Source organism: Enterobacter sp. J49 (assembly GCF_002148625.1).
In the GTDB taxonomy this organism is placed as follows: Bacteria; Pseudomonadota; Gammaproteobacteria; order Enterobacterales; family Enterobacteriaceae; genus Enterobacter; species Enterobacter ludwigii.
In genome coordinates, this window is the sequence record NZ_MWPY01000022.1 from 1 (window position 1) to 81,540 (window position 81,540).

74 protein-coding genes, 6 tRNA genes and 2 rRNA genes are annotated in these 81,540 nt (G+C 55.2%); 20 read left to right on the forward strand and 62 right to left on the reverse strand.

The window, feature by feature from the left end; translation table 11 throughout:
- Window positions 1-334: 334 nt before the first annotated feature.
- Genes hemG through pepQ form a run of 4 tightly spaced genes read right to left on the reverse strand, consistent with a single transcriptional unit; the run spans window position 335 to window position 4,329 of the window.
- The gene (gene hemG / locus BJP35_RS04450; protein WP_020882866.1) at window positions 335-880 is read right to left on the reverse strand and encodes a menaquinone-dependent protoporphyrinogen IX dehydrogenase; all 546 of its coding nucleotides are present in this window, start codon (window positions 878-880) and stop codon (window positions 335-337) included.
- Between the two features lie 10 nt (window positions 881-890).
- Window positions 891-2,342 (reverse strand): Trk system potassium transporter TrkH, encoded by a 1,452-nt coding sequence (trkH, locus tag BJP35_RS04455; protein WP_025202793.1) that lies wholly within the window; start codon window positions 2,340-2,342, stop codon window positions 891-893.
- A gap of 41 nt (window positions 2,343-2,383) precedes the next feature.
- Window positions 2,384-2,998, reverse strand: a complete 615-nt coding sequence (locus BJP35_RS04460) for an IMPACT family protein (RefSeq protein ID WP_020882868.1) — start codon at window positions 2,996-2,998, stop codon at window positions 2,384-2,386.
- Window positions 2,998-4,329 (reverse strand): Xaa-Pro dipeptidase, encoded by a 1,332-nt coding sequence (gene pepQ, locus BJP35_RS04465; RefSeq protein ID WP_047742248.1) that lies wholly within the window; start codon window positions 4,327-4,329, stop codon window positions 2,998-3,000. Before pepQ ends, BJP35_RS04460 begins: the two co-directional genes overlap by 1 nt.
- Before the next feature lie 190 nt (window positions 4,330-4,519).
- On the opposite strand from pepQ, the gene fadB reads away from it, so the two are divergent.
- Window positions 4,520-6,709, forward strand: coding sequence for a fatty acid oxidation complex subunit alpha FadB (gene fadB / locus BJP35_RS04475; RefSeq protein WP_040019225.1), 2,190 nt, complete (start codon window positions 4,520-4,522; stop codon window positions 6,707-6,709).
- Between the two features lie 9 nt (window positions 6,710-6,718).
- Window positions 6,719-7,882 carry an acetyl-CoA C-acyltransferase FadA gene (fadA, locus tag BJP35_RS04480; protein ID WP_014172105.1) on the forward strand — a complete coding sequence of 388 codons (1,164 nt, stop codon included), beginning with the start codon at window positions 6,719-6,721 and terminating at the stop codon, window positions 7,880-7,882.
- 182 nt (window positions 7,883-8,064) lie between these two features.
- On the opposite strand, the gene fre is transcribed toward fadA, so the two are convergent.
- Together fre and ubiD are read right to left on the reverse strand one after the other, a co-directional pair.
- The gene (gene fre / locus BJP35_RS04485; RefSeq protein WP_014172106.1) at window positions 8,065-8,766 is read right to left on the reverse strand and encodes an NAD(P)H-flavin reductase; all 702 of its coding nucleotides are present in this window, start codon (window positions 8,764-8,766) and stop codon (window positions 8,065-8,067) included.
- 30 nt (window positions 8,767-8,796) lie between these two features.
- Entirely contained in the window at window positions 8,797-10,302 is a 1,506-nt protein-coding gene (ubiD, locus tag BJP35_RS04490) for a 4-hydroxy-3-polyprenylbenzoate decarboxylase (RefSeq protein ID WP_014172107.1), read from the reverse strand.
- A gap of 170 nt (window positions 10,303-10,472) precedes the next feature.
- Here ubiD and rfaH point away from each other — a divergent pair, with 170 nt between their 5' ends.
- A complete protein-coding gene (rfaH, locus tag BJP35_RS04495; protein ID WP_020882871.1) occupies window positions 10,473-10,964 on the forward strand; it encodes a transcription/translation regulatory transformer protein RfaH in 492 nt (163 codons plus the stop codon).
- Here the strand turns inward: rfaH and tatD are convergent.
- From tatD to udp, 9 genes are all read right to left on the reverse strand, one after another.
- Window positions 10,961-11,743: a 3'-5' ssDNA/RNA exonuclease TatD gene (tatD, locus tag BJP35_RS04500; protein ID WP_047742250.1), complete on the reverse strand. Its 783-nt coding sequence runs from the start codon at window positions 11,741-11,743 to the stop codon at window positions 10,961-10,963. The genes rfaH and tatD overlap by 4 nt on opposite strands.
- Before the next feature lie 41 nt (window positions 11,744-11,784).
- Window positions 11,785-12,555, reverse strand: coding sequence for a Sec-independent protein translocase subunit TatC (gene tatC, locus BJP35_RS04505; protein WP_014172110.1), 771 nt, complete (start codon window positions 12,553-12,555; stop codon window positions 11,785-11,787).
- 2 nt (window positions 12,556-12,557) lie between these two features.
- A complete protein-coding gene (gene tatB, locus BJP35_RS04510) occupies window positions 12,558-13,100 on the reverse strand; it encodes a Sec-independent protein translocase protein TatB (RefSeq protein WP_032679208.1) in 543 nt (180 codons plus the stop codon).
- Between the two features lie 3 nt (window positions 13,101-13,103).
- Window positions 13,104-13,358, reverse strand: a complete 255-nt coding sequence (gene tatA / locus BJP35_RS04515; protein WP_020882874.1) for a Sec-independent protein translocase subunit TatA — start codon at window positions 13,356-13,358, stop codon at window positions 13,104-13,106.
- A gap of 76 nt (window positions 13,359-13,434) precedes the next feature.
- Window positions 13,435-15,075: a ubiquinone biosynthesis regulatory protein kinase UbiB gene (gene ubiB / locus BJP35_RS04520; RefSeq protein ID WP_014172113.1), complete on the reverse strand. Its 1,641-nt coding sequence runs from the start codon at window positions 15,073-15,075 to the stop codon at window positions 13,435-13,437.
- Window positions 15,072-15,677 carry a ubiquinone biosynthesis protein UbiJ gene (gene ubiJ, locus BJP35_RS04525; protein WP_086462927.1) on the reverse strand — a complete coding sequence of 202 codons (606 nt, stop codon included), beginning with the start codon at window positions 15,675-15,677 and terminating at the stop codon, window positions 15,072-15,074. Before ubiJ ends, ubiB begins: the two co-directional genes overlap by 4 nt.
- 13 nt (window positions 15,678-15,690) lie before the next feature.
- The gene (gene ubiE / locus BJP35_RS04530; protein ID WP_014172115.1) at window positions 15,691-16,446 is read right to left on the reverse strand and encodes a bifunctional demethylmenaquinone methyltransferase/2-methoxy-6-polyprenyl-1,4-benzoquinol methylase UbiE; all 756 of its coding nucleotides are present in this window, start codon (window positions 16,444-16,446) and stop codon (window positions 15,691-15,693) included.
- A gap of 66 nt (window positions 16,447-16,512) precedes the next feature.
- Entirely contained in the window at window positions 16,513-17,970 is a 1,458-nt protein-coding gene (gene rmuC / locus BJP35_RS04535; protein ID WP_014172116.1) for a DNA recombination protein RmuC, read from the reverse strand.
- A gap of 137 nt (window positions 17,971-18,107) precedes the next feature.
- Window positions 18,108-18,869 carry a uridine phosphorylase gene (gene udp / locus BJP35_RS04540; protein ID WP_003860792.1) on the reverse strand — a complete coding sequence of 254 codons (762 nt, stop codon included), beginning with the start codon at window positions 18,867-18,869 and terminating at the stop codon, window positions 18,108-18,110.
- Between the two features lie 255 nt (window positions 18,870-19,124).
- Between udp and BJP35_RS04545 the strand changes: the two genes are divergently transcribed.
- A complete protein-coding gene (locus tag BJP35_RS04545) occupies window positions 19,125-19,931 on the forward strand; it encodes a dienelactone hydrolase family protein (protein ID WP_014172118.1) in 807 nt (268 codons plus the stop codon).
- Window positions 19,932-19,976: 45 nt separating this feature from the next.
- Here the strand turns inward: BJP35_RS04545 and metE are convergent, their stop codons facing one another.
- Entirely contained in the window at window positions 19,977-22,238 is a 2,262-nt protein-coding gene (gene metE / locus BJP35_RS04550) for a 5-methyltetrahydropteroyltriglutamate--homocysteine S-methyltransferase (RefSeq protein ID WP_086462928.1), read from the reverse strand.
- A gap of 116 nt (window positions 22,239-22,354) precedes the next feature.
- Between metE and metR the strand changes: the two genes are divergently transcribed.
- Entirely contained in the window at window positions 22,355-23,308 is a 954-nt protein-coding gene (metR, locus tag BJP35_RS04555) for an HTH-type transcriptional regulator MetR (protein ID WP_014172120.1), read from the forward strand.
- Here the strand turns inward: metR and BJP35_RS04560 are convergent.
- The 3 genes from BJP35_RS04560 to pldB all read right to left on the reverse strand — a co-directional run bounded on the left by BJP35_RS04560 (window position 23,196) and on the right by pldB (window position 26,003).
- Window positions 23,196-24,095 carry a carboxylate/amino acid/amine transporter gene (locus BJP35_RS04560; protein ID WP_020882877.1) on the reverse strand — a complete coding sequence of 300 codons (900 nt, stop codon included), beginning with the start codon at window positions 24,093-24,095 and terminating at the stop codon, window positions 23,196-23,198. The two genes, metR and BJP35_RS04560, sit on opposite strands and share 113 nt — an antisense overlap.
- A gap of 82 nt (window positions 24,096-24,177) precedes the next feature.
- A complete protein-coding gene (gene yigL, locus BJP35_RS04565) occupies window positions 24,178-24,978 on the reverse strand; it encodes a sugar/pyridoxal phosphate phosphatase YigL (protein WP_020882878.1) in 801 nt (266 codons plus the stop codon).
- A 32-nt stretch (window positions 24,979-25,010) separates the two neighbouring features.
- The gene (pldB, locus tag BJP35_RS04570; RefSeq protein WP_020882879.1) at window positions 25,011-26,003 is read right to left on the reverse strand and encodes a lysophospholipase L2; all 993 of its coding nucleotides are present in this window, start codon (window positions 26,001-26,003) and stop codon (window positions 25,011-25,013) included.
- A 109-nt stretch (window positions 26,004-26,112) separates the two neighbouring features.
- Here pldB and rhtB point away from each other — a divergent pair, with 109 nt between their 5' ends.
- Entirely contained in the window at window positions 26,113-26,733 is a 621-nt protein-coding gene (rhtB, locus tag BJP35_RS04575; protein WP_014172125.1) for a homoserine/homoserine lactone efflux protein, read from the forward strand.
- Here the strand turns inward: rhtB and rhtC are convergent.
- The 3 genes from rhtC to pldA all read right to left on the reverse strand — a co-directional run bounded on the left by rhtC (window position 26,730) and on the right by pldA (window position 30,201).
- On the reverse strand, window positions 26,730-27,350 hold the full coding sequence (rhtC, locus tag BJP35_RS04580; RefSeq protein WP_014172126.1) for a threonine export protein RhtC: 621 nt from the start codon (window positions 27,348-27,350) through the stop codon (window positions 26,730-26,732). The two genes, rhtB and rhtC, sit on opposite strands and share 4 nt — an antisense overlap.
- Window positions 27,351-27,411: 61 nt before the next feature.
- Window positions 27,412-29,241 carry an ATP-dependent DNA helicase RecQ gene (gene recQ / locus BJP35_RS04585; protein WP_025202782.1) on the reverse strand — a complete coding sequence of 610 codons (1,830 nt, stop codon included), beginning with the start codon at window positions 29,239-29,241 and terminating at the stop codon, window positions 27,412-27,414.
- Window positions 29,242-29,331: 90 nt separating this feature from the next.
- Window positions 29,332-30,201, reverse strand: coding sequence for a phospholipase A (pldA, locus tag BJP35_RS04590; protein ID WP_020882880.1), 870 nt, complete (start codon window positions 30,199-30,201; stop codon window positions 29,332-29,334).
- 161 nt (window positions 30,202-30,362) lie between these two features.
- On the opposite strand from pldA, the gene yigI reads away from it, so the two are divergent.
- Complete coding sequence (yigI, locus tag BJP35_RS04595) at window positions 30,363-30,830, forward strand: acyl-CoA thioesterase YigI (RefSeq protein ID WP_014172129.1); 468 nt, start codon at window positions 30,363-30,365, stop codon at window positions 30,828-30,830.
- A gap of 51 nt (window positions 30,831-30,881) precedes the next feature.
- Window positions 30,882-31,778: an EamA family transporter RarD gene (rarD, locus tag BJP35_RS04600; RefSeq protein WP_014172130.1), complete on the forward strand. Its 897-nt coding sequence runs from the start codon at window positions 30,882-30,884 to the stop codon at window positions 31,776-31,778.
- 42 nt (window positions 31,779-31,820) lie between these two features.
- Here rarD and corA read toward each other — a convergent pair whose 3' ends face one another.
- From corA to BJP35_RS04640, 8 genes are all read right to left on the reverse strand, one after another.
- Window positions 31,821-32,771 carry a magnesium/cobalt transporter CorA gene (corA, locus tag BJP35_RS04605; protein ID WP_020882881.1) on the reverse strand — a complete coding sequence of 317 codons (951 nt, stop codon included), beginning with the start codon at window positions 32,769-32,771 and terminating at the stop codon, window positions 31,821-31,823.
- Window positions 32,772-32,922: 151 nt separating this feature from the next.
- Complete coding sequence (ysgD, locus tag BJP35_RS24520) at window positions 32,923-32,979, reverse strand: YsgD/CorL family protein (protein ID WP_212743980.1); 57 nt, start codon at window positions 32,977-32,979, stop codon at window positions 32,923-32,925.
- 149 nt (window positions 32,980-33,128) lie between these two features.
- A complete protein-coding gene (gene uvrD / locus BJP35_RS04615; protein WP_020882882.1) occupies window positions 33,129-35,291 on the reverse strand; it encodes a DNA helicase II in 2,163 nt (720 codons plus the stop codon).
- Window positions 35,292-35,371: 80 nt separating this feature from the next.
- Window positions 35,372-36,088 (reverse strand): 5-amino-6-(5-phospho-D-ribitylamino)uracil phosphatase YigB, encoded by a 717-nt coding sequence (gene yigB / locus BJP35_RS04620; RefSeq protein ID WP_047742263.1) that lies wholly within the window; start codon window positions 36,086-36,088, stop codon window positions 35,372-35,374.
- Complete coding sequence (gene xerC, locus BJP35_RS04625; RefSeq protein ID WP_014172134.1) at window positions 36,088-36,990, reverse strand: tyrosine recombinase XerC; 903 nt, start codon at window positions 36,988-36,990, stop codon at window positions 36,088-36,090. Before xerC ends, yigB begins: the two co-directional genes overlap by 1 nt.
- Window positions 36,987-37,694, reverse strand: coding sequence for a DUF484 domain-containing protein (locus BJP35_RS04630; protein WP_014172135.1), 708 nt, complete (start codon window positions 37,692-37,694; stop codon window positions 36,987-36,989). The genes xerC and BJP35_RS04630 overlap by 4 nt, the downstream gene beginning before the upstream one ends.
- Window positions 37,691-38,515, reverse strand: a complete 825-nt coding sequence (dapF, locus tag BJP35_RS04635) for a diaminopimelate epimerase (RefSeq protein WP_020882883.1) — start codon at window positions 38,513-38,515, stop codon at window positions 37,691-37,693. The genes BJP35_RS04630 and dapF overlap by 4 nt, the downstream gene beginning before the upstream one ends.
- A 35-nt stretch (window positions 38,516-38,550) precedes the next feature.
- Window positions 38,551-38,754 carry a lipoprotein gene (locus BJP35_RS04640; protein ID WP_025202779.1) on the reverse strand — a complete coding sequence of 68 codons (204 nt, stop codon included), beginning with the start codon at window positions 38,752-38,754 and terminating at the stop codon, window positions 38,551-38,553.
- A gap of 135 nt (window positions 38,755-38,889) precedes the next feature.
- Between BJP35_RS04640 and cyaY the strand changes: the two genes are divergently transcribed.
- Complete coding sequence (gene cyaY, locus BJP35_RS04645; protein WP_014172137.1) at window positions 38,890-39,210, forward strand: iron donor protein CyaY; 321 nt, start codon at window positions 38,890-38,892, stop codon at window positions 39,208-39,210.
- Between the two features lie 43 nt (window positions 39,211-39,253).
- Here the strand turns inward: cyaY and cyaA are convergent, their stop codons facing one another.
- Complete coding sequence (gene cyaA / locus BJP35_RS04650; RefSeq protein WP_014172138.1) at window positions 39,254-41,797, reverse strand: class I adenylate cyclase; 2,544 nt, start codon at window positions 41,795-41,797, stop codon at window positions 39,254-39,256.
- A gap of 346 nt (window positions 41,798-42,143) precedes the next feature.
- Between cyaA and hemC the strand changes: the two genes are divergently transcribed.
- The 5 genes from hemC to BJP35_RS04680 all read left to right on the forward strand — a co-directional run bounded on the left by hemC (window position 42,144) and on the right by BJP35_RS04680 (window position 47,621).
- Window positions 42,144-43,085 carry a hydroxymethylbilane synthase gene (gene hemC / locus BJP35_RS04660; RefSeq protein ID WP_032669623.1) on the forward strand — a complete coding sequence of 314 codons (942 nt, stop codon included), beginning with the start codon at window positions 42,144-42,146 and terminating at the stop codon, window positions 43,083-43,085.
- Window positions 43,082-43,822 (forward strand): uroporphyrinogen-III synthase, encoded by a 741-nt coding sequence (gene hemD, locus BJP35_RS04665; protein WP_014172140.1) that lies wholly within the window; start codon window positions 43,082-43,084, stop codon window positions 43,820-43,822. The genes hemC and hemD overlap by 4 nt, the downstream gene beginning before the upstream one ends.
- Window positions 43,823-43,843: 21 nt before the next feature.
- The gene (gene hemX / locus BJP35_RS04670) at window positions 43,844-45,037 is read left to right on the forward strand and encodes a uroporphyrinogen-III C-methyltransferase (RefSeq protein ID WP_086462930.1); all 1,194 of its coding nucleotides are present in this window, start codon (window positions 43,844-43,846) and stop codon (window positions 45,035-45,037) included.
- Between the two features lie 2 nt (window positions 45,038-45,039).
- Window positions 45,040-46,239: a protoheme IX biogenesis protein HemY gene (hemY, locus tag BJP35_RS04675; RefSeq protein ID WP_073397804.1), complete on the forward strand. Its 1,200-nt coding sequence runs from the start codon at window positions 45,040-45,042 to the stop codon at window positions 46,237-46,239.
- Between the two features lie 170 nt (window positions 46,240-46,409).
- Window positions 46,410-47,621, forward strand: coding sequence for an MFS transporter (locus BJP35_RS04680; protein ID WP_086462931.1), 1,212 nt, complete (start codon window positions 46,410-46,412; stop codon window positions 47,619-47,621).
- A 507-nt stretch (window positions 47,622-48,128) separates the two neighbouring features.
- Here the strand turns inward: BJP35_RS04680 and BJP35_RS04690 are convergent.
- From BJP35_RS04690 to trxA, 17 genes are all read right to left on the reverse strand, one after another.
- Window positions 48,129-48,205: transfer RNA gene (locus tag BJP35_RS04690), tRNA-Pro, on the reverse strand.
- A gap of 44 nt (window positions 48,206-48,249) precedes the next feature.
- A tRNA-Leu gene (locus tag BJP35_RS04695) sits at window positions 48,250-48,336 on the reverse strand.
- Between the two features lie 21 nt (window positions 48,337-48,357).
- Window positions 48,358-48,433: transfer RNA gene (locus tag BJP35_RS04700), tRNA-His, on the reverse strand.
- A gap of 67 nt (window positions 48,434-48,500) precedes the next feature.
- A tRNA-Arg gene (locus tag BJP35_RS04705) sits at window positions 48,501-48,577 on the reverse strand.
- 102 nt (window positions 48,578-48,679) lie between these two features.
- Entirely contained in the window at window positions 48,680-50,065 is a 1,386-nt protein-coding gene (locus BJP35_RS04710; RefSeq protein WP_086462932.1) for an amino acid permease, read from the reverse strand.
- Window positions 50,066-50,262: 197 nt separating this feature from the next.
- Entirely contained in the window at window positions 50,263-51,003 is a 741-nt protein-coding gene (gene wecG, locus BJP35_RS04715) for a lipopolysaccharide N-acetylmannosaminouronosyltransferase (protein ID WP_014172146.1), read from the reverse strand.
- Window positions 51,004-51,015: 12 nt separating this feature from the next.
- Entirely contained in the window at window positions 51,016-52,368 is a 1,353-nt protein-coding gene (gene wzyE / locus BJP35_RS04720) for an ECA oligosaccharide polymerase (RefSeq protein ID WP_020882888.1), read from the reverse strand.
- Window positions 52,365-53,444 carry a TDP-N-acetylfucosamine:lipid II N-acetylfucosaminyltransferase gene (locus BJP35_RS04725; protein ID WP_047742267.1) on the reverse strand — a complete coding sequence of 360 codons (1,080 nt, stop codon included), beginning with the start codon at window positions 53,442-53,444 and terminating at the stop codon, window positions 52,365-52,367. The genes wzyE and BJP35_RS04725 overlap by 4 nt, the downstream gene beginning before the upstream one ends.
- Complete coding sequence (wzxE, locus tag BJP35_RS04730; RefSeq protein ID WP_014172149.1) at window positions 53,441-54,691, reverse strand: lipid III flippase WzxE; 1,251 nt, start codon at window positions 54,689-54,691, stop codon at window positions 53,441-53,443. Before wzxE ends, BJP35_RS04725 begins: the two co-directional genes overlap by 4 nt.
- A gap of 1 nt (window position 54,692) precedes the next feature.
- Window positions 54,693-55,823: a dTDP-4-amino-4,6-dideoxygalactose transaminase gene (gene rffA / locus BJP35_RS04735; protein ID WP_086462933.1), complete on the reverse strand. Its 1,131-nt coding sequence runs from the start codon at window positions 55,821-55,823 to the stop codon at window positions 54,693-54,695.
- A gap of 4 nt (window positions 55,824-55,827) precedes the next feature.
- A complete protein-coding gene (gene rffC / locus BJP35_RS04740; RefSeq protein ID WP_086462934.1) occupies window positions 55,828-56,505 on the reverse strand; it encodes a dTDP-4-amino-4,6-dideoxy-D-galactose acyltransferase in 678 nt (225 codons plus the stop codon).
- Entirely contained in the window at window positions 56,502-57,764 is a 1,263-nt protein-coding gene (wecC, locus tag BJP35_RS04745) for a UDP-N-acetyl-D-mannosamine dehydrogenase (RefSeq protein WP_025202775.1), read from the reverse strand. Before wecC ends, rffC begins: the two co-directional genes overlap by 4 nt.
- Entirely contained in the window at window positions 57,761-58,891 is a 1,131-nt protein-coding gene (gene wecB / locus BJP35_RS04750; RefSeq protein ID WP_032679224.1) for a non-hydrolyzing UDP-N-acetylglucosamine 2-epimerase, read from the reverse strand. Before wecB ends, wecC begins: the two co-directional genes overlap by 4 nt.
- A gap of 56 nt (window positions 58,892-58,947) precedes the next feature.
- Complete coding sequence (gene wzzE / locus BJP35_RS04755; RefSeq protein WP_020882894.1) at window positions 58,948-59,994, reverse strand: ECA polysaccharide chain length modulation protein; 1,047 nt, start codon at window positions 59,992-59,994, stop codon at window positions 58,948-58,950.
- A 13-nt stretch (window positions 59,995-60,007) separates the two neighbouring features.
- A complete protein-coding gene (wecA, locus tag BJP35_RS04760) occupies window positions 60,008-61,111 on the reverse strand; it encodes a UDP-N-acetylglucosamine--undecaprenyl-phosphate N-acetylglucosaminephosphotransferase (RefSeq protein ID WP_014172155.1) in 1,104 nt (367 codons plus the stop codon).
- 242 nt (window positions 61,112-61,353) lie between these two features.
- Window positions 61,354-62,613 (reverse strand): transcription termination factor Rho, encoded by a 1,260-nt coding sequence (gene rho, locus BJP35_RS04765; RefSeq protein ID WP_008501566.1) that lies wholly within the window; start codon window positions 62,611-62,613, stop codon window positions 61,354-61,356.
- 341 nt (window positions 62,614-62,954) lie between these two features.
- Complete coding sequence (trxA, locus tag BJP35_RS04770; RefSeq protein ID WP_004386384.1) at window positions 62,955-63,284, reverse strand: thioredoxin TrxA; 330 nt, start codon at window positions 63,282-63,284, stop codon at window positions 62,955-62,957.
- Between the two features lie 144 nt (window positions 63,285-63,428).
- Here trxA and rhlB point away from each other — a divergent pair, with 144 nt between their 5' ends.
- The gene (rhlB, locus tag BJP35_RS04775) at window positions 63,429-64,694 is read left to right on the forward strand and encodes an ATP-dependent RNA helicase RhlB (RefSeq protein WP_014172158.1); all 1,266 of its coding nucleotides are present in this window, start codon (window positions 63,429-63,431) and stop codon (window positions 64,692-64,694) included.
- 6 nt (window positions 64,695-64,700) lie between these two features.
- A complete protein-coding gene (gppA, locus tag BJP35_RS04780; protein WP_014172159.1) occupies window positions 64,701-66,185 on the forward strand; it encodes a guanosine-5'-triphosphate,3'-diphosphate diphosphatase in 1,485 nt (494 codons plus the stop codon).
- A 48-nt stretch (window positions 66,186-66,233) separates the two neighbouring features.
- Here gppA and rep read toward each other — a convergent pair whose 3' ends face one another.
- Entirely contained in the window at window positions 66,234-68,258 is a 2,025-nt protein-coding gene (gene rep / locus BJP35_RS04785) for a DNA helicase Rep (protein ID WP_014172160.1), read from the reverse strand.
- An 85-nt stretch (window positions 68,259-68,343) separates the two neighbouring features.
- Here rep and ppiC point away from each other — a divergent pair, with 85 nt between their 5' ends.
- Complete coding sequence (gene ppiC / locus BJP35_RS04790) at window positions 68,344-68,625, forward strand: peptidylprolyl isomerase PpiC (protein WP_008501570.1); 282 nt, start codon at window positions 68,344-68,346, stop codon at window positions 68,623-68,625.
- 68 nt (window positions 68,626-68,693) lie between these two features.
- On the opposite strand, the gene ilvC is transcribed toward ppiC, so the two are convergent.
- Window positions 68,694-70,169 carry a ketol-acid reductoisomerase gene (ilvC, locus tag BJP35_RS04795; RefSeq protein WP_014172161.1) on the reverse strand — a complete coding sequence of 492 codons (1,476 nt, stop codon included), beginning with the start codon at window positions 70,167-70,169 and terminating at the stop codon, window positions 68,694-68,696.
- Window positions 70,170-70,322: 153 nt separating this feature from the next.
- Here ilvC and ilvY point away from each other — a divergent pair, with 153 nt between their 5' ends.
- Complete coding sequence (ilvY, locus tag BJP35_RS04800; protein ID WP_020882896.1) at window positions 70,323-71,213, forward strand: HTH-type transcriptional activator IlvY; 891 nt, start codon at window positions 70,323-70,325, stop codon at window positions 71,211-71,213.
- Here the strand turns inward: ilvY and ilvA are convergent.
- The 7 genes from ilvA to ilvL all read right to left on the reverse strand — a co-directional run bounded on the left by ilvA (window position 71,210) and on the right by ilvL (window position 77,760).
- Complete coding sequence (gene ilvA, locus BJP35_RS04805; RefSeq protein ID WP_025202773.1) at window positions 71,210-72,754, reverse strand: threonine ammonia-lyase, biosynthetic; 1,545 nt, start codon at window positions 72,752-72,754, stop codon at window positions 71,210-71,212. The two genes, ilvY and ilvA, sit on opposite strands and share 4 nt — an antisense overlap.
- Before the next feature lie 2 nt (window positions 72,755-72,756).
- Window positions 72,757-74,607: a dihydroxy-acid dehydratase gene (gene ilvD / locus BJP35_RS04810; protein ID WP_014172164.1), complete on the reverse strand. Its 1,851-nt coding sequence runs from the start codon at window positions 74,605-74,607 to the stop codon at window positions 72,757-72,759.
- A 60-nt stretch (window positions 74,608-74,667) separates the two neighbouring features.
- A complete protein-coding gene (gene ilvE / locus BJP35_RS04815; protein WP_025202772.1) occupies window positions 74,668-75,597 on the reverse strand; it encodes a branched-chain-amino-acid transaminase in 930 nt (309 codons plus the stop codon).
- Window positions 75,598-75,615: 18 nt separating this feature from the next.
- On the reverse strand, window positions 75,616-75,879 hold the full coding sequence (gene ilvM / locus BJP35_RS04820; protein WP_014172166.1) for an acetolactate synthase 2 small subunit: 264 nt from the start codon (window positions 75,877-75,879) through the stop codon (window positions 75,616-75,618).
- Window positions 75,876-77,522 (reverse strand): acetolactate synthase 2 catalytic subunit, encoded by a 1,647-nt coding sequence (ilvG, locus tag BJP35_RS04825; protein WP_047742273.1) that lies wholly within the window; start codon window positions 77,520-77,522, stop codon window positions 75,876-75,878. The genes ilvM and ilvG overlap by 4 nt, the downstream gene beginning before the upstream one ends.
- A 2-nt stretch (window positions 77,523-77,524) precedes the next feature.
- The gene (ilvX, locus tag BJP35_RS24150; protein WP_102046757.1) at window positions 77,525-77,575 is read right to left on the reverse strand and encodes a peptide IlvX; all 51 of its coding nucleotides are present in this window, start codon (window positions 77,573-77,575) and stop codon (window positions 77,525-77,527) included.
- 86 nt (window positions 77,576-77,661) lie between these two features.
- A complete protein-coding gene (ilvL, locus tag BJP35_RS04830) occupies window positions 77,662-77,760 on the reverse strand; it encodes an ilv operon leader peptide (RefSeq protein ID WP_001311244.1) in 99 nt (32 codons plus the stop codon).
- A gap of 339 nt (window positions 77,761-78,099) precedes the next feature.
- Here ilvL and BJP35_RS04835 point away from each other — a divergent pair, with 339 nt between their 5' ends.
- A complete protein-coding gene (locus BJP35_RS04835; protein WP_047356043.1) occupies window positions 78,100-79,620 on the forward strand; it encodes a YifB family Mg chelatase-like AAA ATPase in 1,521 nt (506 codons plus the stop codon).
- Window positions 79,621-79,647: 27 nt separating this feature from the next.
- Here BJP35_RS04835 and BJP35_RS04840 read toward each other — a convergent pair whose 3' ends face one another.
- On the reverse strand, window positions 79,648-79,986 hold the full coding sequence (locus BJP35_RS04840) for a DUF413 domain-containing protein (protein WP_014172168.1): 339 nt from the start codon (window positions 79,984-79,986) through the stop codon (window positions 79,648-79,650).
- 118 nt (window positions 79,987-80,104) lie between these two features.
- Between BJP35_RS04840 and hdfR the strand changes: the two genes are divergently transcribed.
- Window positions 80,105-80,926 carry an HTH-type transcriptional regulator HdfR gene (gene hdfR, locus BJP35_RS04845; protein ID WP_014172169.1) on the forward strand — a complete coding sequence of 274 codons (822 nt, stop codon included), beginning with the start codon at window positions 80,105-80,107 and terminating at the stop codon, window positions 80,924-80,926.
- Between the two features lie 98 nt (window positions 80,927-81,024).
- On the opposite strand, the gene BJP35_RS04850 is transcribed toward hdfR, so the two are convergent.
- From BJP35_RS04850 to BJP35_RS04865, 4 genes are all read right to left on the reverse strand, one after another.
- Window positions 81,025-81,100: transfer RNA gene (locus tag BJP35_RS04850), tRNA-Trp, on the reverse strand.
- 53 nt (window positions 81,101-81,153) lie between these two features.
- Window positions 81,154-81,230 (reverse strand) — tRNA-Asp (locus BJP35_RS04855).
- A 55-nt stretch (window positions 81,231-81,285) separates the two neighbouring features.
- Window positions 81,286-81,401: ribosomal RNA gene (gene rrf, locus BJP35_RS04860) — 5S ribosomal RNA — on the reverse strand.
- A gap of 64 nt (window positions 81,402-81,465) precedes the next feature.
- Window positions 81,466-81,540 (reverse strand): 23S ribosomal RNA (locus BJP35_RS04865); the annotation flags it as partial.

Sequence of the window (81,540 nt, forward strand, 5' to 3'; positions counted from 1 at the left end):
TAAACTTCGTAATGAATTACGTATGTTCACTCAGAGACTTGGTATTCATTTTTCGTCCGAGGACGTTAAGAATCCATGTCACTTTGAGTGCCCACACAGATTGTCTGATAAATTGTTAAAGAGCAGTGCCGCTTCGTTTTCGCTGCGGCGCGGGGTGTGCATATTACGCTTTCCCGCTTCAGAGTCAAGCATTTATTTTCGCTTATCTCTGCTGACCCGGCGGCGTGTGTGCCGTTGTTCCGTGTCAGTGGAGGCGCATTATAGGGAGTTATTCTGAAGTGACAAGCACAAAATACAAAAAACTTTTCGTTCGCTCACTTTTCAAACTTCACGCCTATTTAAGCCGCGAATCGCCTGATAAATGTGCGATCTCCCGCGCAAAACTGGCGACCTGCGACCAGTCGGTATACACCACCTCTTTGCGCGTATCGGTTTCGCCGCCGGTCATCTTCATAATGAGGCGAATCATAAAGCGGTCATACCAGCGATAGCGCGGATAACGCAGCGCGCCGGCAAAGACGGCGCTGATGTCCGGCTGCCACGGAGAGCTCAACAGAAACTTGCGCGTATAGCTGTTGGTCTGCGGCGTACGTTTCTCAGGTTTACGCGCCACCAGATTGACCGAGTAAAAAGCCCCGGGCAGTTTATTGAGCACTGCCGTATGCTTTTTCACAAAACGATCCAGCGCCGGATGGAAATGCCCGTAACGAATAGACGCGCCAATAACCACACGGTCGTAATCCTGCCAGGCTATCTGCTCCGTGCGGTTCAGGTTCACCACATCAGAGTAAATCCCCAGCTCTTTTAATTCTGAAGCCAGATATGAGGCAATCTCACGCGTTTGCCCATCCCGCGTAGAGAAAAGAATAAGTGTTTTCACCGACGACTCCTTACTCGCGCCAGAATGTTGGGGTGAACAGCACCAGCAGCGTAAAGACCTCCAGACGACCAAACAGCATGTTGGCGATGAGGATCCATTTCGCGACCGGGTTCATACTGGCAAAGTTATCCGCCACTACTCCCAGGCCAGGCCCGAGGTTATTCAACGTTGCTACGACGGAAGCAAAGGCAGAGAAATCATCCACCCCCGTCGCGATAATCGCCAGCATACTGACGATGAAGACCAGCGCATAGGCCGAGAAGAACCCCCACACCGCTTCAAGAATACGTTCCGGCAGGGCACGGTTACCCAGTTTGATGCTGTAAACCGCGTTCGGGTGGACCAGACGTTTAAGTTCACGGTTCCCCTGCTTAAACAACAGCAGAATACGAATCACCTTCAGGCCACCGCCCGTCGACCCCGCACAACCCCCGATGAACGCAGAACACAGCAGCAGTACCGGCAGGAACAGCGGCCAGCGTGCAATACTGTCCGTTGTAAAACCGGCGGTGGTTGCCATCGACACCACCTGGAAGAACGCCTGATTTAACGTGGTCAACGCGGAGTTATAGACATCGTGGAACCACAACACCACGGTACAGATGATGACCAGCGTAAGCTGGACACCAATGAACATGCGAAACTCCGGGTCACGCCAGTACACCTTCAGGCTACGCCCGCTGAGTAAGGAGAAGTGCAGACCGTAGTTACAGCCGGAAATCAGCAGGAAGATGGCAATGATCGTGTTAATGGTGGGGCTGTCGAAGTAGCCCACGCTGGCATCGTGGGTCGAGAACCCGCCGATGGCGATCGTCGCAAAGCTGTGCCCGATAGCGTCGAATGCAGGCATCCCGGCAAACCATAACGCTAACGCACAGGCGACCGTCAGTAAGACATAGATAAGCCATAGGGTTTTCGCCGTCTCGGCTATGCGCGGGCGCATCTTGTTATCTTTCAGTGGGCCCGGCATTTCCGCACGGTAGAGCTGCATCCCCCCGACGCCGAGAATAGGCAGGATGGCCACTGCCAGGACGATGATCCCCATCCCCCCGAACCATTGCAGCATCTGGCGATAAAAGAGAATGGCATGCGGTAAGGAATCCAGCCCGACCAGCGTGGTCGCCCCGGTCGTCGTTAAACCCGAGAACGATTCAAAAAACGCATCCGTGACGGTCAGATTAGGCTGCTCAGAGAAGATAAAGGGTAGCGCACCCACGCTTCCCAGCACTGTCCAGAACAGAACAACAATCAGAAACCCTTCGCGAGATTTCAGCTCACCCTTTTGACGACGGTTTGGCCACCACAGCAGAGAGCCAATCGCCAGCGCGACAAAGAAGGTCTGGGTAAATGCCCGCCCCGCGCCGTCCCGGTAGATAAGCGCTACCAGTCCTGGGAGAATCATCGTCCCGGAAAAAAGTATGACCAGCAGTCCAACGATTCGGGTAATGGCACGAAAATGCATCTCTGCCGCTTCCTTTGGTATTCAAAAAAGTGAGGTGGGGATTATTCTTCAATCGGCAGCAATTGCAACGAACCGCGACTAAAATCCGCCAGCTTTGCTGAAAAAGCAGCCAGTTCCGCCTGAGGAAGCGCCACGCGCAGTTGCACCATTGCCTGATAGTCACTGTGCGCGATGACGCCGTTAAACTGCTTTAGCAATGCCTCAATGCCGGATAACTGGCCGTAATCGCACAATAAAGTATATTCGGTGAGCGGCGTTTTGCGGGTGGTAATCAGCATATTCAGTGCCTGCTGAACCCCACCGCCATACGCTTTAACCAGTCCACCCGTGCCTAATAAGATACCGCCGTAGTAGCGAACGACCACGGCGGTGATTTCACCCACGCCGCTGCCCATCAACTGGGAGAGCATGGGTTTACCGGCTGTGCCTGCCGGTTCACCGTCATCGGAAAACCCCAGCTGTTGTGAATCGTTCGGCGGCCCTGCCACCCACGCCACGCAATGGTGACGTGCGTCAGGGTGCTGCGCGCGAACGGACTCAACAAACGCTTTTGCCGCCTCAACGCCGTCGGTATGTGCCAGCAGCGTAATGAATCGGCTCTTCTTAATTTCCTCAACAAAGGTGACCGGTTCAGCCGGTATCAGCCAGCTATCCATCAGGCCAGCTTCAGGTCTCGCGTCATATTCTCAGTACCGTTTTCGTGGATCACCACGTTATCTTCGATACGAATACCGCCAAACGGTTTCAGCGCTTCAATTTTGTCCCAGTTGAAGTGCTTGCTGAACGGGCCTTCACGCCATGGCGCTAACAGCGATTCGATAAAGTAGATACCCGGCTCGATGGTCAGCACCATACGCGGCTCAAGAATACGCGTGCAGCGCAGGTAAGGATATTTAGACGGCGCGGCCAGGTGCGTACCGGTATCGTCCTGCATAAAACCGGCAACATCATGAACCTGCAGACCCAGCGGGTGACCAATACCGTGCGGCATGAACGGCCCGGTCAGATCGTTTTCCACCATCGCCTCTTCGCTCATGTCTTTCACGATCTGGTGCTTACGCAGCAGTTTAGCGATGCGCTGATGGAACTGGATGTGGTAATCCACATAGCTGGTTCCCGCTTTCATGGTGCCAATAAGCGCCAGTTGCTCATCGTTAACGTCTTTAATCAGCTGTGCAAAATCGGTATCCGCATTTGCCGCCCAGGTGCGGGTCAGGTCGGCCGCATAGCCGTTGTACTCTGCCCCGGCGTCCAACAGGAAGCTGCGCATCTCGGATGGCACCTGGTGATCGAGCCTGGTGTAGTGCAGAACGGACGCATGCTCATTCAGCGCGACGATGTTGCTGTAAGGGACATCAGTGTCACGGTGGCCGGTGGCGGTCAGATACGCCTGGTTAATATCGAACTCGCTCATGCCAGACTGGAACGCTTCATGGGCGGCACGGTGACCGTTTACCGCCGTTTTTTGCGCTTCACGCATGCAGTAAAGTTCGTAGTCGGTCTTATAAGCGCGATAGTAGTGCAGATAATCCAGAACCCCTTTCGGATTGAGTTTATCCGCCGGAATATCCAGACCGAGCGCACGCTCAGGAACCGGGCCAATATAAGCAATATTGCCGCGCCCGGCTGGCAGGAGGCTGCCAATGCCATCGGCTTTTGGTAAAGCGATAACGTCCACTTCTTCCGTCCAGAAGCTGGTCGGCAGCGGCTCAACGTTGTGCCAGTAATCGACAGGCAGATAGAACCACAGTTTCGGCTTGTTCACCCCGTCCACCAGCAACCAGCAATTTGGGACCTGCGTGACCGGCACCCAGGCTTTGAACTGCGGGTTGACCTTAAACGGATACGCATGGTCATCCAGGAAGGTGTTAATCAGCTCTCCGGAGTGGATTAACAGCGCATCCAGCTTAAAGCGCGCCAGTACATCACGGGTACGTTCCTGTAGGGTAACGATATGATTTTTATAAAGCGAAGCCAGTGAGTCCATCTTTCTTCCTTTCATTTTTCTGAGCTCAAGTCATCGCATCTTAGCACACCTGACTCCGACTGCGTGATTTCCACCGACCGTGATCAATGCAGCAATTTCTTAATGAGAAATTTGCATTTTATTAACATAAATCCCACACTCCGTCTCATCTGGTATGACCAGATCCACTTGCTGGATTCAGGAGACTGACATGCTCTACAAAGGCGACACCCTGTACCTCAACTGGCTGGAAGATGGCATTGCCGAACTGGTGTTCGATGCCCCCGGCTCAGTCAACAAGCTTGATACCGCGACGGTGGCCAGTCTTGGCCAGGCGCTGGATGTGCTTGAAAAACAATCTGAATTAAAAGGGCTGCTGCTGCGCTCAAACAAAGCGGCTTTTATTGTCGGTGCAGATATCACCGAATTCCTTTCACTGTTCCAGGTCCCGGAAGAACAGCTGAGCCAGTGGCTGCACTTTGCCAACAGCGTCTTTAATCGTCTGGAAGATCTGCCTGTTCCGACAGTCTCCGCCGTTAACGGCTACGCGCTGGGCGGCGGCTGCGAGTGCGTGCTGGCAACCGACTATCGTCTGGCCACGCCAGACCTGCGCATCGGCCTGCCGGAAACAAAGCTGGGCATCATGCCAGGCTTTGGCGGTTCCGTACGTATGCCACGCATGCTGGGTGCCGATAGCGCCCTGGAGATCATCGCCGCCGGTAAAGATGTCGGGGCGGAACAGGCGCAGAAAATAGGCCTGGTGGACGGTGTGGTTAAACCAGAAAAACTGATTGAAGGCTCCCTCGCCATTCTGCACCAGGCCATTAATGGTGACCTCGACTGGAAAGCCAAACGTCAGCCGAAGCTGGAACCGTTGAAACTCAGCAAAATTGAAGCCGCCATGAGCTTCACCATCGCCAAAGGGATGGTGATGCAGACGGCAGGCAAACACTACCCCGCGCCCATTACCGCCGTTAAAACGATTGAAGCCGCGGCCCGCTTTGGCCGTGATGAAGCGCTGAAACTGGAAAACCAAAGCTTTGTTCCGCTGGCGCACACTAATGAAGCTCGCGCACTGGTGGGCATCTTCCTGAACGATCAATTCGTGAAAGGTAAGGCGAAACAGCTGACCAAAAATGTTGAGACGCCAAAACATGCGGCGGTACTCGGTGCAGGCATTATGGGCGGCGGCATCGCTTATCAGTCGGCCTGGAAAGGCGTGCCTGTGGTGATGAAAGACATCAGCGAGAAATCCCTGACGCTGGGCATGACCGAAGCGGCCAAGCTGCTGAATAAACAGCTGGAACGCGGCAAAATTGACGGTCTGAAACTCTCAGGGGTGATCTCGACAATCCACCCGACCCTGGACTATAGCGGTTTCGACCGTGTGGATGTGGTCGTTGAAGCGGTCGTTGAGAACCCGAAAGTCAAAAAAGCGGTGCTGGCGGAAACCGAAGAGAAGGTTCGTCCTGATACCGTACTGGCCTCAAACACCTCCACCATCCCGATTAGCGAACTGGCAGGCGTTCTGAAGCGCCCGGAAAACTTCTGCGGTATGCACTTCTTTAACCCTGTGCACCGTATGCCGCTTGTCGAAGTGATCCGTGGGGAAAAAACCTCTGACGAAACGATCGCCAAAGTCGTGGCATGGGCCAGCAAAATGGGCAAAACCCCAATCGTGGTCAACGACTGTCCGGGCTTCTTCGTCAACCGCGTGCTGTTCCCGTACTTTGCCGGTTTCAGCCAGCTCCTGCGCGACGGTGCGGATTTCCGCAAAGTCGACAAAGTGATGGAAAAACAGTTCGGCTGGCCGATGGGTCCGGCGTATCTGCTGGATGTGGTCGGCATTGACACCGCACACCACGCCCAGGCGGTGATGGCGGCAGGCTTCCCGCAGCGCATGCAGAAAGATTATCGCGACGCGATTGACGCCCTGTTTGACGCCAGCCGCTTTGGTCAGAAAAACGGCCTGGGCTTCTGGCGTTATAAAGAAGACAGCAAAGGCAAACCGAAGAAAGAAGAAGACGCGGCGGTGGATGGCCTGCTGGCCGACGTCAGCCAGCCGAAACGTGACTTCACCGACGATGAAATCATCGCCCGAATGATGATTCCAATGATCAACGAAGTGGTGCGTTGCCTGGAAGAAGGCATTATCGCCAGCCCGGCAGAAGCGGATATGGCACTGGTGTACGGCCTCGGCTTCCCTCCGTTCCACGGCGGCGCGTTCCGCTGGCTGGATACGCTCGGCAGCGCCCGTTATCTCGATATGGCTCAGCAGTACCAGCACCTCGGCCCGCTGTATGACGTGCCGGAAGGTCTGCGTAACAAAGCGCGCCATAACGAACCCTATTACCCAGCAGTTGAGCCAGCCCGTCCGGTTGGCGAGCTGAAAACGGCTTAAGGAGTCACAATGGAAAAGGTTGTCATTGTTGATGCGATTCGCACCCCGATGGGCCGTTCAAAAGGCGGTGCATTCCGTAATGTGCGCGCGGAAGACCTCTCCGCACACCTGATGCGTAGCCTGCTGGCGCGTAACCCGGCACTGGATCCCGCTGCGCTCGACGATATTTACTGGGGCTGTGTACAGCAAACCCTCGAACAGGGCTTTAACATCGCCCGTAACGCTTCGCTGCTGGCGGAGATCCCGCATTCAGTTCCGGCGGTGACCGTTAACCGTCTGTGTGGTTCGTCAATGCAGGCGCTGCACGACGCGGCACGCATGATCATGACCGGTGATGCGCAGGCCTGTCTGGTCGGCGGCGTGGAGCACATGGGCCACGTGCCGATGAGCCACGGGGTTGATTTCCACCCGGGTATGAGCCGTAACGTGGCGAAAGCGGCGGGAATGATGGGCCTGACCGCTGAGATGCTTTCCCGCCTCCACGGCATCAGCCGCGAAATGCAGGATACCTTTGCCGCGCGCTCCCACGCACGCGCCTGGGCCGCAACGCAGTCCGGCGCATTTAAGCATGAGATCATCCCAACCGGTGGTCACGATGCTGACGGCGTTTTGAAGCAGTTCAGCTACGATGAAGTGATTCGCCCGGAAACCACTGTAGAAACCCTTTCTACGCTGCGCCCGGCGTTTGACCCGGTCACCGGTACGGTAACAGCAGGCACCTCATCGGCCCTATCTGACGGGGCCGCCGCGATGCTGGTGATGAGTGAAAGCCGAGCCCGCGAGTTAGGCCTGACGCCTCGTGCCCGGGTGCGTTCGATGGCGGTGGTGGGTTGCGATCCGTCCATTATGGGTTACGGTCCGGTGCCGGCCTCGAAGCTGGCGCTGAAAAAAGCAGGCTTAACCACCAGTGATATCGATCTGTTTGAGATGAACGAAGCCTTTGCCGCGCAGATCCTGCCGTGCATCAAAGATCTGGGCCTGATGGATCAGATAGACGACAAGATTAACCTCAATGGCGGCGCGATCGCCCTCGGTCACCCGCTGGGTTGTTCCGGGGCACGCATCAGCACCACGCTGATTAACCTGATGGAACGCAAAGACGCTCAGTTTGGTCTGGCGACGATGTGTATCGGGCTGGGTCAGGGTATCGCGACGGTATTTGAGCGAGTGTAAATCTTCGAGGGGTTCTTACAGCCAGTGTCGCCAGAACACGGCGGCACGCGAGCGGAGCCCGATGCGCTTACGGAAGTAAGTGATTCGGATGAGCACGCGCAGCCAACGCAGTTATGGCGCCAGTGGCGAAGAGATAAAGTTTAGTTGCCGTTCTTCCCGCCTGTCAGGGGCGGGTTTTTTATTTAAATGAACGCGAACGCATCGCCGAAGAGACGGTCTTCACGCGCGTCACGTTCGTTGCAGAACAGGTCACGGGCAATTTTCGCCATCTCAAAACGGCCAGCAATATAGATATCATGTCCCGCCAGCGTGCCGTGATCCTGCAGCACCGCCGTCAGCACCGTACCGCTGCGCCCACGCCAGCCCTCTTCAGGCTGCTCCACCACCGGCTCAATGCGCAGGTGTGGATGATTGACGCTTAATGCTTCCAGTTCAGACAGGTCGTAGAGATGTTTCTCTTCGCGGCCGCCCCAGTAGATGGTGATATCGCGATCCGGGTTACGCGCCAGGGCCGTCAGCAGGATAGAGCGCACGTAAGAGAAACCTGTTCCCCCCGCAATCAGGATCAGCGGACGGTCTTCATCTTCACGCAGCCAGGCATCACCGTGAGGAATATCCACCACGATTTCACGTTCTTTCAGAATGCGGTCCATGACGGCCATCGCATACAGGTTAAGCTCAGACGCACCAATATGAAGCTCAATAAATTCCTGCTCTGCTGGCGTAGAAGCCATAGAGAAGGGACGCTTATCACGCTCATCCATCACGACCATCAAGTACTGACCGGCGCGGAAAGAGAATGCCGCTTCAGGTACTAAACGGACGCGATATACGGTGTCGGTGATAGCATCTACCGAGGTCACTTTACAGCTTAAGGTTGTCATTCGCTCTCTCTGTCGTGAAGTCTATAGGGCTTAACGGCCTGTTTCAGGTTTACCGTTATTCATTATGGCCAGTTCATCCCAGATCGCGTCAATGCGCGCGGTCACGGCAGGATCTTTTTTGATCGGTCGACCCCATTCACGCTCGGTTTCGCCGGGCCATTTGTTTGTGGCATCCAGTCCCATTTTTGAGCCAAGGCCGGAGACCGGCGAGGCAAAATCCAGATAATCTATCGGCGTGTTTTCGACTAACACCGTATCGCGCGCCGGATCCATTCGCGTAGTAATGGCCCAGATAACGTCATTCCAGTCGCGGGCGTTAACATCATCATCGCAGACAATAACAAATTTGGTATACATAAACTGGCGCAGGAAAGACCATACGCCCATCATCACGCGTTTAGCGTGACCAGGATATTGCTTCTTCATCGTCACCACCGCCAGGCGATACGAACACCCTTCCGGCGGCAGGTAAAAATCAACAATTTCCGGGAACTGCTTTTGCAGGATCGGCACAAACACTTCGTTCAGTGCCACTCCCAGTACCGCCGGTTCATCCGGTGGACGTCCGGTATAGGTGGAGTGGTAAATCGCATCTTCACGCTGGGTGATGTGCGTGACGGTAAACACCGGGAAGTTATCAACTTCGTTGTAATAGCCGGTGTGGTCACCGTATGGCCCTTCCGGTGCCATTTCGCCCTGCTCAAGGTAACCTTCCAGAACGATCTCCGCGCTGGCAGGAACTTCAAGGTCATTAGAAATACACTTCACGACTTCGGTTTTGGTTCCGCGCAGCAGGCCTGCAAAGGCATATTCGGACAGCGTATCCGGCACTGGCGTTACCGCCCCCAGAATCGTGGCCGGATCGGCGCCTAACGCAACGGAAACCGGGAAACGCTCGCCCGGGTGTTCAGCACACCACTCCTGGAAATCCAGGGCGCCGCCACGATGTGACAACCAGCGCATGATGAGCTTATTCTTGCCAATCAGCTGCTGGCGGTAAATACCCAGATTTTGTCGCTCTTTGTGCGGGCCACGTGTGACGGTGAGCCCCCAGGTAATAAGCGGCGCAGCATCTTCAGGCCAGCATTGCATGACAGGAATTTTTGTCAGATCCACCGCATCGCCTTCCAGCACTTTCTGCTGACACGGTGCGCCGCGCAGACGTTTGGTTGGCATGTTTAGCACCTGCTTAAACTGCGGCAGTTTATCGAACAGATCGCGGAAACCTTTCGGTGGTTCTGGCTCTTTCAGAAACGCCAGCAGTTTACCCACTTCGCGCAGCGCCGTGACGTCCTCCTGTCCCATCCCCAACGCCACACGGCGCGGTGTACCAAACAGGTTGCACAGCACCGGCATCGAATACCCTTTTGGGTTTTCAAACAGTAAAGCGGGGCCACCGGCACGCAGGGTGCGGTCAGCAATTTCTGTCATTTCCAGATAAGGATCAACAGGAAGTGTAATGCGTTTGAGTTCGCCCTGCTTTTCCAGCAGCGTCAGGAAGTCGCGGAGATCGTGGTATTTCATGCAGTTAGTCATGGCCTCTCTGTAAGCGCTTCATTATACGGCGTAAGCCTGCTTGATGCTGTAATTTTGTTAAATTAGCGTGAACTTATGCATTCTGTTCCCTTTTCCCCCATTATAATCAACTTAGCGATCCCGCCAGGGTTTTGATATGCTTGCGCCCCGAACTAAGGGAAAGAGTGATTATGCAGGCCTGGTATTTACTGTATTGCAAACGCGGGCAACTTCAGCGCGCGCAGGAACATCTTGAACGTCAGTCTGTAAATTGCCTGACACCCGTGATCACGCTTGAAAAAATGCAGCGCGGGAAGCGCACGACCGTCAGTGAGCCATTATTCCCGAACTATCTGTTCGTTGAGTTCGACCCGGAAGTGATTCACACCACGACCATCAGCGCCACACGCGGTGTCAGCCACTTTGTGCGTTTTGGCGCTCACCCGGCAACGGTCCCGTCAACGGTGATTCATCAGCTTTCGGTGTACCAGCAACCTGAAGGCATCACCGATCCGGAAACCCCCTACGCAGGCGACAGCGTCGTCATCACTGAAGGGGCTTTCGAGGGCTTACAGGCGATTTTCGCCGAGCCTGACGGTGAAGCACGCTCCATGCTGCTGCTCAACCTGCTGAATAAACAGGTATTGCAGAGCGTGAAAAACACCGACTTCCGCAAAGTTTAAACGTCTATCCCGAACAGGCGACGCACGTTGTCATCCGTCTGTGCGCACAACCAGTGCGGGTCTTCTCCGCGCCAGCGCGCTACGCTCTCAAGAATATGCCCCAGATAGGCCGGTTCGTTACGTCGAGAAGCCGGTTTGGGTTGCATATCTCGCGGCAGCAGATAAGGTGCGTCGGTTTCAACAAGCAAGCGGTCCGCCGGGATCACCGGCAACAGCTCGCGAAGCTCAAGCCCGCGACGTTCATCGCAAACCCAGCCGGTAATGCCCAGATATAACCCGCGTTCCAGACAATCCAGCGCCTCCTGCCGTGAACCGGTAAAGCAGTGCAGTACCGCACCGGGCAGTTTATCGAGCCAGGGTTCCAGTAAGGCGAGGAAGCGCTCATGCGCGTCACGGCAGTGCATAAACACAGGCATTCCAAGCTCCGCCGCCAGGGCGAGCTGGGCGGTGAAGGCGTTTTCCTGTTCGGCTGGTGTGGAAAAGTTACGGTTGAAATCGAGACCACATTCGCCAATGGCCACGACTTCAGGGGTTTTCGCCAGCCTGTGTATGATTTCAGCGCTCTGCGGCGTCCACTGGCTGCTGTCATGAGGATGCACGCCAGCGGTTGACCAGCAGCGATCATAGCGCTGAGCAAGCTGCTGCGCCTGCTCGCTTTCTTGCAGGTTGGTTCCCGTCAGGAGCAGCCCTTTCACCCCGGCGGCAAAAGCACGCGCGACGACCTCATCGCAGTCTTTCGCAAACTGCGAGCTGGTCAGGTTGAGTCCGATATCAAACATGCGATTCCCCATAGCACAACCGCCCTGACGGGCGGCTGGTTTTACTCTTCAGTGGTCTTTTCCGACGTATCGTCTTCGTCATCCGACCGACGCCCTTTTCCCACGTAGAAACGCGAGAAGAATACGCCGACTTCAAACAGACAATACATCGGTATTGCCAGCAGCGTTTGTGAGAAGACGTCAGGTGGTGTGAGCAGCATGCCAACCACAAACGCGCCGACCAGGATATACGGGCGCTTCTTACGCAGGTCATCAGGGGTAGTCACCCCTACCCAGCAAAGCAGCACAATGGCTACCGGCACTTCGAATGCCACGCCGAACGCCATAAACAGCGCCATCACAAAGCTGAGGTAACTGGCGATATCCGTCGACACCTGAACCCCTTCCGGCGCGGTATGCGTCAGGAAGCCAAAGGCCAGCGGGAAGACAACAAAGTAGGCGAACGCCATGCCGATATAGAACAGCAGCGAGCTGGATACCAGCAGCGGGATAACCAGCTTGCGTTCATGCTTGTACAGCGCTGGCGCCACAAACGCCCAGACCTGATAAAGAATGACCGGCGCAGAGGCAATCAGCGATACCCAGAAGGTGAGCTTAATAGGGGTAAAGAACGGTGATGCAACGTCGGTTGCGATCATCGTTGCCCCCAGCGGCATCTGCTTGATCAGCGGTGCAGAGACAACCTGGTAGATATCGTTGGCGAAATAGACCAGGCATAAGAAAATGAGGAAAACCGCGATAATGCAGTTTAACAGGCGCTTACGCAGCTCTATGAGGTGCGTAATCAGCGGTTGGGTATCATCTACTGCCATGTTTACGCTTTATCACTCGACGAGGGGGATGATTCGGAAACAGGCGCGGCAGGCTTAACGTCAGCCGCTTTTACCACCGGTGCTTCCGGCTGCGTCTGTTTTTTCGGTTCAGATTCCTGCGGCGTTTGTTCAGGCGCGGTAGCCTGATGCTCCGCGCTGGCAGGCGTAACGCCCTCGCGCTGCGCTTCGCTGTCCTTCACCACCGGGTTGTGGATGGTGTTGGCTTCATCGCTCGCCTTTTCAGGATCGTTGACGCTGTAGGAGCGCTTCATGGATTCTGCCGCTTCACGCAGTTCATCCATTGAGGCTTTCAGTTCAGGCGTCAGGTTATCCATGCTCGCCTTTTCCACCTTTTTCAGGCTTTCCTGAAACTCCTGCAGCTTAAGTTCCTGCGCCAGCTCATTTTGTACGGTCGAAGCCAGCGATCTCAGCGCGCGTACCCAGCCCACAACGGTTTTCACCGCCACCGGCAGACGCTGGGGTCCTAACACTATCAGGCCAATCACAAAGACCAGCAGCAGCTCACTAAAACCAATGTCGAACACGAATTACACCTGCTCTTTATCGTGGCGTTTAGCGTCTTCTTTTTTCGCCTCTTCCTGCTTGTCGGAGATGGATTTAGCAGTAAAGTCAGCATCCTGGCTGGTTTTATCCTGCTTGCTCTCATCATCGCTCATCGCTTTCTTGAAGCCTTTGATAGACGCGCCCAGATCGGAGCCGATAGAACCGAGCTTTTTCGTGCCAAACAGCAGCACGACGATGACGGCAATGATCAACAATTGCCAGATACTGATACCACCCATACATGTACCTCAGGGATAGATGATTAATGAGTCAGGTCGCATTATACGTAGGCGACCCGTCGATAGCGACGCAAAATCAGCGCGTTTTTCTCCAGCCGGCGAGCCAGACCACAACACCGCCAGCCATCAGCCAGGCGGGCATCATCTGCCAGTCAGGGCGAGTAATCAGCAACAGCGTACCACTCAGCAGCAGCGTTGCTCCAATGCCAAAGAGATAGCGCGACTGCCCCTGTCGAACACGGCTGGACTGAAGCTCGCGGGCGATTTTATCCATGCTGTGCTGAAGGTTCTTGCTCTGACGCAAACTGTCGTAAATCAGTTCAGGAATATCAGGCATTTTTTCTATCCAGAACGGGCCTTTCTCTTTAATAGAGCGCACCAGCGCCGGAATGCCCACCTGATCCTTAATCCAGGATTCAAGGAAAGGTTTCGCAGTCTTCCATAAGTCTAACTGAGGATAGAGCTGTCGACCTACACCTTCAACGTAAAGTAATGTTTTCTGAAGTAAAACTAACTGTGGCTGCACTTCCATGTTGAAGCGGCGTGCCGTGTTAAACAGGTTCAGCAATACGTGTCCGAAGGAAATTTCTGCCAGCGGCTTTTCAAAAATCGGCTCGCAGACGGTACGGATAGCAAACTCAAACTCTTCGACGTTGGTGTCCGGCGGAACCCAGCCAGAATCAACGTGCAGCTCGGCCACCTTGCGGTAATCACGGTTAAAGAAGGCGATGAAGTTTTCAGCGAGATAGCGCTTATCTTCTTTGTTCAGCGAGCCCACAATACCGCAGTCAATACCAATATATTTCGGGTCTTCCGGGTGCTCATAACTGACGAAGATATTCCCCGGATGCATGTCCGCGTGGAAAAAGCTGTCGCGGAATACCTGGGTAAAGAAGACCTGTACACCACGCTCGGCCAGCAGCTTCATGTTGGTTCCCTGCTTTTCCAGGGCTGCCACATCCGAGACCGGAATACCGTAAATTCGCTCCATTACCATCATGTTCTGGCTGCAGTAGTCCGAATACACTTCCGGCACATAGAGCATCGGGCTGTTTTCAAAGTTCCGGCGCAGCTGGATGGCATTTGCCGATTCACGCAGCAGGTTTAATTCATCAATTAGCGTTTTTTCATACTCCCGCACAACTTCCATTGGGCGCAGACGGCGTCCGTCGGGGAGCAGGCGCGGAACCCAGCGTGCAAGCCGATAGATAAGCTTCATGTCCGCTCGGATTACCGGCAGGATGTCCGGGCGGATCACTTTGATAACCACCTCTTTGCCATTCTCTTTCAGACGTGCTGTATGCACCTGGGCGATAGAGGCTGAAGCAAGAGGTTCTATTTCGAAATCGTCAAACCAGGTCTCGACAGGAATATTGCCCATCGCCTCTTCGATCTGTTTTTTCGCTCTCACACCGTCAAACGGTGCAACGCGGTCCTGCAGCAGTGCCAGTTCATCGGCAATCTGCGGCGGGAAAAGATCGCGGCGAGTCGAGAGCATTTGCCCGAACTTAATCCATACCGGGCCCAGCTCCTGGAGCGCCAGGCGAAGACGTTCACCCAGCGGCTGATCTTTATGGCGATTAGGCATCCAGAACAACATCCGCCGCCAGATGCGAAGCAGCAGCGTGATACGCATTTTGGGGATAAGCTCGTCGAGCCCGTAACTCAAAAAGGTGTGGACGATAAAATAGAGGCGCCGAATTTCACCAGGCGTCATTTGCCCTCCAGTTTTTCCAGCCGTTTGGTTAAGGCATCCACCGCGCGTTCAACCGCTGCGGTCTCTTCCGCAAACCATGCAACTTCAAGCGCGCCAGGGGCCATACGCCACTCTTCAGTCAGCACTTCCGCCGCATAGCGTTGCTGCCGTTGCAGACTCTTGCGAAGGAAAGCCGTACCGCCATGAATGGCTTTACCGATCCCTTCGGCAGCAATGTCGCCAATGAAAGGCGCAAGCAGCTCTGCCGGATCAAACTCGGCCAGATCGCTGAGCGCAACGAAATTCTGTACGACCTGAATGTCGCCTTCCACTTCCAGCTCACCGCTGCGGATAAGCGTCGTAAGCTGCTGACGGTCACGTAATTTTGGCAGCACGCTCATGTGCGTAATCACGGAGCAGTCGGCTTCACCTTCCCACTCACCCAGAACGTCAAGCTGGCGTTCACTGAAAACCAGCACAAGCGACGTCGAGAACTCTTTCAGAACAACACGCAGCACCTTGCCGTTAAGCCGCTGACGTGAGGCTTTTAGCGCCGGTGCGCGGTAAAGAAAGGCATTCAGGACATTCTCGATGCCTGCGGTGACTAAGGGTTTAAAGGGCACGGGAAACCTCCACTCAGAACTTATAACCGCGATGCAGCGCGACGACACCTGCCGTCATGTTGAAATACTCAACGTTCTCGAATTCCGCATCCTGCATCATGGCCTTTAAGGTGTCCTGATCCGGGTGCATACGGATAGATTCCGCCAGGTACCGGTAGCTTTCCGCGTCGTTTGCCACCAGCTCACCAATGCGCGGCAGCACATGGAATGAGTATGCGTCGTAAGCTTTGCTTAACGGCTCAAGAATCGGTTTGGAGAATTCGAGCACCAGCAGGCGTCCACCCGGCTTTAGCACGCGGTACATGGAGCGCAGCGCTTTTTCTTTATCGGTGACGTTACGCAGGCCGAAGGAGATAGTGATGCAGTCAAAGGTATTATCCGGGAAAGGCAGCGCTTCGGCGTTCGCCTGCACATACTCGACATTACCTACCACGCCGATGTTACGCAGCTTCTCACGTCCCATTTTGAGCATTGAGTCGTTAATATCTGCCAGAACAACGCGACCGGTTTCGCCCACCAGACGGGAGAATTTTGCTGTCAAATCGCCTGTACCGCCGGCTAAATCCAGTACCGTTTGTCCACGACGCACACCGCTACAGTCGATGGTGAAGCGCTTCCACAAGCGATGAATGCCGAACGACATCAAGTCATTCATCACATCGTACTTCGCCGCCACGGAATGAAATACGTGGGCCACCATATCAGCTTTCTGCGCTTTGGCGACAGTCTGAAAGCCAAAGTGCGTCGTGTCTTGTGAATCGTCAACCATCTCAGAGCCTGCTTATCAGTAAAATGTTCGTGAAGTGTAACAGATTGGGCGCGTTTGCCCTACGTTTCAACCTTCGCGAAAGAAACGTGCCGGACGCTCGTCTGACGTTAAATCTGTCGCTAACGTATTGTCTTCACTGTTTGTCTTTTGTTCGCCAGCGCCTTCGCGCAGGCGAAACTCTTCATCCTGGGCGGTGGCCTGCTCAACTAATTCCGGATTAATCTCGCGCTTCACCTCCACACCCAGGGAACGAAACGCTTCGGCCTGCGCCAGTAAGTTGCCACGCCCGGAAGAGAGTTTTTTCATCGCCTGGCGATAGTTATCCTGGGCGCGGTCAAGGCTTTGCCCGACCGAGGACATATCATCCACAAAAAGGCGCATTTTGTCGTAAAGCTTGCTGGCGCGATCGGCAATCTGCTGCGCATTGCGGCTCTGATGTTCATAGCGCCACAGGTTGGCAATGGTGCGCAATGCCACCAGCAGCGTGGTGGGGCTCACCAGCATAATGTTATTTTTTAGGGCTTCGGTAATCAGTTCAGGCTGTCTGTCGAGCGCCAGCAAGAACGCGGGTTCAACCGGAATAAACATCAGGACGTAATCCAGCGAGCGCAGGCCGGGTAACTGCTGGTAGTCTTTTCTGCCCAGCAGACGAATGTGGTTACGCACGGAGGCGATGTGCTCCTGCAACGCCGATTCGCGGGTGTAGTCATCTTCCGCATTGAAATAGCGCTCATAAGCCACCAGCGTCATTTTGGCGTCTATCACCACATCTTTGCCCTGCGGCAGCCGCACAATCACATCAGGCTGCATACGCGAGCGGGCATCGTTCTCGATACTCACCTGCGTTTCGTATTCATACCCTTCCCGCAGGCCAGAGGCCTCCAGCACGCGGGTCAGCACCACTTCCCCCCAGTTGCCCTGGGTTTTGTTATCGCCCTTCAGCGCACGGGTCAGGTTGACCGCTTCCTGCGCCATTTGCGCATTCAGCTGCTGAAGATTGCGAATTTCATGCGCCAGCGTGTGCCGCTCGCGAGCCTCCTGGCCAAAGCTGTCCTGTACTTGACGACGAAAGCCGTCCAGCTGTTCACGCAGGGGCGTTAGCAGGCTATTCAGGCTTTGGCGGTTTTGTTCGTCTACGCGGCGGTTGCTGTGTTCAAAAATGCGGTTCGCGAGGTTCTCGAACTGCTCGCTGAGGCGTTGCTCGCTGTTCATCATCTGGCGGATTTTATCTTCCGCATGCAGCTGGGTGGATTCGAGGCGGGTAGTCACTTCGCGGAGATCGGCCTCCAGCGAGGTGTTGATATCGCGAAGATTGCGCAGCTCGTTGTTGAGCAGTTCGCATTCGTCACGCCAGTGTTCGCTCAGCGCAACCTGCTGTTTTGCTGCGCTTAAATCGGCGACTATCTCTTCGCGCTCGGCCAGCTGATCGGCCTTTTGTTGCGCGTGCTGGTAGCTGGAAATCAGCCAGCCTGCCCCCACGCCCACCAGCGCAATCACTGCATAAATCAGGATTGAGATATCCACAATGCCCCCTGCATCAACGTATTACCTGCACAAAATAGAATTGTGCTGTATAAACGTCCAGTTTGAAAGGGTTTTCCTGCGAGGCGCTACGCAAAAAAAAGGCCGAACGGGTCGGCCTTTTTTCGTATAAGAAGGGATTAGATCAGGCGACGCGCCGCTTCAACCACGATTTTCACAGCATGACTTTCGGTCTGCTTCATGGTTTCCGCGTTCGGGATCTCCTGCTGGGTACGGTTGACGATAACGCCCGCCACCATACCGGCACGCAGACCCTGGCTTGCGCACATGGTCAGCAAGGTTGCAGATTCCATTTCGTAGTTCATTACGCCCATAGACTGCCACTCTTCCATAGAACCTTTGAAACGGCTTACCACGCGGCCGGAGAAGGTGTCATAACGTTCCTGGCCTGGGTAGAAGGTATCAGATGAGGCGGTCACGCCTACGTGGGTGGTTGCGCCAACGGATTTCGCGGCTTCAACCAGTGCGGTGGTGCATTCGAAATCCGCCACCGCCGGGAATTCCATAGGGGCAAAGTGCAGACTCGCGCCGTCCAGACGCACGGAAGCGGTTGTCACCAGCACGTCGCCAACGTTGATATGCGGCTGAATGGCACCGGTAGTCCCGATACGCAGGAAAGTACGAATGCCCAACTGCGCCAGCTCTTCAACAGCAATTGAGGTGGACGGGCCACCGATACCGGTAGAACAGACGATCACCGCTTTGCCATCCAGCTCAGCGCGCCAGGTGGTGAATTCACGATGGGCAGCAAGCTTAACCGGCTTATCCATCAGCGCGGCGATCTTTTCCACACGCTCAGGATCGCCCGGGACGATAGCCAGCGTAGCCCCTTGTAAATCGTTTTTAGTGAGGCCGAGATGAAAAACATCAGACTTAGACATAGGTGACTCCTCTGTGGGTCGGTTAGTCAGAAGAAGTAAAAAGGTACTTTACAGAAGCAGTAAGCAGAATTACGTGACACATCTCACCATGAATGAAAATGATTGCAGTAAATTTCCATGAAATAGTGATTCACATCACATTAACAAGTTATATCGTCAGGTGCTGCACAAAAGATAGACCGTTTCAGGCACTGTGAATTGTTAACCTGGTGACTATATTTACCTTTGCGCTAACTCATTGGTACGGAGAATGCCATGACTGAAAAAACCGGTTTTGCACCTGCAGCGGCCCCTCATGCATCAACCATCGTCTCAACACCTGAAGAGGCCATTACGGCAGGTGAGACCTCCATCCCCTCGCAGGGGGAGAATATGCCTGCTTACCACGCGCGGCCAAAATCGGCCGACGGCCCGCTGCCCATCGTGATTGTGGTTCAGGAAATTTTCGGCGTTCACGAACATATTCGCGACCTTTGCCGCCGTCTGGCGCTGGAAGGTTATCTGGCCGTTGCGCCAGAGCTCTATTTCCGTCAGGGCGATCCGAACGACTACAGCGATATACCGACGCTGTTCAGCAACCTGGTCAGCAAAGTGCCGGATGCACAGGTACTGGCCGATCTGGACCACGTGGCCAGTTGGGCTGCGCGCAATGGCGGCGACGCACATCGTCTGATGGTGACGGGTTTCTGCTGGGGAGGACGTATCAGCTGGCTGTATGCCGCACATAATCCGCAGCTTAAAGCCGCCGTTGCCTGGTACGGCAAACTGGTGGGGGAGAAAACGCTGAACTCACCGAAGCATCCCGTTGATATCGCCACCGAGTTAAATGCCCCAGTCTTAGGGCTGTATGGCGGCCAGGACACCGGGATCCCGCTTGATACGGTAGAGACCATGCGCCATGCGCTCCGCGCAGCCAATGCAAAAGCTGAAATCATCGTTTACCCGGATGCCGGCCACGCCTTTAATGCCGACTATCGTCCGAGCTATCACGCGGAATCGGCTAAAGATGGCTGGCAGCGGATGCTGGCATGGTTCAGCCAGTACGGCGGGAAAAAAGCGTAAAACAAAAGCCCGGTCGCGGCTACGCCTTGCCGGGCTTCGGATTTATCAGGCCTGACGCAAATTCTGCGCCGCCCTGACCATGTTCGCGAGTGCCGCGCGGGTCTCCGGCCAGCCGCGGGTTTTCAGTCCGCAGTCCGGGTTGACCCACAGGCGCTCAGCCGGGATCCGCTGGGCGGCTTTTTTCAACAGGCTCTCAATCCACTCCACGCTCGGTACGTTCGGGGAGTGGATGTCGTAGACACCCGGCCCAATTTCGTTTGGATACTCGAACTCTTCAAAGGACTCCAGCAGTTCCATGTCTGAACGCGACGTTTCGATGGTGATTACGTCGGCATCCAGCGCGGCAATCGAATCCATAATGTCGTTAAATTCGCAGTAACACATGTGGGTATGGATCTGCGTGTCGTCTTTCGCGACCGCGGCGTTGAGGCGGAAAGCCTCCACACCCCACTTCAGATAAGCATCCCAGTCACTGCGACGCAGCGGCAAACCTTCGCGTAGCGCCGGTTCATCAATCTGGATGATGCCGATACCCGCCGCTTCCAGATCGGCCACTTCATCACGCAGCGCCAGCGCAATCTGTTTGGCAATGGTTTCACGGGTCACATCTTCACGCGGGAAGGACCAGCAGAGGATCGTCACCGGGCCGGTCAGCATCCCTTTCACCGGTTTGTCGGTCAGGGACTGGGCGAATTTTGCCCACTCTACGGTGATTGCTTGCGGGCGGCTGATGTCACCAATCACCACCGGTGGCTTCACACAGCGGGAGCCATAACTCTGCACCCAACCGTTCTGCGTAAAGACGAAACCGTCCAGATGTTCGCCGAAGTATTCCACCATGTCGTTACGCTCGGCTTCACCGTGTACCAGCACGTCCAGACCTAAACGTTCCTGCTCAACAATCGCCTGTCTGATGTGCTCAGCGATGCCGGTGCGGTAGTGATTCGCATCGAGGTTGCCTTTTTTGAAATCCAGACGCAGGCCGCGGATCTCCGTCGTCTGCGGGAAGGAGCCGATGGTGGTGGTTGGCCACGCTGGCAGGTTGAAGCGGGCACGCTGGGCTTCGGCACGCACCTCATAGGGGCTCTGACGCTGGCTGTCCTGCGCGGTAATGGCCGCCAGACGTTTTTCGACCGCCGGGTTGTGGACGCGTGCCGAATGACGACGCGCCTGAATGGGGGCGCTCCAGTCGGTAATGGCCGTGGTGTCACCGCTATTTAACGCATCACGCAGCAGCGCCAGCTCTTCACATTTTTGCAGCGCAAAGGCAAACCAGCTCTTCACCTCGGGATCAAGGCGGGTTTCCACACTCAGATCGATTGGGCTGTGCAGCAGAGAGCAGGAGGAGGCCACCCATAGCTCACGTTTGCCGACGATATCTTTAATCTGTGCATATTTCTCGCTCAGATCGGCGCGCCAGACGTTACGGCCATTCACCAGTCCGGCCGAAAGCAACCACTCTTCAGGCAGACGTTTGTGCAGTTCGGCCACGTCATCTTTGCCGTGGACCAGGTCAACATGAAGACCCTGAACCGGCAGCGCAGTAATAGTACTCAGGTTCGGCGTCACGCCTTCAAAATAGGTGGTCAGCAATAGCTTCACCTGACCAGTAAGGGCATCGTAAGCGGGTTTAAACGCTTTCAGCCACGCCTGCGGCAGCTCCAGCACCAGCGCAGGCTCATCGATTTGCACCCACTGAATTCCGCGTTTACCCAGTTCAATCAGCACCTGTTTGTAGACCGGCAGAATATCGTTCAGCAGGCTGAGACGGTCAAACTGCTCGCCTTTCACTTTACCCAGCCACAAATACGTTACCGGCCCCAGCAGTACCGGTTTCACCTGGTGGCCCAGCGCCAGCGCTTCATCGACTTCGTCGAGCAACTGGGTCCAGCTCAGTTTGAACTGCTGGCCTTTCACAAATTCCGGCACCATATAGTGATAGTTGGTGTTGAACCACTTGGTCATTTCCGCCGCTGCCGCAGGCTCTCCTGTTGGCGCACGGCCACGGCCAATGCGGAACAGGGTGTCGATATCTACCGATCCATCTTTGTTCTGATGACGAGCCGGCACGTTGCCAAGCAGCAGGCTGGTGGTCAGAACATGGTCGTACCAGGCGAAATCGCCCACGGGCAGCAGGTCAATGCCCGCCTGCTTTTGCTGTTCCCAGTGGCGCGCACGCAGTTCGCGGCCCACTGCCAGCAATTCTTCACGGCCAGAGGTACCTGCCCAGTAACTTTCCTGCGCTTTTTTCAGCTCGCGGCGAAGGCCAACGCGAGGGAAACCGAGAGTGTGATTGCGAATTGTCATGGTGTGTCCCCTGTGAATTTTTGGTATTTAGCCATCCAGATGTTTACACATCCATAATTGGCAGTTACTGTATATTCCTCAAGCGCAAAATGTTCATGGCGAAGTGAAGGACTTTCATGATCGAGATTAAACACCTGAAAACGCTACAAGCGTTGCGAAATTGCGGTTCTCTCGCGGCGGCGGCAGCCACGCTGCACCAGACCCAGTCCGCCCTTTCTCACCAGTTCAGCGATCTGGAACAACGCCTCGGCTTTCGTCTTTTTGTGCGTAAGAGCCAGCCGCTACGCTTTACGCCTCAGGGCGAGATCCTGCTGCAGCTGGCTAATCAGGTGCTGCCGCAAATAGCCAGCGCGCTGCAGTCCTGTAACGAGCCGCAGCAAACCAGGCTGCGTATCGCCATTGAGTGTCACAGCTGTATTCAATGGCTGACACCCGCGCTTGAGAACTTCCGCCAGAGATGGCCGCAGGTGGAGATGGATTTCAAATCCGGCGTGACGTTCGACCCGCAGCCGTCGCTCCAGCAAGGCGAACTGGATCTGGTGATGACCTCAGACATTCTGCCCCGCAGCGGCCTGCACTATTCACCAATGTTTGATTATGAGGTACGTCTGGTGCTGGCTCCGGATCATCCGCTGGCCAGTAAAACGCGTATCACCCCGGAAGATTTAGCCAGTGAAACGCTGCTGATTTACCCGGTACAGCGCAGTCGGCTGGATATCTGGCGTCACTTCCTGCAGCCGGCCGGCATTAGCCCGCAGCTCAAAAGCGTGGATAACACCCTGCTGTTAATTCAGATGGTTGCCGCCAGAATGGGCATCGCGGCGCTGCCACACTGGGTTGTGGAGAGTTTTGAACGCCAGGGTCTGGTTGTCACTAAAACCCTGGGTGAGGGACTATGGAGCCGGCTGTACGCCGCCGTGCGCGATGGCGAGCAGCGTCAGCCGATTACGGAAGCGTTTATTCGCTCTGCGCGGAACCACGCGTGCGATCATCTTCCGTTTGTGCGGAGCGCGGAGCGACCCAACGGCGATGGACCCACAGCGAAGCCAGAATCACTGCTCCCCCAATAAGGAAGCTCGGCCAGTGAGGCTGCTGCTGCCAGATGGCAAGGTTCACCAGCAGCCCTGCAGGCACATGCACGTTGTTCATGATCCCCAGCGTACCGGCGTCTACCTGCGTAGCGCCGTAGTTCCACATGAAGTACCCCAGCCCCGATGCCACCACGCCCAGCCAGACCAGAACGCCCCACTGCAGGGTTGTCGTCGGGAGCTTTTGCGGGTTGCCGAGCATAAACCATGCCGCCACCGCGACGATAGCTGCCCCCATATAGAACCAGGCGAACGCGTTATGCTGTGGCATCGGGCGGGTTTCCATCAGGCGCTTGTACCCGACCATACCGATGGCAAAGCTGAGGTTCGCCAGCTGCACGAACATCAGCCCGGTCCAGAAGTGGTCGCTCACTTTGTCGTAGCGAATAATCGCCGCCCCGATCACCGCCAGCGCCGCGCTCAACAGATATCCCCAGCGCAAACGACGTTTGCTGAGCAAATCGTAAATCAGCGTGATATAGAGCGGCGTAAGCACGGTGAAAAGCAGAAATTCAGAGACAGACAGGTAGACGTAAGCCCGGAAGCTGAACAGGTACATGATGCCGAGCTGCATCGCCCCCACCAGCATGTACAGCAAAATGGTCTTCAGCGATTGCCCGCGTGTACGCAGGAAGGGCAGGAATACCAGCGCCGCCAGCCCCACGCGCATCAGCACCGAGAAGTAGCTGTCGACGTGCCCGGCGAGGTACTCGCCAATCAGGCTAAAAGAGAAGGCCCACAGGATAGTGGTAATAATGAGTAGCGCCACAATGCTTGTCTCTCAGAAAGAAGGACAGGCATTGTAGCGAACTCTTTAGTTGACAACTGAGCAATAAACAATCAAATGAAGATTATTCAAGGAACAGTTTGCGCAGGTATTTTGGTACCGCGTTGTCAGCGTTAGACCCAATCACTTCCAGTTCCGGGTGCAGGTCTTTCAGACGCTGGTGTGCATTCTGCATAATGCAGCCTTTGCCCGCCATAGAGAGCATCTCGGCGTCGTTCATGCCATCACCGAAGGCGATACAGTCTTTCAGTTCGAAGCCCAGACGTTTCGCCACGGCTTCCAGCGCGTGCCCTTTGGAAACACCCCCGGCCATAACTTCCAGACAGGTCAGGGTCGAGAAACTCACGTTGACGCGGTCACCCCAACGCGCATTAATCGCCTGTTCCAGCGGCAGCAACGCTTCGTGGCTTTCGCAGGTAAAGAACACCTTGCTGATCCCTTCCGGCTCCAGCAGGCCTGGCTCGTACAGGGAATAGTTAAATACCGCTTCCTTGAAGAAACGCATTTCATCCGGGCGATGGCGATTCATGAACCAGTCGTCATCGCGATAAACGTTAGTGATAATGTCCGGGTTGTTATGCACTACGCCGAACAGATCGGCGGCAATGTCGCGATCCAGGTTATGCGTAAAGATCAGGTTGCCATCGGTATCGTGCACGCGCGCACCGTTGGAGGTGATCATGTACGATTTGATCTCAAGATTATCGCGGATCTGCCCCACGTCCACGTGGTGGCGGCCGGTGGCAAACACGAAGTTCACTCCGCGGGCGGTCAGAAGCTTTAAGGTCTCTTTCGCGTAAGGCGACAGGGTATGATCGGGCGAAAGCAGCGTGCCATCTAAATCAGATGCAACAACCTGGTACATAGGGATTTCAACCTCTGGTGGTAAAACAACAATCAATTATGCCTGTCGAAAAATTCAACAATGGCGTTGAGCGCGACTGAGCGCATAGCGTCCTTTTCAAAAAGGATCTCATGGTACGCGCCGTTGATGACCAGCGGTTTACCCCCTTCGCAAGGGTGACCGGCGGCAGCGCGGAGTTCACAAAAGCGGTCATGCATGCGGTTATCCACCACACGCTCTTCTTCAGCCTGAATCAGAAGTGTCGGCGTATCATCTTTACCAACACCAGCAAGCACCTGTTCACCGGCAAGGATCCCTTCCCGCACCCAGTGATATGTCGGGCCACCGACGCGCAGGCGCGGTTCATCGGCATAAAAACGCAGGTTACGGCGATAACGCTGCCGGCTATGGGTCAATACGTTGAGGGCAAACGGCAGCGCGCGCCAGCGCCCTGTCCCAATGGCATACCCTTCACGAATGCGCTGATGGCCCTCAGCCCAGTCGAGAATATGGCGCACCATCCAGTCCGGAAAACGCATGACGATGCCATACATCGGCGCGGTAAGCGCAATGGCATCACACTGGTGGTCATAGCGCTGTAAAAACAGCGTCGAAATCGCCCCACCCATGGAGTGCGCCAGAATATAGCGCTTACGCCACGGGCCCGGCTGAACCTCCTGCTGCCAGAAGGCGGCAAGATCGTCGACATAATCGCTGAAGTTATCCACATGACCGCGATGCGTGTCCGACAATAAGCGGCCAGAAAGCCCCTGCCCGCGATGGTCGATAATCAACACATCGAAGCCCAGATGGAACAGGTCATAGGCCAGTTCAGCGTATTTGATGTAGCTCTCGATACGTCCCGGACAGACCACGATCACCCGATCGTTTTTCTCATCATGGAAACGCACAAAGCGTACCGGAACATCGCCAACACCCGTAAACTCATCTTCCTCACGCTGACGCCAGAAATCGGTCAGCGGCCCCATAGAGAAAGCAGCAAATGCGTTTTCTCGTGTTTCCCAGTCCTTTTTCTGCTGAAACATCGGGTTTCCACCCCCGTAAGCCAAGGAATATCGTTTTTTCGTCACCGGTCACAAAATGACGTAACAATAGCGTATTGTGGCATAAAAACAGACAATTCGGGAGTTTCAAATGACCTTCGAGTGGTGGTTCGCTTATCTGCTGACATCCATCATCCTTAGCCTTTCCCCAGGTTCAGGCGCCATTAACACCATGACCACCTCCATCAACCACGGCTATCGCGGTGCCGCAGCATCTATTGCCGGTTTGCAGACCGGTCTGGGCATTCATATCGTGCTGGTGGGCATTGGTCTGGGTACGCTGTTCTCCCGCTCGGTACTGGCCTTTGACGTGCTGAAATGGGCCGGTGCCGCGTACCTGATTTGGCTTGGTATTCAGCAGTGGCGTGCGGCAGGCTCAATTGATCTTAATACGCTCGCCCAGACGCAAACACGCGGGCGCCTGTTTAAACGCGCGGTGTTTGTGAACCTGACCAACCCGAAAAGTATTGTTTTCCTCGCCGCGCTGTTCCCGCAGTTTATCGTCCCGCATCAGCCACAGGTCATGCAGTACGTGGTGCTGGGTGCGACCACCATTGTTGTCGATATCATCGTGATGATTGGTTACGCGACGCTGGCGCAGCGGATTGCGGTGTGGATTAAAGGGCCTAAGCAGATGAAGGCCCTGAACAAAATCTTTGGTTCGCTGTTTATGCTGGTAGGCGCGCTGCTTGCGTCAGCGCGTCATGCTTAGCGAGAAATGATGAGATGAATGCCAAAGCCGGCGAACAACGCGCCGGCGAAGCCGTCAATCCACTTCGCAATACGCTGGTAACCGCGGCGCATCGCCGGTAAGGCAAACAGGCTGGCAACCACGGTAAACCACGCAAAAGTTTCCACCACGATCAGCAGGAAGATGCCCCAACGCGCACCCGCACCCACGTTGTCACCCACAAACAGGGAGAACACGGAGCCGAAATAGATAATCGCTTTTGGGTTCGCCAGGTTGGTGAGCAGCCCTTTAATAAAACTCCGGCCGCCCGTTGCCAGCTCAACTTTCGGCTCTTCCGGCTTTTTCTCTTCTTTCTTCAACGCCCCGCGCAGCATCTGGTAGCCCATCCAGCAAAGGTAAAGCCCCCCGCCAACCATGATGATGTTGTGCAACCAGGCCATCTTCGCCAGAATCAGGTTCAGACCAAGCAGCGCCACGGCCGCCCAGACCATAACGCCCATGGTGATACCCAGTACCCCCATCATCGCTTCTTTGCGGGAGCGGCTGACGGCGGTTTGTGACACGAAGAAAAAGTCAGGGCCCGGGCTCATGAGCGCAACGATGTGCACTAACGCCACGGTAAGAAATAGCATTAACATAATTAACTCGCAGGGAAATAATTAAGTGAGTCACCATCCTGACATTTTTTAGGCTGGCTGACTACTCCTCATCGTCACCGTCGACATGAGCGCGGATAAGCGCCATAAACTCTTTGCCAAAGCGCTCCAGCTTGCGCGTACCAACACCGTTGACGCTGAGCATTTCGCTGGCGCTGAGTGGCGTCTGCTCTGCCATCTCGATAAGCGTCGCGTCGTTGAAGACCACGTAGGGCGGAATGTTCTCTTCATCAGCAATGGCTTTACGGAGCTTGCGCAGTTTGGCAAACAGCTTGCGGTCGTAATTGCCGCCGTACGATTTTTGCATCACCCGCGGCTTCAGGGCGACAACGCGCGGAACCGCGAGCTTCAGTTCGATATCCCCGCGCAGCACCGGACGTGCCGCTTCGGTAAGCTGAAGCGCGGAGTGTTGGGCAATGTTTTGCGTGGCAAAGCCCAGGTGAATCAGCTGACGGATGATGCTCACCCAGTGCTCGTGACTCTGGTCTTTGCCGATACCGTAGACGGGCAGCTTATCGTGTCCCATGTCGCGGATACGCTGGTTATTCGCCCCACGCAACACTTCCACCACGTAGCCCATGCCGAAGCGCTGGTTCACACGATAGATGGTCGAGAGCGCTTTGCGCGCATCCATCAGGCCATCGTATTGCTTTGGTGGGTCAAGACAGATATCGCAGTTGCCGCACGGCTCCTGACGCCCCTCACCAAAGTAGTTGAGCAACACCAGACGGCGGCAGGTTTGCGCTTCGGCAAACGCGCCCATCGCGTTGAGCTTGTGGCGTTCGATATCCTGCAGTTGGCCCTGCGGTTTCTCTTCCAGACAACGGCGCAGCCACGCCATGTCGGCCGGATCGTAAAACAGCATGGCTTCTGCAGGCAGTCCATCACGCCCGGCGCGGCCGGTTTCCTGGTAGTACGATTCGATATTGCGCGGAATGTCGAAGTGTACGACGAAGCGCACGTTCGGCTTGTTGATCCCCATTCCGAACGCCACCGTCGCCACCACAATCTGCAGGTCATCGCGCTGGAATTTCTCCTGCACATCGGCGCGAACCGCGTTTTCCAGCCCGGCATGGTAGGCGGCGGCGCTAAAACCACGGTTCTGCAGGCGCGCGGCCGTGTCTTCCACCTTCGCGCGGCTGTTGCAGTAGATGATGCCGGACTTCCCGCGCTGCTCCTGCACGTAGCGCAGAAGCTGATCCAGCGGCTTGAATTTTTCCATCAGCATGTAGCGGATGTTCGGGCGGTCGAAGCTGCTGACCTGAATCAGCGGATCGTTCAGCCCCAGCAGCCGGACGATATCCTGACGCGTGGTGTCATCTGCCGTCGCGGTGAGCGCCATAAACGGCAGTTCGGGAAAACGCTGACGGAGCTGGCCGAGCGCCGCATATTCCGGGCGGAAATCATGTCCCCACTGGGAGATACAGTGGGCTTCATCCACCGCCAGCAGGACCGGATTCCAGTGCGACAGATGATCGAGGAAGTTATCCAGCATCAGACGTTCCGGCGCGATATACAGCAGGCGAACCTGCCCGGTACGGCAACCAGCCATGACCTCTTGCTGCTGCTCGCGGGTCTGGCTGGAGTTAAGACAGGCCGCCGCCACGCCGTTGGCAAGGAGCTGATCGACCTGATCTTTCATCAGGGAAATAAGAGGCGATACCACGACCGTCAGGCCGTTGAGCACCAGCGCGGGCACCTGATAGCAGAGGGATTTCCCCCCGCCGGTAGGCATGACCACCAGACAATCGCGGCCTTCCAGCACGGTTTCAATGATGGTTTCCTGGCCAGGGCGGAACTGCTGGTAGCCAAAGGTTTCATGCAAAACCTGTTTAGCCAGCGATTCCTGATTCAATACTTCCGCCTGCGCCACGTTAACCCCATTTGCCAGAAATAAAACAGGCGCTATTTTCAGCGCCTGAGAGAGAAACTTCAACGTTTAACGAAAAAACATTCGAGCTGCCTAGAAAATATCGTTCAGCATCACGCCTACACCTACACGGGTCTGGTTGAAGTTGTAATCGATAAGCGACTCGCCGTAACCGCTGTAAACCTGAGTATAGAGGCGAACGTGCTTGCTCACCGGATAACTGAGCCCCAGTTCCGCACCACCGTAACCGGTGTTCCAGTTGTACTGGCCTTTGGCGCTCAGCACCGCGTCACCCAACTGATAGCCGATTTTGAGCTGATAATAACCCATATATTTGGTGATATCCGGGTTGTCGTCGGTATCGCCCACCACAAACCACGGCTTCACTTCCGCCATCCAGTTGCCGTTTTGCGCCATCAATCGCGTATAGGCACGGTTCCAGCTGCGCGAGGTAGGGTCGGAGCGTCCGTTTGAATCGTGGTTAAAGCCCACCTCAATGTCACGCAGCGTCCAGCCCGCGAATTCATAATCGGTCGCAAAACCGAGGAACAGCTGCGGCTCATAGTTGGTTTCACGGAACGGTGAAGATTCGCCACTGTTGGAAAGCTGCCACCAGGATTTCTGCGTGTAAGAGGCGCCGAGCACCGAATTCGGTCCCAGAATGCCGCGCCAGAACGGGAACGCGAGACTTAACTGGAACTTCACTTCGTCTTTACGCGCATTATCGGACCAGTTATAGGAGCTTATCGCCTCTTTGTTGAGATCGCTGGTCTGCGTGTATATCACGTAGTTGGTGTCATACGGATACAGCGTGAACGGATTATCATGTTCCTGAAGAAGGTTCGCGATAATGCTGCCCTGCACGGCAGGTTGATCGTGAACTTCTTTAATCGTCGCTTCCTGGGCATATGCTGTGAGGGGCAGCGCAACCGCCGCCAGTAACCAGGCCAGATACGTCCGCATCGGTGGTGTTCTCCTGCAAAGAGTTAATTAGTTGAATTGTTATGTGGCGGATATTCTACATACTTCTGCGACAACTGCTGCATCCTCGTTTCTGAAAGTGGAATTCCTTATTGCTGAAGCATAAAATCAACATTTTATTAACAATAAGGATGTAATGCCTCATGTCAGCCATGCTTACCGCCGAAGAAGCGTTAAAACTCGTGGGCGAGATTTTTGTTTACCATATGCCGTTTAACCGTGCACTGGGTCTGGAGCTCGAGCGCTACGAGAAAGCGTTTGCCCAGCTCAGCTTCAACAACCAGCCGATGATGGTAGGCAACTGGGCGCAGAGTATTTTGCACGGCGGGGTGATTGCCTCAGCGCTGGATGTGGCGGCGGGCCTGGTCTGTGTGGGCAGTACGCTGACGCGCCATGACACCATCAATGAAGACGAGTTGCGCCAGCGTTTGTCGCGTATGGGCACCATCGATTTACGCGTCGATTACCTGCGTCCCGGGCGCGGAAACCGTTTTACCGCCACCAGCAGCCTGCTGCGCGCGGGGAATAAGGTTGCCGTCGCCCGCGTTGAATTGCATAACGAAGAGCAGGTCTATATCGCCAGCGCAACTGCCACTTATATGGTGGGTTGAAACCCTAAAATCGGGTAAAATTAATTCACTTTTTTGTAACGGATTATCCCGATGGATGCTAAACAAACGCGGCAGGGCGTACTACTCGCCCTTGCCGCTTATTTTATTTGGGGTATCGCACCGGCGTACTTCAAGTTTATCGCTTACGTACCCGCTGACGAGATCCTCACACACCGTGTGATTTGGTCGTTTTTCTTTATGATCGCGCTGATGAGCGTCAGCCGTCAGTGGTCTGGCGTCAAAACGCTGCTGAAAACGCCGAAAAAGGTGTTCCTGCTGGCCCTCTCAGCCGTGCTGATAGGCGGCAACTGGCTGCTCTTTATCTGGGCAGTCAATAACCATCACATGCTCGAAGCGAGCCTGGGCTATTTTATTAATCCCCTGGTCAACATTGTTCTGGGCATGATTTTTCTGGGCGAGCGTTTCCGTCGTATGCAGTGGCTGGCGGTCATCCTCGCTTTTTGCGGCGTGCTGGTCCAACTGTGGACCTTCGGTTCGCTGCCCGTGATCGCTCTGGGCCTGGCGTTCAGCTTTGCGTTTTACGGGCTGGTCCGGAAGAAAATAGCCGTGGAAGCGCAGACCGGGATGCTGTTTGAAACCCTGTGGCTATTGCCGGTCGCGGCGATTTACCTGTTTGGTATTGCCGACAGCGCAACCAGCCATATGGGCAGTAACCCGTTGTCGTTGAATCTGATGCTGATGGCGGCCGGTGTGGTAACCACCATTCCTCTGCTGTGCTTCACCGGTGCCGCAACGCGCCTGCGTCTCTCCACGCTGGGCTTCTTTCAGTACATCGGTCCGACGCTAATGTTCCTGCTGGCAGTAGTGTTTTACGGCGAAGTACCGGGCGCAGATAAGATGGTGACGTTTGCCTTTATCTGGGTGGCGCTGGCGATTTTTGTTGCAGACGCCCTTTATACCCAGCGCAGAACGCGCAAAGGACTGTAAGCGGTGATGAGGCGGGCAGGCACAACGCCACCCGCCTGAAGTTTACAGCCAGTTACGGCGCTTGAAGTAGAGGTACGGCGCCAGCCCGGCGAGGATCATAAAGATAATCGCGCCAGGGTAGCCAAAGCTCCACTTAAGCTCCGGCATAAACTCAAAGTTCATCCCGTAGCTCGAGGCCACCAGCGTTGGTGGCAGGAAGACCACCGAGACCACCGAGAAGATCTTGATGATGCGGTTCTGCTCGATATTGATAAAGCCCATTGCCGCCTGCATCAGGAAGTTGACCTTCTGGAACAACGATTCATTGTGCGGCAGCAGGGATTCGATATCGCGCAGGATCTCACGCGCCTGCTCCAGCTGACCGCCCGGCAGACGCGCCTTACGCACCAGGAAGTTCAGCGCGCGCTGGGTATCCATCAGACACAAACGCACCTTCCAGCCGATATCTTCCAGCTCTGCCAGCGTCGAGAGCGCTTCGTCGTATTCATCGCCCTGATGACCTTCCATGATGACGCGGCTCAGCTTTTCCAGGTCGCTGTAGATGTTTTCAATTTCATCCGCCAGCTGTTCGATTTTGGTTTCAAACAGGTCCAGCAGCAGTTCGTAGGCATTACCGTCGACCATCGCCTGGCTACGGGCGCGCATGCGGTAGAGACGAAACGCAGGCAGCTCACGCTCGCGCAGGGTAAACAGGCGACCGTCACGAATGGTAAACGCCACGGTGGAGTTACCCGCGTGATCGTCGGCGTCTTCAAAGAAGAAGAAGGAGTGAATATGCAGACCGTCTTCATCTTCAAAAAAACGAGCAGATGCTTCGATGTCTTCCAGTTCCGGGCGGGTTGCCAGGCTTTGCCCCAGCTCAGATTGTACGCGAAGGCGCTCATCGTCGTCCGGCTCGACCAGATCCACCCATACGGCATCAATGAGGGGCTGTGACTCTTCGGCTTCAAGCCGAGTCAGTCGGTTATTTTCGAGTTGAAATGCGCTCAACATGACCGGGACTCCCAATGCAAAAAATATCGGACAGTTCGGTGGGCACACAGAAACAAATTGGGTTTCAGACCATTAAACAGCCTGACTCAGCGCGACGGGAATAATGCAGGTCGCTGACAACCACTAAGGCCATCAGCAAGAGGAGATAGCCTTAGGAGTTGTTCCTGGATGACAGGGAATTGAGCCAGTATCTACTGGGTGTGTCCAAGGCGAATGTCCTCTTAGCGTAATCGTGCGCGCATGTTACGCCAGCAGTAATAGTGGCGTCAACACGCAACGGAACGCTGAAGGGCATTAATTGACCTTCAACGTATAAGGCTAGCAGATTATTACAAAATAATGATATTTTTCTGAAAGTTACACAGTTTCCAGCCTGGCGTAGGCTGCCACCAGCCATTTGATACCTTGCCCCTGGAACGCCACCTGCAGGCGGCTGTGCTCGCCGCTACCTTCCAGATTGACGATGGTGCCTTCACCAAACTTAGCATGACGCACGCGCTGACCCAGCTTGTAGCCGGTGTCCGTTTCAGCAATCGGCGAGCCCATACGCTGATGGCTGACCGGGCGGCTGATACTGGCGCGCAGGCGCACCTCTTCCACGCACTCTTCCGGCAGTTCGCCGATAAAGCGCGACGGACGGTGATACACCTCTTTACCGTACAGGCGTCGGGTTTCGGCATAGGTCAGCGTCAGCTTTTGCATCGCGCGCGTCACGCCAACATAGGCCAGACGACGCTCCTCCTCCAGACGCCCACCTTCATCCAGCGACATCTGGCTCGGGAACATCCCCTCTTCCATCCCGACGATAAACACCTGCGGGAACTCCAGACCTTTGGCGGAGTGCAGGGTCATAAGTTGAACCGCATCCTGCCAGGTGTCTGCCTGCCCTTCGCCCGCTTCCAGCGCCGCGTGGGAGAGGAACGCCTGCAGCGGCATCAAATCTTCGTCTTCTTCGTTGTAGCTGAACTGGCGCGTTGCCGTCACCAGTTCCTCTAAGTTCTCAATACGGGTCTGGCCCTTTTCGCCTTTCTCCTGCTCATACATGGTGCGCAGGCCGGAGTCTTTAATCACCCGGTCGGTCTGTACGTGCAGAGGCATATCGGCCGTTTCCTGTGCCAGGGCATCAATCAGCTCCAGGAAGCGTTGTAAGGCGCTGGCTGCACGTCCGGCGAGCGCTTTCTCCTGCAACAGCTCGCGGCACGCCTGCCAGAGTGTCAGCTGGCGATCGCGGGAGGCCTGACGCACCACGTCCAGGGTACGGTCACCGATGCCGCGAGTTGGGGTGTTCACCACGCGCTCAAACGCCGCATCGTCATTACGGTTTGCGATCAGACGCAGATACGAGAGCGCGTCTTTGATCTCCTGACGTTCGAAGAAGCGCATGCCGCCGTAAATGCGGTACGGCATACTCACCTGCAGCAACGCCTCTTCCAGCACGCGCGACTGGGCGTTGCTGCGATAGAGAATGGCACACTGCTCCAGCGCGCCACCGTTGTCCTGCCAGGTTTTAATACGGTTCACCACAAAGCGCGCTTCATCAAGTTCGTTGAATGCGCAGTAGATAGAGATCGGTTCACCGTCAACGCCATCGGTCCACAGCTTTTTACCCAGACGCCCGTTGTTGTTCTCAATCAGGGCGTTGGCGGCGCTCAGAATGTTGCTGGTCGAACGGTAGTTCTGCTCCAGACGGATGGTCTGAGCACCGGGGAAATCATTGAGGAAGCGCTGAATGTTTTCCACCTGCGCCCCACGCCAGCCATAGATGGACTGATCGTCATCACCGACGATCATCACCTTGCCGGTATCACCGGCCAGCAGGCGGATCCATGCATACTGGATGTTGTTGGTATCCTGGAATTCGTCCACCAGAATATTGGTGAAGCGTTCACGATAGTGCTGCAGGATATGCGGTTTGTTGAGCCACAGCTCATGCGCACGCAGCAGCAGCTCAGCAAAGTCCACCAGACCTGCGCGATCGCACGCCTCCTGATAGGCTTTATAAACGTTCTGCCAGGTTTGCTCGACCGGGTTGCCGAAGCTCTGAATATGGTGCGGACGCAGCCCTTCGTCTTTCTGGCCGTTGATGTACCACATTGCCTGACGCGGCGGCCACTGCTTTTCGTCGAGATTCATCGCCTTGATAAGACGCTTCAGCAGACGCAGCTGATCTTCGCTGTCGAGGATCTGGAAATCCTGCGGCAGGTTAGCGTCCATGTGGTGCGCCCGCAGCAGGCGATGCGCCAGACCGTGGAAAGTACCCACCCACATGCCGCCCTGGCTGGTGCCCATCAGCTGTGCGATTCGGTGGCGCATCTCTGCCGCCGCCTTGTTGGTAAACGTCACCGCCATAATGGAATACGGTGAGCAGTTTTCCACGCTCTGCAGCCACGCAATGCGGTGTACCAGCACGCGTGTCTTACCACTGCCCGCCCCAGCCAGCACCAGCATGTTGGTGCGCGAAGCGGCAACCGCGTCACGCTGTTTGTCATTAAGGCTGTCGAGCAGGTAAGAAACGTCCATTGGCACCGTCACGTAATGTCAGGCAGGCGAATGTGATTCCTTCGCCAAAACCCTGTTAATTTATACAGAACAATTGATGATTATATCAGCGTCGTGAGGGATGCCAACCGTGAAATTTCCACGTGCGGCACAAGACGGCTGTCCGGCGTTGTCATCAGGTCAGCGTTTTCCGGCTTGATCCAGCAGGCCTGCATGCCGCAGCGGATCGCCCCGGCCACGTCCGTGGTCAGGTCATCACCCACATGCAACATTTCGCCGAGCGGCAGGTTCAGTTTTTCCGCCGCCAGGTGATACATATCGTTAAACGGTTTCGAGCGCCCGTGCGGGCCCGCGCGCAGCACAAACTCAAAATAATCGCCAAGACCAAACAGCTCAGGCTGGGCATTGCCATTGGTAATCGCCACCAGCGGCCACTTCTCTGCCAGCGCGGCCAGCGTATCGTGGGTCTCCTGTGGCACATCAATACGGCTGCGCCATTTGGCGAAGTTTTCCATGGACGCTTCAGCCCCTATCGCCGCATCACGCGCGCTCATGCCAACATTCAGCATCGCCTGTTCAACCGCACGTCGACGCCATTCGGTCACGTCATGGTAAATGTCCGGCTCGGTCTCCCGCAGGGTCTGACGCAGCTGCTGGAAGTCCTTGTTCTGCATCGTCTTCAGCGCCGGGTGATAGTTCTGCACAAACGTCAGCGACTCCTGCTCGGTACGCAGGATCACCTGGCGGTTATCATAAAGGGTGTCATCAAGGTCAAAGGTAAGGGCTGATATCTGACCCAGTGGGCGGTAAAAACGCATTATTTCCCCCGTTTGGCGCGTGGATGCGCCGCGTCATACACCGAGGCAAGGTGCTGGAAGTCTAAGTGGGTATAAATCTGGGTGGTGGACAAATTCGCGTGGCCGAGCAGTTCCTGCACGCCGCGCAGATCGCCGCTTGATTCAAGCATGTGGGTCGCAAAAGAGTGGCGCAGCTTGTGCGGGTGAACATGGCTGTTCAGCCCCTGCTTAATGCCCCACTCCGCAAAACGCTTCTGCACGTTACGCGCCGAGATCCGCTTGCCGAGTTTCGACAGGAACAGCGCATCTTCTTCCGCGCCAAACAGCCCGCGCAGGTCAAGCCAGTGCTCAATCCAGGCGACAGCGTTGCGACCAATCGGCAGGCGGCGCTCTTTGCTGCCCTTGCCCATCACCCACACTTCGCCGGTATCCAGATCGAGATGTTTTATATCGAGATTGACCAGTTCAGACAGACGCAGTCCGGCACCGTACATCACCTCCAGCATCGCGCGGTCACGCACCGCCAGCGGATCGTTAAGATCGATATCCAGCAGGCGATTGACATCATCGACGTCGATATTTTTAGGCAGATGACGCGGTGCTTTTGGCGTGGCAATGCCTTTCGCCGGGTTGGCTTTAAGGCTGCCCTGGCTCACCAGCCAGTCGAAGAAACTGCGCAGGGCAGAGAGCCTGAGCGCCAGACTCGCCGGACCTAACCCTTTCCTGCGGCTACGCACGACGACGCCACGAACCGTCGCAGCGTCACATTGTTGCCAGCTTTTCAGGCCGATTTCATCGGCAATCTGCATGATGGCATCAAGCTGACGCTGATAGTTCAGCAGCGTTATGGGGCTAAGCTGACGTTCAACCCCCAGGTAGCGCAGAAATCGCGCGACGTCAGTGGCAAGAAGTCCGTCCGTCATACGCGCTCAATCCAGCGCTCCAGCAGCTCAGGCAGCATCAGGGCGATCTCCTGCAACAGGTGCGTACCTTGCCCCTGCTCATAGTGATGCGCGTCGCGACTGGTAAATAACATCACGCCTAAGTCGCCATCGCGCCCCATCAATGACATGGCCACCGAGCCAATCGCTTTGGCTTCTGGCAATACCACCAGCAATTCTGGTCCGTTCAGCGGCCCCAGATAGTGATGTTGATGACCCAGGCGCTGAATACGTAGCGGCTCAAACGCCTGACGGCTCAGCGCCAGATGGGTGAAACCAGACGGTGCACCAATGCGCCAGCGGTCGGGGAAGAGACGAAGGGTTGCGCCTGCAAGCCCCAGTTCTCGCGCCCAGCGGTGGAAACGGCTGAGAAACTCGTCAAGGCTGTGGGCCGAGGCCAGACGCGCCTGCAGATGCAGCAGTCGATAGAACAGGCTTTCGTTATTGTTCGCCTGTTCCATGAGCAGCGTCATGTTCTCTTCAAGCTGATTGATGTGGTTGCGCGCGCGAGCCATGTGCCATTCGACCAGCGACACGGTCCCGCGCACCGGATGCGGCACGCGCATCTGTTCGACAAGACGTGCATTGCGAATAAAAAACGCGGGATTGTTCAGCAGATAATCAACAACAGCACTGTCGTCCAGTTCCGTCACCGTTTCCTGCAGTTCTTCCCCTGGTTGCTTCATAGATGGATAAACCCGTCATAGACATGTACCGCCGGGCCAGTCATAAACAGCGGATGACCCGGTCCTTTCCAGGCGATATCAAGACGACCGCCTGGTAACTCCACGCGAACCTCTTCTGCCAGTAACCCCTGAGCGATGCCGACGGCCACCGCCGCGCAAGCACCGCTTCCGCAGGCCTGGGTTTCGCCCGCGCCGCGTTCATACACCCGCAGACGGATGTGTTCACGCTTCACCACCTGCATAAAACCAATGTTCGCGCGTTCCGGGAAGCGTTCATGGCTTTCCAGCACCGGGCCGAGGGTTTCAACGGCGGCGGTCTCCACATCATCAACCTGAATCACGCAGTGTGGGTTTCCCATCGAGACGACGCCACACAATACTGTCTGCTCGGCCGCACGCATAATATAGGTCTTTTCCGCTTTGTTTGCGCGAAACGGCACGGCGGAAGGTTCAAAGTTCGGCTCGCCCATATTCACGCGAACCAGATCGTCATCGGTGACGCTGAGCACCATGCGACCATTCGCGGTACTGACGCGGATATCGCGCTTGTTCGTCAGCCCTTTCAGGCGGACAAAGCGGGCAAAACAGCGCGCACCGTTGCCGCACTGGGAGACTTCACTGCCGTCAGCGTTAAAAATACGGTAGTGGAAATCGAGGTCAGGATCGTACGGCGGCTCAACCACCAGCAGCTGATCGAACCCCACGCCCAGATGCCGATCCGCCAGACGGCGGATCAGTTCCGGGGAGAAAAAGACATTCTGCGTTACCGCGTCGACGACCATAAAATCGTTGCCAAGGCCATGCATCTTAGAGAACTGCATCATTCGCTCCATTGCGCGGGTACAGAACGTAATCGTCAGAGATTAACCTGAGTCGGACCACCATTATTGCCACGATCGTTCGTGTCTGGCGTGGAAGACTCAATACCGCTTTGCACAGGTTTCGTCGGCGGCGGCGCCGTTTTATCCGCTGGCGGGAAGTAAAGCGGTCCCTTCAGTCCACAGCCCGTCAGACTAAACAGCGTGATGAGAACGGCAAGCGTTCGGAAAACGTTTTTCATTATAAAGTTGCCCGTAAGTTCAAATCTGTTTCTATCATCGCAGGAGAAGACACAAAAGCAAGAGTTTGCCGCTTTCCTGCAACGGGAATTATTTAGCGTTATACTGCCGGCATCACGAAAAACAGGAACAAAACCATGAACGACAGTGAATTCCATCGCCTTGCAGACACCTTATGGATGACCATCGAAGAGCGGCTTGACGACTGGGACGGCGACAGCGATATCGATTGTGAGATCAACGGCGGCATTCTGACCCTGAGCTTCGAAAACGGCAGCAAAATTATTATTAACCGCCAGGAGCCGCTTCACCAGGTCTGGCTGGCCGCCAAACAGGGTGGCTACCATTTCGATCTGAAAGAGGGCGAATGGGTGTGTGACCGTAGCGGCGAAACGTTCTGGGATCTGCTGGAACAGGCGGCGACCGCGCAGGCAGGCGAAGACGTGCGTTTTCGTTGAGTCTGTTTTGCCCGGTGGTGCACTGCATACCGGGCAAAAACTGTCAGGAGAAATACTGCTGCAACAGCGGGGTAGTGTCCTGGCTGGCGGGAACCGCTGGCGTAACGGCCTGCGTACGGAACGGAATCACCTGCGAACGTCCGTCTACATTCACAATCTGGTAGAACTGCGGTAGGTTAAAGTTGATGAAGCTGGAGCCGTAGGTAAAGCGGTCATGTGAGGACGAATAGAAGCGGCTGACGTCGCGCACCAGTTCCTCTTTACTGCCTTCACAGTGGTGATAAACCTCAGCGCGGTTCGTCTCATCCAGGATGTAGATGTTGAAACCGGCGTCGTCACCCGACTCTTCAAAGAAGAACTGAATAATCCCTTCGCTCGCAAAGCCATCCACGACCTGTGGCAGTTTCACGTGGTTGGTTTCTACCTGCACTGACAGGCCATGCAGCTTGTTGTGCGAAATGGCGCCGTAGAACTCGATGGCGTTTTCCAGCTTCTGTACTGAAACATTCAGGCGCTCGAAGAACAGGCCCCAGGTCTGTCCGGAGACGCGCAGCGCTTTAAAGCGACCGGTTTCCTGACGGGTACTGGAGAGGCGCAGTTCGATGCACTCTGAAACCAGCTGCTGCACGCGGGTACGGATCAGACCGCGCAGATGCTGGCTATAGCAGAACACCTCAACGCTGTCCGGCGGTGCAGCGTCCTGATGCATCTTGCCGAGAATCGTTTTCAGCGCTTCGATCATCGCTTGCTCGCCGTTGAAGTGCAGAGTACGCACTTCGTTCCACGAGTTGCGGTACAGCAGGTCTACGCTGCCCACCAGGCAGTTTTGCTGCTCGCCAAAGCTAAAGACATCCAGCTTGCGGAAATCAAAATGGACCACCTGATTGCGGAAGGCCGCCGTCGGGTCATATTCCAGGTTGACGATGATCGCCAGATGGCGAATTTCACACGGGCTGTAGAGCGCTTTTGGCGTCGGCGCCGGCAGACGCAGCGGGAAGTGGTGGGAGACATCCGCCACCATCTCCTGCAGTTTGGCTAAATCGACAACCTCGTTGCCTTTGATAAACAGCCGGGTACGCGAGGTCAGCAGGCCGTTGAACCAGGCCCAGGCCACCAGCTTGTTCAGGTAGCGGTTATATTCCAGCGGCTGATGGCTGATGATCGAGTCCATGCTTGGCGCACGGTTGTACAGGTACCACCCGGTGCGGTTTGCGCGGCCCGGCGGCACATAGATAAAGGTCAGGTTCGGTTCTGACAGGTCCGGTGAAATCTGCGGGTTAACCAGCGTGACTTTACCCGGCAACGCTTCAAACGCCGCATACAGTTTACGCGTCAACACCCCGATATCCTGCGGGCTGGCGGAAACGCTGAGATTGTTACGACGCGCAAAGCGGATAAGGTTGCGGTAGCTTTGCATCATGGCATCGAGCAGTTCGTTGTGCGCTTCACGCACCTGATCGATTTTCCAGTTGGCGCGGTTATCAAGCATCGACAGACGTTCTTCGTCCCATCCCCACTCTTTAACCAACTGACTGACCACTTCACGACGCCAGCCCACGCATGCGCGTTCGCGGCTGAGTTTTTCACAGACTTTGAGGTAGAAACATCGACGCACCAGATCGAGACGCGTGGTGTCATCAATGGCTTTCAGGTATTCGGTGACGCGTTCAAGCATCATGCAGTAAGCATCAAGCCCGTAGGAGACAATTTCTCCGTCGTGCAGACGCTGTTTGATATCTTTCGCCAGCAAACGCGGCGTGGGGTATTCCCAGGAATAGGCTTCCAGCAGCAGGGTTTTCAGCACGGCCTTATACGGCGAATCAATGCTTTTATAGAGCTGCCAGAGGCTCGCGCCAAAGTACTCTTCGGCGGAAAGCGAACTGAGGCCACCCAGATCCAGCCATTCATTTGGTGTCAGCACTCCCTGGGAGTACAACGACATTACGTAATCGTCGTAATGCTCTTCTTCGTCGCACGGCACCATATTCCACAGAATACGCTTACCGGCCAGGCGAACGGCAGTACGGTAAAACTCGTCCAGCAGTAAGATGTGCTGGGTTGAGCCGCAGTCTTCACCACCCAGACTGCCACTTTCGTTATGACGGAAACGGTTTTCATCAATCAGGAAGAAACTGACTTCTACGCCAAGCGACGCGGCCCAGCTTTCCAGCAGGCTGCACTTTCGTTGCAGCAGCTGACGCTCGTCGTTATCGAGCCAGGACTGATGACAGACCCAGATGTCCAGGTCCGAAGAACAGCTTTGCCCAACCGAGGAGGTGCTGCCCATGGTGTAAACGCCTGTAATCGGCAGTTCACCTTTCGGTGATTCCTGCGGCGGCATGCCACGGTAGAGTTCAAGTTCGGTCAGGTAGTGTTGTTGGGTTTCATCAGGCGTGAAAAGACAGATGCCTCTGGGAACGTTACCGTCAAGGTAGCCAGGCATCAGCGGATGGTGATAGTGCAATAATGTCGGCAGAAGACTGTATACCTGCTGGAAAGCAGGGCCCATAGCAGCAAGCGCGCGATCGACACGCAGTTGGTTTATGGCATCCAGTCTCTGTTTCAGAGTCTCAATATAGAGGTACAAGACGTATCGCCTGATGTTTCCGGGTGTCGCACGCTATTCAAAACAGAAATAACAGCGGACCCGCAGTATTACAAAAAGAGAACCGTTACCTTTTTTCGCCCTTATCATTATGGTGGTACCGACGAAAAAATGGTCTAAAACGTGATCAATTTAACACCTTGCCGGTTGACCGTAAAGAAAGATGCGCTACATACAGTGTAGCACCGTTCTGTACGTGTAAATTCCTTAATACGGCTGTGGCTGACGAGAACCCCGCCCTGTCCCTCTCTTCTTCATCACCGTAAAACTGCCATCCCAGAGTCAACAATGTTAGGATGGTTAGCGATTGATAATGACGGTAACAAGCATGTTAGACAATGTTTTGAGAATTGCCACACGCCAAAGCCCTCTTGCGCTCTGGCAGGCACATTATGTTAAGCAGCGCCTTGAAGCCTGCCACAGTGGATTGTGCGTCGAGCTGGTGCCGATGGTCACGCGCGGTGACGTGATCCTTGATACGCCACTGGCTAAAGTGGGCGGCAAGGGCCTGTTTGTCAAAGAACTGGAACTGGCATTGCTTGAGAACCGCGCCGATATCGCCGTACATTCGATGAAAGATGTGCCCGTCGAGTTCCCGGAAGGGCTGGGGCTGGTGACCATTTGCGAGCGTGAAGATCCGCGCGATGCGTTTGTCTCCAATCACTATGATTCGCTCGATGCGTTGCCAGAAGGCAGCGTGGTTGGCACGTCCAGTTTACGTCGTCAGTGTCAGCTGGCAGAACGTCGTCCGGACCTGATCATTCGTTCGCTGCGCGGTAACGTTGGTACGCGTCTGAGCAAGCTGGATAACGGCGATTACGATGCCATTATTCTCGCGGTTGCGGGTCTGAAGCGCCTGGGGCTGACGTCGCGCATTCGCGTCGCGTTGCCACCTGAGCTGTCGCTGCCGGCCGTGGGTCAGGGTGCCGTCGGCATTGAATGCCGTCTGGATGATGAGCGTACCCGCGCGCTGCTTGCCCCGCTGAACCATGATGAGACCGCTATCCGCGTTAACGCCGAGCGCGCCATGAACACCCGCCTCGAAGGAGGGTGTCAGGTGCCGATTGGCAGCTATGCTGAATTAATTAACGGTGAACTGTGGCTGCGAGCGCTGGTTGGCGCACCGGACGGTTCACAGATGGTCCGCGGCGAACGTCGCGGTAAAGCGCAAGATGCCGAACAGCTTGGCGTGTCGCTGGCAGAAGAGCTGCTGGATAACGGCGCCCGCGAGATCCTGGCTGAGGTGTATAATGGAGAGCCCCCTGCATGAGTATTCTTGTCACCCGCCCTTCTCCCGCAGGAGAGCAGTTAGTGAGCCGTCTGCGCGCACTGGGGCAGGTGGCCTGGAGTTTTCCGCTCATTGAATTCTCCCCCGGTCGGGAGCTGTCCGCGCTTGCCGACCATATGAATACCCTCCAGCAGGGCGACTTGCTGTTTGCGCTGTCGCAACATGCGGTGGAATTTGCCCAGGCGCAGCTACAACAGCAGGGGCTTAACTGGCCAACCGCCCCTCACTATTTTGCGATTGGTCGTACAACGGCACTGGCGTTGCATACCGTAAGCGGAACAGACGTTCGTTACCCGTTAGATCGGGAAATCAGCGAAGTCTTGCTACAATTACCTGAATTACAAACTATTGCCGGAAAGCGTGCACTCATTTTACGCGGTAACGGCGGGCGCGAACTGTTGGGCGAAACGCTGCGGGAACGCGGGGCTGAGGTCACGTTCTGCGAATGCTATCAGCGTTGTGCAAAACATTACGATGGTGCGGAAGAGGCGATGCGCTGGCATATGCGCGGTATTACGACCCTGGTGGTGACCAGCGGCGAAATGCTGCAGCAGCTCTGGTCGCTGGTGCCCCTTTGGTATCGTGAAAACTGGTTACTCCACTGCCGGCTTCTGGTCGTCAGTGAGCGTCTGGCGAACCAGGCCCGGGAACTGGGCTGGCAAGATATTCGGATCGCTGATAACGCTGACAACGATGCGCTGCTGCGCGCATTACAATAACTCTCATAATGGGAAGCCATAATGACGGAACACGATAAATCCTCCGCCGTGGTTGAAGAGACCAGGGAGACTGTGGACATCACGCCGCAGTCAGAAACGACTGAGAAAACCGTTGAGAAGAAGAACGGCAGCAATAAAACCAGCCTCGCGCTGAGCGCGATAGCCATCGCCATTGCGCTGGCCGCCGGCGTTGGTCTCTATGGCCTGGTGAAACAGCAAGGTTCCAGCCAGACGGCGACCAACGACACGCTGGTCAATCAGCTTACCGCCCTGCAAAAAGCGCAGGAGACGCAGAAAACTGAACTGGAAACGGTGATTAAACAGCAGTCCGCGGCGCTCGCTGAGGCGAACAGCAAACAGGAAGAGCTGACCAAACAGCTGGACGACGTGCAGCAGAAAGTCGCCACGATTTCCGGTACCGATGCCAAAACCTGGCTGCTCTCGCAGGCCGATTTCCTGGTGAAGCTGGCCGGACGTAAGCTCTGGAGCGATCAGGACGTCACCACCGCCGCCGCGCTGCTGAAAAGCGCTGATGCGAGCCTGGCAGACATGAACGATCCGAGCCTCATTACCGCGCGTCGTGCCATTACCGAAGATATCGCCAGCCTCTCTGCCGTTTCGCAGGTGGACTACGATGGCATCATCCTGAAGGTCAATCAGCTTTCAAACCAGATTGATAACCTGCAGCTGGCGGATAACAATGACGATGACTCCCCGATGGATTCTGACGGCACCGAGCTTTCCAGCTCCCTGAGCGAATGGCGCGTGAACCTGCAAAAAAGCTGGCAGAACTTTATGGATAGCTTCATTACTATCCGCCGCCGTGACGAAACCGCCGTTCCGCTGTTAGCGCCGAATCAGGACATTTATCTGCGCGAAAACATTCGCTCCCGCCTGCTGGTGGCGGCTCAGGCCGTACCGCGTCATCAGGAAGAAACCTACAAACAGGCGCTTGATAACGTCTCGACATGGGTACGTGCTTACTACAATACCGATGATGCCACGACCACGGCTTTCCTCGATGACATTGATAAACTGAGCCAGCAGAACATCACCATGAACGTGCCGGACAAGCTGGAAAGCCAGCCGATTCTGGAGAAGCTGATGCAGACGCGCGTGCGCAACCTGCTGGCGCAGCCGGGCGTTCCGGCAGAACCTCACGCCCAGGCCCCTACCGCCGCACCAGCGCCTGAAAGCGCGCCACAAGGAGAGTAATGATGCTTAAAGTACTCTTACTCTTCATCCTGCTGATCGCCGGGATCGTGCTGGGGCCGATGCTTGCCGGTCATCAGGGTTACGTCCTGATCCAGACCGATAACTACAACATCGAAACCAGCGTAACGGGTCTGGTGATCATTCTGATCCTCGGGGTGGTGGTGCTCCTTGCGGTGGAGTGGATCCTGCGCCGAATTTTCCGTACCGGTGCGCATACGCGTGGCTGGTTCGTTGGCCGTAAACGCCGCCGCGCCCGTAAGCAGACTGAGCAGGCACTGCTTAAGCTGGCCGAGGGTGACTATCAGCAGGTTGAAAAGCTGATGTCGAAAAATGCTGACCATGCCGAACAGCCGGTGGTGAACTATCTGCTGGCCGCCGAGGCAGCGCAACAGCGGGGTGACGAAGCCCGCGCCAACCAGCACCTGGAACGCGCGTCAGAACTATCTCCGAAAGACCCGATTCCCGTTGAGATCACCCGCGTTCGCCTGCAGCTGGCCCGCAACGAAAACCACGCCGCGCGTCACGGTATCGACCGTCTGCTGGAAGTCTCGCCACGCCACCCGGAAGTGCTGCGTCTTGCCGAGCAGGCCTATATTCGCACCGGTGCCTGGGGTTCACTGCTGGATATCATTCCGTCGATGGCCAAAGCCGACGTCGGTGATGATGAGCATCGTGATGAACTTCAGCGTCTGGCATGGATTGGCCTGATGGATCAGGCACGTGCCGATCTCGGCAGCGATGGCCTGAAAACCTGGTGGAAGAATCAGAGCCGGAAAACGCGTCAGCAGGTTCCGTTGCAGGTTGCGATGGCAGAACATCTGATTGAATGTGACGATCATGACACGGCGCAGGAGATCCTCCTCGACGGACTGAAGCGACAGTATGACGATCGCCTGGTTATGGTGATCCCGCGTCTGAAAACCAATAACCCTGAGCAAATTGAAAAAATGCTGCGTCAGCAGATTAAAGCCGTCGGCGACCGTCCATTGCTGTGGAGTACGCTGGGCCAGTCGCTGATGAAGCACGGTGAATGGCAGGAAGCGAGTCTCGCCTTCCGTGCAGCGCTGAAACAGCGCCCGGACGCGTTTGACTACGCGTGGCTCGCCGATTCGCTGGACAAGCAGCACAAGCCGGAAGAGGCTGCTGCCATGCGCCGCGATGGGCTGTTATTAACGCTGCAAAATAATGGCAACCAGCAATAAATAACAAGGAGGCCAGACGGCCTCCTTTTTTTATTCCCCTTCGCCTGCTACATTCTTTACCACGTCATCTGAAAACGAACCCGCCAATGTAACGACGTCTTTTCATTAACTTTTTTCCATACACGCGACGAGTGCCGCGTGGACTGAATCGTTTTTGAAAGGAAATCGTCATGAACTCCCTTTTGTACGCGCTTATTGAAGCGCTGCGCTGCCACCGCTGGCTGCGCCTGCTGGCCTGTGCCTTTATCTTTACATCACTGGGAAATGGCGTCACCCAGGTGGTGGTCTTCGGCTTACTGTTAGCATGGTCCGCCCCGCCCGCACTGCTTACCCTCGCCTTTCTTTTCGCCACGCTACCTGGCTTTATCGGCAGCCTCATCAGTGAAAAGCTGTGCGCGCGCTATTCTCCGATATCCCTGTTGATACTCACCGAGGGGCTTGGCTTACTGGCCCTGCTCTTTCCCCTGCTCGGCGTGCACTATCACAGTATCCCTGCGTTACTGGCCGTGCAGTCCACCGAAGCACTGCTCAACGGGATGAGCTGGCCTGCGCTGACGCTGCTCTTTAAACGCGGACTCAGAGAAGCAGAACTGCCTGCCGCAACCTGCCTCGAGAATGTGATTTTTGCCGCTCAGGTTTTGTTAGGCACCGGGCTGGGAATGGTACTTTTCCAGAAGATCGCCATCCTCGCCTTGCTGGCCATTGATGCCATCAGCTTTCTCGGATCGCTGTTCATGCTCTGGCTGGCGGGTCGTGTATTTTTAGCGCCCACACTGGCAGTCCCCACTGAAGAGAAAGCGCCTGCGGCTTTACGCTGGCAGATGTTGACCATCCGGCAGAAACGCAGTTTGCTGATTTTGCCTGCGCTGGCCGCCGTCGGTTCACCGGCCATGGCACTTCTTCCGGCAATGGCACAGCAGATCCATCCTCAGGATGCGGCCAGCCTTGCTTTGCCACTGCTTTTTGCAAGGAGCATGGGACAACTTTGCGGTCCCCTCCTGCTAAAAAGAGACAGCCTGACGCGTTTTGCAGCACGCACGCCACGGATTTTACTGTGTCTTGGCATCTTCCTTGCCGCGTATGGGATGCTCCCGCTGTTGTCCGGGTGGATGGCATGCGCGCTGGGGATGATTTTTGTCGCACACCTGGCCTCAAATGTTCTCTTTGCGGCCGGCACGTTTGCCGTACTCAGCAGTTTTCAAACCACGCACATGGCTTCGGCCAGCAGTAAAGTCTGGCGCTGGCAAACGCTCAGTGCCTCGCTTTTCACCGGTATTGCCGCGATGGCGGCGGCAGGGTTTGGCTCCATACAAGCGCTTTACAGCGTTTCGTCAGCCGCTCTTATACTGGTCGCCCTGATCATGTACGTTTACCGGGAATAAGGCATAAAAAAACGCCTGCTATAAAAGCAGGCGTTAAAACAGGTCTGTAAGACAACATATTTGGTGCTTCACTCAACGTTATGCCCATGGTGTCTGATGAGGCCGAAGCGACATCTGTCAGTGGACGATAAGCACCGTAAATGGCTCTGCGTCATTCCTGAGTTTATGAGGCACTAAGGCGAACATAAGAGATGGAATGAGCATCTACACGTATATTATTGCACGTAACGTGCCAACTTGACACGCAGAACTTTTACATCGCGCAACATTTTAAGATAAAAGGAAATTATGTTGTTGAGCGGTATCTTAGACCCTACAACCTGCTGATAAACACGACGAAATGTCGTCTGGAGGAGACACGAAAGCCGCCAAATTATTATATCTTTTACTTTCAGTGTGTTATGTGTCGCTGAATCGCGACAAGGAAGCCGGCTGTTGTCGTGGAATCACTACAGAAGAGAGAAAGGCGTAGAAAACAAAAAACCCCGCCGAAGCGGGGTTCAAAATTGGTCGGCGAGAGAGGATTCGAACCTCCGACCCACTGGTCCCAAACCAGTTGCGCTACCAAGCTGCGCTACTCGCCGATGTACTGCTTTTTGAATTTTTAGTTCAATTCATTAAAAAGTCGTGGTGCGAGGGGGGGGACTTGAACCCCCACGTCCGTAAGAACACTAACACCTGAAGCTAGCGCGTCTACCAATTCCGCCACCTTCGCAATTCACAACTCTTTCAATAATGGGGTGGCTAATGGGATTCGAACCCACGACAACTGGAATCACAATCCAGGGCTCTACCAACTGAGCTATAGCCACCACTGTATTCTTTCACGCGGTACTGACTACTTCTCAGACCACCGCAGCTCTAGCGCCGGGACTAAAATGGCGCGCCCGACAGGATTCGAACCTGAGACCTCTGCCTCCGGAGGGCAGCGCTCTATCCAGCTGAGCTACGGGCGCTTAGCGCCGTTGCGGGGCTGGATATTACGTACCTCCGACCCCGCTGTCTAGTGCTTTTTTGAAAAAAATGCGCGTTTGGTTATGGTTTGCACATTTTGCCGCTTATTCCTCCACTTTCTGCGAGGTAGCGCGGCGGCCCAGGCCAAAAAGCTTATACGCCGCGGTCACCGCCGCCAGGAAGATCATCCCGACAAACAGCGACATGCGCGTATCTTCATTAAAGTACATTCCGATTAATACGCAAACCAGGAACGCCATCGTCAAATAGTTGGCGTACGGGAACAGAATAGAACGGAACGGATGGCTGGCGATGGCCTTTTTATGTGCCTGGCGGAAACGCAGCTGGCTAATCAGGATAACAAACCAGGGCACCATGCCTGGCAGCACGCTGGCGCTGTAGACATAAACGAACACGCGCTGCGGATTCGGGATGATGTAGTTCAGGCAGGAGCCGATCAGCAGGATCACAATCGACACCGCCACTCCCGCAACCGGTACGCCCGCACGCGAAACTTTCGCCATTGCCGCTGGCAGCTGATTGTTTCTGGACAGCGCGTAGAGCATACGTCCGCAGCTGTACATCCCGCTGTTGCAGCCTGACAACGCCGCCGTCAGAACCACAAAGTTAATGATGCCTGCTGCTGCCGTGATGCCAATCTTCGCGAAGGTCAAGACAAACGGGCTACCGGTCGTGCCAATTTCATTCCACGGGAAGATGGTTACGATAACGAAGATCGCCCCCACATAGAAAATCAGGATACGCCACAGCACCTTGCCTACGGCGCTGCGCAGCGTAACCTGCGGGTTTTTCGCTTCACCCGCGGTAATACCGATAAGCTCGACCCCCTGATAAGAGGCCACAACAATACACAGTGCCGTCAGGAAGCCCTTCCAGCCGCCCGCAAAGAAGCCGCCGTTTTCGGTCAGGTTACCAAAGCCAATGGCGTGCCCGCCGTTGCCAAAGCCGAAGAAGATAACGCCCAGCCCGACCACAATCATCACGATGATGGTAGTGACTTTGATCATCGCAAACCAGAATTCGATTTCTCCATAAAGACGAACCGCGGCAAGGTTTGCCAGTGCCACCAGCCCCACGGCAAACAGCGCCGGTATCCACTGGACCATGTCCGGGAACCAGAACTGTACATAGACCCCTATCGCCGTGATTTCAGAGATGCCAACCGCCATCCACATAAACCAGTATGACCATGCCGTCAGGTAGCCAAAGAACGGGCTCATATATCGGTGCGCGTAAACGGCGAAGGAGCCCGTGACGGGCTCCATGAAGAGCATTTCGCCCATCGAACGCATGATGAAGAAAACGAACAATCCCGCAATGATATAAGCCAGCAAGACCGAAGGTCCTGCCCATTTGAGCGTGCTTGCGGAGCCCATAAACAGGCCCACGCCGATAGTGCCGCCCAGCGCTATCAGTTCAATATGACGAGCCTCCAGCCCACGCTGTAGCTCCGGTTTTTTCTCTGCCATAGATCCTCGATTGTGTTTGCTGTTTCCCGACTTCAGGCCGGGTATTGTTTTTTAGGGGTACTAAAATACGGGGCGAATGGTTTCTTAAAATGCAGCAAATGGCAAACGATGCATAAAAAAAATGAATGCATTGCACAGATTCGCAGCAGTTTTGCAGGGGAGTTGCAGCGCGAACAGCATATCGCGCTACATTTTGATTACATTTTCCCGGTGTAGTGCCAGGTAAGGTAGCGAAGCAGACGGATCTGTCGTGTAATCCGCGTCGGCTGAGATAGCAGGCGATACAGCCACTCCAGCCCCAGGTTTTGCCAGACTTTGGGCGCGCGCTTAACGTGGCCGGTAAAAACGTCATACGTTCCGCCAACGCCCATATAAAGGGCATCCGGACACACCTGACGGCAGTCACGCATCAGGATCTCCTGGCGTGGGGAGCCCATCGCCACGGTGATGATTTTCGCTCCACTGTCGCGAACGCGTTTAAACAGCGCCTGCCGGGCCTCTGGTTTGAAGTAGCCATCCTGGCTGCCCACGATGTTAACATTCCATTGACTGCGCAACTTCGCTTCGGTCTGCGCCAGCACCTCCGGCTTACCGCCAATCAGGAATACCGGCGTGCCTTCCGCCCCTGCGCGTGCCATCAGTTGCTCCCAGAGATCGGCCCCTGCCACGCGAGATACATTAGCGCCAGGATACTTTTTGCGGATTGAACGCACCACGCTGATACCGTCGGCATATTTAAATTCAGCCGCTTCTATCAGGCTTCTCACTTCGGCGTTGTCTTCCACCGCCAGCATCTTTTCCGCATTGATGGCGACCAGCGTGCCGGATTTCATCTGACCACCAGCGAACAGAAAATCCAGCGCGTGTTGCATATCACGCCAGCCAATAAGCTGCAGACCGCGCAGCGTATAGCGCGGTGCAGAAGTTTTATCCGTCATGACTTTCCCTACTCACACTTGCGACAGCGTTGTGCTGCCCTGCGGCTCGCGCTTATGCACAAGCCCTGCACTGTCAAACAGCCAGTACAACAGTTTGGCCAGTAACAGGCAGATGCCAAAAACGACCATGAAGAAAACCACGCGCGACACGAATGAATCCAGCCCTTCTCGCGCCAGAACGATCATATTGAAAATGGCACCAAAGCAGAAACTGTGCAAAATAGCCGCCTTATAGCGGTTTGTTTCTTCGTTGCCGCGCACGTAGAGCCAGTCAAACCACTTGATGATCAGCCCCACCACCACCGCCCCCGGCAGGATAAACCAGCTTCCCCCCATCACCACCAGCGAGCCAATCAACGTAGGTGAGATCGCAAGGCCTGAGTGGTTGTTCAGCACTTCCCAGGTAAAATAGTTTGCCGTGTTGAGTACGACGCCGGGACGGTCTGGCCACAGCCAGGTTGGGATAAAGACATAAAAGTCGCGCACAATAGGCGCAAGGCCCTGGAAATCGATTTTGTCGTAGTTTTGCAGCAACAACGCCAGGTTTTCCCATGGCGAGAAGGTGTCGCGCGTGAGATAGAGGAATGTGTAAAACGCCTCGTCACCGGCTACGTTGAGCCCGTAGCGCTTCAGGGCAAGCCAGAACATGCCAACAATGCCAAACACCCCAGCAGCCACCAGCATCCATAAAGAGATCCACCCGCGGATGATGCCGATAAACAGGAAGATTGCGAAAGCGATGATGATGTTTGCACGCGTCCCTCCCACAATCATGTAGGTCAGGAAACCGAAGGCGACGGTACTCACCAGGAAAAACAGCCAGGCTTTGCTGTCCTGACGCAGGAAAAAGATCACCAGCATCGCCGGAATGAAGAAGTAGAAGAAGCGCTTAAGCGCCACGCCCGACACTTCGGCAGAAAAAATCTGGCTGTAGGACTGGAGCTTGAACAGCAGAAAACCATTGTGCATGAAGAAGATACCCACGCTTACCAGCGCGATCGTCATCAGCATCACCCACGTCAGGTGCGTCTCCACCCGGTTCATGGTGAAGAGCGCCCGGCGCGGCGCGGTGGATTGCGCTGAACGCAGGCGCGTTTTATAGGTGGCGTAATAGACGGCGTAGAAGCAGGTCGCTGCCAGGATCGCCTGGAGCAGGATCTCGGGCGGGGCAACGCTCACGTCAAACCGGAAGACCAGAATGCTGGTCAGCGGGAATCCGAAAAAGAAGGTCAGAAGAAACAGTAACGAGAAGAAGACGTTAAAGTTGAAACGCACCCGACGAAACTCGAACCAGGTGAGCGTGGCGATGAATAAAGTGCTCAGAAGCCAAACGATCAGTAAGCCGCTGAATTGCAACTGGCTCATGCTTTGTCTCCTGCAGCGATACGCAGCGCGCGGTGCCACGGCGTGAGGTAGTTCGGGCTAAAGAAGTCGATGGCACTTTTGTCCACCAGCGCCAGTTGTCTCTGCGCTTCGCGGACCACCTCTTCGTTAAGCACATCGGAAGTAAACAGCACCGGCAGATGCTGCTCCGCCATGTCCTGCCAGAATGGGTTTTCGCGATTGAGTACGCAGGGCACACCCGCCTGAATCAGCAGACACAGCGTGCCAATTCCTTGCTGACGCGCAAAGATGAAATAGCCCAGATCGCACCGACGCAGCAGCGCAAGATACTCATCAAATTCCCGCTTATCGTGGAGAATGTGCACATTCGCGGCGCTAAATAACGCGAGTGCCTGCTGGCGGACCTCATTGATATAGGCATCGTTATTGGCCGGATACCCCATCGGCACAATCACATTGACGGTGTCGCCAAACTGCTGATGTACCGCCCTGAGCGCGGCAAGATGTTCATTGCTGCGATCGCCTGAGTTACCCACCAGAATCGTCAGTTTACCCTCGCGCGGAGTATCATTCGCCATGTTGTTCAGCGCCGGGTTCATTCGGGTCGGGAAATAGAGTAGCTCACCGCGTACGTCAGGGTGGCGTTTAGCAAAATAATTGAGATCGCCACGGGTCGCGAAAACGCATCCCACACGCCCCTGCGCCATGCGCCGCAACGGGTAGAAAAGACGGAATTTCCAGCCGCTGGAGACTTCGTAGAGATCGGCTCCCCAGATATGCCAGCTGCACTGCGAAGGTTTGATCCCCCCGCTCAGGAGCGCCAGCCACAGGCCGGTATTAAACTGCCCATGGAAAAAGAAACGTTGCTCACGATCCGCTTTGGCTTTGGCAACAACCGCCTTCGCCAGCGCAGCCTTATCCGGCCAGAAAGAGAGAGTCAGCGCCGGACACGCCACGCTCAGGCCATTATCCTGACCGGCAACCATAAACTCACGAGCGTCGGGATCCCCCGATGCCAGTTCATCATTGAAGAACCGTAACACGGTCTGGTTATGGTGTGGGATATCCGATCCCAGTATGTGAATCAGTGCAGTCATGCGCGTTTACGCCAAAGTAAAAATACGCCGCAACAGGCAGCGAAATAAACGATATAGGTTGCCATATAGGCCTGAGCCGCCCCCAGCGCACCGTGTGCCGGGATCAACCAGTGTGAGAATGCGGTCAGTAATGCAAACTGGCTGATTTCCGCCAGGATATACAACCGTAGCGAGGCTTTCGCAATCACCAGATAACCAAAAACGTAAGCCCCCACTTTCAGTACATCGCCCACCAGTTGCCAGGCAAACAGATCGCGCATGGCGGTAAACTTCGCGGAGAAGAGCAGCCAGATGGCGACATCGCGCAATAGCCATACGGTTAAACTGGCTGCCGCAACGGCGGGAAGGACAAACCGCAGTGAGCGGGAAATTTCGCGCGTGATATCCTGCCTGGAGGTCAGGCGCGATAAGGTTGGCAGCAAATAGACGCTAAAGGAAGCCGTTATAAATTGGAGGTATGCATCGGAAATACTGCTCACCCCTTGCCAAATCCCAACTTCGTCCCAGCTGTAATGCGCCGCCAGCAGGTTTCGCATCATCACATAGGCGACGGGGAGCGTGACGGAGGTGATGAGCGCCATCAGGGTAAATTTTCCCAGCTGGCTTGCCAGCACCTTATCCCATTGAGGTTTCAGGTAACTCAACGGAATCGTGCCCCGACGCATTAGCATGAACGCCGCCGGAACGACCACTAATGCCGGTACCAGCGCCAGCCCCAGCAACGCGCCTTCATAGCCACCCAGCCGATAACAAAAATAGTAGGCAATCACGCCGATGACGCTGCCGAGGATTAACGCCAGTGCGTTCCCGGCCGCATCACGAAAGCCTTTCATCAGCGCCAGCAGCAGGTTAGCCCAGGCAATGCCCAGCTGAACCAGCGCGACCAGACGAACCAGCCCCTGATAATGGGTGTGACCAAATAACCCCTGGCTTATGGGTGCCGCTGCCAGCAGGAAAATAACCGCCATCAGGGTCGAAAAGCCGGTGACCATCGCCGAGGATGTACCGACAACACGGCGAAGCTGGGCCGCATCATCATGGTACTGCGCAACGTATTTCGTGACGCCGTTGAAAATCCCTGCGCCGGCCAGTACCCCAAGGACGGTCACAAGCTGACGGAAATTGCCTGCCAGCCCGACGCCTGAAGGGCCGAATGAGACGGCCAGCAGCTTGACGACCAGTAGCCCGGCGCCAATTTTGACAAGTGTGGACGCGGCGGTCCACACCGATGCTTTTGCCAGAGACATATCAGCCGAAATAACTCAGAAGGGTGTTAATCACCGTACGCTGGTTAACAGGCGCGAGGTTGTAGAACAGTGGCAAACGAAGCAAACGCTCACTTTCTTTCGTGGTGTAGCGATCTTCACCCGTGAAGACCCCAAATGCCTCTCCTGCAGGGCTGGAGTGCAGCGGGATATAGTGGAACACCGCCAGAATTTCGGCTTCTTTTAGCCAGGCAATCAACTTGCTGCGATCGTCGTTATCGCGCAGTTTGATGTAGAACATATGGGCATTATGGACGCAATCAGCCGGAAGTGTCGGCAGCTCAATTCGCCCGGCTTGTGCCAGCGGTTGCAGCGCGTCGTAATAAGTTTGCCACTGGGACAGGCGCTGAAGATTAATGCGGTCCGCTGCCTCCAGCTGCGCCCACAGGTATGCCGCCTGCAGATCGGCCATCAGATAGCTTGAGCCAATATCGCGCCAGGTATATTTGTCTACCTGCCCCCGGAAGAACTGGCTGCGGTTGGTGCCTTTTTCACGGATAACTTCCGCGCGCTCGATCAGCGCACGGTCGTTAATCAGCGTCGCACCACCTTCGCCACCGGCGGTATAGTTTTTGGTTTCGTGGAAGCTAAAGCAGCCGATATGGCCGATCGTTCCCAGCGCTCGCCCTTTATAGGTCGACATCACGCCCTGAGCGGCATCTTCAACCACGAACAGGTCATGTTTTTTGGCGATCGCCATGATGGTGTCCATCTCACACGCCACACCCGCGTAGTGAACCGGCACAATCGCGCGCGTTTTGTCCGTGATTGCCGCTTCAATCAGCGTCTCATCGATGTTCATGGTATCCGGGCGAATATCCACAAAGACGATTTTCGCACCACGCAGGACAAAGGCATTCGCTGTAGAGACGAAGGTGTAGCTCGGCATGATCACTTCATCGCCCGGCTGGATATCCAGCAGCAACGCCGCCATTTCCAGCGATGCGGTACAGGACGGGGTCAGCAGGACTTTAGCGCTGTGAAACCGCTGCTCCATCCACTGCTGGCAGCGACGGGTAAAACCACCGTCACCACAGAGTTTGCCGCTGCCCATAGCAGACTGCATATAGTCGAGTTCAGTGCCCACGACGGGTGGTGCGTTAAATGGAATCATCTTGTCACCTGTATAACCAGTAAGCGGTGGCGTCGATGTTGGCACCACTCGCGATATAACGTTTAAGCGCGGCGGTGTTGCCCATCTGGGTTGCCACCCGCAGAGTCAAAAGCTGTTGCTGCTGCGCCCAGTGAAGCGCCGCCTGCATGAGTTTTTCGCCCATGCCGCGCCCGGCTAATAAACCAATACGCCCCTCGTTCGCGTTGAGCTTACGAAGCGAGACAAATCCCTCAATCTGGCCGTCTGCAGTGCGAAACACCAGGCATACATGGTCAAAGGTGCCTTTTACCGCGTTCTCTACCCACTGGGCGTAGAAACGCCCACTGTCGTCCGGTGCATACCACGGTGCGCGAAAGCGGCTCCGGGCAAACGCCTGTGCCGCCATCTGACGCAGCGCGGGGATATCCTGCTCCGTTGCCACTTCCGCACCGGGCGAATCATGGCAGACGAGCGTAATGGACAGATCAACCTCGCCTTCAACCAGCTGAAAACCTTGTTGCTGGAGCGCATAGAGCAGGTCGGCACGGTCTGCGGGGATCCGGGCCTGTACCCGCGGCCAGGCGGTGAAGTCAGCGTCAGTCAGAACCGGCGCATCGTCGCGCAGGCGCACGATGGCTGATGGCAGACCAAAAAAGGCACTCTCCCACTCAAGGGACTCGAGAACCCCCTTCAGGTGGCTCAACGCCAGACACCTTTCGTATCAACCACATACTGTTGGCGTACGGCATCACCGGACGTCGCTTTAAATTCTTTATGATCCACCAGCAGCACCAGCACATCCGCCGTCGCCAGCGCCTCATCCAGCGCGGTCAACGTACAGTGGCCCGCCAGTTTTGCCGGCAGTTCATGAATATTGGGTTCAACCACCAGCGTTTCACCGGTGTGCCAGCCAGCGATCATCTCTGCAATCTCCATCGCCGGGCTTTCGCGTAAGTCGTCAATATTCGGTTTGAATGCCAGACCAAAGCAGGCAATTTTCAGCTCACTGGCGCGTTTGCCGCTCTCAGCCAGACAGTCCGCGACGGTGGCTTTTACCTGACTGAGCACCCAGTGTGGCTTGCTGTCATTCACTTCACGCGCGGTGCGGATCAGGCGGGCCTGCGCCGGGTTTTGCGCCACAATAAACCACGGGTCGACAGCGATACAGTGACCGCCCACGCCCGGGCCAGGCTGGAGGATATTTACGCGCGGATGGCGATTCGCCAGGCTAATCAACTCCCAGACGTTAATCCCCTGATCGGCGCAAATCAGCGACAGTTCATTCGCGAAGGCGATATTCACGTCCCGGAAACTATTTTCCGTGAGCTTGCACATTTCGGCGGTGCGGGAGTTGGTCACCACACATTCGCCTTCAAGGAAAATCTTGTAAAGCGCGCTGGCGCGTGCAGAACAGACTGGCGTCATGCCGCCGATCACGCGATCGTTTTTAATCAGCTCTACCATCACCTGACCTGGCAGCACGCGCTCAGGACAGTAAGCAATATTGATATCAGCTTGCTCGCCCGCCTGCTGCGGGAAGCGTAAGTCAGGTCGGGCTTGCGCCAGCCACTGCGCCATCTGTTCGGTAGCACCGACGGGCGAAGTGGACTCCAGGATCACCAGAGCCCCTTTTTTCAGGACCGGTGCAATCGATTTTGCCGCCGCTTCGACATAAGCCATGTCGGGCTCATGGTCACCTTTAAAGGGGGTTGGCACCGCAATAAGATATGCATCCGCCTCGACCGGCGTCGTGCTGGCACGCAGGAATCCGCCATCAACCGCCTCTTTCACCACGCGGTCGAGATCGGGCTCCACGATATGAATTTCGCCACGGTTAATGGTTTCCACCGCACGCGCGTTGATATCCACGCCCACAACCTGTTTTTGACGGGAGGCAAACGCTGCCGCGGTGGGCAAGCCAATGTAGCCAAGACCAATGACAGAGATGGTAGTAAAACTCATAGCGATACCCGATTGTGTTTAAGTGCATGCAAAATACGGCCACAAGCCTGCCCATCACCATACGGGTTATGGGCCCGGCTCATCGCCTGATACTCTTCGTCGTCGTGCAGCAGGCGCGTCACCTCTTCGACGATCAGCTGTGTATTGGTGCCGACCAGACGTACCGTGCCCGCTTTCACCGCTTCCGGGCGTTCGGTCGTTTCACGCATGACCAGCACAGGCTTGCCGAGAGACGGCGCCTCTTCCTGAATACCACCGGAATCGGTCAGGATCAGCCAGGCGTGGTTCATCAACCAGACAAACGGCAAGTAGTCCTGCGGTTCAATCAGCAGGACGTTTTCTATATGCCCAAGGATACGGTTGACCGGCTCGCTGACGTTAGGATTAAGGTGTACCGGGTAGACAATCTGCACATCCTGATTCTGCGCGGCGATTTCCGCCAGGGCATGACAGATTTGCTCAAAACCGCGTCCAAAGCTCTCGCGACGGTGGCCGGTGACCAGAATGGTTTTTTTGCCATTGTTCAGGAAGGGGTAGCGTGCGGCGAGTTCTTTCTGAAGATCGTTGTTTGACAGCACGCGGTCACGAACCCAAATCAGGGCATCAATCACCGTATTCCCGGTGACAAAGATTTTGTTGTCGGCAATATTTTCACGCAGCAGGTTCTGTCGTGAGTTTTCGGTGGGCGCAAAATGGTACATCGCCAGATGGCCGGTGAGTGTGCGGTTGGCCTCTTCGGGCCACGGCGAATAAAGGTTGCCGGTACGCAGACCCGCCTCAACATGGCCGACAGGAATTCGCTGGTAAAACGCAGCCAGGCTGGTTGCCACCGTGGTGGTGGTATCGCCATGCACCAGAACCACGTCAGGTTTGAAGGACTCCAGAATCGGCTTGAGCTCTTGCAGAATACGGCAGGTGATCTCCGTTAACCCCTGCCCCGGTTTCATAATATTGAGATCGTAATCCGGGACGATAGAAAAGAGAGTTAAGACCTGATCGAGCATCTCACGGTGTTGGGCAGTGACGCACACTTTCGCTTCAATATCAGGATCACTGGCCAGCGCATGAACCAGAGGTGCCATCTTAATGGCCTCCGGCCTGGTGCCAAATACGGTAAGTACTTTCACATCGATTCTCTTCGATTAAACGATGAAGGCCGCAGCCTTCATCGTAGACGGCGTTCTTAGTTAGTGCGACGACGCGTTAACGCCACGCCTGCGCCGGTCAGTGCACCCACAATCCCCCACATGATCATCAGGAATGCGCGGCGCGGACTATCGCGTTTTACAGGTTCTTCAGGCGTTCGCAAATAACGATAGGTCTGAAAACGCGGGTCCATTGTTGGACCGACATTCAGGGTGTTCAGCATCGCGCGGTTTTGATCGTAGTCGAGGTCAAAATCAGGGCCAACGGCCTGGAGGTTTTCCAGTCGAGCCTGCAGCATTGGGCGCCCGAGAAGGAACATTTCTGAATCAGGCAGTTCATCTGCCGGCACGTCCGTCTCAGTGCGGGAAATATTGTGCTGTTCGGCAATTTTTAGCGCCTGCTCAATATTGTGTACACGGCGGGCGAAGATGGCTTTAGCCACCTCTTCCTGACGTTTAACCTGCGCTTTCATCTGGATGGTACGGGCAGCCCAGGCACCTTTCAGCTCTTCATTAAGGTGGCTTGCCGCACGCTGGCTGGCAAAGGCAACGTACTGGCGCAACAGGTTATTGGCATCCGGCGCGGTTTCGGCAATCAGCTTGACGCTGTCGTTGACGTTACGCAGCGCATCTCCCGGCATAAACTGAATGTTGTTAATCATGTCATCCAGCAGCGCGGCATCGGCTTTACTGTTGCCCACCATCCGTTGCTTGTAATAATCCGTCTGGCTCCAGAAATCACGGCGCGTATCCCAGGAAGCCAGCTGCATCACAAACTCTTTATAGGCCTCATCCATGACGGAAGCCTGATCTGGGGTGGCCAGATTGGCTTTGATATCCAGGTTACGCAGGAACTGCTGCTGGGAATAGAACCCCCCGAGCATATTAACCGTTGGTTTATCAGTGATTGCCGTAGCGCTCCACTCTTGTTTTGCAAAGAAGGTGTAGGCCAGCGCTAACAATGCAAACCCCAGCGCGATCCCCGCAATCCAAAGTTTGCCTGCCCACAACACGCGAAACAAACCCCGAATATCCAGCTCATTCTCAGTTACCACTGATTTCGCTCCCGCCAACGGTTGAGTCATCATAGTCCCGGTTTTACTTAGTTAATGTTGTATTGTTGCCACTGTTGCGACGCATCCTGCGTTTAAGACGTTTAATAAACCGCGCCACTTTCCATGCGCGCTTAATGCAGTAGCCGTACAGGAAAAACGCTAGCAAGAATAATACCAACATGACCCATTCAGGGATGAAATGAGCATATTCCGCAGCCACCCCAATTGCCGCCAGAATAGCGGCAGCCAGGGTAATCAGCACAAACGCCTGACGTGAAGTAAAACCGGCACGCATGATGAGATGGTGAATATGCTGGCGATCGGGAGAGAAAGGACTCATTCCTTTACGCAGACGACGATACATAATCGCCACCATATCCATTAGCGGAATGGCAATAATCCACAGCGCTGTTACCGGGCTAATCGGGTGAGTTTTACCCTGAGTGGTCTCCAGCAAAATCCAGATAACGGTAAAGCCGATCAGCGTACTGCCCGCATCACCCATAAACACTTTATAGCGACGACCGAGCGCACCGAGATTTAAGAGGATATAAGGCAGAATGGCGGCAATCATGGCAAAACACCACATCGACAGGCTGTACTGACCATCGAACCATAAAATGATGCCGATTGCGGCAAACGAAACCGACGACAATCCACCGAGCAGGCCGTCAATACCATCCACCATGTTGAACGCATTTATCGCCGCCCAGACGGCAAACAGTGTCAGGAAGAAGCCAAAGGGCCCCAGTACTAACTCCCAGGGTCCGAACACATAACCGAGGCTTCTCAGGTATAGCCCGCCAACGACCATCATGATCACGCCAATGGCGGCCTGGACGGTGGCGCGAATTTTTACCGCGATATCGAACCGATCATCCAGCGCCCCGACTAATACCAGGACACCGGCGCAGGCAAGGTAGAGGGCGGCGTGTGGAATATAATAATCCGCAATACCAAACGTGAAACAGATACCAGCGTAAACAGAAATCCCTCCAACCAGAGGAATAAGTCCCTGATGACGTTTACGAAAATTAGGCTTATCCACCAACCCTATTCTTTTGGCCACCTTACGCGCGATGAACAAAAAACAGGTTGTGAATAAAAAAATACTGATTAGCTCAGTAACGGCGGTGAGTAGATTCACAATGGATTGCTCTCAACAAAAGTTAGTCCCGGAAGTATAACCATGAAGCCCCTGCCTCAGAAGTAATAAAGAAGGCTTCTTACAACTCCCTTTGTATATTTTTCAATCAATTATTTCGTTAACTGCACAAACAGTCTTATTGTCGCACTGACTGGTCTGAAATGGGAGTCTGCATTAATAGCGTATAAGCCATAAAAGAAAAACGCCACGTAAAAACGTGGCGCTTGCTGGCTTTATTTGCGTTACGAGCGTTTCATCATATCGAAGAAATCGTCGTTAGTTTTGGTCATCGCCAGTTTGTTAATGAGGAACTCCATTGCGTCGATTTCACCCATTGGATGGATGATTTTGCGCAGGATCCACATTTTCTGCAGCTCTTCCTGGGTGGTGAGCAGCTCTTCTTTACGGGTACCGGAACGGTTGTAGTCGATAGCCGGGAAGACGCGTTTCTCAGCAATTTTACGAGAGAGGTGCAGTTCCATGTTACCTGTACCTTTAAACTCTTCGTAAATAACTTCGTCCATTTTGGAACCCGTATCGATCAGCGCCGTAGCGATGATGGTCAGGCTGCCGCCCTCTTCCACGTTACGTGCCGCACCGAAGAAGCGTTTTGGACGATGCAGGGCGTTAGCATCCACCCCCCCCGTCAGCACTTTACCGGAAGCCGGAACGACGGTGTTGTAGGCACGCGCCAGACGGGTGATGGAGTCGAGCAGGATGATCACGTCTTTCTTGTGTTCAACCAGGCGTTTCGCCTTCTCGATAACCATTTCCGCAACCTGCACGTGGCGAGATGCGGGTTCGTCAAAGGTAGAAGCAACCACTTCACCTTTAACCAGACGCTGCATCTCGGTCACTTCTTCCGGACGTTCGTCAATCAGCAGTACCATCAGTACGCAGTCTGGGTGGTTATAAGCGATGCTCTGCGCGATATTCTGCAGCAGCATGGTTTTACCCGCTTTTGGCGGTGCGACGATCAGACCACGCTGGCCACGACCGATTGGCGATGCCAGATCCAGGACGCGAGCGGTTAAATCTTCAGTTGAGCCGTTACCACGCTCCATGCGCAGGCGAGAGTTCGCGTGCAGCGGCGTTAAGTTCTCAAACAGGATCTTATTACGGGAGTTTTCCGGTTTGTCGAAGTTAACTTCATTCACTTTCAACAGCGCAAAGTAGCGTTCACCCTCTTTTGGAGGACGAATCTTACCTGAAATGGTGTCACCAGTGCGGAGGTTGAAACGGCGGATTTGGCTAGGGGATACGTAGATGTCGTCAGGGCCGGCGAGGTAGGAGCTGTCTGCAGAGCGGAGGAAACCAAATCCGTCTTGCAATATCTCCAGCACACCGTCGCCAAAGATATCTTCGCCACTCTTAGCGTGCTGCTTCAGGATGGCGAAAATGATGTCCTGCTTGCGCATACGAGCCTGGTTTTCCAGCCCCATATTTTCGCCGAGAGTGATCAGCTCAGAAACCGGCGTATTCTTTAATTCGGTAAGATTCATAATGGTGTGGGTTCTTAAACTCGGGGTGATACTCGAACTTAATGTTGTGAATGGTATGGCAGGGTCATCCATGCCTGTTTAGCGGCCATCAACTCATGTCTGTTCGCTGTCTGGTCACAGGGAAAAAACGCAGAACTGAAACGACAAGACGGATTGAGTGACAAGCCCGGAATTTAGCAACTTCACGCACTGTTTGTGTCAACAACGGGAAGTATCGGGTAAAACAAGATTCAAACAACAAGATATGTTTAAAACGAAGTCATAGCTAACTTAGCACGACTTCAGCCGGGCGTCCAGAGTTCCACATAATTTAGGCGCTCTGGACGCGCAGCAAAGAAACCTTACGCCAGATTAGCGTCGAGGAACTCTTTCAGTTGACCTTTGGACAGTGCGCCCACTTTGGTCGCTGCCACTTCGCCGTTTTTGAACAGCAGCAGGGTCGGAATGCCACGGATACCGTATTTTGGTGCGGTGCCCGGGTTCTGGTCGATGTTCAGCTTGGCAACGGTCAGTTTGCCCTGATATTCGTCAGCGATCTCATCCAGAATCGGGGCGATCATTTTGCAAGGACCACACCATTCAGCCCAGAAATCGACGAGTGTCAGCCCGTCAGCCTTAAGTACGTCCGTGTCAAAACTGTCGTCAGTCAGGTGAATAATTTTATCGCTCATATATAACTCCACAGGAATAAGCCTGGTGCGTTGGTTTCGCCCTCATCAACGACGTGTTGATGTCGCATTAACCAACTAAAGGTTGACTTTATTTCACCGGATACGCTTTCGTAAAGCAATAGTAAGCTGATATTCTACCACACTATGAGCAAAACACATTTAACAGAACAGAAGTTTTCCGACTTCGCCCTGCACCCAAAAGTGATCGAAGCCCTTGAAAATAAAGGGTTTCATAACTGCACGCCCATTCAGGCTCTCGCCCTGCCGCTGACGCTGGCGGGACGTGACGTAGCAGGGCAGGCGCAAACCGGTACTGGCAAAACGATGGCGTTTTTAACGTCAACGTTTCATTATTTACTTTCTCATCCAGCGATTGCAGACCGCAAAGTTAACCAGCCGCGCGCGCTAATTATGGCCCCGACGCGAGAACTGGCGGTACAGATCCACGCAGACGCTGAACCCCTGATGCAGGCTACGGGCCTGAAAATCGGCCTGGCTTATGGCGGCGATGGTTACGATAAGCAGCTGAAAGTGCTGGAAAGCGGTGTGGATATCCTGATCGGTACCACCGGCCGTCTTATCGACTACGCAAAACAGAACCACATTAACCTTGGTGCCATCCAGGTTGTGGTGCTGGATGAAGCTGATCGTATGTACGATCTGGGCTTCATTAAAGATATCCGCTGGCTGTTCCGCCGCATGCCACCCGCGAATCAGCGCCTCAACATGCTGTTCTCTGCGACCCTGTCGTATCGCGTACGCGAACTGGCATTCGAGCAGATGAACAACGCCGAATATGTGGAAGTGGAACCCGAGCAGAAAACCGGCCACCGTATCAAAGAAGAACTCTTCTATCCTTCCAATGAAGAGAAAATGCGTTTGCTGCAAACGCTGATCGAAGAAGAGTGGCCAGACCGCGCCATTATCTTCGCGAACACCAAGCACCGCTGTGAAGATATCTGGGGCCATCTGGCTGCAGACGGTCACCGTGTTGGCCTGCTGACGGGCGATGTTGCGCAGAAAAAACGCCTGCGTATTCTTGAAGAATTCACCCGTGGCGATCTCGATATTCTGGTCGCCACCGACGTCGCAGCGCGCGGCCTGCACATTCCAGCCGTTACGCACGTCTTTAACTATGACCTGCCGGATGACTGCGAAGACTATGTACACCGTATCGGTCGTACCGGTCGTGCGGGTGCAAGCGGCCACTCTATCAGCCTCGCGTGTGAAGAGTATGCGCTGAACCTGCCGGCGATTGAGACGTACATCGGCCATTCTATTCCGGTGAGTAAGTACAACCCGGATGCGCTATTAAGCGAACTGCCGCCGGCTAAGCGCCTTACCCGCGCCCGATCCGGCAATGGCCCGCGTCGATCTGGCGCGCCGCGTAATCGTCGTCGCTCAGGTTAAAAAATTATGCTCAGCTCCACCTCGCTTTATGCGGCAATTGATCTCGGTTCGAATAGTTTTCATATGCTGGTTGTGCGCGAGGTGGCGGGAAGCATACAAACGCTGACGCGCATTAAGCGCAAGGTCCGCCTCGCGGCGGGCCTGAGCAGCGATAATCACCTCTCTCCTGAAGCCATGGAACGTGGCTGGCAGTGCCTGCGACTCTTTGCAGAGCGTCTGCAGGATATCCCGCATTCCCAAATCACCGTCGTCGCCACAGCGACACTCCGCCTGGCGGTTAACGCCGTGGATTTTATTGCCAAAGCGCAGGAAATTCTCGGTTGTCCGGTGCAGGTTATCAGCGGTGAAGAAGAAGCGCGCCTGATTTATCAGGGCGTTGCGCACACCACGGGAGGCGACGATCGTCGTCTGGTTGTGGATATCGGGGGCGCCAGTACCGAACTCGTGACCGGCACCGGTGCGCAGGCAACGTCGCTATTCAGCCTGTCGATGGGTTGCGTAACCTGGCTTGAGCGCTACTTTACTGACCGCAATCTGGGTCAGGAGAACTTCGACGAGGCGGAAACTGCCGCACGCGAGGTGTTACGCCCGGTGATGGACGAACTGCGCTACCACGGCTGGAAAGTCTGCGTAGGGGCCTCCGGTACCGTGCAGGCATTGCAGGAAATTATGATGGCGCAGGGCATGGATGAGCGGATCACGCTTGCCAAGCTTCAGCAGCTTAAACAGCGGGCCATTCAGTGCGGGCGTCTGGAAGAGCTGGAAATTGAAGGCCTGACGCTTGAACGCGCGCTGGTATTTCCGAGCGGGCTCGCGATCCTGATCGCCATCTTCACCGAGCTGAACATCAAATGTATGACGCTGGCGGGCGGCGCGCTACGTGAAGGTCTGGTCTACGGGATGTTGCACCTGTCGGTCGATCAGGACATTCGCAGCCGTACCCTGCGAAACGTGCAGCGTCGTTTCCTGGTTGATATCGATCAGGCAGGCCGCGTGGCACAGCTGGCGTCACGCTTCGCCGATCATGTGGCTAACGCCTGGGATCTGGACCCTTTGAGTCGCGATCTGCTGCTAAGTGCCTGTGCACTGCATGAAATCGGGCTGAGCATTGATTTTAAACAGGCCCCGGCTCATGCCGCTTATCTGGTGCGTAACCTCGATTTACCCGGCTATACCCCTGCGCAGAAAAAGTTGCTGGCAACGCTGCTGTTGAACCAGACCAATGCCGTTGACCTCTCCTCTTTGCATCAGCAAAACGCCGTACCGCCGCGCGTAGCCGAGCATATGTGCCGCCTGCTGCGTCTGGCTATTCTGTTTGCCAGCCGCCGCCGCGATGATTTGCTGCCGGCACTCAATCTGGTGGCGGATGACGAAAAACTTTCGCTGACGTTGCCGGAAAACTGGCTGGATAATCATCCGCTTGGGGCGGAGATGGTCGAGCAGGAGTGTCAGTGGCAGAGCTACGTACACTGGGTGCTTGAGGTGAAATAACAGGACGGACATGCCCGGTAGCGCTACGCTTGCCGGGCGTGTAACAACCTACCCCTTCTCTTTGGCTTTCGCCAGCATGGCGCGGATGTTAGCGACGTTCGCCTGCCCCTTATGCATCCGCTCTTCAGCCGTAATCACTTTACGCTCCTGCTCCCAGATGAGGTCGTCCTGCGGAAGTTCCAGCAAGAAACGGCTCGGCTCCGGGCGCACCAGTTCGCCATATTGTCTACGCTCTTTGCACAGCGTGAAGGTCAGCTCTTTCTGAGCGCGCGTGATGCCTACATAGGCCAGACGGCGCTCCTCATCGACGTTATCTTCATCAATGCTGCTCTGGTGCGGCAGTAACCCCTCTTCCATGCCAACCAGATAGACATACGGGAATTCCAGACCTTTTGATGCATGCAGCGTCATCAGCTGAACCTGATCGGCCTCTTCTTCGCTCTCGCCGCGCTCCATCATATCGCGCAGGGTAAAGCGGGTAACGACCTGCGTCAGGGTCATCGGTTCATCAATCTCCGAGCCTTCCAGCATTTCAGTCATCCAGCTGAACAGCTGGTTAACGTTTTTCATGCGCATCTCGGCCGCTTTCGGACTGGCGGAGGTTTCATACAGCCAGGACTCGTAGTCGATACCGTGGATAAGGTCGCGCACGGCGGCGATAGGTTCGCGCTCTGCCAGCCGCTGCACTTCACCAAGCCAGTGGGTAAAGCGGGTTAATGAATCGTAGCCGCGTCCGGTGAGCGTCTGACTCAGCCCCATATCGAAGCTGGCGGTAAACAGACTCTTATTACGCGTCATCGCCCACTCGCCAAGCTTTTGTAGCGTCGCCGGGCCAATTTCCCGTTTCGGGGTATTCACGATACGCAGAAACGCGCTGTCATCATCCGGGTTAGTGAGCACACGCAGGTAGGCCAGAAGATCTTTGATTTCGGGCCGCGAGAAAAAGGAGGTCCCGCCCGAAATTTTGTACGGGATGCGGTTTTGCATCAGCATCTTTTCAAAGACGCGTGACTGGTGGTTGCCGCGATAGAGGATCGCGTAGTCTTTGTATTCGGTTTTATTGACGAAGTGGTGGGCGATGAGTTCGCCTGTGACCCGCTCCGCTTCGTGCTCTTCATTGTTGGCGCTGAGCACTTTTAGCTCTGTACCGTAACCCAGTTCGGAGAACAGGCGTTTTTCGAACACATGCGGGTTGTTGGCGATCAGGATATTCGCGGCTTTAAGGATACGCCCGGAGGAACGGTAGTTCTGCTCCAGTTTGATCACCTGCAGCGCCGGGAAATCTTTGCTCAGCAGGACCAGGTTTTGCGGACGCGCACCGCGCCAGGAGTAAATGGACTGATCGTCATCACCGACCACCGTGAAACGCGCGCGCTGTCCCACCAGCAGTTTCACCAGTTCATACTGGCTGGTATTGGTGTCCTGATACTCATCCACCAGCAGGTAGCGGATTTTATTCTGCCAGCGCTCACGCACCTCTTCATTACGCTGCAGCAGTAGCGTGGGAAGCAGGATCAAGTCGTCGAAATCCAGTACGTTACAGGCTTTCATATGCGCATCGTACAGACCGTAGCAGTGGGCGAAGATCCGATCCCGCTCGCCTTTGGCGATTGCCGCGGCCTGGGCCGGGGTCATCAGATCGTTTTTCCAGTTGGAGATCGTTGAGATCAGCTGCTGCAGCAGAACCTTATCATCTTCGATCAGCCCCTCGGTGAGCTCCTTGAGCAGGGCCACCTGGTCGGTATCGTCAAACAGTGAGAAGTTGGATTTCATCCCCAGCGCGGCGTATTCACGTTTGATGATATCCAGCCCCAGCGTATGGAAGGTGGAAATCATCAGACCGCGCGCCTCTTTACGCCCCAGCGTCTGGCCGACACGCTCTTTCATCTCGCGCGCTGCTTTGTTAGTAAACGTCACCGCCGCGATGTGGCGAGCCTGATATCCGCAGCCGCGGATCAGGTGGGCAATCTTATTGGTGATGACGCGCGTTTTGCCGGATCCCGCGCCCGCCAGCACCAGACAGGGTCCAGTGACAAATTCGACGGCTTGTTGTTGTCCGGGGTTTAAACGCATAAATGATCACTCAATGAAAGTCAGGAGGGGAGAATAACAGCGTGGTAGTATAGCGAGCCTAATCCATACCACTCAAGGCACGATCATGGCAAAAACCGCGGCAGCACTGCATATCCTTGTAAAAGAAGAAAAACTGGCTCTGGATCTTCTCGAGCAGATCAAAAACGGCGCCGACTTCGGCAAACTGGCGAAGAAACACTCTATTTGTCCGTCAGGTAAACGCGGCGGTGATTTAGGTGAATTCCGTCAGGGTCAAATGGTTCCGGCGTTCGATAAAGTGGTCTTTTCCTGCCCGGTGCTGGAACCCACTGGCCCACTGCATACGCAGTTTGGCTACCATGTAATTAAGGTTCTGTACCGCAAATAACAGCAAGGCCTTCTCTGAGAGAAGGCCTTGTACGTTTAGTCAGGTCAGGGCATCAGCCCGCCCGGTTATTAACCTGCTACCGCGATACGTTTCATATCGGTCATGTAGCCACGCAGTTTCTGACCCACTTTCTCGATTTCATGGCCGCGAATGGCTTCGTTTACATCGCGCAGCTGCGCGTTATCCACAGCACCTTCCGCAATCGCTTTGCCCAGATCGCCCGGCTGCAGGGTTGTCATGAACTCTTTCAGCAGCGGTACGCAAGCGTAAGAGAACAGGTAGTTGCCATACTCGGCGGTATCAGAGATAACCACGTTCATTTCATACAGACGCTTACGGGCGATGGTGTTCGCAATCAGCGGCAGCTCGTGCAGTGATTCATAGTAGGCAGACTCTTCGATGATGCCGGAATCCACCATGGTTTCGAACGCCAGCTCAACGCCAGCTTTCACCATCGCAATCATCAGAACGCCTTTATCGAAGTACTCCTGCTCGCCGATTTTACCTTCAAACTGTGGGGCGGTTTCAAAAGCGGTTTTACCGGTCTCTTCACGCCAGGTCAGCAGTTTCTTATCGTCGTTAGCCCAGTCCGCCATCATGCCGGAAGAGAACTCGCCGGAGATAATGTCATCCATATGTTTCTGGAACAGCGGTGCCATGATCGTTTTCAGCTGTTCAGACAGCGCGTAAGCACGCAGTTTCGCCGGGTTGGACAGACGGTCCATCATCAGCGTGATACCGCCCTGCTTCAGCGCTTCGGTGATCGTTTCCCAGCCGAACTGAATCAGTTTTTCTGCGTATGCCGGGTCTGTCCCCTCTTCCACCAGCTTGTCGAAGCACAACAGAGAGCCCGCCTGCAGCATACCGCACAGGATGGTTTGCTCACCCATCAGGTCAGATTTAACTTCCGCGACGAAAGACGATTCCAGAACGCCCGCACGGTGGCCACCCGTTGCTGCAGCCCATGCTTTGGCGATCGCCATACCTTCGCCTTTCGGATCGTTTTCCGGGTGAACGGCGATAAGCGTTGGTACGCCGAAGCCACGTTTGTACTCTTCACGTACTTCTGTACCCGGGCACTTCGGTGCCACCATCACAACGGTGATGTCTTTACGGATCTGCTCGCCCACTTCAACGATGTTAAAGCCGTGGGAGTAACCCAACGCCGCACCGTCTTTCATCAGCGGCTGCACGGAACGCACAACGTCAGAGTGCTGTTTGTCTGGCGTCAGGTTAACCACCAGGTCTGCCTGGGGGATCAGTTCTTCGTAGGTACCGACTTTAAAACCGTTTTCGGTCGCTTTGCGCCAGGACGCACGCTTCTCAGCAATCGCTTCTTTACGCAGGGCGTAGGAAATATCCAGACCGGAGTCACGCATGTTCAGGCCCTGGTTCAGACCCTGGGCGCCGCAGCCAACGATGACCACTTTTTTACCCTGAAGGTAGCTCGCGCCATCGGCAAATTCGTCGCGCGCCATAAAGCGGCATTTGCCCAGCTGCGCCAGCTGCTGGCGCAAATTCAGTGTATTAAAGTAGTTAGCCATAATGGACTCCGTGATGTTGTGTTGTTGTGCTTATTGTTCGGTTCGCTTTTGCGAGAATGAACTTACTATATGACAGGAAATTTATTGCGGAAATTGATATATTCACAACGTCACGTTGCAATATTTGCAATGTAAAAAGGGGGAGTGAAATCAGTGGATTTACGCGATCTGAAAATGTTCCTGCATCTGGCGGAAAGCCGTCACTTTGGGCGCAGCGCCCGGGCGATGCACGTCAGTCCCTCCACGCTTTCGCGCCAGATCCAGCGCCTTGAGGAAGACCTCGGTCAGCCCCTGTTTGTACGCGACAACCGCACCGTCACCCTGACGGAAGCCGGTGAGGAGTTACGGGTCTTTGCCCAACAAACGCTGCTGCAGTATCAACAGCTGCGACACACCATTGACCAGAAAGGGCCATCGCTGTCCGGCGAGCTGCATATTTTCTGCTCCGTGACCGCGGCCTATAGCCATCTGCCGCCGATTCTTGACCGCTTTCGCGCAGAACAACCGTCGGTGGAAATTAAACTCACCACCGGTGATGCCGCCGATGCAATGGAAAAAGTGGTGACAGGCGAGGCGGATCTTGCCATTGCCGGGAAACCCGAAACCCTGCCAGGCGCTGTCGCGTTCTCAATGCTAGAGAACCTGGCGGTCGTGTTGATTGCCCCCGCGTTACCCTGCCCGGTGCGTAATCAGGTGTCGGTGGAAAAACCGGACTGGTCCACGGTGCCTTTTATCATGGCCGATCAGGGGCCGGTGCGCCGACGTATTGAGCTCTGGTTTCGTCGCCAGAAGATCAGCAATCCGTCGATTTACGCGACGGTTGGCGGGCATGAGGCGATGGTGTCAATGGTGGCGCTGGGCTGCGGCGTGGCACTGCTGCCGGAAGTGGTCCTGGAGAACAGCCCGGAACCGGTGCGTAATCGCGTGATGATTCTGGAGCGCAGCGACGAAAAAACGCCGTTTGAGCTTGGCGTGTGCGCACAAAAAAAGCGGCTGCAGGAGCCGCTTATTGATGCCTTCTGGCAGATACTGCCTAACCACTAGCCCGCCAGGAAGAACCTGAACGCCGGGTTATGGGTTTCATCGTGACACTCATAGCCCAACTCATTCAGCCGCGTTTCGAAATCAGGCTCGTGCTCGCCCAGTTCGAAGGCGGCCAGCACGCGTCCATAATCGGTACCGTGGCTGCGGTAGTGGAACAGAGAGATGTTCCAGTGCGTGCCCAGCGTATGCAGGAACTTGAGCAACGCGCCCGGTGACTCCGGGAACTCGAAGCTGTAGAGACGTTCCTGCAGCGGCTTCGACGGACGCCCGCCCACCATATAACGCACGTGCAGTTTCGCCATCTCATCGTCGGAGAGATCCACGACGCTGTAACCACCTTCGTGGAGCAGGTGGAGGATCTCTTTACGCTCTTCCAGACCACGGCTTAACCGTACGCCGACAAAAATGCAGGCATCTCGGGCGTCGGCAAAACGGTAGTTAAACTCCGTGACTGAACGGCCGCCCAACAGCTGACAAAACTTCAGGAAGCTGCCCTTCTCTTCCGGGATGGTAACCGCCAGCAGCGCTTCGCGTTGCTCACCCAGCTCGCAGCGTTCGGAAACATAGCGCAGACCGTGGAAGTTCACGTTGGCACCAGAAAGGACATGCGCCAGACGCTCGCCGCGGATGTTGTGCTGCGCGATGTATTTCTTCATCCCCGCCAGCGCCAGCGCGCCGGAAGGTTCCGCTACCGCACGCACATCTTCGAACAGATCTTTCATTGCGGCGCAAATGGCGTCGCTGTCGACGGTGATAATATCGTCGAGATACTCCTGGCAAAGACGGAAGGTTTCATCGCCAATGCGTTTAACCGCCACGCCTTCAGCAAACAGCCCGACGCGTGGTAAGTCCACCGGATGACCGGCATCCAGCGCCGCTTTCAGACAGGCCGAGTCTTCCGCCTCAACGGCAATCACTTTGATTTGCGGCATCAGCTGTTTGATCAGCACCGCTACGCCCGCCGCGAGGCCGCCACCGCCCACCGGCACGAAGACGCGGTCGAGATGCGCATCCTGCTGCAGCAGCTCAAGCGCCAGCGTCCCCTGTCCGGCAATGACCATCGGATGATCGAACGGCGGCACCCAGGTAAACCCCTGTTGCTGCGCCAGCTCTATCGCTTTGGCTTTGGCTTCGTCAAAGTTTGCGCCGTGGAGCAACACTTCACCGCCGAAACCGCGTACGGCATCCACTTTAATATCGGCAGTAGCAACCGGCATAACAATCAGCGCTTTCAGCCCCAGGCGCGCTGAGGAGAACGCGACGCCCTGCGCGTGGTTGCCCGCAGAGGCGGTAATTACCCCCCGCGCTTTTTGCTCGTCGGTCAACCCGGCCATCATCGCGTAGGCGCCACGCAGCTTGAAGCTGTGTACCGGCTGGCGGTCTTCGCGTTTCACCAGAATCACGTTGTCGAGGCGCGAGGAGAGTTTTTCCATCTTCTGCAGCGGCGTAACCTGCACGGCTTCATAGACCGGTGCACGTAGCACCGCCCTGAGGTATTCCGCCCCCTCAGGGGCGGCGGATAACGGTTGCGACTCGGCCATCATTAGCCCCCAAGTTTCGATTTGTCGCGCACCGCGCCTTTATCTGCACTGGTGGCAAGGCTCGCATAGGCACGCAGGGCGAAGGAGACGTCGCGCTGGCGATCTTTTGGCGTCCAGGCTTTGTCACCGCGAGCCTCCTGGGCTTCACGACGCGCCGCAATGTCCTGGTCGCTCAGTTTCAACTGAATACCGCGATTCGGGATATCAATTTCGATCAGATCGCCATCCTCAATAATCGCGATGTTGCCGCCGCTTGCCGCTTCCGGTGACACGTGGCCAATGGAGAGACCAGACGTACCGCCAGAGAAACGTCCGTCGGTGATCAGCGCACAGGCTTTACCGAGGCCCATGGATTTCAGGAAGGTGGTGGGATAGAGCATCTCCTGCATACCCGGCCCGCCTTTCGGCCCTTCGTAGCGAATGACAACCACGTCGCCTTCCACCACTTTGCCACCGAGAATAGCCTCTACCGCGTCGTCCTGGCTTTCGTACACTTTTGCCGGGCCGGTGAATTTGAGAATGCTGTCATCCACGCCTGCGGTTTTTACAATACAGCCGTTTTCTGCAAAGTTACCGTAGAGCACGGCCAGACCGCCGTCCTTGCTGTAGGCATGTTCCAGTGAGCGAATACAGCCTTCTGCACGATCGTCATCCAGCGTGTCCCAGCGGCAATCCTGTGAGAAGGCCTGGGTGGTACGAATACCTGCCGGGCCGGCGCGGAACATCTTTTTCACCGCATCGTCTTTCGTGAGCATGACGTCGTATTTGTCCAGCGACTCCGGCAGCGTCAGGCCGAGCACGTTTTTGACGTTGCGGTTCAGCAGCCCGGCGCGATCCAGTTCACCGAGAATACCGAGTACGCCACCCGCACGGTGGACATCTTCCATGTGGTATTTCTGAGTACTCGGCGCAACTTTACAGAGCTGCGGTACTTTGCGGGAAAGCTTGTCGATATCGCTCATGGTGAAGTCGATTTCAGCTTCCTGCGCGGCGGCCAGCAGGTGGAGAACGGTATTGGTGGAACCGCCCATGGCGATATCCAGCGTCATGGCATTTTCAAACGCGGCTTTGCTGGCGATATTACGCGGCAGCGCGCTTTCATCATCTTGCTCGTAGTAGCGTTTGGTCAGCTCAACGATGCGTTTACCGGCATTGAGGAACAGCTGTTTACGGTCGGCGTGGGTCGCCAGCAGCGAGCCGTTGCCCGGCTGAGACAGACCCAGCGCTTCGGTCAGACAGTTCATGGAGTTCGCGGTGAACATACCTGAGCAGGAGCCACAGGTTGGGCACGCAGAGCGTTCAACCTGATCGCTTTGCTCATCAGAAACTTTTGGATCCGCGCCCTGAATCATCGCATCGACCAGGTCGAGCTTGATGATTTTATCGGAAAGCTTGGTTTTACCCGCTTCCATTGGACCGCCGGAGACGAAGATCACCGGAATGTTCAGACGCAGGGAAGCCATCAGCATCCCCGGGGTAATTTTGTCGCAGTTGGAGATACAAACCATGGCATCCGCGCAGTGGGCGTTCACCATATACTCCACCGAGTCGGCGATCAGCTCACGCGACGGCAGTGAATAGAGCATCCCCCCGTGACCCATCGCGATACCGTCATCCACCGCAATGGTGTTGAACTCTTTCGCCACACCGCCGGAGGCTTCGATTTGCTCGGCAACGAGTTTGCCGAGATCGCGCAGGTGCACGTGGCCCGGCACAAACTGGGTGAAGGAGTTCACCACGGCGATAATAGGCTTACCGAAATCGGCGTCGGTCATCCCGGTGGCGCGCCACAGTGCGCGGGCACCCGCCATGTTACGGCCATGAGTGGTGGTGGCGGAACGATACTTAGGCATGCTTTATTTACTCCCGTCTGACTATTGAATGGGACGGTGCGTGCCGTCCCATATTTATGCTTATTGATTAACCTGATCCAGCCAGCCGTATTTATCTTCCGTTTCACCGGTGAAGAGGCCAAAGAAGGCTTGCTGAATACGTTTGGTGACCGGACCACAGCGGCCAGCACCAACCTGAATACCGTCTACGCTACGAACCGGCGTAATTTCCGCCGCGGTACCGGACATGAACACTTCATCGGCCAGGTACAGGGATTCGCGGGACAGAACCTGCTCACGGACTTCGATACCCAAATCTTTTGCCAGCTTGATGATGGCGTCACGGGTAATGCCCGGCAGAGCGGAAGAGGTAAATGGCGGCGTAAACAGAATGCCGTCTTTCACTTCGAACAGGTTTTCACCTGCACCTTCAGAGATATAGCCATTCACGTCCAGCGCGATACCTTCCTGATAACCGTGACGGCGCGCTTCGCTACCGACCAGCAGTGAGGAGAGGTAGTTACCGCCCGCTTTTGCCGCCGTCGGGATCGTGTTTGGTGCCACGCGGTTCCAGGAAGAAACCATTGCGTCGATCCCCTGCTCCAGGGCTTCAGCCCCCAGATAAGCACCCCACGGGAACGCAGCAATGATCACATCGGTGGTATAACCGGCTGGCGGGTTCACGCCCATGCCCACATCACCTACAAACACCAGCGGACGAATATAGGCACTGGTGAGGTTGTTCTTACGAATCACGTCGCGGCAGGCTTCCATCAGCTCATCCACGCTCTGAGAAACCGGAAAACGATAAATTTTGGCTGAGTCATGCAGACGCTGCATGTGTTCGCGATGACGGAACACCACTGGCCCTTTGTGAGAGTCGTAGCAACGGATGCCTTCGAAGACAGAGGTACCGTAATGCAGCGCGTGGGACATAACGTGGACTTTCGCGTCCTCCCAGCGAACCATCTCACCATTGAACCAAATGTAATCAGCTTTTTTTGTCGTCATTTTCTCTTCCTGTCGCGCTTAAGCACGGATCTGTTGTGATGTGGTTGTGCTCTGGCAGATGGCAACATGTGCAACGTCTACCAGTTTTGTTAACTGACTAAACAGTAAGTCGACCGACCGCGGGCTGGCAACGGTTAATTCGATACTGATATTTTGAGCATCAGTGGCCGTCTCCATATTCATAGAGCAAATCTGAAAGCCACGGTGACGCACCACACGCAAAACGCGTTCTAATGTCTCTGGATTGAAGCGAGCCTGCACGGCGACCTGATGTTGCATCATGATAATTTCTCCAGCATTTGTGAGTTACTGGCACCTGGCGGTACCAACGGCCAGACATTCTCAAGCTCGTCGATTGAGACATGAAGCAGGTACGGCCCTTCGCTTGACAGCATGGTGTCGAGTGCCGCTTCAACCTGGTCTTTACGGGTGATGTGCTGGCCAGGGATACCAAAGGCACTGGCCAGAATGAGGAAATCAGGGTTATCCGTCAGGGTAGTCTCACTGTAGCGTTCCTGGAAAAACAGCTGTTGCCACTGACGAACCATTCCTAAACGCTGGTTATCGAGCAAGACGATTTTCAACGGTAACTGCTTGCGCTTAACGGTGCCCAGCTCCTGCACGTTCATCATGAAAGAGCCGTCACCGGAGATACAGATAACCGTATCGTTCGGGCGGGCAACCTGCGCCCCAACCGCGGCAGGGAGACCGAAGCCCATCGTCCCTAATCCGCTGGAGGTAATGAAGTTTTCCGGGCGCGTGTAAGTCATGTGCTGTGCTGACCACATCTGGTGTTGGCCTACATCCGTCGTGACCACACAGTCTGCCGGTTTACGGTCGGACAATTGCTTTAACAGCAGTGGCGCATAGATGGCGTCACCAGGATGGTCGTAACGCCAGGTATGTTCAACGCGCATATCGGCGGTGTGCTGACGCCATGCGTCGATTTTCAGAGGCTGCTGTAAAGCCGGTAATAACGTGTTGAGATTGCCCTGCAGGGCCACATGCGCCTGACGCAGTTTGTTCATCTCCGCCGGGTCGATATCCATGTGGATCACGTTGGCATTCGGCGCGAAGGTATTCAGCTTGCCGGTGACACGATCATCAAAACGGGCACCTACGGCGATCAGCAAGTCACACGCCTGCACGGCCAGGTTCGCCGCTTTGGTACCGTGCATCCCCAGCATGCCCAGATAGTACGGATAGTTCGCATCTACCGCGCCAAGACCTTTCAACGTACAGGTGGCGGGCATTTGCGTAACCGCGATGAATTCGCGCAGGGCGGGAACGGCCTGTGCCATACCAACCCCACCCCCTACGTACAACATCGGTTGTTTAGCGTGGGCAATCATCTGCCGCGCCTCTTCCACCGCGGCGTGCGGGAATGCATCGTCGCTTTCAACAGTGGAGAAGTGCGGTTCCAGATCGCCGAGAGCAACCTGGATATCTTTCGGGATATCAACCAGAACCGGTCCAGGACGACCAGAGTTTGCCACCTCAAACGCCTCTGCCATCACACGCGGCAGCTCTTCCAGAGACTGAACGAGGAAGCTGTGTTTAGTGCAGGCCAGTGACAAGCCGAGCACGTCCACTTCCTGGAAGGCATCAGTACCAATGAGGGGCGAGGCCACCTGACCGGTGATGGCGACAACGGGAACGGAATCAAGCAGTGCATCCGCCAGGCCGGTGATCAGGTTTGTGGCGCCCGGCCCTGAGGTTGCCATGCAGACACCGGTTTTACCGGTGGCACGTGCATAGCCAATGGCGGCCATCGCAGCGCCCTGCTCGTGTCGGCACAAGAGGTGTTTCACGCCGCCGTCATACAATGCATCGTAAATCGGCATTATTGCGCCCCCCGGATAACCGAAGACAGTGTCGACTCCCTGTGCGCGCAACGCATGTACTACCCACTGTGCACCATTCATAGTTAGTTCCCCGTCATAAATCGGGAGAAACAGAATTTTGTGCTATTAGTCATTCTCTGCTCCTCGTGTAAGTTTTTTAGTCATAAAAAAACCCCCGGACCTTTCGGTGCGGGGGTCTTAGTTCGTTAAGGCTTGATTTCTAAGCCTTTCCTCGTCCAAGTGCAGCCCCGCACGGTGGGATAATAATCACCACCACGCTAATCACGACCAGGCTAATCACTCGTAGAAGGGCTGTCATTTTCAGTTCTTTTTGCATCTTGTTCGAAGGAATACCTAAAGAGTTATCACAGTTTTTAAATCAAACACAAGATTTATTTATGGCTGGCTTCGTTAGCCTGCGAATCATATTTTATGAACGCATTGTTTTATATGAAGAAATTAGATAGTGAATATTTTTCATTTTTTCAGCACGGACAGAGCGGTATGTCGCCTGTACATTTTTTTGCGAGCAGGGTTCCGCAGAAAAGAAAAGGTTACATCTTGACGTTAAAATCTCGGAAGAGGATGCGTAAATCCGTTAAATATGGCTAAACATGCATATCGGTCACGGGCATAGTCATCTCCTGAGGAGGTGCTTATGTCACTGTCAGTTGTTTATACCCGAGCGGCCATTGGAGTAAAAGCACCGCTTATTTCGGTAGAAGTTCATCTCAGCAACGGGCTGCCCGGGCTGACGCTGGTTGGATTGCCGGAGACCACGGTAAAGGAAGCCAGAGATCGGGTGCGCAGTGCGATTATTAATAGCGGTTATACCTTTCCGGCAAAGAAAATCACCATCAACCTTGCGCCTGCAGACTTGCCTAAAGAGGGAGGGCGATATGATTTACCTATCGCTATAGCGCTCCTCGCCGCCTCTGAGCAGCTTAACAGCAGCAGACTAGGCGCATATGAGTTCATCGGTGAACTGGCGCTCACAGGCGCGCTGAGGGGCGTTCCTGGTGCCATCTCGGGTGCGCTGGAGGCCATTCGCGCAGGTCGACAAATCATTGTTGCCAATGAAAATGGTGCAGAAGTGAGCCTGATAGCCGAGAGAGGATGTCTGCTAGCCGGGCATTTACAGGAAGTGTGCGCGTATCTTGAGGGGCAACATGTGCTGTCAGAGCCGGAAGAATCAGGCGATCCCCTGGCAGAAAGCCCGGACGATCTGAGCGATATTTACGGTCAGGAGCAGGGGAAGCGGGCGCTGGAGATCACCGCTGCCGGCGGACATAACCTGTTGTTGATTGGCCCACCGGGTACAGGAAAAACGATGCTGGCGAGCAGGTTGAATGGTTTATTGCCTCCACTTAATAACCATGAAGCGCTGGAAAGCGCGGCGATATTTAGTCTGGTGAGTTCAGTGTCATTGCAAAAACAGTGGCGACGTCGCCCGTTTCGCTCTCCGCACCACAGTGCCTCACTCACGGCCATGGTCGGCGGTGGCTCCATACCAGGGCCGGGAGAGATCTCTCTGGCGCACAACGGCATCCTGTTTCTGGATGAACTGCCTGAATTTGAACGCCGCGTTCTGGATGCGCTGAGGGAGCCCATCGAATCGGGTGAGATCCACATCTCCCGTACACGCGCCAAAATAAGCTATCCCGCGCGGTTCCAGCTGGTAGCGGCAATGAACCCCAGCCCATCGGGCCATTATCAGGGAAACCACAATCGCTCCACGCCTGAACAGACGCTACGCTACCTGGGGAAGTTATCTGGTCCTTTCCTGGATCGTTTCGATTTGTCGCTGGAAATCCCCTTGCCTCCTCCCGGCCTGCTCAGCCAGAGCAGCGCCAGAGGAGAGAGTACGGTGGAGGTTCGCGAGCGGGTTATCGCCGCGCAGGCCCGGCAGTATATGCGTCAACATAAGCTGAATGCCCGTCTGGATAACGCTGAGATTCGGCAGTTTTGTCCTCTTAAGACTGAAGATTCATGCTGGCTGGAGGATACGTTGACGCGCTTTGGGCTTTCCATTCGCGCATGGCAGCGTCTTATAAAAGTCGCCCGCACCATCGCCGATGTGGAAAAGTGCCCTGACATTGAGAGGCGGCATCTGCAGGAAGCGTTAAGCTATCGTGCGATCGATCGCTTACTCCTGCACCTGCAAAAGTTACTGGCATAAAAAAAGGGGCCACAGCCCCTTTTCTTGTTAGTCGTCAGACTCAGTGTAGTCTTCAGCACCTTCCATCTGCGGCTTACCGCCAGACAGCGTATGGAAACGCTTTGGACGCTTAATGCGTGCCATATACTTGATCCATACACGTTCTGCTTCAGACTGTGGCTCACGCTCGCCACGGCAGACTGCGACAAACTGTTTTTCGTCTTCAGTTGCAGGCTCACGTTTACCCAGATCCAGCTCGTTAAAGGCATAACCATGACGCTCAAGCATCTGCGCCTCTTTGATGGTGAAATCGCCGTGACGAGAGAACCCGCGTGGATAATTTTTATTGTCGAAAAAACGATTAGTCGTCGTAAAGCTTTCCGCCATCCTACACGCTCCTAATTCTTTGGCCGAGCTATTTATGGCGCGGAGTATTAGTTACGCTTGACAGAGTGTAAAACAAAACATTTAAATCATAACGACAAATTATTTTGCGGAGAAAGATGTGGATACGGAATTGCTAAAAACTTTCCTAGAAGTGAGCAGAACGCGCCACTTTGGGCGAGCAGCGGAAGCCCTTTACCTGACGCAGTCAGCGGTCAGTTTTCGTATTCGACAGCTGGAAAATCAACTGGGTGTGAACCTTTTTACCCGCCATCGCAACAACATACGCCTCACGCCAGCCGGTGAAAAACTGCTGCCGTATGCAGAGACCCTGATGAACACCTGGCAGGCGGCACGTAAAGAGGTTGCGCACACCTCGAGGCATAACGAGTTCTCCATTGGGGCCAGCGCATCGTTGTGGGAATGTATGCTCAGTCAGTGGCTGACCCGGCTCTACCCTTCCCACAACCATTTGCAATTTGAAGCGCGGATTGCGCAACGTCAGTCGCTCGTTAAGCAACTGCACGAGCGCCAGCTGGATCTTCTGATCACGACCGAAGCCCCCAAAATGGACGAATTTAGCAGCCAGATTGTTGGCCAGTTTGGCCTTGCGCTTTATGCCTCCGAGCCTTCAATGATGAAAGCCGACCTGACCTATCTGCGTCTGGAGTGGGGGCCAGATTTCCAGCAACACGAGGCGGGATTGATTGCTCCGGATGATGTGCCACAGTTAACAACCAGCTCTGCGGAGATCGCCTGTCAGCAGCTCTCCTTGCTGAAGGGGTGCACCTGGTTACCTGTTCGCTGGGCAGACACGAAACCCGGGTTGCATACCGTTGTGGACTCCACCACGCTTTCCAGACCGCTGTATGCCATCTGGCTCCAGAACAGCGATAAGCAATCGCAGATAAAAGATCTTCTAAAAATCAACATTATGGATTGATGCATGCGCCAGCAGAAATGCTGGCGGCAACGTCTGAAGAGGGGACTCGGCGTCTTTCAGGCAAAAAAAAATCCTTTGCCGAAGCAAAGGATTATATATGGCAGGGGCGGAGAGACTCGAACTCGCGACACCCGGTTTTGGAGACCGGTGCTCTACCAACTGAGCTACGCCCCTAAAGTCTTTTGCCATTAAGCCTACCGGGTAGGCAGGCTTAATGTCTTAATAAGTGGCGGAACGGACGGGACTCGAACCCGCGACCCCCTGCGTGACAGGCAGGTATTCTAACCGACTGAACTACCGCTCCACCGAAGACTGCTGTAACCACCGGATTTATGCACCGGCTTACTACGTAATTTGATGCCTGGCAGTTCCCTACTCTCACATGGGGAGACCCCACACTACCATCGGCGCTACGGCGTTTCACTTCTGAGTTCGGCATGGGGTCAGGTGGGACCACCGCGCTAAAGCCGCCAGGCAAATTCTGTTAATCTGTATCAGCTGAAAATCGTCTCTCATCGCCAAAACATCTTCGGCGTTGTAAGGTTAAGCCTCACGGTTCATTAGTATCGGTTAGCTCAACGCATCGCTGCGCTTACACACCCGACCTATCAACG

What these genes read in the sequence shown, in the direction of transcription:
- BJP35_RS04680 (WP_086462931.1), top strand. Translation starts at nt 46,410, where the DNA reads ATGAACTCCCTTTTGTACGCGCTTATTGAAGCGCTGCGCTGCCACCGC.
- wzyE (WP_020882888.1), bottom strand. Translation starts at nt 52,368, where the DNA reads ATGAGCCAGTTGCAATTCAGCGGCTTACTGATCGTTTGGCTTCTGAGC.
- wecC (WP_025202775.1), bottom strand. Translation starts at nt 57,764, where the DNA reads ATGAGTTTTACTACCATCTCTGTCATTGGTCTTGGCTACATTGGCTTG.
- ilvL (WP_001311244.1), bottom strand. Translation starts at nt 77,760, where the DNA reads ATGACAGCCCTTCTACGAGTGATTAGCCTGGTCGTGATTAGCGTGGTG.
- trxA (WP_004386384.1), bottom strand. Translation starts at nt 63,284, where the DNA reads ATGAGCGATAAAATTATTCACCTGACTGACGACAGTTTTGACACGGAC.
- BJP35_RS04710 (WP_086462932.1), bottom strand. Translation starts at nt 50,065, where the DNA reads ATGGCAGAGAAAAAACCGGAGCTACAGCGTGGGCTGGAGGCTCGTCAT.
- fre (WP_014172106.1), bottom strand. Translation starts at nt 8,766, where the DNA reads ATGACAACCTTAAGCTGTAAAGTGACCTCGGTAGATGCTATCACCGAC.
- xerC (WP_014172134.1), bottom strand. Translation starts at nt 36,990, where the DNA reads ATGACGGACGGACTTCTTGCCACTGACGTCGCGCGATTTCTGCGCTAC.
- wzzE (WP_020882894.1), bottom strand. Translation starts at nt 59,994, where the DNA reads ATGACTCAACCGTTGGCGGGAGCGAAATCAGTGGTAACTGAGAATGAG.
- BJP35_RS04640 (WP_025202779.1), bottom strand. Translation starts at nt 38,754, where the DNA reads ATGAAAAACGTTTTCCGAACGCTTGCCGTTCTCATCACGCTGTTTAGT.
- fadA (WP_014172105.1), top strand. Translation starts at nt 6,719, where the DNA reads ATGGAAAAGGTTGTCATTGTTGATGCGATTCGCACCCCGATGGGCCGT.
- BJP35_RS04545 (WP_014172118.1), top strand. Translation starts at nt 19,125, where the DNA reads ATGACTGAAAAAACCGGTTTTGCACCTGCAGCGGCCCCTCATGCATCA.
- ilvE (WP_025202772.1), bottom strand. Translation starts at nt 75,597, where the DNA reads ATGACGACAAAAAAAGCTGATTACATTTGGTTCAATGGTGAGATGGTT.
- corA (WP_020882881.1), bottom strand. Translation starts at nt 32,771, where the DNA reads ATGTTGAGCGCATTTCAACTCGAAAATAACCGACTGACTCGGCTTGAA.
- rhtB (WP_014172125.1), top strand. Translation starts at nt 26,113, where the DNA reads ATGACCTTCGAGTGGTGGTTCGCTTATCTGCTGACATCCATCATCCTT.
- pldB (WP_020882879.1), bottom strand. Translation starts at nt 26,003, where the DNA reads ATGTTTCAGCAGAAAAAGGACTGGGAAACACGAGAAAACGCATTTGCT.
- metR (WP_014172120.1), top strand. Translation starts at nt 22,355, where the DNA reads ATGATCGAGATTAAACACCTGAAAACGCTACAAGCGTTGCGAAATTGC.
- yigL (WP_020882878.1), bottom strand. Translation starts at nt 24,978, where the DNA reads ATGTACCAGGTTGTTGCATCTGATTTAGATGGCACGCTGCTTTCGCCC.
- ppiC (WP_008501570.1), top strand. Translation starts at nt 68,344, where the DNA reads ATGGCAAAAACCGCGGCAGCACTGCATATCCTTGTAAAAGAAGAAAAA.
- rffA (WP_086462933.1), bottom strand. Translation starts at nt 55,823, where the DNA reads ATGATTCCATTTAACGCACCACCCGTCGTGGGCACTGAACTCGACTAT.
- wzxE (WP_014172149.1), bottom strand. Translation starts at nt 54,691, where the DNA reads ATGTCTCTGGCAAAAGCATCGGTGTGGACCGCCGCGTCCACACTTGTC.
- rfaH (WP_020882871.1), top strand. Translation starts at nt 10,473, where the DNA reads ATGCAGGCCTGGTATTTACTGTATTGCAAACGCGGGCAACTTCAGCGC.
- rhtC (WP_014172126.1), bottom strand. Translation starts at nt 27,350, where the DNA reads ATGTTAATGCTATTTCTTACCGTGGCGTTAGTGCACATCGTTGCGCTC.
- pldA (WP_020882880.1), bottom strand. Translation starts at nt 30,201, where the DNA reads ATGCGGACGTATCTGGCCTGGTTACTGGCGGCGGTTGCGCTGCCCCTC.
- rho (WP_008501566.1), bottom strand. Translation starts at nt 62,613, where the DNA reads ATGAATCTTACCGAATTAAAGAATACGCCGGTTTCTGAGCTGATCACT.
- trkH (WP_025202793.1), bottom strand. Translation starts at nt 2,342, where the DNA reads ATGCATTTTCGTGCCATTACCCGAATCGTTGGACTGCTGGTCATACTT.
- tatA (WP_020882874.1), bottom strand. Translation starts at nt 13,358, where the DNA reads ATGGGTGGTATCAGTATCTGGCAATTGTTGATCATTGCCGTCATCGTC.
- rhlB (WP_014172158.1), top strand. Translation starts at nt 63,429, where the DNA reads ATGAGCAAAACACATTTAACAGAACAGAAGTTTTCCGACTTCGCCCTG.
- uvrD (WP_020882882.1), bottom strand. Translation starts at nt 35,291, where the DNA reads ATGGACGTTTCTTACCTGCTCGACAGCCTTAATGACAAACAGCGTGAC.
- BJP35_RS04725 (WP_047742267.1), bottom strand. Translation starts at nt 53,444, where the DNA reads ATGACTGCACTGATTCACATACTGGGATCGGATATCCCACACCATAAC.
- ilvM (WP_014172166.1), bottom strand. Translation starts at nt 75,879, where the DNA reads ATGATGCAACATCAGGTCGCCGTGCAGGCTCGCTTCAATCCAGAGACA.
- udp (WP_003860792.1), bottom strand. Translation starts at nt 18,869, where the DNA reads ATGTCTAAGTCTGATGTTTTTCATCTCGGCCTCACTAAAAACGATTTA.
- ubiE (WP_014172115.1), bottom strand. Translation starts at nt 16,446, where the DNA reads ATGGTTGACGATTCACAAGACACGACGCACTTTGGCTTTCAGACTGTC.
- cyaY (WP_014172137.1), top strand. Translation starts at nt 38,890, where the DNA reads ATGAACGACAGTGAATTCCATCGCCTTGCAGACACCTTATGGATGACC.
- tatD (WP_047742250.1), bottom strand. Translation starts at nt 11,743, where the DNA reads ATGTTTGATATCGGACTCAACCTGACCAGCTCGCAGTTTGCGAAAGAC.
- rarD (WP_014172130.1), top strand. Translation starts at nt 30,882, where the DNA reads ATGGATGCTAAACAAACGCGGCAGGGCGTACTACTCGCCCTTGCCGCT.
- hemX (WP_086462930.1), top strand. Translation starts at nt 43,844, where the DNA reads ATGACGGAACACGATAAATCCTCCGCCGTGGTTGAAGAGACCAGGGAG.
- fadB (WP_040019225.1), top strand. Translation starts at nt 4,520, where the DNA reads ATGCTCTACAAAGGCGACACCCTGTACCTCAACTGGCTGGAAGATGGC.
- BJP35_RS04460 (WP_020882868.1), bottom strand. Translation starts at nt 2,998, where the DNA reads ATGGATAGCTGGCTGATACCGGCTGAACCGGTCACCTTTGTTGAGGAA.
- ilvC (WP_014172161.1), bottom strand. Translation starts at nt 70,169, where the DNA reads ATGGCTAACTACTTTAATACACTGAATTTGCGCCAGCAGCTGGCGCAG.
- BJP35_RS04835 (WP_047356043.1), top strand. Translation starts at nt 78,100, where the DNA reads ATGTCACTGTCAGTTGTTTATACCCGAGCGGCCATTGGAGTAAAAGCA.
- ilvG (WP_047742273.1), bottom strand. Translation starts at nt 77,522, where the DNA reads ATGAATGGTGCACAGTGGGTAGTACATGCGTTGCGCGCACAGGGAGTC.
- dapF (WP_020882883.1), bottom strand. Translation starts at nt 38,515, where the DNA reads ATGCAGTTCTCTAAGATGCATGGCCTTGGCAACGATTTTATGGTCGTC.
- rep (WP_014172160.1), bottom strand. Translation starts at nt 68,258, where the DNA reads ATGCGTTTAAACCCCGGACAACAACAAGCCGTCGAATTTGTCACTGGA.
- tatC (WP_014172110.1), bottom strand. Translation starts at nt 12,555, where the DNA reads ATGGCAGTAGATGATACCCAACCGCTGATTACGCACCTCATAGAGCTG.
- metE (WP_086462928.1), bottom strand. Translation starts at nt 22,238, where the DNA reads ATGACAATTCGCAATCACACTCTCGGTTTCCCTCGCGTTGGCCTTCGC.
- ubiB (WP_014172113.1), bottom strand. Translation starts at nt 15,075, where the DNA reads ATGACGCCTGGTGAAATTCGGCGCCTCTATTTTATCGTCCACACCTTT.
- ubiD (WP_014172107.1), bottom strand. Translation starts at nt 10,302, where the DNA reads ATGACTAACTGCATGAAATACCACGATCTCCGCGACTTCCTGACGCTG.
- BJP35_RS04840 (WP_014172168.1), bottom strand. Translation starts at nt 79,986, where the DNA reads ATGGCGGAAAGCTTTACGACGACTAATCGTTTTTTCGACAATAAAAAT.
- yigB (WP_047742263.1), bottom strand. Translation starts at nt 36,088, where the DNA reads ATGCGTTTTTACCGCCCACTGGGTCAGATATCAGCCCTTACCTTTGAC.
- ilvD (WP_014172164.1), bottom strand. Translation starts at nt 74,607, where the DNA reads ATGCCTAAGTATCGTTCCGCCACCACCACTCATGGCCGTAACATGGCG.
- hemC (WP_032669623.1), top strand. Translation starts at nt 42,144, where the DNA reads ATGTTAGACAATGTTTTGAGAATTGCCACACGCCAAAGCCCTCTTGCG.
- pepQ (WP_047742248.1), bottom strand. Translation starts at nt 4,329, where the DNA reads ATGGACTCACTGGCTTCGCTTTATAAAAATCATATCGTTACCCTACAG.
- hemY (WP_073397804.1), top strand. Translation starts at nt 45,040, where the DNA reads ATGCTTAAAGTACTCTTACTCTTCATCCTGCTGATCGCCGGGATCGTG.
- wecG (WP_014172146.1), bottom strand. Translation starts at nt 51,003, where the DNA reads ATGACGGATAAAACTTCTGCACCGCGCTATACGCTGCGCGGTCTGCAG.
- yigI (WP_014172129.1), top strand. Translation starts at nt 30,363, where the DNA reads ATGTCAGCCATGCTTACCGCCGAAGAAGCGTTAAAACTCGTGGGCGAG.
- ilvA (WP_025202773.1), bottom strand. Translation starts at nt 72,754, where the DNA reads ATGGCCGAGTCGCAACCGTTATCCGCCGCCCCTGAGGGGGCGGAATAC.
- BJP35_RS04630 (WP_014172135.1), bottom strand. Translation starts at nt 37,694, where the DNA reads ATGAAGCAACCAGGGGAAGAACTGCAGGAAACGGTGACGGAACTGGAC.
- gppA (WP_014172159.1), top strand. Translation starts at nt 64,701, where the DNA reads ATGCTCAGCTCCACCTCGCTTTATGCGGCAATTGATCTCGGTTCGAAT.
- hemD (WP_014172140.1), top strand. Translation starts at nt 43,082, where the DNA reads ATGAGTATTCTTGTCACCCGCCCTTCTCCCGCAGGAGAGCAGTTAGTG.